The sequence below is a fragment of the Pseudomonas cerasi genome (genome assembly GCF_900074915.1).
GTDB lineage: Bacteria > Pseudomonadota > Gammaproteobacteria > Pseudomonadales > Pseudomonadaceae > Aquipseudomonas > Aquipseudomonas cerasi.
The window spans coordinates 2,322,014-2,437,356 of the sequence record NZ_LT222319.1; the positions used below are offsets into that span (position 1 = coordinate 2,322,014).

The following is a 115,343-nucleotide window of genomic DNA, read 5'->3' on the forward strand; positions in this document are numbered from 1 at the left end:
ATTGGTCGGCCGCTTGCTGCAAGGCTTCTCTGCCGGTGCCGAGTTGGGTGGCGTGTCAGTGTATCTGGCGGAGATGGCGACACCCGGCCGCAAGGGCTTCTATACCAGCTGGCAGTCAGGTAGCCAGCAGGTGGCAATCGTTGTTGCCGCTGCACTGGGTTACGGCTTGAACCAATGGATGGCACCTGCTGCTGTCGCTGACTGGGGCTGGAGAATTCCGTTCGCCATCGGCTGCCTGATCATCCCGTTCATTTTTCTGCTGCGCCGCAGCCTGCAGGAAACCGAAGAGTTCGCCACACGCGCTCACCGGCCGACCATGCGGCAGGTGTTCGCGACGCTGCTGCAAAACTGGCGCGTGGTGATTGCCGGAATGCTGATGGTGGCGATGACCACTACCACGTTTTACCTGATCACCATCTATGCACCGACATTCGGCAAAACCGTACTCAATCTGAGTACCTCCGATGCGCTGCTGGTGACGTTGCTGGTCGGTGTCTCCAATTTTATCTGGCTGCCGGTCGGCGGCATGTTGAGCGACCGTTTCGGGCGCAAGCCACTGTTGGTCGCGATGACGCTGCTGACCATCATCAGTGCTTACCCGGCGCTGTCTTTCCTCGCCCTGGCGCCCAGCTTCGCTCATATGCTGGAAGTGCTGTTGTGGTTCTCGTTCCTCTACGGGTTGTATAACGGCGCGATGATTCCAGCGTTGACGGAAATCATGCCGGTAGAGGTGCGTGTTGCCGGTTTTTCTCTGGCCTACAGCCTGGCGACGGCGGTTTTCGGTGGTTTCACTCCGGCGATCTCGACCTGGTTGATCCACCTCACCGGCGACAAGGCTGCACCTGCTTACTGGATGACGTTCGCTGCAGCCTGTGCGCTGGGTGCCACACTGGTGCTCTACCGGCACATCTCGACCCGCCCGCAACTGGCTGTTTAATCAAGGAAAATCACTATGAAATCGTTATACAAAACTCAATTGGCCGCGCTTTTTCTCGGCTGTATCGCGGTCAGTGCGGCGGCGCAGGCTGAACAGCTCAAGGTCATGACCTCCGGCGGCTTTACGGCTGCCTACAAACTGCTCGGACCGCAATACGCGGCGTCTTCCGGGGACTCGCTGGACACCATTCTCGGCCCATCGATGGGCAAGGCGCCCGAGGCCATCCCGAATCGTCTGGCCCGTGGCGAGCACGCCGATGTGGTGATCATGGTCGGCTATGCGCTGGATGATCTGATCAAGCAAGGCAAGGTAGACCCGGCATCGCGGGTCGAGCTGGCTGACTCGCGTATCGGAATGGTGGTGAAGGAGGGTGCGGCCAAGCCTGCGATTGGCACCGACAGTGAGCTCAAGGCGACCTTGCTCAAGGCCAAGTCGGTGGCTTACTCCGACAGCGCCAGTGGCGTGTACATCGAAAAAGAGCTTTTCAAAAAGCTCGGTATCGAGAAGGAACTCGCGCCGAAGGGCAAGATGATCGAGCGCATCCCGGTTGCTTCGGTGGTTGCCAAGGGCGACTACGAAGTGGGCTTTCAACAGGTTGCTGAGCTGCTGCCGATTCCCGGCGTGACGTTCGTGGCGAAGATCCCGGAAGACGTTCAGTCGGTTACCCGTTATGCCGCGGGCATCCCGGTCAATGCCGAGCACCCGAAGGAGGCGAAGGCCTTGCTGGATTACCTGGCCTCCCCGAAAGTCCAGGCCACGGTGCAGTCTACCGGGCTGGATTCAGTTCCCCGCTGAGCGTGACGGCATTTTCCTGACCAGCTGTTCCAGCTCGAGGGCTGCCGGTGTCAAGGTCCTGCCACGACGCTTGAGCAGCCCCACATTGCGCATCACCTCGGGCGCAACCAATGGCACGCTCACCAGAAACGGGTGAGCGGTCATCGGCATGGCAATCGACGGCACCGCAGCCGCGCCAAGCCCGGCCTCCACCAGGCCGATCATGGTCGTGACATGGCGGGTTTCGCAGATGCTTTCCTTATGCGGGCGCGACGGGGCCAGCGCCTGATCCAGCACCAGACGATTACCTGAAGTGATGTCCAGGGCGATGTAATCGTGACGGTACATCTCCTCCCAACTGACGCTTTCGCACATTGCCAGCGGGTGATCCCGTCTGCAGGCCATCACGTAGCGTTCCTGCAGCAGCAGTTCGAAATCCACTTCCGGCGCCAGATTGCCGCTGAAACTCACCCCGAAATCGGCTTCGCCCAGGGCAACCGCACTGTTGACCTCATTGGCGCTGGCGTCCATGACCCGAATTCTGATTTTCGGAAACAGCTGGTGGAAGGCGCTGATCACCTGAGGCATGAAGTAATAGGCGGCTGAAGGCACGCAGGCAATCGTCACGCTGCCCATACGCGTGGAGCCGACGCCGTCGATGGTCATCAATGCGCTGTCCAGATCGTCCAGAATGCGCTCGACCTGAGGCAGAAATGCGCGGCCAACCGTGGTCAGGCTGACCCTGCGGGTGGTCCGCTCGAACAGCTTCACATTCAGCGCAGATTCGAGCTTTTCTATCCGCCGACTGAGCGCAGGCTGGGTGATCTGTACGGTTTCAGCGGCCTTGCGGAAGCTGCCATTCTCGACCACGGCACGAAATGCCTGGAGGTCGTTGAGGTCGAAATTGATGGGCATTTGAAGGTCGATCTATTAATACGGGATGCGCATCAATATATCAGACGGCGCGCGCCGAGCCGCCAGGCCTGCCGTCAGGTCGTCAATGTCTTCGCAAGCGCAATCGCGTTGGGTATATCCAGCTGGCTGGAGGCAAATGATTTGATCAACAGCGATTTTGGCAGGGCCCAGTCCCACTTCTCCCGGATCAGATTCTTCACATCTTTCAGCAGGGGCTCCACATCGGTCGCATCCAGCTCTGCAATTCTGGCCAGTGCTGCCAGCACGCTTTCCTGAGAAGCGCTGATTTCCAGTACCAACCCCGACGCTGTGCACATGACCCCAGCCTGGTTGAGCAGCAGGCACAGCGCATCATTGGTGTAGTCGCCTGCCCAGGTCAGCAGGTAGCTGCTTGAGGTCGAACCCGTCAGGCGCTGGTCAGCCAGCCCCAGCCGGTGAAAGGTCTGGCGCGCTTCCGCCAGCAGGGCCTGTGCATTGGCATCGAGGAACGGGCAGGGGGTGACTTCCGTGAGTACCGCGCGCATTTCTTCACGCACCCGGTCATGGATTTTGGCGCCCAGCCCGTCGAATACCGGAGGTTCGCCGCCACGGGCGCGTTTGACCGCAATGACTTTCTTTTCCAGGTCTACATCCATGACCTGCCAGCGTTTACCTGCGAAGATGATGCGTTGCCCCAAGATCAGCGGGCGACTGACAGGAATGGAACCTAGCGGCCTGCCATCGCGAAGCAGCCTGAATTCCTCGTCGCTGCTGAACGCGCTGTAGAACTCATAATGGTTGACCAGCTTTTCACCGATCTCGCCAGGTAATAGCAGGCCAGAGCTGTCCTGGACGATCAGTTTATTTTCACCCAGCGCCTTGAGAAGGGCCATGAAGTCGGTTTTATCAACGGCTGCAAATGTTCCGCTCGCTATCAGCTCATTCCACAGCTGCGAGGCATGTGCACCACCTTGCTGTGCAATCGTCGACAGGCATTGCTGAACCAGCGTTGAGGCGTGTAGGCCGTTGGCTCTCGGAGGTTCGAACCACTTCTCGATCAATAATCGAATCATGGCGATCGTCTGCACCAGGTTTTGCCGGAGCTGATCCGAGAGGTCCGAATCAGGTGTCAGGGTGTCTTCCTGGCAATAGGCGCGAAGTGTGGCAGGCTCACCTGCGCGACGCCCGGAGCGACCCAGTCGCTGGCGCAGGCTGGCCACTGATGGCGGAGGGCCGATCTGCGCAACTGCTTTGATGTTGCCGATATCGATGCCAAGTTCGAGGGTCGTGGTGCAGACGGCCGAGGCGGGCGGACTCCCCGCTTTCAGTGCTCGCTCCGTATCTTCACGCAGGTCTCGGGACAAGCTTCCGTGGTGAGGCAGGAACTCATTCGGCAAACCGTCGTTTTCGCACAAGTGCCGCAGCCGGTCGGCGTACCATTCAACCTTGTCGCGGCTGTTGGGAAAGATCAGATTGTTACTGCCACGCAACACCTTGTACATATGCGCGGCTATGGCGTGCCTGGTCCCGGAGACATCTTCTTCCTGCTCTTCTTCCTGATCGTTGCCATCGTCTTTTGTCACGACCGTCTGCAGGTTTGCTGTCAGTTTCTTCATCGGCAACATGGTGTAACCGCGTACCTGAACCTGAAGGTCCTGGCCCGAGGCTCGAGAAATGATTTCGTCCATGCGTCGGCCTTGCCCCGGACGCAGGAACTCGCGGGCGAGTGCCATCTCGCCCAGGGTCGCAGACAGGCCTACGCGGGGCAGTTTTTTGCCGACAACCGTTTCTACGCGGTGCATCAGCGACTGCAATTGTTTGCCGCGCTCGCTGCCGATGAACGCGTGTAATTCGTCGATGACGATATAGCGAAGGGGCTGAAAGAGCCCCGCAAGCGCCGAGCCCCGGTTCACGAACAGGGCTTCCAGCGATTCTGGGGTTATGAGCAGGATCCCTCTGGGCGATTTCAGAAAGCGGTGCTTCCTGCTTGCCGAAACGTCCCCGTGCCAGCCGACCACCGGGATTTCCAGGCGCTCGCAAAGACGTGTCAGCCTGTCCCACTGATCATTGATCAAGGCCTTGAGCGGGCTGATATAGAGCACAGCGCCTGGTGCATCGGTGTTGTTGAGCAAATGGGTCAGAATGGGCAGAAACGCCGCCTCGGTTTTGCCCGCTGCAGTGGAGGCCGCAATGATGACGTCGCGATCCGCGTCGATCAGCGCAGGTATGGCCCATTCCTGAGCATCCCTTAACGATGTCCAGCCTTGCGACCACACCCATTGTTGTACATCGGGGTGAAGCCGTTCGAACGCGGATGAGTCAGAGCTTGAAGCTTGTGAGTTCATCATCGGCCTCTACAGTAAAATCGCTTTTGCCGCCGTCATCCCTGGCAATGTCAATGGCGCCCAAAAGGTTTCTCCAGTCGGCCTCAGGGTTTTGCTCAAGAACCGCCAGCAGGTTGATGAACGCAGTGATGGTGGTGCGTGGCGTTCGAAAGTAAGCCTCGCCCAGACGCTGACCGCAGTGCTCGATGAAGGCCGGGATGGCCTCTTCCGGAAGCAGGTAGTGTTGCGCATCGCCGTAGGCATAGACATTACGCAGGTTCAACAGGAGGACATAGAAGTCCTCCGGCGTCAGGCTGGTCAGCCGAATGACAGGGCCGGAAAGGTCGACGTAGCCGGCCTTGGCAAAGGTGTTTTCTGCCAGGCGCGACTGTAAAGCCGGGTAGCTGTAGAGGCCGCGGCGAGTGTCCATCAGGAATTCCGGCGTGCCGCCCAGAACGAAGCCCAGTCCGTCAGTCGACCCTTGCAGTGAGTCATTGAGGATGCGCAGGATTTGTTCGTAGTTCGCATTGCGAGCCTGCGTGTTGGCAAGCTTGTAGAGGTTGACCAGTTCGTCCAGGCACACCATAAGCCCGCCGAAGCCTGCCAGACGCACAAATCGGGAAAGCAGTTTGAGCTGATCGTACACGGACGCGTCGTCAACGATGCTTCTGACCCCCAAGGCCGCTCGTGCATCCGTCCTGGTGGTGAACTCCCCCCGAAGCCAGCGTATTGCATCGGCTTTGAGCTGTTCGTTGCCTTCGTTAAAGCCACGGCAGTAAGCGGCTATGACTTCGGCAAAGTCATAGCCGTTGACCATTTCGGTAAGCTCGGCGAGGTTCTGGCGTATGACGGTCTCGCTGTCTACGCCTTTGCTGCTCGCGTGTGTTCTGGCCTGGGAAATAAACTTTTCGACGATGCCCTGAAGCGCGCCGCCGTCCGGCTTGGTGCGTGTAGACATGTTCTTGGCAAGCTCGGCGTACAGGGAGCGCGCCTGACCGCCTGAGGCGTGCAGGCGTCGATCGGGGTTCAGATCAGCATGCATCGTCACCAGCTTGCGTTCCATCGCAATGCCTCTGACCAGATTGAGGAAAAAAGTCTTGCCCGCGCCATACTCGCCGACCACGATACGAAAGGCAGAACCGCCTTCGGCCAGCCGATCGACATCCTTGATAAGGGCTGCCAGCTCACCCGCCCGTCCGACCTGGATCAAGTGTTGCCCGACACGAGGAACGACACCTGCGCGCAGTGATTGAATGACCGCATCGCGATCCTTGGCTCGTATCTTGTTCATAGGGCAAGCTCGCTTAAAATATCCGGGTTGATTTCGATAGGGTCATCACCCTCGGAAACCGGCATGTCGAACAATTCGAATGCCATATCGTTGATTTGCTCCAGCGCACCGTCGAGCATCAATGCCATACCTGCCGTCGCGACTTCCAGCTCTCGTCGACTCCATTGGTTGCGTGATACCAGCAGACGCAGAAACGCAGAGTGCCCCGCATCGAGTCCATGGAGATGGGCGCCAGTGTCTGGGGTGTCTTGTGAAGCATCGTCTTCGGCTATCTGCGTGTCGTCCTGCTGCTCGTCTTCCTGGTCGTTGCGAAAAACATCAGCCAGCAGCGCCGACACCTCTGCCGTTTCGCGTCGCAACTGGGCAACCCTGCCCATGTCCAGCACGATTCCAGAGCCTGGCTTCTTGTCGGGGCCTGTTGCTGTAGTGGCTGACAGCGCTGTCGAGACTTGTCCTGTCTGTAAACCGGTCGCAGCACCATGGAGGTTGCTGTAAAGGGCGTGTTGATCGAGTTGAAGTGCCCTGTAGATCCGCTCAAGCAACCTGACTTTCTCAGGCGTAACCGCTCCGTCAGCGTGGGCAAGGTGAGTCAGGCAACCGACGATGGCCTGCTTTTCTTCCTGATTCAGCGAACCCAGCTTTTTCTTCAGGCTTGCCAGGTTGGGCGGCTGCTGCAGCTGCATCAACAGATACGCCTTGAGACGTGTTCGATGCGCGACACGCAGATGCCCCCATGAGTCGATATGCTGTTCAAGCAGTGCAACTGCATGCTGGCTCGGGCCGCCATCAACCGTTGTCACGCTGCTGGCAAGATCCAGAGTGACGACAGCCGCGTTATAGTCCACCGTCACCCGCGACATGCCTGGATCGGGCTCGGTCGCGAACAGAACGATGCTGTCCTCAGGTTTGGGCGCACGATTGCCCGCCAGTACATCCGGTTCCATTCCTAGGTGCATGTCTTCAAGCACTTTTATCAGCGCGATGATCTGGTTGCGTGCCTGGGCACCGTCAGACTTGAAACGCATGGCCAGTTGATCAAGCGTCATCAACTTCGTGGCAGGCCCGACCTCCGATTGAAGCTGTCGCAGTTCATGTCTGGCGTATTCGGGCCATAGCGACACCGGCAGCAATAGCAGTGCCTCCAATGACTCATGCTTATCGAGATCATCGGCATTGCGGCCTATGTACCGACTGAATGGAGCAAGCACTGAAGCACAGCCCTGCACGAGTACCTGGATTTTCTTGCGGGTGGCGGACGTAATGCTGACGTCTGGCAGATCGCCCACCGGTATTTCCGGTACATCGAGGTAAGCAGACGATGGACGATAGGCGACCCATAGTCGGGTCTTGTTCCTCAGCAGCTTCAAGCCATCGGGAAACTGCTCTTCATATTCGGCTCTGAACAGGCGCTGAAACAGATCTGCGCATCTGCCAACAGGTTTGCCACGCGAGATATTCGGATCCGTCAGCGCCCAGGATAAGGCCCAGGATGCGTTCAACGGGTATTTGTCGATGGCCATCTGGCCCAGCGCCACTCGCAGCACGATGGGCATTTCATAGCGGTCGGCCGACTCCATTGGTGGCTCGCGCAAATATATCTGCCCTGAAATGACAGGCATGTTCAGGTATTCGAGAAGCCGCGAAGCCTGGTTGTAAAACGAAAAATCCCGATGATAAACAGTCCGCAAACGCTCGATTTCCTCTTTTATCGCGGGAATCTCTTTTCGCGCATCGGGATCAGAAAGGCTGTCGATCAGTAAACGCCGTTCAAGGCCGTGGAAAAACATGAACAGGTAACCACTGCTTGCCTCAGGATCACACCGTCCCCCCGCCAGCCACTGCAGATAGCCCCTGCGCGCGGCAGGTTCAAGATCCTTGTAGGTCGACCAATAGTAGGCCGCACCCGCAACGGGAGGCGTGTCGGAACCGGCCACCGGCAAGGCTGCGTCTATGAAAGAAGGTTCGGATAGTCTGAATTCGGGGTTTTGCGTTCCTGTGTAGATCATGCCGCCGGGCAATATGATATCGGCCACGGTGAGCGGCTCCCCTGGACGCAGCCATCTGGCTTTCGCCGGGCGATCAGGTGCCTTGGGGATGCTGAACGAGTTGGCGCCGGGTGAGTCCTGCCGGATGGTAAAGAACTCGGATTCACGCTCTGGATGGCGCATCTGCGGGGCGAAGGGCGAGGGTGCCTGTTCCGACGGCGTGTCCGCCTGCGGTTGCGTACCACCAACCAGGTTGGGAGACGACCTGCTGAAGCGCGCATAGCGCCCTATGGCCAGGTCGGCGTGGTGCCCATCGCAAACCGTGGTATGAATAGGGTCGGTTGAAGGCTGAGTGCCGCCCGCGAGATTGTCTGACGCTCTACTGAAGCGGGCATATCGGCCGATCGCGAGGCGTTCGAGCTCTTCATCGATACGGTGTATTCCCAGGGTGGCTGGCGCTGAATCGTGACCATCAGCCTTGATAGCGTGCCGAATCTCATCCGCATGGGGTTGCGTGCCTCCAACAGGATGGACAAGCGTTCGGCTGGGGGCCATTGGGGTCTTCCATGGTTCATCGGCTGGCAAACTGGCAGTATCCACATTTTGTCAGCGTGGGCCAAGTATGGGCTGATGAGCTTGCGGAGGCATTGGCCAAACCCCAGAAACGACAAAGCCCTGAATAATCAGGGCTTTGCGCTGCCAAATATGGCGGAGGCATAGAGATTCGAACTCTAGGACCTGTTACAGTCGGCAGTTTTCAAGACTGCTGCCTTAAACCACTCGGCCATACCTCCACTTCGTTGCGGGCGCCATAATACCGGAATGAAACAAGCTGTCAAACTCTGTGACTAGCCAGTTGCAGCGCCTCTGTTATGATCTTTGCAACTCAACATTTCAACAGCAAGGAGTTTCGCCATGCGCGAACAGGATTACAGCCTTAAAACCGGCATGCAGGCCGACCAGCTCGAGGTTAGTCGTGTCCTGCGCAATACTTACGGTCTTCTCGCCCTGACACTGGCTTTCAGTGGTGTCATGGCATTCGTCGCTCAGCAGATGCGCGTCGGCTACCCGAACATTTTTGTGGTGCTGATCGGCTTCTACGGTCTGTTCTTCCTGACCAACAAGCTGCGTGATTCGGTCTGGGGCCTGGTGTCGACCTTCGCCCTGACAGGTTTCATGGGCTTCCTGCTGGGCCCGATCCTCAACCGTTATCTGGGCATGGCCGGTGGTGCTGAAGTGGTCAGCTCCGCCTTTGCGATGACGGCTCTGGTATTCGGCGGCCTGTCAGCCTACGTACTGATTACCCGCAAGGACATGAGTTTCCTGGGCGGTTTCATCACCGCAGGTTTCTTCGTTCTGCTGGGTGCGGTAGTGGCCGGCATGTTCTTCCAGATCAGCGGTCTGCAGCTGGCTATCAGCGCGGGCTTCGTACTGTTCTCGTCGGTGTGCATTCTGTTCCAGACCAGCGCGATCATTCAGGGTGGTGAGCGTAACTACATCATGGCGACGGTCAGCCTGTATGTATCGATCTACAACCTGTTCATCAGCCTGCTGCAGATCTTCGGCATCATGAGCCGCGACGACTGATCAACAAGGCCTGACTACTCAGGCCGCTCTGCTTGAAAAAAGCCCCGACTCGTCGGGGCTTTTTGCGTTTCTGAGGTAAGCAAAAGTGTCAGCCTTGGCCAATGATAATGTTGGCGAAAGTGCCGCTCCCTGCGATTGGCTGGCGAGGGTAACTACCCCATGGCATTCGTGCTCGGTCTGCACCGTAAAATCCTGACCTATCAGTCATATTTATCAACCTTGTTACAGTCTGCTCAGGCGTTTATCGGCTATCTCGTCATCACAAAAAATAATATCAGGCGATTCCCCAATGGCTGTAGGTGCTTGCCCATTTGGGGCCACTTGACATCATCGAACAGCGCTGGACACAAGATTTCAAGATGTGTCAGTTTTGTTACGCAACGCGATTTTACGCTTCGCAAAGCGAGTGACTGGACTCTCTCGCTACAGGGGAGAGTCCTGTCGTACCTAACCTGTCACACAGCAAACAAGGAAGTGTCATGACGAAAGTCAAAGAAAATGCTGCAATCCAACTTTCCGCTGCTACCAGCACCTCTTTCGACCAGATCAATGCGTTCGCGCACCAGTATGACCGTGGCGGCAACCTCACGATCAATGGCAAGCCCTCGTATTCGGTCGATCAGGCCGCTGATTATATTCTTCGCGACAACGCCGCCTGGACGGATCGCGATGGCAACGGCACCATCAACCTCACTTACACGTTCCTGACGGCCAAGCCTGCCGGGTTCGACAATTCGCTGGGGACTTTCAGTGCGTTCAACGCGCAGCAGAAAGCACAGGCGGTATTGTCGATGCAATCCTGGGCAGACGTCGCCAAGGTCAGCTTTACCCAGGCGGCTTCCGGCGGCGACGGGCATATGACCTTCGGTAACTACAGCAACGGCAGCGCGGGCGGGGCAGCCTTTGCCTACCTGCCCAGCGGCAACAGCCGCACTGACGGCCAGTCCTGGTACCTTGTCGATAACAGCTACAAGGTCAACACCACCCCGGACAATGGCAACTACGGCCGTCAGACCCTCACTCATGAAATCGGCCATACCCTGGGCCTGTCTCACCCGGGTGACTACAACGCGGGCGAGGGCAATCCGAGCTACAAGGACGCCACTTACGCAGAAGACACCCGTGGCTACAGCGTCATGAGTTACTGGAGTGAGTCCAACACTGACCAGAACTTCGTCAAGGGCGGCGCTCCGTCGTACTCTTCGGCACCGTTGCTGGATGACATCACTGCCGTTCAGCAGCTCTATGGCGCGAACATGAGCACCCGTGCCGGTGATACGGTCTATGGATTCAACTCCACTGCCGGGCGCGATTTCTACAGCGCCACGTCCGCCTCTTCCAAGGTGGTGTTCTCGGTGTGGGATGGCGGGGGCAAGGATACCCTCGACTTCTCCGGCTTCACCCAGAACCAGAAGATCAACCTCAATGCCGCGTCGTTTTCGGATGTCGGTGGCATGGTGGGCAACGTTTCGATCGCCAAGGGTGTGGTGGTTGAAAACGCGGTGGGCGGTTCGGGCAATGACCTGTTGATCGGCAATGCTGCCGCCAACGACCTCAAGGGTGGTGCCGGCAACGACATCATCTACGGTGGTGGCGGCGCCGACAGCCTGACCGGTGGTGCGGGTGCCGACATCTTCGTGTTTGGCGCCAGCTCCGACTCCAACCGTGCGGGCCAGGATACGATTCGTGATTTCGTCAGCGGTCAGGACAAGATCGACGTATCGGCCATCTCCACGCTGAGCGCGCTGCAGTTCGTCAACGCATTCAGCGGCCACGCTGGCGAGGCGCTCCTCAACTATAACCAGAGCAGCAATCTGGGCAGTCTGGCGATCGACTTCACCGGACAGGGCATCGGCGATTTCCTGGTCGGTACCGTAGGTCAGGCAGTCGCTGCTGACATCATCGTTTAACCGGTAAAAATCATGGGCGAGTCTATCGGCCCGCCCATGATCTGGAACGTTCGTCCTTATGAAGCTCAACCGTTTTTTTCAATTCGCTCCAGCCGCTCTTGCGCTGCTGGTGAGCCTTTCTGGAGCATGCATGGCCATGAGTCTGAAACTGCCAAGCCCCGCTGAACTCAGCGGCAGGTGGCACCTTTTTATTCATTCGCAAACCGATCGAGCCTGCGAATTGCAGCTGAATCCCGAGGCGCCCCAACTGGGCGGCGATACCGCCTGCGCCACCAAATGGCTGAACGAAGCACCAGTCGGTTGGTTCCCGACGCCTGACGGTCTCGCCTTGACCGACAAAGAGGGCAATCGACTGATTCATTTCAACCATATGGGAGAGCAGCGCTATGAGGCGAGCCTGCCGAGCGGTCAGGTTCTGAGTCTGGAGCGCGTAGCCGAATAAAGGGCGCCGTCCGTGCACCGAAAAAATGTCCGAAATGAATATCCCCAAGGATGTCGCCCGGCCGCCCACGCGGCTTTCAAGGAAGAACCATGAGTATGTCCTCCCAAGGCAACCCTGCGCCGTTGTACAAAGCACTGGCGGATTACAAGAGCGCCCTGATCGGGGTTGGTTGCTTCACTGCCCTGATTAACATATTGATGCTCGCCCCATCGATTTACATGCTGCAAGTCTATGACCGCGTACTGACGTCGCAGAACCAGACCACCCTGGCCATGCTGACGCTGATGGTAGTCGGGTTCTTTGCGTTTATCGGCTTGCTGGAGATGATCCGCAGCTTTGTGGTGATCCGCATCGGCAGCGAGCTGGAAAAGCGTTTCAATCTGCGCGTCTATCAGGCCGCGTTCGAGAGCAATCTGCACGCCGGGCAGCGTCAGGCCGGACAGGCGCTGGGTGACCTGACCTTCATCCGCCAGTTTCTCACCGGGCCGGCGTTGTTCGCGTTCTTCGACGCCCCTTGGTTCCCCATCTACCTGGCGGTGATCTTCCTTTTCGACCCCTGGCTTGGCGTGCTCGCCAGCGTGGGCACGGTGTTGCTGGTCGGACTGGCCTGCCTCAACGAATGGCTGACCCGCAAACCGCTGGCCGAAGCCAGCGGTTACTCGCAGCAGTCCGCACAATTGGCGACCCGACACCTGCAACAGGCCGAGGCGATCCAGGCGATGGGCATGCTCGAAGTGTTGCGGCGCCGTTGGTTCCATGTGCATGGGCGCTTTCTGGCCCTGCAAAACCGGGCCAGTGACACTGGCGCGGTGATCAGTTCGATCAGCAAGGCCCTGCGTCTGTGTCTGCAGTCGCTGGTGCTGGGCCTGGGCGCATTGCTGGTGATAAACGGAGACATGACCGCCGGCATGATGATCGCCGGTTCGATCCTAATGGGGCGGGTCCTCAGCCCCATCGATCAATTGATCGCCGTCTGGAAACAATGGAGTTCTGCACGCCTGGCTTACGGGCGCCTCGACCAGTTGCTCAAGACCTACGCCGAGCCCGCGCCGCGCATGCCACTGCCGGCACCGCGCGGTCAGATCAGCGCGGAACAGGTCAGTGCTGCGCCTCCAGGCAGAACGTCGCCAACCATTCAGCAAGTGAGCTTCCAGTTGCAGGCCGGTGAAGTGCTCGGCGTGCTGGGCGCATCCGGCTCCGGCAAATCGACCCTGGCACGCGTGTTGGTCGGTGTCTGGCCAGTGCTGGGCGGAACGGTACGTCTTGATGGTGCTGACATGCATCGCTGGGACCGAGAGGCGCTGGGCCCCTATATCGGTTATCTGCCGCAGGACATCGAGCTGTTCGGCGGCAGCGTGGCAGAAAACATCGCGCGTTTTCGCGAGGGTGATGCGAGCGCTGTGGTTGCTGCCGCGCAACTGGCGGGCGTACACGAATTGATTCTGCGCCTGCCGCAGGGCTATGACACGCGGCTGGGCGATGATGGCGCTGGCTTGTCCGGAGGTCAGAAACAGCGCGTCGCGCTGGCCCGCGCGTTGTATGGCGATCCACGACTGGTGGTGCTCGATGAGCCCAATTCCAATCTGGATGCCGCGGGTGAAGCGGCGCTGACTCAGGCGATTGCTGAACTCAAGACCCGCGGCTGTACCGTTGTGCTCGTCACCCACCGCACACAGTCTCTGAACCAGACCGATCGTCTGCTGGTGCTGAGCGAAGGTCGCATGCAGGCATTCGGCGCCACGGCTCAGGTGTTGCAGGCCTTGTCCGGGCAGACCTCACCCGCGCAAGCACCGCAAGCACACCCCCAATCGCAATCTCGCCCGGCACCTGCCGGGCTTTCCATGAGCCGTCAGTACGGCACGCAGAACAGGCAGTCCGACGTATGAACAGCCTTATCGACACTCATTACGCCGTGCCGGGCAAGGAGCGCGGCGTGCAGTTCTTCGTTCGCGCGGGCTGGATTCTCATGCTGGCAGGGGCGGGCAGCTTCTTTTTGTGGGCCAGTCTCGCTCCTCTGGATCAGGGTATTGCCGTGCAGGGGACGGTAGTTGTTTCTGGCAAGCGCAAGGCCGTGCAGTCGCTGGATGGCGGTGTGGTCAGCAAAATTCTGGTCAGTGAAGGCCAATTTGTGAAAGAGGGCGAGCCGCTGTTTCGCCTCGATCAGACTCAGGTCGAAGCCGACGTGCAATCGCTGCGAGCCCAGTATCGAATGGCCTGGGCCAGCCTGGCGCGCTGGCAAAGCGAGCGCGACAACCTTGACGAGGTGCGCTTTCCTGCAGAACTGATTGCCGCCGGGCAGGGGCAAGATCCCGATCCACGGCTGGCCCTTGTGCTTGAAGGGCAGCGGCAGTTGTTCAGCAGCCGACGCCAGGCCCTGGCGCGCGAGCAATCCGGCTTGCAGGCGAGTATAGAGGGGGCCGGACTGCAGCTCGCCGGCATGCGCCGTGCCCGCTCGGACCTGCTGGCTCAGGCTGACTCGCTACGCAAGCAACTGAGTAACCTGGAGCCGCTGGCGCAGAACGGGTTCATTCCCGGCAATCGCCTGCTGGAGTTCCAGCGTCAGCTTTCTCAGGTGCAACAGAGCCTGGCGCAAAACGCAGGCGAAACCGGACGTATAGAGCAAGGTATCGTCGAGTCGCGCTTGCGCCTTCAGCAGCAGCGCGAGGAGTACCAGAAAGAGGTGCGCAGCCAATGGGCCGATGCCCAGGTCAAGGCGCTTACCCTTGAGCAGCAACTGGCCTCGGCCGGTTTCAGTCTGCAACACAGCGCAATCCTTGCGCCGGCTGATGGCATCGCTGTCAATCTGGGCGTGCACACCGAAGGTGCTGTGGTGCGTGCCGGTGAAACCCTGCTGGAAATCGTCCCGCAGGGTACACGTCTGGAAGTCGAAGGGCGGCTGCCGGTGCAACTGATCGACAAGGTCGCCAGCCATCTGCCGGTCGACATCCTCTTTACTGCGTTCAATCAAAGCCGCACTCCACGGGTTTCCGGCGAAGTGAGCCTGATTTCCGCCGACCAGATGCAGGATGAAAAAACCGGCCAGCCGTATTACGTGCTGCGCACCTCGGTGGGCGACGCGGCGCTGGAAAAACTCAACGGGCTGGTGATCAAACCCGGTATGCCCGCTGAAATGTTCGTGCGCACGGGTGAACGCTCGCTGCTCAATTATCTGTTCAAACCTTTGCTGGACCGTGCCGGCTCCGCGTTGACGGAGGAATAGGATGTTTCGCCATCCCCTTAAAGCCGCTTTGCTGACGGCCATCCTGCTGGGCATTGCACCTTTGAGCCAGGCCATGGGCCCGTTTCAGGTCTATGAACTGGCGCTTCGCAATGACCCGACTTACCTGGGCGCGCTCAAGGAGCGCGATGCGGGCCTGGAAAACCGGGTGATCGGTCGTGCCGGCTTGTTGCCTCGCGTGTCATACAGCTACAACAAGGGGCGCAACGATTCCAAGGCGACCCTCAAAGGCAGCGCTCAAGACACCACTGACCATCGCCACTACAACAGTTTTGGTTCGAGCCTGACGGTTCAGCAGCCATTGATCGATTACGAGGCGTACGCCAATTACCGCAAGGGGCTGGCCCAGGCGCTGTTTGCCGACGAGACCTTTCGCAGCAAGAGCCAGGAATTACTGGTGCGGGTGTTGACCCTCTACACCCAGGCACTCTTCGCCCAGGACCAGATCAATATCGCGCGTGCCAAGCAGCAGGCGTTCGAACGCCAGTTCGTGCAGAACCGACAGATGTTCGAGCAGGGAGAGGGCACGCGCACCGATATTCTCGAAGCCGAATCGCGCAACGAACTGGCGATTGCCGAGCAGATCGAAGCCAGCGATGAGCAGGACGCGGCCTTGCGCGAGCTTGCCGCGTTGCTGGGCGAGCCGAGTATCGATGTTACGCAACTGGAGCCGTTGAGGGACAGCTTTCAGGCGTTGGTCCTGGCGCCGTCCAGCTTTACCGAGTGGCATGCGCTGGCGATGGCCAACAGCCCGATTCTGGCTTCGCAGCGTCAGTCCCTGGAAGTGGCGCGATACGAGGTGGAGCGCAATCGCGCGGGGCATCTGCCGACGGTGAATGCTTACGCAAGTATCCGTCAGAATGAATCGGACAGCGGCAACACCTACAATCAGCGTTACGACACCAACACGATAGGCATCGAGCTCAGTCTTCCGCTGTACGCCGGAGGTGGCACCAGTGCCTCGGTACGCCAGGCCAACAGCAAGCGCGAGCAGGCTGAATACGAGCTGGAGGGCAAGACCCGCGAAACCCTGATCGAGCTGCGTCGCCAGTTCAACGCCTGTGCGTCAGGGGTGGGCAAGTTACGCGCCTACCAGAAGGCGCTGATCTCGGCGCAGGCACTGGTCGAGTCGACCCGCCAGAGCATTCTGGGTGGCGAGCGCATCAGCCTGGATGCCCTCAACGCCGAGCAGCAGCTCTACAGTACCCGTCGCGATCTGGCAAAAGCCCGTTACGACTATTTGATGGCCTGGATCAAACTGCATTACTACGCGGGCACCTTGCGCGACACCGATCTGGCGCGCATCGACGAGGCGTTCGTGGTGGCGCGCTGATCAAGCCTGCCTGGCGAAGCGTTGTAATGAAAAGGCCGAGAGATCCATATCGCTCTCGCCATCAATACAGCGCTGCGCCAGCGCCAATCCGAGCCCGGCCGAATGCTTGAAGCCGTGGCCGGAACAGGCCGAGACCACCGTCACATTTTTCAGGTGCGGATGTTCATCGATGATGAAGTGGCAGTCCGGCGTGACCGTGTAAGCGCACACCGAAGACTTGACCACCTTTGGCGTCAGTCCCGCTATCCTGCCCTGCACCTGGGTGCGGAACATTTCCTGTTCTTCCCGCGCGGAAATGGTGCGGTCGAGCTGGTCCGCCGCTGACGTCTCGCTGTATTGCTCGGTGGCGACCTTCATGCTGTTTTCACCGGGCAGCGGCGGGAAGCCGTAATTGACATCGGCGTCGCCCGGCCCGTGACTCAGGATGAAGCTTGGCGACCGCGCAGCAAAGGCAGCCTCGTGCTGCAACTCGAACCAGAACAGCTTTTGCCGGCACACCCGCAGCAGGTCGCTGAACGGTGCGCCGAGCAGCCCGGATGACCACATGCCCGCGCTGACCACGACCTTGTCGGCGATGATCGAGCCCTTGTCGGTGGTGATTCGTACCTGATCGCCATGCGGCTGTAAGTGCGTGACCGTTTCATGGGTCAGCAAACGCGCGCCATGTTGCCTTGCCAGCTTGAGCTGTACGGCGATGCAGCGCTCGGGCCGAACGAATCCGCCTTCGGGTTCGAAATAGCCGATAGCGCTGTCCAGTACAGGAGCGAACTGAGGGAAGCGCTCGCGAATCGCTGCGGCCGCCAGTACCTCGTGCTTCACCCCATAAGTACGGGCCAGCGCGATGGTCTGATGGGTGAAGTCGTTGACGTCCTCGGGATCGTAGGCCGAGCTTGAGGTCATCACCAGCACACCGCACTGCTCGAACAGCGATTCGCCGCTCAATGCTTCAAGTTCGCGCCAGATGCGCTGCGAGCTGCGTACCAAGGGCAGGTATTGCGGACCTTCACCGGCCGACAGCCGCGTGATGCGTGTATCGCCGTGACTGGAGCCTTGTGTGTGCGGAGGGTCGTAGCGGTCGATGCCAATCACATCGACTCCGGCCTTTGCCAGCTGATAGGCAGTGGCTGCACCCATGGCACCCAGGCCGAGTACGGCCACTTTACAACGCTGTTGCATAGGGGAGCCTCGATAAATTGGTCTATCTCACTATGGACAGCCTGCCGAATCAACCGCCAAACGTGCATAAGGTTATGTCAGGCGACCTCGTGGGCCATTACAGATGCCATCACACCGGGATTGCAGGCACCCGTCAAAAATTTACGCTTGCACTGCTCAGGGTTTTTAAGGTCCGAAATCGATGAAAAGTTGTCCACGGAAATCGTGGGTATGTCTGTGGGTAACTTTTTGAAACCCTTGTTACACGTGGCTTACAGCTGTGTGGTTATTTTATGAACAGCCCATGTTTTGCACTTCTATGGTGCTGTCGTCCGGGTACAAAACCGGTCCGCTGTAAGCGAATTCGGGCACAAAAAAGAAATATTTTCCAAAAAAAAAGCGCGACCCTGATCAGGTCGCGCTGCTTTGCTGCGGGTTCAACCGGCGGCTATCAAGCGACAGGCTGATCGCTCCATTCGCCATTGACCAGACGACGCAGGCCCAGCGGGTTGGCGTTCTGCAACGCGGGTGGCAACTGGCTGTCCGCCAGGTTCTGATAGCAGACCGGGCGCAGGAAACGGTCGATGGCGAGGGTGCCCACCGAAGTACCGCGCGCGTCCGAAGTCGCCGGATACGGACCGCCGTGAACCATGGCTTCACAGACCTCGACACCGGTCGGGTAGCCGTTGAACAGAATGCGGCCGACTTTCTCTTCGAGAATCGGTTGCAGCCAGCTGTACTGGCTCAAGTCCGCAGGCTCGCCGATCACGGTCGCAGTCAGCTGACCACGCAAAGCTTGCAGCGCGTCTTTTAACTGCGCATCGTCAGCGACTTCGATCAGCAGCGTGGTCGGCCCGAAGACTTCCTCTTGCAATAACTGATCGCCGTCCAGCAGCAGGCTGACGTCAGCCTTGAACAACTGCGCCTGAGCCTGCTTGCCTTCCTGAGGCTTGCCGGCCAGATGTGTCACGCCAGGATGCGCCAGAAGATGTTCCACACCCTTGCTATAGCTGCGCAGGCCACCCGCGTTGAGCATGGTCTGCGGAGCCTGACTGCCCATCTGTTCGGTCAGTTGCTCGATGAATGTCGAGAACGCCGGAGAACGCAGGCCGATGACCACGCCGGGGTTGGTGCAGAACTGGCCGGCACCCATGACCACCGAGCCGGCAAGCTCCTTGGCCACGGTTTCACCACGTGCCTGCAAGGCGCCTGGCAGCAGCACGACCGGGTTGATACTGGACATTTCGGCAAACACCGGAATGGGTTGTGGACGCTCGGCAGCCATTTTGCACAGCGCGTTGCCACCGTTCAGCGAGCCGGTGAAACCGACCGCCTGGATGGCCGGGTGCTTGACCAGACCTTCGCCAACGCCGTTGCCGAAGATCATGTTGAACACGCCTTTCGGCATCTGCGTACGCTCGGCAGCGCGAATGATGGCGCTGGCCACCAGATCGGCAGTCGCCATGTGACCGCTGTGCGCCTTGAACACCACCGGGCAACCGGCGGCCAGTGCCGCTGCGGTATCACCGCCCGCAGTGGAAAACGCCAGCGGGAAGTTGCTCGCCCCGAACACGGCAACCGGGCCCACGCCGATGCGGTACTGGCGCAGGTCGACGCGTGGCAGCGGCTTGCGATCCGGCAGCGCCAGGTCGATACGGGCACCGACGAAATCACCGCGACGCAGAACCTTGGAAAACAGACGCATCTGGCCACTGGTGCGACCGCGCTCACCCTGAATGCGCGCCTGGGGCAGGGCGGTTTCCTGGCAGACGATGGCGACGAAGTCATCGCCCAGGCCGTCAAGCTCATCAGCAATGGCGTCGAGGAAGTCGGCGCGACGGGCCGGGCTCAGTTGACGATATTCTGGGAACGCAGCCTTGGCAGCCAGTGCCGCGGCGTCGATTTCGCCGTCGGTGGCCTGATGAAAGCTGTAAGGCAGCTCTTCACCGGTGGTGGCATCCAGGCTTTTTTGCAGGCTCTGGCCCAAAGCGCTGCGGCCGCCAGCGATGAAGTTCTGGCCGAGAATGTTAGGCATCGGTATCTCCTGTTGTTTTGAGGTTGGAGGTCGGCAGGGAAGGTATCCGGACCGGCGCTCCTTATGGGTTGCCGAGTTGCTTTACAGATTGTCAGTGATGGGGCGTCTAAAAGCAGGCCAGCCATCATTTTTTCAGTTATCAGTGGGCAGTCATCGTACAACCTGATTCGCTGCCTGTGCAACTGTCGACCTTATTTGCCAGGCCGAGTGCCTTTACCTTTTACAGTGCATGAGCGCAGTCAGGTCCTATCGTGGCGCGCGTTCATGACCTTTTAAGGTCTTGCAATGCATCCAGCACCTGACGCAGGGCCTTGCTGACCGGTTTGTCCTGGCGCAAGGCAATTCCCAATGTGCGACTCAGCGCTGTGGCCAGGGGCAGCATTTGCAAGCCGCGGCGATGGTGCAGCGCAGCAACGGCCATCCGCGGCACGATGCTGTAGCCCAGGCCTGCAGCGACCATTTCCTTGATCGCCTCGATGCTGCCCAGTTCCATGACCGGTTTTACCCGAATCCCGGCGTGCAGGAACCATTCATCGATCAGCAGGCGCGTGCTGCTGCCTGCTTCGAATACGACCAGTGGCTGTGCGCTGAGGCGCTCCGGGGTCATGTGTGCCGGCATCGGTCGCTGGCTGCTGGCGAAAATCGCCACGAACTCATCTTCGAGCAGCGGTGTGATGTGCAGGCTGCGTCCGGAGGCGGGCAGGGTGACCAGTGCCAGGTCCAGAAGGTTTTCTTCGACCGCCTTGAGGATGCCGTCGGTGTTGCTGGTGCTGACGCGCACATCCAGTTCGGGGAAGCGCCGACGCAGCGCCTGCAACATGGGCGGCAGCAGATGGATGCAGGCTGTTGCGCCGGTGCCGATGGCGACTTTCCCGGCAATGCCGCTGGCATGGCTGGACAGCGCCTGCAGGGCGTCTTCGACCACGGCATCGATGCGCGCGATATGCTCCAGCAGTACATTGCCTGCGGAGGTGGGTTTGAGGCGTTTGCCGACCCGTTCTATCAGTTGCAGCTTCAGTTGATCTTCCAGTTGTCGCACGTGCAGGCTGACCGCTGGCTGGGTCAGGTGCAAACGCTCTGCCGCCGCGGAAAAACTGCCATGGGCGATGACCAGCGAAAACGTGTGCAGGTGATTGAGGTTCAGCCGACGCATGACAAAGTATTTCTTATACTGTGGATGATAAATCATAGCTTTTTTAATGCTGTGACGGGCTGCATCATTACGGCCTTCACAGACATTCGTACAGAGCCTGGACATGACTTCAACCCTTGACCTGCGTGACGCCCGCGACGATGACATGCCCGCCGTGCAGGCGATTTACGCTGACCACGTGCTGCACGGGATTTCCAGCTTCGAGCTGGAGCCGCCCGATCTGGCCGAATTGCTGCAGCGTCGTCGCATGGTCCTCGCCAAAGGCTTGCCGTATCTGGTCGCCGAGCGCGCCGGAGAAATTGTCGGCTATGGCTATGTCACGCCGTATCGACCTCGCCCAGGCTACCGCTTTACCGTGGAGGATTCGGTGTACGTGCGCGACGGACTTGGCGGTCAGGGGATCGGCCAGGCGTTGTTGAGCGCCCTGGTGCAGCACTGTGAAGCGGGCGGCTGGCGGCAGATGATTGCGGTTATCGGCAATAGCCAGAATATCGCTTCGTTGCGCCTGCATGAGCGTCTTGGCTTTCGCCGGGTCGGCGTGTTCGAATCGGTCGGTTTCAAGCATGGCCGTTGGGTAGACACGGTACTGATGCAGCGCATGCTGGGCGAGGGCTGGGCCAGTGTTCCGGTGGAGCGCACCTGACCCTGCCATGGCTCTGCTGTACAAAATTAAATTGTCGAACAATCTGGCTCAATAGCGTTGCCAGCGCTTGCCTGAATCGTTAGGGTACGCGGCTGTTCAAGAAGGAGCCTGATATGACTCGGCATGACCCCACGGAAACGGGCACGGCAGTCACTCGACAGCGACGCGCGCCAAAGGGCGAGAAGCGCCGCGAAGAACTGCTCGATGCGGCCCTGCAAGTGTTTTCCCTTGAAGGCTACACCGGCGCTTCAGTGGCCAAGGTGGCAGCCATCGTCGGTATTTCCGTCGCCGGACTGCTGCACCATTTTCCGAGCAAGATCTCGCTGCTGATGGGCGTGTTGGAGCGACGCGATGAGGTCAACGGCCGAATTGCTGCTGAAGTCCGCACCGATAACACCCTGACCGGTCTGCTCGGCGGCTTGCGCGCGATCAACCGCTCCAACGCTACGGCGCCCGGCGTGGTACGTGCGTTTTCGATCCTCAATGCGGAAAGTCTGCTGGAAAACCAGCCTGCCTTTGAATGGTTTCAGACGCGCTACAAGCGCATTCACGCGCACTTGCTGGGACAGTTTTCGGCCTTGGTGGAACGCGGGGAGGTACGTGCGGATGTGGATCTGGATAAGATCATCCGCCAGATTCTGGCGATGATGGATGGTTTGCAGATTCAGTGGTTACGCTTTCCCGATCAGGTGGACCTGGTCGAGTGTTTCGATACCTACATTGCGCAGGTCGATGCAGCGGTAAGGGCTCGTCCCTGAGCCTTTATTTGTCCGTTTACCCTTCAGTCAGCTAATGCTTACTCGACGGTCTGCTTGAATACACCGCCGGTCTTGACCGGTGGTTTCTCGACCAGAACCGAGTTCAGAGCGGAGCGTGGCAGCGGGTTGCTGGTGGTGGTCGACAGTTCCTGACGGAACGAGTTGACCAGCTTGGCGTTCAGGCGGATGTCCTGCGACGACGAACCGAGCGAGATGTTGAAGGTGTCGGCATCGACCACCCACTGCTTGCTCTTCTCGTCAAAGTAGGCCAGCGAGCGGTCATTCAACTCGATGGTCACACGCTTGCTTTCACCCGGCTTGAGGAACACCTTCTTGTAGCCTTTGAGTTCCTTGATCGGACGCTCGACTTTCGGGTTCTGCTGGCCAACGTACAGCTGAGCGACTTCCGAACCACCGACCTTGCCAGTGTTGCTCAGGTCGAAGGACACCTTGATCGGCGTATTGCCGACCGCGACACCTGGCGTGACCTTGATGTTGCTGTAGCCGAACGTGGTGTACGACAGACCGTAGCCGAACGGGTAGAGCGGCTTGATGCCTTTCTTCTCGTATCCGCGATAACCCAGCAGCAGGTCATCCTTGTAATCCATTTCGGTCAGAGTGTTCTGATTGTCGAATTTCGGGAAGGAAGCGTAAGCCGGGTTGTCTTCGGTGTTGCGTTCGATACTGATCGGCAACTTGCCCGACGGGTTGACCTTGCCGAACAGGATCTCGGCCAGGGCCTGACCACCGTTCTGACCTGGGTAGAAAGCGTGCAGCGCTGCTGGAACCTGTTCGATCCAGTCGCTCATCTTCAGACCCGTACCGCCATACATGGTCACCACGGTATTGGGGTTGACCTTGGCGATGTTCTGGATCAGCTCGTTCTGGAACTCAGGCAGATCGAAGCTGTGGTCGAAACCTTCACCTTCGTATTCGTTGCTGTTACCCACGGCAACCACGACGGCGTCATAACCGGACAGGTCCTGAGGAGCGTTCAGCGAAGCGGAGCTCAACTGCACACCTACCAGGCCGCCCATGGTCGACAGGTAGCCGGCACGACGCGAGTACTCGAGCTTCACGTCGTAAGACTTGCCTGCTTCCAGATTGATCTTGGCGAACTCTGGAATGGTTGGCGGAATGCTGTTGCCCGGAAGCGGCTTGCCGTCACCGTTGTCGATGATTTTCTTGCCGTTGACCCACAGACGCACGGCGCCGTCGGCACGCACCTTGAACACCTGCTCGCCGCTCTGGGTCGGGGTGACCTTGCCGGTGTAGCGAATCGATGTCGACGATGTATCGCCGTTCAGTTCGCCAGCAGTCGAACCTTTGCTGGTGTACGGATCGGACGTCGACGTGTTGCTTTCGAACGGCAGGTTTTTGTCGTTGGCCCAGTCCAGGTCAACATGCTTCTCGGTGCGGGTGACCGCTGCATCACCAGACCAGTTGGTGTTGCTGAAGTACTCGACCTTCATGCCCTGAACTTCATTGCCCGTTGCGTCGGTGGTGGTCCAGGCACTGGTGCTTGGGTCCAGCGACAGGCCTTCGATGAAGTCGACCTTGGCGTTAGGCGCGATTTGTTGCAGGCCGCTCAATTCGCTGACGTAATGGCTGGCCATAACGTTGGCGCTGCCGAAACCGGTTGGTGGCGAGTACTTGGCCAGGGTGCCGACAACGGCGATTTTCTTGACTTTCTGCTTGTCCAGCGGCAGCAGATTGTCCTGGTTTTTCAGCAGGACGATACCTTCACGCGCAGCGTTCAGAGCAACCTTGTTGCTGGTCGAGCTGTTCATGTTGTGCGTGGTCAGCGGCGTCTTGCTGTCGAACTTGTACAGGTAGATCTGCTTGAGGATGCGGCGGACCTTGTCGTCGATGGTCGCAGCGCTCAGGTCGCCGGCGTCCAGATGCGGCTTCAGCACGGAGCTGGTCATCTGGTAGCCCATCATGTCCAGATCGGTACCGGCGCGGGCAGCGTTGAAACCGTGAACGACAGCGTTGTAGTCGCTCTGTACGAAGCCTTTGAAGCCCCATTCCTTCTTCAGGATCTGGGCGATCAGGTGGTCGCTTTCGCAGGCGAAATCACCGTTCACCTTCTGGAAGGCACACATCATCATCGCCACATTGCCGTTTTTCGACGACGATTCGAACGCAGGCAGCGACATTTCGCGCAGAACGCGCTCTGGCATTGTCTGGTTCAGATTGAAGCGGTTGCTTTCCTGATCGTTGGCCGCGTAGTGCTGCGTTGGCCCATACACCACGAGACTGGATACCGTTGATGACGCCTGGTGCCAGGCTGGCGCCGAGGAACGGGTCTTCACCGGAGAGGTATTCGAACGCACGGCCGCCGTACGGAATGCGATACAAATTGACGCCGGGACCAGTGATGAACTGGTAGCCGCCGACGGCAGTGTCATAACCCAGCGCGCGGCCGAGGTCGATGGCACGACGTGGGTTGAAGGTGGCGGCCAGGTTAGGACCGGACGGGTAAACAACACCCTGATCGTTGCCTTCGCTGGTGTAGCGCACGCCGACACCGCCGTCAGCGCCGTGGATCTGCGGAATGCCGTAGTTGGTCAGCGGCTTGACGTCCCAGCCGCCGGTGCCGCCGATGTAGGCCAGCTTTTCTTCGATGGTCATTTTGGCCAGGGTTTTCTGTGCGGCTTTTTCGGCGCGATCTTCACGCCCTTGTTGCACGGTAGGGTCAGCGGCGTGCACCTGGGATACTGCCAATGCCAGCAAGGCCAGCGCCGAGTGCGCGCCTATCATCTTTCGCTTGTTCATATTGCTCTCCAACTGCGTTTCAAATAACGGTCTGCCTGCGCACGTGCGCAGGATCACTGCGTTCTTATTTACCGCTTTCCGCCAACTTTTTCTTTCGGCAACAGTTTCCCGTCGTCGCGTTTATTCCCTGTTGTCAGGGCGCGAGTTAGGACTCCTTAGTTGCCGTATTAGTTTTGTTTGGCGTTTCTTTTTTTACTTGTGGTGCGCTACTAAAGTGACATCACGTAGTGGCGTTTTGAATCTACGAAACGGTACAATTAAGTCTAAAACAAGGCATAAATGTCAAATAAAAGCGTATTTTTCTTCGATTTCGTATTTTTTCTTTACAAATGAGGAACTCTTGTTAAACCTACTGGTCGATGGGTTTAAGATTTTTCAGGACGAAGAAAGACAGCTCGCAAGTTGCGACGTTTGCTGTGCGCTAGTTCTTGCCCGGTTTCTACAACTGCCCCGCTTTTTTTTGCGGGGCTCTTTTTGTTTTTTGAGGAGTTAATACGATGAAGTTTTCCATGATGAGTGCCGGTGTGGTGTTGGGTCTTGCCCTGAGTGGTGCGGTCTTTGCTGACGACGCGACAGACGCAGACGCGACTTCCGGTGCCAGCGACGAGACCGTGATGACCCAGACCCAGGACGCCAAGGCAGCGCAGAAGGCGCAAAACCAGAAGACCGAAACGACAAAAGGTGGTCGCCCGCAGAACGCAACCACTCAAAAGCAGTCAAACTGATCGTTTGAAGCCTTTGAGCGCAGCACTCTCCAGTCGGAGAGTGCTGTAATATGTCCCTCCGAAGTAGCAAAATGCCCTCATTCATGCAGTCAGCTCCCGTCGATGTTTCCAGTCTGCTCATTCCGGATGCCCAGCAGGTCTGTGCCTGGCTGATAGAAAATGCTGGTCTGAAAACGGCCGATCTGGAGCGCGCGCAACGTTTGCAGCAGGAGTCGGAAGGCACTGAGTTGCTCGGGCTGCTGACGCGTCTGGGCCTGGTTTCCGAATTCGAACTGGCCCGCGCGTGGGCGGCATTGCTGCAGGCGCCGTTGTTGCTCGCCGATGCCGTGCCGCCACTGTTGGATCCTCTGCCGCCGCTGACCGAACGCTTCATGCGCCACTATCAAGTCGTGCCAGTCGGCTGGAGCGATCAAGGCCTGCAAGTGCTCAGTGCCAACCCCGGCACGCTGTACCCGTTTCAGGCCATCGCCTATGCCTGCGAGGTGCCCATGCGACTTTCCATCGGCCCGCGCAACGAAGTCGAGACCCTTATCGAACGCTACTACGGCCAGGGCCGCTCGGCGATGGGCACCTTGATCGAAAACCTGGATGAAGAGGGCGGCTCGCTGGAAGACATTGAGCACCTCAAGGACCTGGCTTCCGAAGCGCCGGTCATTCGTCTGGTCAATCTGATCCTGCAACGCGCGGTCGAACAGCGTGCGTCCGACATCCATATCGAGCCCTTCGAGAGCCAGTTGAAGGTGCGCTATCGCATCGACGGTGTCTTGCACGAAGCCGAAGCACCGCCGTCCAGTTCTTCGGCCGCGGTGATTTCCCGGGTGAAGATCATGGCGCGGCTGGACATCGCCGAGCGTCGTCTGCCGCAGGATGGCCGGATCATGCTGCGCATCCAGGGCAAGGAGCTGGACCTGCGGGTATCGACAGTGCCCACCAGCTTTGGCGAATCGGTGGTCATGCGTCTGCTGGACCGGCAGACCATCAACTTCGATTTCCCGAGCCTGGGTTTCGATGGCGAACGGCTGGACGAATTTCTCGACGTGCTGGAGCGTCCGCACGGCATTCTGCTGGTCACCGGGCCGACCGGTTCTGGCAAGACCACCACGCTGTACACCGCGCTGTCACGGCTCAATACGGCCGAGCGCAAGATCATCACCGTTGAGGATCCGGTCGAGTATCAGCTCGAAGGTATCAATCAGATTCAGGTCAAGCCATCCATCGGGCTGGATTTCGCCGGAGCGCTGCGCTCCATTGTGCGTCAGGACCCGGATGTCATCATGATCGGTGAGATGCGCGACCTGGAAACCTGCCGTATTGCCATCCAGTCCTCATTGACCGGTCACCTAGTGCTCTCGACCCTGCACACCAACAGCGCGGCGGCGAGTATTACCCGCTTGCTGGACATGGGCGTCGAAAGCTACCTGATCGCGTCCACGGTCAACGGGATTCTGGCTCAGCGCCTGGTCCGTCGCCTCGATCCTGCAACCCGGGAAGCCTTTGATGCGCCACCGGAGTTGATCGCTGAACACGGGCTGGAGCGCTTCACTGACGAGCGTCCCATCCGTCTGTATCGCCCGCGTGCCGGTGCGCCCGGCGGTGGCTATCGCGGGCGCAGTGCAATCACTGAACTGCTGGTGATGAACGAAGAACTGCGCAGTCTTTTGATGCGCCATGCCGACGCTTCGACGCTGGAACAGGCTGCCCGACGTGGCGGCTTGCGCACATTGCATGAAGAAGGTCTGCGTCAGGCCGTGGCCGGGGTGACTTCGCTGGAAGAAGTGCTGCGCGTCACCCGTGGTGAAGGCACATGAGTCTGTTCAAGTACCGAGCGCTGGATGCTCAGGGCGCGCCGCAGAATGGCACTCTCGAAGCCCGCGATCAGGATGCCGCCATTGCCGCGTTGCAGAAGCGTGGCCTGATGGTCTTGCAGGTCGATGCCGCCGGTATGGGCGGTTTGCGCCGTGCGCTGGGCAGCGGCTTGCTCAATGGCGCGGCGCTGGTCAGCTTCACCCAGCAGCTCGCAACGCTGCTCGGCGCGGGGCAGCCGTTGGAACGATCGCTTGGAATTCTGCTCAAACAGCCTGGACAACCGCAGACCAAGGCGTTGATCGAGCGCATTCGCGAACAGGTCAAGGCTGGCAAGCCGCTGTCCGTGGCGCTCGAGGAAGAGGGTAGCCAGTTTTCGCCCCTCTATATAAGCATGGTTCGCGCCGGTGAAGCCGGTGGCGCACTGGAAAGCACGCTGCGCCAGTTGAGCGATTACCTGGAGCGTAGCCAGTTGCTGCGTGGCGAAGTGATTAACGCGCTGATCTATCCGGCCTTTCTGGTGGTAGGCGTATTGGGTTCTCTGGCCCTGTTGCTGGCCTATGTCGTGCCGCAATTCGTACCGATCTTCAAGGATCTGGGCGTGCCGATTCCATTGATCACCGAGGTCATTCTCAACCTCGGACAGTTTTTGAGCGACTACGGGCTGGCTGTGCTGGCGGGCCTGATCGCATTGATCTGGGGCATGGCCATTCGCATGCGCGACCCGCAGCGTCGCGAGCGCCGTGACCGCCGATTGCTGGGCATTCGGGTGATCGGTCCTTTATTGCAACGCATCGAGGCAGCACGCCTGACTCGAACCCTCGGTACGCTTTTGACCAATGGCGTGGCGTTGTTGCAGGCGCTGGTGATCGCTCGCCAGGTCTGCACCAATCGTGCCCTGCAAGCGCAGGTCGAGCAGGCGGCCGAATCGGTCAAGGGTGGCGGCACGCTGGCCAGCGCGTTTGGCGCGCAGCCGTTGTTGCCGGATCTGGCGCTGCAAATGATCGAGGTCGGCGAACAGGCAGGCGAACTGGACACCATGCTGATGAAGGTCGCCGATGTGTTCGACGTCGAGGCCAAGCGCGGTATCGACCGCATGCTGGCCGCGCTCGTCCCGGCGCTGACGGTGGTGATGGCGGGCATGGTCGCGGTGATCATGCTGGCCATCATGCTGCCGCTGATGAGTCTGACCAGCAATATCTGAATTCATGAAAGAGGAAACCATTCCGATGACTTTTAGCCGTACACGTTTCAAACCCGCACGTCGACAGGGCGGTTTCACGTTGCTGGAAATGCTCGCCGTTATCGTATTGCTGGGCATCGTTGCAACCATCGTCGTGCGTCAGGTGGGCGGCAACGTCGACAAGGGCAAATACGGCGCAGGCAAGGCTCAGTTGGCCAGCCTGGGCATGAAGATCGAAAGCTACGCGCTGGACGTTGGTTCGCCGCCCAAGACCTTGCAGCAATTGACTGAGAAACCGGGCAATGCGTCGAACTGGAACGGCCCTTATGCCAAGCCTTCGGACCTCAAGGACCCGTTCGGTCATGCATTCGGCTACCGCTTCCCGGGCCAGCACGGCAGCTTCGACCTGATCTTCTACGGCCAGGACGGTCAGCCGGGCGGCGAAGGCTACAGCGCCGACCTGGGCAACTGGGAGTAAAGCTCGGCATGAGAACGCCTGTCGCAAGCCGGGGTTTTACCCTCATGGAAATGCTGGTGGTGCTGGTGTTGATGAGCATCGCCGTCGGTCTGGTGGGTTTCGGTCTGCAACAGGGTTTGAGTACCGCCAGTGAACGGCGCGCGGTCGGTGACATGGTCGAAGCGCTGCGGGCAACCAGAGTGCGTGCAATTGTGACCGGTCAGCCGGCGCGCACCGAGTTCAACCTGCGCAAGGCGACTTTCAAGGCGCCGGGCAAGCGCGAGATGCACTGGCCGGAAAACCTGCGCGTGACCATGCAGACTGCGTCCGACCTTGGCTCCGCCGTGGAGTTCTATCCGGACGGCGGCTCCAGCGGTGGCAACGTGGTGGTCGCTGACGGCGACCGGCGCTGGCGTATTGATATTGGCTGGCTGACCGGCAGCGTCCAGGTCCGGACGCTTTAATGAAAACATCGCAGTCAGGGTTCACCCTGCTGGAAATGCTTGCTGCACTGACCGTCATGGCGGTGTGCAGCGGTGTTCTGCTGGTGGCGTTCGGGCAAAGCGCGCGCTCCTTGCAGCAGGTGTCGCGCAGTGACCGGCTGAGCCATGCGGCACGCACGATAATGGATCAGGAAAGCGCCGGTCCGCTGGAAAACGGTACGCGAAAGGGCGAACTCGCAGGCATCGACTGGACACTGGATATCCGTCAGTTGCCGGGTGCCAATGGTCAGGCGAGGATGTTTCGCCTCGACCTGATGCTCAGTGAACATCAGCGCAAGGCGCAGTTCAGCACGTTTAAATTACGCGGCGCTGTCAGCGGTGCGGGGTCATGATGCGTACCCAGCGTGGCTTCACGCTGCTGGAAGTGCTGCTGGTGATCAGCCTGCTCGGCGTGTTGTTGGTACTGGTTGCTGGGGCGTTGCTGGGCGCCAATCGTGCCGTGCTCAAGGCTGAGCGCTACACCGTTAACCTGGACGAGATCCGCGCCGCGCAAGCGTTTCTGCGCAGCTCGATCGCTCAGGCGCTGCCGTTGGACACGTCTGGTGAGGATGACGTCAACAGCGGTTTTTTTGAAGGCTCGGCGCAGCAGTTGCGGTTTGTCGCAACGCTGCCGGGCGAGCTAGGCGGCGGTATCCAGGTTCACAGCCTGGAGCTCAAGGGGCCGCAAGACCATCGGTCTTTGCAAGTGTCGTTCGCACAGGTTCTGTCCAGTGCGAATGGCATTGCCCTCAAACCCTGGGGCGAGCCTCAGGTATTGCTGCAAAACGTCGAGTCGTTGACGTTCAGTTATCGCGGGCTGACGCCCAAGGGCAAGCCGACCGGCTGGATGGCCGAATGGCCCTGGCCGAATCGATTGCCGGGCGCGGTGCGCATCGATATGCAGACCCATGGCGCGGTGAAATGGGTCTCTGAAGTGGTGGCCTTGCGTCTGGACCTGTCCGGCGGGGCGGGCGGCGAATGAATGTAACCGGCCAATCGCAGCGCGGTGTTGCGCTGCTGGTGGTGCTCTGGGTGCTGGCACTGCTGAGCCTGTTGCTCGGCGGGCTGGCCGGGTGGGTGCAATTGGAGAGCCGGCAGTCGCTCTGGTTACGGCAAAATACCCAGGCGCTGATGGCCGCCGAAGCTGGCATGAATATGGCTGTACAGGGCTTGCTCGATCCTGAACAGCGCAAACGCTGGATTGCCGACGGGCGTGTGGTCTCGTTACGGATGGATGACACGCAACTGTTGGTGAGCATCAGAAGCGAGCGGGGCAAGCTGGACCTCAACAGCGCACCGGTTGCTGATATATCGCGTCTGCTGCAGGCCTGTGGCGCGGCTAAGAATCAGGCCAGCGGTATCGCCCAGGTGCTGGAGTCGCAGCGCAATGGCGGTCAGTCACCGCTGCGGGTGGTAGAGGAAGTTCGCCAGCTGCCGGGCATGAGCCAGGCGCTCTATGCCCGGTTGCTACCGGAAATAACATTATGGAGCGGTCTGGATCGGCCCGACCCGGCATTCGCTTCGGCGTTGCTGCGTCGGGCCTTGAACCTGCCGAACCAGAGCGCGGTCGGGGCCGATCCCGGTGAGGTACTGGCCATCGACACGCGCGCAGAACGACCGGGCGGTGTGACCGCCCTGTTACAGACCACTGTTTTATTGAGCCCATCGGAGGGAGGCGCACAGCCCTGCAGGGTGTTGCGTTGGCAAGAATGAATTCATCAGTTTCTGCACGTCTGGCGCCTGTTTACGCGTTACGCGAACAGGTCGCCCGGCAGTGGCGTGGCAGTCCGGCGCAACACGCCTGGCAGTGGTGGGTGACGGAGCTTCGCGCCTGCCTGCCGCCGCGTGTGCGTCGATGGCTGGGCCGCGAGACCGTGGAGCAGACGCTTGTCTGGCCGTTGGTCGAGCCGCTGCCCGATGCATCGCCTCAGGTGCGGCGGGTGTTGCTGCTGCCGCCGTCGGCTGTGCTGTTGCAGACCTTGCAGCTTCCTGCGGCTGCGGCACGCAATCTGTCGACTGTGGTCGGCTACGAGCTTGACCGTTTCACGCCATTTGACGCTGGGCAGTTGTACTTCGTCGCCCGTCAGGACAGTCGCAGCGCCAGCTTTGTGCAGGTCACGCTGGTGGCAATACTGCGCGAGCGGCTGGACGCGATACTCCGTGAGTGCGCCGAGCGTGGGTTGCGTCCCGACGCTGTCGATGTGGGCACTGATGTGGGCGCTGACAACCTGACTACAGGGCAGCGCATGGGTGTCGATCTGCTGCCGATGCCGTTGCGCCCGCAACAGTCGCGCTCCGGCCATCGCTTGCAGCGCGGGCTGATCTGGCTATGTGCCGGCCTGCTGCTGAGCGCCATGTTGCTGTGGCTGAACGACCGCCAGAGCCTGCTCGATGACATGCAGGCCAGCGTCAAGGCGCAGAAGGCTCAGGTTGGCGAGGTCCAACAACTGCGCCAGCAATTGACCAACACTCTGGGCGCTGCCAACTACCTGTTGCGCCGCAAGGCTGCTCAACCGCCGCTTTCGGCGCTGCTCAGCGAGCTGACCGCCTGCCTGCCTTCGGACACCTGGATCGAGCACCTGGAAATCAGCGACAGTGCCGAGGTGGCCTTTTCAGGGCAGAGCGCCAAGGCCAGTGCGCTGATCGGCCGCGTCAAGGACTGCCGAAGTCTGGATAATGCGCAGTTTCAGGGGGTGATCCAGCCCGACACCAAAACCGGCAAGGATCAGTATTCCCTGCGCGCGCATTTGCACCAGAACCAGCAGCAGGAGAACGCCGATGCGCCGTCCACTGACAAGCCGTGAGCGGCGGGGCGCTGCCCTGATGATTCTGGCTCTGGTGTTGTGCCTGGCTTACTGGTTGCTGATAGACAGCTGGTTCGCCGGTCCACTGCGTGACATCAACGAACAGACCGACCAGCTGCGCGAACAGCAGCAGCGCTACGCTGGCCTTCTGCAGCAGGGTGGCTCGTTGCGTGAGCAACTGGAGCAGGCGCGTCGTGATCCTGCCAGCAGCACCAGCCTCCTGCCGGGCGAAGATCCCAGTGCCGTGGCCGCTGATCTGATGCAACGCATTGCCGACCTGATCAGCAGCCAGGCCAGCACCGGCGGTGGCTGCGAGTTGACCCAGCGCATGCCGATCACCCCGGAGCAGGACAGCGCCGAGCCGTATCGGCAGGTCAAGGTCAGCCTGACCCTGAACTGCGCCATCGAACCATTGACTGCGATCCTGCATGCGCTGGAGTATCAGCGCCCGTTTTTGTTTATTGATGAGATGAGTATGCGTCGCGACGCCAACGCTCCGGCCAGCGGTGCTGCCGGCAAACTGGTGGTGCACCTGCTGGTGCGTGGCTACCTGCAACCGGCCAGTGCCGGCGAGGGCGAGCAATGATCGGTTCACTGCGTCCGCTGGAGTGGGCACTGCTGGCTTTCGCCGCAGTCCTGGCAGCCTTGATCGCATTGGTTGTCAGCGGCGCCGCGCACTCACCGGACTGGCTGCCCGAGCAGGCACCGCGCGACCCGGTCGATCAGAGGGCGCAGGTCCACAGCGCGCCTTCGGCGACACTCTACAGCCTCGCCAATACCTGGAAAACCCCGCTGTTCAGTCCTGATCGCAGCCCTGACGTGGCCGTTCGCAAAGCCGATGCGCAGGCCACCAATCTGGCTGGCCTGACCCTGACCGGGGTAATCATGGACGGCTCGTTGCGCGTGGCATTGCTCAAGCAGGCCAGCGGTCCGGCATTGAAAGTCCGTCAGGGCGATCGCTTGCCCAACGGCTGGACGCTGGACCGTCTGGAGCCCACCCAGGCCACGTTCAAACGTGATGACCGCTCGCAAGTCCTGCGCCTGCCCGCGCTGCGTCTGCCGCCGCCGTCGAATACACCGCCGATTACCTTAACCAACGATTCCACCCTGTGATGGGTACCTTTTCTGGAGTTCCTGCCATCGCTACCTTGCGCACACCCTTGCTTTGCCTGGCCACCGCCGTCGCCCTTGGCGGCTGCGCGTCACAGTCAGACACACTCGATCCCGACAATGGCATGCTGCAGGAAGCGCTCCAGGGAACCGGTTCACAACGCCCGCCGGTAGACCCGCGCAGCGAAAGACCGCCCGTCGAGCCACCTTCCCAGCAGGCGACCAGCTCGCCGCAGCGGCAGATCATCAAAGGCAACCAGCGTTTCATCCGGCAGCCCGCCGCAGCTCCGGCAGCGCGTCAGGCCGAGACCGGTGACATCGTCTTCAACTTCACCAACCAGCCGATTCAGGCGGTGATCAACAGCATCATGGGCGATCTGCTGCACGAGAACTACAGCATTGCCCAAGGTGTTAAAGGCGATGTGAGCTTCTCGACGTCCAAGCCGGTCAACAAACAGCAGGCACTGTCGATTCTCGAGACACTGCTGTCCTGGACCGACAACGCGATGATCAAGCAGGGCAACCGCTATGTGATTCTGCCGTCCAATCAGGCGGTGGCGGGCAAGCTGGTCCCGGAAATGCGCGTCGCGCAACCTTCGGCAGGCATGTCGGCGCGGCTGTTTCCGCTGCGCTACATCTCGGCGACGGAAATGCAGAAGCTGCTCAAGCCGTTCGCCCGGGAAAACGCCTTCCTGCTGGTCGATCCGGCGCGCAACGTACTCAGCCTGGCGGGTACGCCGGAAGAGCTGGCCAACTATCAGGGCACCATCGACACCTTCGATGTGGACTGGCTCAAAGGCATGTCGGTCGGTGTCTTCGGCCTGCAACGCGCCTCGGTCGGCGAGCTTATGCCTGAGCTGCAGAAAATGTTCGGCCCGGAAAGCGGTATGCCGCTGGCGGGCATGGTGCGTTTCCTGCCGATCGAGCGGACCAACTCGGTGGTGGCGATTTCCTCGCAGCCTGAATACCTGCACGAGGTCGGCGAGTGGATTCACACCATCGATGAAGGTGGTGGCAACGAGCCGCAGATGTATGTGTATGACGTGCGCAACATGAAGGCCACTGATCTGGCCAAATACCTGCGGCAGATCTACGGTACGGGTGCCATCAAGGAAGACGCTGCGGCCAAGGTTGCACCGGGCCTGCGCACCACCACCTTGTCATCGCTCAACTCCAGTGGCGGCAGCGGTGTCGGCGGCATGAGCAGCTCCAACGGCCTGGGCAGCACTGGCAGCGGCCTGAGCAATGGCGGAGGTTTTGGCAACAGTCAGGGCATGAACAACAGCCAGACCAATAGCGACAGCGAATCGGAAGGCGACGATCAGAGCGGCGGCGATTCGGATTCGGCCAGTCAGGACGGCAGCGGGTCTGGCGGCAACAACAAGTCTCTGGACGCCAGCACGCGCATCACTGCGCAGAAGAGCAGCAACCAGTTGCTGGTGCGCACCCGTCCGGCGCAGTGGAAGGAGATCGAGTCGGCCATCAAACGCCTCGATAATCCGCCGCTGCAAGTGCAGATCGAAACGCGCATTCTGGAAGTTCAGCTCACGGGCGAGCTGGACATGGGTGTGCAGTGGTACCTGGGGCGTCTGGCGGGCAACTCGGGTACGACCGGCAACGTGACCAACACTTCAGGCAGTCAGGGGGCGATTGGTACTGGCGGGGCTGCGCTGGCCTCCACTGACGCGTTCTTCTATTCCTTCGTCAGCAACAATCTGCAAGTCGCCTTGCGGGCGCTGGAAACCAATGGCCGCACCCAGGTTCTGTCGGCACCTTCGCTGGTGGTGATGAACAACCAGCAGGCGCAGATTCAGGTCGGCGACAACATTCCGATCAGCCAGACCTCGATCAACACCAACACCTCCACCGACACCACATTGAGCAGCGTCGAATATGTGCAGACCGGTGTGATTCTCGATGTCGTGCCACGCATCAATCCGGGCGGCCTGGTGTACATGGACATTCAGCAGCAGGTCAGCAGTGCCGACACCAATGCCAACAACAACGATGCCAACGGCAATCCGCGTATTTCCACCCGTTCGGTGGCCACGCAAGTGGCCGCGCAGAGTGGTCAGACCGTGCTGCTGGGCGGTTTGATCAAACAGGATAACGCCGAGTCGGTCAGCGCCATACCTTATCTGGGACGCATCCCGGGTTTGAGATGGCTGTTCGGCAACACCAGCAAGTCCAAGGACCGTACCGAACTGATCGTGCTGATCACGCCGCGAGTCATCACCAGCAGCAGCCAGGCACGTCAGGTGACGGATGATTACCGTCAGCAGATGCAGTTGATCAAGCCGGAAGTTTCGCGGACCAGCATGCAGAACTGACGCTGTGCTGGCTTCCGCCACCACGCCCACTCACGACGCTGCCCGTTGGCAGCGTCAAACAGAGGTCATGAACATGCTGAAATTCTTCGCTGCCTTGCTGTTCGCCTTTACCGCAATGGCACAGGCGCAGGACACCTTGCACACCGATCTGCCACTGGATTACCTGGCGCAGACCAATGTCGACAAGCCCGACCAGCCGCTGGTGATTTTCATCCACGGTTACGGCAGCAATGCGGCCGACCTGTTCGGGCTCAAGGAAGAGCTTCCGGCCGACTACAACTACGTGTCGGTACAGGCGCCGATGGAGTTGCGCGCTGACAGCTACAAATGGTTCACCCAGAAGCCCGGCGTCGCGGATTACGACGGTGTGACTGAAGACCTGAAAAGCAGCGGTACCCGGTTGGCTGCGTTCATCGGCAAAGCCACTGAGAAGTTTCATACCCAGCCAGGCAAGGTCTTCCTGATCGGTTTCAGCCAGGGCGCCATGATGAGTTACGAAGTCGCGCTGCGACAGCCAAAACTGGTCGGCGGTTTTGCAGCATTGAGCGGGCGGCTGCTGCCGGTCGTGAAGTCCGAGGTCAAAGCCTCCGACGACCTCAAGGCTCTGAGCGTATTCATCGGCCACGGCACGCAGGATCGCCAGGTGGCCTATGCCAGCGCACCGCAAGCCGAAGCGACGTTGAAATCGCTCGGCCTGACGCCGCAGTTCCATGCCTATGACGGCATGGGGCACAGCATCAACGAGGCTGAAGTGATGGATCTGGCGGCTTGGTTGAAACAGTCAAACCGCCAGTGAATACGTGCGTCGTCCGAGGGGGGTGCGACGCGAGATCCTCGGTTACCTAGTTGACCTTGACCTCTTTGAACTTGAGCACGTTTTCCTTGCTCTCGCGGTCGCGAAAGGTCAGTTTCAAGGCCGGTGATTTCTTCAGTCGACCCTTGGTCGCCTCAAATATCAACGTGACTCTGGTTGGCACGTTACGGATCAGCTGGAAGCTGTCCCAGCGATCATACTTCGCATCGCCAACATGCATTTGTGTCAGGCCCAGCGCGCCACCGGTTTCTTCAAACAGGCTGACAGGGTTCAGAAAGCGAAAGTCGCGATCGGCGCTTTTATTGATCAGCTCAAGCGTGCAGGTAGGCGACTGACCATTCTGATCACAGTCGAGCAGCTCAATACTCAGATTGTCGACGGTCTCGGACCGCTTGCCGAACATGTTGGCGTTGTCATTCTCGGTAAACAGTTTCTGACTGCGGGCGAACTCCACCGAAGGTTTTGCGTATTCGCCGCCCAGCTTGAAGAACACCGCGCAGAGAAACAGTGACAGCGCCATCCACACGCCAAGCTTCAGTAACGAGGGGAGCTTTCTGGCGAGGATGGCGATACCCAGCCCGCTGAACAGCATGACTGTGCTGACGATGATGATCAGTGTCTTCCAGTTGATGAAGTCGACACTGAGGCCAAGAATGGTCGGGTCCGGAAACAGGTAGGTGAAGATGCTCCAGATGACCCCGATCATCCAGACTATGCCTGCCGATATTTTGACCAGAATCGCGGAAATCTTGCTTGTTCGTGGTGCTGCGTCCATTGCTGTTTTTGCCTTGTTCGGGTTGCGCGAATGCATGCCGATACGCTTGAGCAGCGGTATCGACGGGTGGGAGCCTTGGGATGAGGCGTGTGTTCAATCGCGCAGATCCAGAGGTGCCGGATACGCGAGCCTTTAGGTGCGAGAGAGATCCAGAAGGGCGATGGGCTATGCCATCGCCGCGGCATTATCCTGCAATTCAGTTACAAAGTGCAGGGTTTACACATTCTGCCTGGATCGATCCCTGAACAGCGCGAGCAATGCAATCAGCGGCAGCGCCGTGCCTGCGATCAGCACCCAGGTCCAGCCACCGTGATCAAACAGCGGGCTGGCGACTGCCGAGCCAATGGCGCCACCGATAAAAATACTGGTCATGTACAGCGCGTTGAGCCGGCTGCGGCTGGCGGCATCCAGCGCGTAGACCGTGCGCTGACCCAGGACCATGCTGGTCTGTACGCAGAAATCCAGCACTACGCCGGTTATGGCCAGGCCAATCACGCTGTAAGCAGGGTGGACCAGGCCTGGAAGAAAGCTGAGTGCGCCGAACAGCAGTGCGCCCAGTGAGGCGATGCGGGTGTAGCCGGCGTCTGCCAGACGGCCGCTGATCGGTGCCGCGATGGCACCGATCGCGCCGATCAGGGCAAAAATCGCGATCTGGCTTTGTGACAGCCCGTGATTGCGCGACAGCTCCAGCGGCACGGCGGTCCAGAACAGGCTGAAAGTCGCGAACATGCAGGCCTGATAAAAGGCACGCTGGCGCAGCACCGGCTGGGTACGAAGAAGAGTCCATAGCGAGAACAGCAATTGTCCGTAGGACGCACGATGATCCGGAAGGCGTTTTGGCATGGTGGTCGCCAGTACCACGCTGATGCCGATCATCACCACGGCCGCCGAGCCGAACACCGCCCGCCAGCCGAAATGGTCAGCCACCAAACTGGCAATCGGCCGCGCCAACAGAATCCCCAACAGCAGTCCGCCCATGATCCCGCCAACGACCCGCCCACGCGACTCCTCCGGAGCCAGATGCGCCGCCAGCGGAATGAGCATCTGCACCGACACCGAACTGAAGCCCACCAGCAGCGAAACCAGCAAAAACACATTCGGCTGCTCGGCGAAAGCGGCACCCAGCAGGCTGAGAATCGCGACGACAGTCGTTACCAGCATCAGCCTGCGGTTCTCCAGCAAATCACCCAGCGGCACCAGAAAAAACAGCCCCAGTGCGTAACCGATCTGCGTCAACGAAACGATCAGACTGGCCGCCGTGCTCGACAGCCCGATGTCCGGGGCAATCAGCTCGATGATCGGCTGGGCGTAGTAGATGTTGGCGACAATTGCGCCGCAGCAGAAGGCAAACAGCATGACCATGGCCGGTGTCATGGTCACAGCGTTATGCGCGGATTGGGACGAGTGGGGCATGAAAATCTCGCTTGAGCAGGGACTGTCAGACACTGGAAACGTGTCTGTCAGACGGTTTTTGATCGATGCAGCGCAGGCTAACGGTTTTGTCGGCGATTAAGTAGGTGCGGCGAGTTGATACAGGATATTTCCGGGAATGATGATCGGCGAAGCACTGCGATGTGTCGGTATAGTCACGCACGCTCGCGGACTATTGACCTTCGCTTGCCACGGATGAATACTCTTTTCAAAAATTCATATAGATGACTGGATGAATAAAATAATGAACAAGCTTTCCAGCGACGCACGTCTACCACTTTACCAACGCCTGCGCGACAGCCTGGCGGAGCAGATTGCCAATAATCGCTGGCGTCCGGGTGAGGCGATTCCTACCGAAGCGGCGTTGTCTGCAGAGTATGGCCTGTCCACCGGTACGGTACGCAAGGCCATTGATCTGCTGGTCAGCGACAACATTCTGGAGCGCCAGCAGGGGCGTGGCACGTTCATTCGTCGTGCGCAGTTTCAGTCTTCGCTGTTTCGTTTTTTCCGTTTTCAAACCGAAGCGGGTGAACGCCGGGTGCCGGAAAGCCGGATTTTGTCCGTCGAGCCTGTGGACGCGCCTTCGTCGGTCGCTCAGGCGCTGGGGATGGGCGCAGGTGCGCCGGTGATTCGTATGGTCCGCTTGCGGTTGCTGGATGGCCAGCCGGTGCTGGCCGAGGAGATCTGGCTGCCACGTGCGCGGTTTCAGGCATTGCTGGAGCTTGACCTCGATACGCAGGGGCCATTGCTTTATCCGATCTACGAAGACGTCTGCGGTCAGGTGGTCGCCTGTGCGCAAGAAAGCCTGACGGCCGAGACGGTCAACGACGTATACGGCCGGTTGCTGCAGATTCCGGTCGGCAGTGCGGTGGTGGTCATCGAACGCCTGGCGCGCAACTACGCCGGTGAGCCTCTGGAGTGGCGCCGCTCGCGAGGGCACGCCAGTCATTTCCGCTACAGCGTGGAAATTCGCTGACAGCGCTGCAGTCTGCCCGAGCCGTTCAACGTCTTTAAGGATAAAAGCCATGTTCAACTGGTATCGCGACGTCACCCCCAAAGAACGCAAGACTTTCTGGGCCTGTTTTGGCGGCTGGTCGCTGGACGCGCTGGAAGTGCAGATGTTCGGTCTGGCCATTCCGGCCCTGATTGCTGCGTTTGCCCTGACCAAGGGCGATGCAGGGCTGATCAGCGCGGTAACACTGGTGACGTCAGCGTTGGGAGGTTGGGTGGGCGGGACGCTGTCCGACCGCTATGGCCGGGTGCGCACGCTGCAGTGGATGATCCTGTGGTTTTCGTTCTTTACCTTTTTGTCTGCGTTCGTGACCGGTTTCAACCAGTTGCTGATCGTCAAGGCACTGCAGGGCTTTGGCATCAGTGGTGAGTGGGCGGCAGGCGCGGTGCTGATGGCCGAGACCATCCAGTCCCGCTACCGCGGCAAGGTCATGGCCACCGTGCAAAGTGCGTGGGCCGTAGGCTGGGGCCTGGCGGTGGTGCTGTTCACCCTGATTTATTCGTTTGTACCGGAGGATATTGCCTGGCGGGTGATGTTCTTCGTCGGCCTGCTGCCGGCCCTGATGATCATCTGGGTGCGACGCAACGTCGAAGAACCGGACAGCTTCCAGCGCATGCAGAAAAGCGCAGCGCCGAAGGGCAATTTCTTCAAGTCGATGGCCGGGATTTTTCGCCCCGAGCTGCTGCGCGTTACCTTGCTCGGCGGTTTGTTGGGGCTTGGTGCGCATGGCGGTTATCACGCGGTCATGACCTGGTTGCCGACCTTTCTCAAAACCGAGCGCAACCTCTCTGTGCTCAGTTCCGGCGGCTATCTGGCGGTCATTATCGTTGCGTTCTGGTGCGGTTGCGTGTGCAGCGGTCTGTTGATCGACCGGATTGGTCGACGCAAGAACATCATACTGTTCGCCTTGTGCTGCGTAGTCACCGTGCAGTGCTACCTGATGCTGCCGTTGAGCAACACGCAGATGCTGTTTCTCGGCTTTCCGCTGGGTTTCTTCGCCGCAGGCATTCCGGCCAGCCTCGGTTCGTTTTTCAACGAGCTGTACCCGGCAGAGGTGCGGGGTGCCGGGGTGGGCTTCTGCTACAACTTCGGGCGCGTGCTGTCGGCGGTGTTTCCGTTTCTGGTGGGGCATATGAGCCAGTCAATGTCGCTCGGCAGCGCCATCGGAATCGACGCTGGCATTGCTTACGGCGTGGCAATGATCGCCGCTTTCTGTCTGCCGGAAACTCGTGGGCGCAACCTTGAGGCCATGCCGCCGATTGCCGAGCCACTGGACAAAGACGCAGCGCAGCAGGCTTGAAAATCCTTTCATTCGCGGTGTTGCGGCGCCGCATTGACTTTTTGTAGACGATCCCATGACTGATTCCTGTACAACGCCCATACTGGGCATCGATGCCCACGCGCATGTCTTCAGCAAGGATTTGAGCCTGGCGTCAGGACGACGTTACAGCCCGGATTATGACGCAACGGTGCACGCCTATCTGGCCAACCTGAGCGAACACGGCCTGAGCCACGGCGTATTGGTCCAGCCCAGTATTCTGGGCACTGACAACCGGTTTCTGCTCGACGCCCTGGCGCAGGCTCCTGACCGGTTGCGCGGCGTGGCGGTGGTCGACACGGACATCAGTCGCGGTGCGTTACAGCGTATGGCCGGGCTGGGCATTGTCGGCATCCGCCTGAACCTGATCGGCAAGCCGCTGCCAGACTTCGCCGCGCCGGAATGGAAGACGCTGTTCAAGCACATCTGGACGCTCGGCTGGCATGTCGAACTGCACCGCGAGGTCGCTGACCTGCCGGCGCTGATCCGGCAGTTGCTGCCGTTTGGCTGCAAGCTGGTGATTGATCATTTCGGGCGGCCCGATGCGCGTCTTGGCGTTGACGATCCGGCGTTCCAGGCCTTGCTGGAATTGGGCCTGAGCGGGCAGCTGTGGATGAAGATTTCGGCAATCTATCGTCTGGGCGGCAGTGTCGAGCAGAACGCGACGTTTGCTCGCGCTGCATGGCCTTTGCTGCTGCAAAGCTTCGGACCGCGCCGGCTGGTATGGGGCAGCGACTGGCCGCACACCCAGCATGAGCACGCGGTCAGCTACACCGATGTGGTCGAGCAGTTCCGCGCGCTCGAATGCCCTGACCCGCTCAAGCGCATTATGTTGGTCGAGGCCCCGCAGGCACTGTTCGATTTCCTGCCTGTCGAAATCTGACCTGCTAAACGACAGGTGGCCTGATCCGATAGCTGACCATATACAGCGCCGGGAGGAAAAACAGGGTCAGCAGGGTGGCGATGGCGATGCCGCCTATCATGGCGATGGCCATCGGCCCCCAGAACACTTCGCGGGCAATCGGGATCATGCCCAGGCTCGCGGCCGCTGCGGTCAGCATAATCGGTCGGCAGCGATGTTCGGTGGCCTTGACCAACGATGTCCAGGCGCTTTCCCCTGCGGCGATGAATTCATCGATCTGCGTGACCAGAATCACCGAGTTGCGGATGATGATGCCGATCAGCGCCAGCACGCCCAGAATTGCCACGAACCCCAGCGGATAGCCGGAAATCAATAAGGCTGCGACCACGCCGATCAGGCCCAGCGGCACCACGCTGACCACCAGCAGCAGTTTTTTCACGCTGTGCAACTGGATCATCAAAAAGCTGACCACCAACAGCAGCATCAACGGTACGACCTTCAGGATCGGACCCTGTGAGCGCGCGCTGGCCTCGACTGCGCCGCCGGTGGCGACCGAGTAACGCAACGGCAGGCCGGCGCTGAAGGCATCGACGTCGGGCTTCAATTGCCTGACCAGCGCTGCCGGCTGCAGCTTGCCGAGCACGTTGGCCTTCAGGGTGATGGTCGGCAGCCTGTCACGGCGCCAGACCAGCGGCTGTTCCTGCTCATAACTGAGCGTGGCGAACGCCAGCAGCGGCACGCTCGCACCGCCAGGTGTCGGGATCTGCAGGTTGGCGAGGGTCTGCACCGAGCTGCGTTCGTCGCTGTCTGCACGTCCGACCAGGTCGATCAGATAGGTGCTGTCACGCACCTGAGTGATGGTGGTGCCACTGACCAGACTGTTGAGGATTTGCGCCACGTCTTCAGAAGACAGGCCGAACTGGCGTACCTTGTCCTGCGCGATGTCGATCTTCAGCACCTTGCCCGGCTCGTTCCAGTCATAGATGACCTGACCGATATGCGGGTTGGCATCGAGAATCGCCGCCAGCGCCATGGCCTGGCTGCGCACCTGTTCGATGTCCGGTCCGCTGACCCGGTATTGCACCGGCCAGCCCACCGGCGGCCCCATGTTCAGTGGCTGAACGTAGCCACCCACGCCGACGTAATCGTCACGAAAGCGCTGACGCAAGCGCTCGATCAGCCGGTCACGCGCTTCGCCACCCTGGCTGACGATCACCAGTTGCCCGTAGAACGGATTGCTCAATTGTTGATCCAGCGGCAGGTAAAAACGCACCGCGCCCTTGCCCACGTAAGAGCTCCAGCGCAGCACATCGGCATCCCCTTTGAGCGCCGCTTCAAAGCGGTCCATGGTCTGGCGGGTACCTTCGATGGAGCCGTTTTGCGGCATGTAGATATCCACGAGGATTTCCGGTCGGTCGGAGTCCGGGAAGAATTGGTTCTGCAGCAACCTGCCTGCAAACAACGACCCGATGAACATCAGCAACGTGATGCCGATCACCCACCCGCGGTGCTCGAGTGCCTTGACCAGCAGGCGGCTGAAACCACGCATCCAGCGCCCCGGCGCCGCATGTTGCGCCGAGGCTTTGAGGATGTGCACGCCAATCAGGGGCGCGAACAGTACCGCCACCAGCCAGGACAGCAGCAACGCCACGGCAATGACGGCAAACATGGTGAACACGTATTCGCCTGCCGAACTGGAGTTAAGGCCGATGGGCACGAAACCGGCGACCGTGACCAATGTGCCGGTCAGCATCGGGAACGCGGTCGAGGTGTAAGCGAAGGTAGCGGCCTGCGGTAATGAATCGCCGCTTTCAAGGCGGGTGACCATCATCTCGACGGTGATCATCGCGTCATCCACCAACAGCCCCAGAGCGATGATCAATGCGCCCAGCGAGATACGTTGCATGGTGATGCCGCTGTACTCCATGAACACGAAGACCAGCGCCAGCACCAGCGGGATCGAACAGGCCACGACCAGACCGGCACGAATGCCGAGGCTGATAAAGCTGACGACCAGCACAATCAGGATCGCTTCAAAGAGTGCATGGGTGAAGCCGCCGATGGCTTTTTCGACCACATCGGCCTGGCTGGAGACCAGGTGTACGTCGATGCCCAGCGGCAATTCAGTGGTCAGATCGTCGATGCGCTGCTGCAATTGGGTGCCGAATGCCTGGATGTTGCCACCTTGCTTCATGGCCACCGCAAGGCCAATGGCTGGTTGGCCATTGAAGCGGAACAGTGAGGAGGGCGGATCGGCATAACGGCGCTCGATAGTCGCCAGATCGCTGAGACGAAAGAACCGGTCGCCGAAGCGCAGATTGACGGCCTCGAGGTCTTGTTCATTGCTGAACTGCCCACTGGCCCGCACGGCAATGCGTTCCGGACCGGCCTCCATCACGCCAGCAGGCGTAACCGAGTTTTGCGCTTGCAGGCTTTGCAGCACCTGGCGTTGATCGATGCCCAGCGCCGCGAGCTTGCGGATCGAAAAATTCAGATAAATGACTTCGCGCTGGGCGCCGAGCAACTCGATCTTGCCCAGGTTGGGTACGCTGCGGATGTCGGCGCGCACTTGCTCGACGTAATGACGCAGTTGGCGGAAAGACAGGCCATCGGCGGTGAACGCGTAGATGCTGCCGAACACGTCGCCAAATTCGTCGTTGAACGCAGGGCCCTGAATGCCGCTGGGCAGCTCACTGCGCACATCGCTGATCTTCTTGCGCACCTGATACCACGCCGCAGGGATGTCGGCGCTTCGGGTTTCACTCTTGAGGAAGACGAAAAGCGTCGATTCGCCAGCCAGCGTGTAGCTTTTCACGTAATCCAGCGCGTCGATTTCTTCGAGCTTCTTTTCCAGCCGATCAGTCACCTGCTGCAGGGTATCGGGCAGCGTCGCGCCCGGCCAGCGCGCCTGTATGACCATAGTCTTGATGGCGAATGAAGGGTCTTCCTCGCGCCCCAGATTCAGGAATGACCAGCTGCCCATCAGCAATGAAACGAACATCATGTACCAGACCAGCGTGCGATGCCTGAGCCCCCAGGCCGACAGATTGAAGCGCTCCTTCACAAACTGACCTCTCGCTGCAGGCGGATCTTTTGTCCGGACTGCATGCCGTTGACGCCGGCAGTCACTACCTTTTCGCCCTCGTGCAGCTCGCCGCTGACCCTTACCGTCGAGCCCGATCTCGCCAATACCTGCACCGCTCGCGGGACCAGTGTCGATGTCGTTGGGTCGATCACCCACACCTGAGAGGAGCCGTTACGCTGCAGCACTGCGCTGCCGGGTAGCTCATGAAACGCCGGCGCGTCGCCACTGATCTCTATCGTGACGGTCGAGCCCAGGCGAAAGCTGTCCGGAGGGTTCTGCAAGGCCAGGCGGACGCGCTGAGTGCGGGTCTCGGCATTGATTTGCGGTGCAAGCTGGCGGACGTTCGCAGCCACTGAAAGCTGATCGTTCAGTTGCGAAACCACTCTGATGCGGTGGCGTTCATCCAGCGAACCGAGTGGCAAGTCGACGACCGCTTCACGGCTGTCGGGGCGCGCAAGGCTGACGACTGCCTGACCGGTCGCCATGACCTGGCCGACCTCCGCTTGCCATCCGGTAATCAGGCCATCGAACTCGGCTGACAAGCGGGTGTAGGACACATGATCACGGGCTTGCTGCACCGCCACGCGGGCCTGATTGCACAACGCTTCCTGAGTGCTCAGGTCGTTGTCCAACTGATCCATTCGCGCCCGCGAGCCGATACCGCGCTCATAGAGCTGCTGGTAGCGCGTCAACTCGTCGCGCGCCTGTTGCCAGGCGGACTGGGCCTTGCCGAGTTCCGCCTGGCGGGCGCGTAAACGGTGTTGCTGGTCGCCGGGTTCCAGTGTGGCGAGCAGATCGCCCTTGCGCACTTGATCGCCGATCTCCGCGTGCCGGGTTGCCAGTCGGCCAGCGACGCGAAACCCCAACGCCACTTCATACTGCGGCTGGATGACGCCAGCAAAGCGGCCATAAGAGGCGCTGCGCTGGTCGGCTATTTCGGTGAACAGTACCGGGCGTTCGACAACCTCGCGAAGCGGTTTTTCGCGGCAGCCCGGCAGTGCCACAATCAGAATGCAGATCAGCCAGCAGCGGGATCTCGTTCGTGGTTCTGCGCACGAGGTGCTCATTGCGCAGCTCCCGACGAGGCCAGCGAGACGGGGTTTTCGGCCGGTGCTCGCTCTGCGACCTCGACCCGTTGCCCCGGGTAGAGAAACTGCAGCCCTCGGGAAACTATTCGATCACCTTCGGACAACCCCTCTGAAACGATGACCTGACCCTGCTCGTAACGCAGCACTTTCACAGGCGTCAGCCTGACCCTGGCCTCAGCGTCCACCCGCCAGACTGCCGGTTGTCCTTGTGTGCGGCTCAAGACGGACCAAGGCAGGGCGAACGCTATTTGCGACTGCGTCTGCAAGCGAGCGCTAACCACGGAGCCCAGCGCAAGCGGTGCAGCAGCTCCCTGCAGTGCAACGCGCACCCGCAACGTGCCGTTCGCGGCGGAGACGATGGGGGTGATTTCCTTGATGATGCCGGTCAGCTGAATCTCTGGCTGGCCGAGGGGGCTGACAATCACTGCAGCACCGATCTGATCGGCGCGCAGCAGGGACTCGTACGCGGAAAATACCGCTTCGCACTCGCCATCGTGAGCGACGCTGAAAATCGCAGTGGCGGCCTGAACCACCTGACCTTCTTCGGCATAGCGCGCCGTCACGACGCCATCGGCTGCGGCGAACAGCTCGGTGTACCCGACCTGTTCACGCGCGTTCGCCTGCTGCGCCTGCAGTGCGGCGAGATCCGCCCGCGCACTGTCGAGGCCAGAGCGGGCCTTCTGGTATTCACTGAGGTTGGTATAGCCCTTGGGCAGCAGCACTTGTTGACGCTGGTAGTTTTGTTCGGCGAGGTACAGCCGCGACTGTCGCACGGCCACTTCGGCACTGGCTGACGCCAGCTCGGTCTTTTGCTCGCGCGCGTCGAGCCTGGCAAGAACCTGTCCGACCCGCACTCGATCCCCGACATCCGCATATCGCTTGATCAGCTTGCCGGAGACGCGAAACGATTGCTCAGTCACCTTGCGGGCCTGGATATCGCCCGTCAGCGTCACACTGCTGGCGACGTTCAGTAGGGCAACCGGTTGCGCGACGACTCGCACCAGCGCCTTTTCTGCGGGTTTTCCTGCAGAGCAAGCGCTGAGCGAGAGTAGCGAGATGAACCCCAGCACCACGCCGGGCTGAGTGTACAGAGAGTGCAACGGCCGGATATTTCCGGAAACACGGCAGCACGAACGCAGGAGCGTTGCAAAGGGAAAAGTCATCAACGAATAGCACTGCCCGATCAAAGAAGCCAACATCATCCATGAGTCACAGCGTCAGGCCGGAAAAGCGCAAGGGCTTCCCGGGCTCAGGCGAGCGAGCTTCAGGCCATCGCGGTGACGCTGGGCCAAACCTCCTGGGTAGCTTCAGTGCCCAGAAATGTCAGTGCGGTTCTTTGCGAGTGGTGCCACGCCGCCTTGCTTTCCAGGTCCAGAAAGTGCCCGGTGTCCGGAACGACATTGAAACTGCTTTTGGCGATGTAGTTGGAAAACATCCGCGCATCGTCAACGGTGGTGTATTCATCTTTTTCACCGTTGATGAACAGCACCGGAATGTTGATCGAGGAAAAACGCTCGACGTAGTTACTGGCGCTTAGTTGGCGAATCTGGCTGATGTGAAAGTCGATCTGGCGATATTCGTGCTCGGCAAGGCTGATCAGGTGCTTGTAGTTATAAAGTTTGAACAGGCGCGGCAGGTACTTGCCCACGGTGTCGTTGAGCAGTGAGCCGATCTTGCGCTTTTCGCGTGCGGCGAGGTAGATCTGGGCGTTGTCGATATAGTCGAGCATGGCCTCGTTGAGCACCGGCGAGAACGAACTGATGATGGCCTTTTCCACGGAAGGAGGGCATTCGGAGAGGGCCAGTAGGGCCGATACACCGCCCCAGGAGACTGACAGCAGGTGGTTTACCTGATAGAGATCAATCAGTTGCAGGAGAATGTTTACTTCATCTTCCTTGCTGACAATCATGTCGTCCGGGTTGTGCGCTCGGGATTGCCCCGAAAATGGCAGGTCGAACAGCACCAGATTGTAGTGCGGTTGCAAGTATTTGACCGTCTGCCCGAAAGAGCCAGTAGTCGACAGTGCGCCGTTGACCAGCAGAATGGTCTTGGCGTCGCTGCCTTTCCAGTAAGTCTCGGCGTACACCTTGTACTTACCGATGGTTAGAATCTTCGATTGTGCGCCCATAACAGCCTCCCAGCTAAAATTTGATCCAGCAATTAGTACAGTGTTCTCTGCTTCGGCAGCCATGCCAAAGCCTCGCCTGGTAAGTGGCGAAATCCGGTGAGTTATTATTAGGGGTGCAGCGAAAACGTTACCGCAGGAACTGTGCTTGCCCTGACATAGATAACGCAGTGCCAGCATTGCGACAAGTCACTGACGTCATAAAAATGTCTAGCTGTTCACATTGCACCTTGGCGTTTGGCCATCATCTTTTGACCAATAGACGGATTTAATCGGGGAAAAACGCCATATCGAACCTGAAAAGCGTATTTATTGGGGTGAACTTGCTGGTGCTGAAACGGTCAAGCTTGATACGGATTTGTAACATTCAGTTACATTTTTGTGCTTGGCATAATGCGCCAGATTAATATCGAAATCGCTGAAACCCTCGAGCCAGACGCTTTAATCTCGTCAAAAAGCAGGCACGATCGTGCAATCAAGGGTTTGGGAAGTGCCTGAATCTCAGGCCAGCGTATTCACTGTGCGGCATTCCAGCAGCAAGCTTGCGCCGCCGTATTCGCTGGTGCCTATTTGCAGGGTAAAACCATGCAGATTGACGATGGCGGCCACTACCGAGAGACCGAGGCCAAAACCGCTTTGCTCGGTGCCGGCTTCGCTGCGATAGAAGCGCTGGAAGACAGCGGCGCGCTCGGCGACAGGGATGCCAGGCCCGGAATCCTGTACTTCGATGCACGGCGTGGTGCCGCCTGGGGCAGGGTAGGCGCTGACTTTGACGATTCCGCCGCCAGGGGTGAACTTGATTGCGTTGCCCAGCAGGTTGGTCAGTGCTTCGAACAGCAGGGCGCGGTCGCCTACCAGCGTGGGTAACGTTTCATGCAGGTCGAGTATCAGGGTGATCTGGTCTTCTTCAGCCAGCGGCAGGTAGAAATCATGCAACTCCTGCAGCAGCGGGCGCAGTTCCAGTTCAACGAATGCCGAGCGCCGCTGGCGGTCTTCCAGCTCGGAAATGCGCAGCAGCCCGCGGAAGCGTGCCATCAGTGTGTCAGCTTCGCTGATGACCTGGGCAATCTGCGTGGCGTGGGTCGAATCGTGGGCTGACTGCTGTTGAATACGGTAAAGCTGCGCACGCAAGCGGGTCAGCGGTGTGCGCAGGTCATGGGCGATGTTGTCGCAGACGCCCTTGACCTCGTTCATGAGCTTTTCGATGCGGTCGAGCATGGCGTTGACGATTACCGCCAGCATGTCCAGTTCATCGCGCCTGTTGGAGACCGGCAGACGGCCGGCCATGTCACCGGCGATGATCGATTCGGCGCTGGCCTGGATCGCACGGATGCGTCGCAACGGTCGACGGCGCAGCAGATGCCAGCCGGCAACACCGGGAATGATGGTCAGCGAGATGCCCCACAGCAAGGCATGCAGGATCAGCGTGCTCACCGCAAACAGCGAACCGTTCTCGCGAACCAGCACCAGCCAGCGGCCGTCCGACGTGCGATTGACGATCGCATCGCAACTGCCTTGCGGCATGCCTGGATCATCCGATTCGATGCAATCGTTCAGTACATGAATCTGGCCGTCGATAGGCAGGTTTTTCGGGACGCTGGTGATAGGCCCGGCAACCGGGCGGAAGTTCTCGTCGAACAGACCGTAGGCATCCACCGAGCGGGTATCGAAGGTCATGCTGGTGGCCAGAGCGTCCACCAGGCCCTGGCCCTCGAAGCGTGAAAACAGTTGCTGGCGATGGGTAAGCGACTGGCGGGCGAGGGTGTCCAGATAGGACGTCACCTCCCAATACAGGACGCCAAGCAGAATCACACTCCAGGCTACGAACAGCGAGCTGTACAGCGCCAGTAATCGACTTGTGGATGATCGCCAGCCGTCAGACGGGTTCGGCAATGACATAGCCGGACCCTCGCACGGTCTGAATGAGCTGTGCGGTACCGGGTTGGTCGATCTTCTTGCGCAGACGGCCGATGTGTACGTCGATCAGGTTGGTGCCCGGATCGAAGTGGTAGCCCCAGACTTCCTGAAAAATCATCATTCGCGTGATGATCTGTCCGCTGTTGCGCATCAGGAACTCAAGTAGCTTGAATTCGGTGGGCAGCAGCGTCAGCGGTTCGCCGCCGCGACATGCTTCCCGGGTGATCAGGTTTAGTTCCAGGTCGGCAACCTGCAAGACCGTCTTGGCGGCACTGACCGGGTTGCTGCGTCGCAACAACACCTCGACGCGTGCGGCCATCTCATCCGACGCAAAGGGTTTTGGCAGATAGTCGTCCCCTCCGGCACGCAGGCCGCGGACGCGCTCGTCAACGTCAGAGAGTGCGCTGATCATAAGGATCGGCGTGGAAATGCCCTGGGCACGCAAGTGGGTGACGATGGTCAGACCATCCATCTCCGGCAACATGCGGTCCAGGGTAATAAGGTCATAATCGCCACTCACTGCACGCGCCAGACCATCACGGCCATTGTCGACCCAGTCCACTTCCAGCCCGTGGCTGCTGAGTTCGGTCACGATTTCCTTTGCAGTGATGGCATCGTCTTCGATTGCCAGAATTCGGGTCATGGTCCCTGCCTGAATAGGTGCGTTCAAAGAGTCATTCTGCCTTTAAAATCCGCCGCGTTTCCTGAAAGAAAGTTTAATGATAGGGATCATATTTCTCGCTTTGCCGTGGAATCCTCTTCCTTGAGCTTCTGCGCTTTCTCCAGACGACGTTTTTCTTCCTTGTTTTTGCGATCGCGCTCCATTTTCTCGGTGGTGTCTTTTTCACTGCGGATCTGCGCATGGCTGATCAACGCGAAAATAAAACTGCCACCGATAATGTTGCCCGCCAGCGTGGGGCCTGCGAACGCAAACCAGAAATCCTTCCAGCCCAGCTCACCCGCGAATACAAGATAGGATACTTCGGCCGAACCCACCACGATGTGCGTAAAGTCGCCGAGCGCCATCAGGTAAGTGATAAGCACAATGATCGCTATCTTGGCGTTTTCCATCGACGCGATCATCCAGACCATGGTCGCAATCATCCAGCCCGACACAATGCCCTTGGAAAACATCTGGCCCAGGTCGTTTTCCATGACCTTGTGGCCAATTTCCAGAAACGCCTTGTCCGTGCTGGTATCGAAAATCGGCAGGTTGAGCATGACGTAGGCCACCGTCAGCGTGCCGACCAGATTGCCGGTCAGAACCACACCCCACAGGCGCAGCAGCCGCCAGATGTTGGCCAGGTTCAGCTTGCTCATGACCGGCAGTACAGCCGTGATGGTGTTTTCCGTGAACAGTTGCTGGCGCGCCAGGATTACCGCCAGAAACCCTGCCGAATAGCCGAGGCTGCTGATCACATGACTACCGGGGATGCCTTCGAGGCGCGAGTTCAACAAACCCATCGCCATCAGCGACAGGCCCATGGTCAGCCCCGCAGCCAGTGCCGACCACCACAGCGCGGCTACGCTGCGCTCCAGTTCGTGGTCGCCCTGCATGCGAATGGTTTCGTGCAACACTGCCGCGCGGGGCGGCTGATTCTCATCGATCTCGCGCTCTTCCTCGGCGGAAAGGCCGGGGGTCTTGCCATCTACTTCGTGATCCATACAACGTCCTCAGCGCCAGTGATGAAATGGCCCGACCGGGGCAATGTCGGGCCGATGGTTCAGACAGGCGCCGCGCGCTGTCGTTCGCCAGCGGCGGGGCGTATCGAGAAATGTTTGAGCCAGTCGGCAGAATGTGTTGGTCTAGCCCAGCAGATCGGCGCTCTGCACGCGTTCGATACCCATGCCGAGCAGGGTCTTCCAGGCCTGCTCCAGCGAGCCGTTCATGTCGATGGCGCGACAGGCATCTTCGACCACAAAAGTATTGAAACCGGCACTGCGTGCATCCTGCGCCGACCAGGCGACACAGAAGTCCAGCGCCAGACCGACCACGAACAGCGTATCGATACCGCGCTCTGTCAGGTACCCGGCCAGCCCTGTACGGGTCGTGCGGTCTGCCTCCAGAAATGCCGAGTAACTGTCGATGTGCGCATTGCAGCCCTTACGCAGGACCAGTTGCGCGTGAGGCAGATCGAGGTCGGCATGCAACTGAGCACCGTGGCTGCCTTGTACGCAATGATCCGGCCACAGCGTCTGCGGACCGTAGGGCAGGGTAATGCTCTCGAACGGCAGGCGCTGCGCATGGCTGGAAGCAAAGGAAATGTGCCCGGCAGGGTGCCAGTCCTGCGTGATGACCACTTGGGAAAAGCGCGCACCCAGGCGATTGATCAGCGGCGGTAGCGAATCGCCGTCAGCCACAGCCAGTTGCCCGCCGGGCATGAAGTCGTATTGCATGTCGATCACCAGCAAGGCGCAACGAGGATCGGCAGGCTTGTGGGAAAGGGGCATCGTGGGTTCTCTGGTAAGGAGCAATGAGCGCAGTTTGCCTGTTTATCGCCACATTGGCTAAGCGTCATGTCTGGCCTGTGCAAGAGTATTTTTTGGGAATTTGTATCAGGCGTTAATACGAATCTGTACTATTCGCAAAAAAATCCTGCCGGGTCCCAAGAGGCCTGGTTTCTTGCCAAGGGCTGCACGTCGATGCGTCGTACTCTCGTTTCACTTTGCGTTATCCAGGCGATCTCTCAAGCGGCCTGGGCCGATCAGGTGGCTGGCGTCCAGCCTGCCATGGAGTTGCAGAATATCGATATCCAGGGCGCCGCCAATGCCGAAACGGCACAAGGACCGGTCGATGGTTATCGGGCCACACGGTCTGCCAGTGCAACGCGTACCGATACCTCGCTGCACGAAACCCCGCAATCGGTCAGCGTCGTGACCCGTGAAGCGGTCGAGGACATCGGTTCCACACGTTTGCAGGATGCTCTCGACTACGCGGGTGGCGTCGGGCGAGCCAACAACTTCGGCGGCCAGGGGCTGACCACCTTTACGGTGCGCGGCTTCACCACCGGCTAGTTCTATCGCAACGGCTTCCCGATCAATCGTGGTTATCCGAACATGCCGGACGCCAACACCATCGAGCGCCTTGAGGTGCTGCGCGGTCCGGCCACCACGCTCTATGGCCGTGGCGATCCGGGCGGCACCTTCAATGTGGTTTCCAAGCAGCCGTTGGCCGAGCCCTCCGTCACGCTGGGCAGTCAGCTCAATGATCAGGGCATGAAGCGCGGAACGCTGGATGCCTCGGGACCCATGGATGACGAAGGGCGTTTTACCTACCGCCTGAATGTCGTGGGCGAGGGCGGCGATACGTTCCGTGACCACGTCGAGACCGAGCGCTATGGCGTGGCGCCGGTATTGAGCTGGCAGGTCAACGACGTTACGCGGATCACCTTCGAAGGCGACTTCATGCGCAATAACGCGCCACTGGATCGTGGCCTGACTCGCTATGCCAACCAGACGGGCACGGCTTCCCGCGACACGTTCTTCGGCGAGAAGAGTGTGGGCAAGCTGCATAACGACAACAACATGGCACAACTGCGCTTCGAGCATGACCTCAACCCGGACTGGACGCTGGGCGGCGGTGTGCAGATCCTTGACGGCTCCCTGCAAGGCGATGCCATCGAGGCCAACGGGCTGGCGGCGGACGGCCGCACCCTCGGGCGCAACTTCAACTATCGCAAGCTGGAATGGACCGATCGCGATGTGCAACTGAACCTGACCGGGCATTTTTCTGCGGGCGGTTTCGAGCACACGCTGCTGACCGGTGTCGAGTACGAAGATTATGACTACAAGTCGATCATTCAACGCTCCAGCGGTGCAGTCAGTGCCTACCCGATCGACATCTTCAATCCGGTCTACGGCCAGGCTCGTCCGGCACTGACCCGAACGACAACCCACGACAAGGAAAACCTCAAGACCTGGGCTGCCTTCGTGCAGGACCAGGTGGCCCTGACCGAGCGCCTGAAGCTGCTGGGCGGTGTGCGTCTGGAGCGTTTCGAACATGATTATGATTCTTTTCTGCCCGGCACCAGCAGTTGGACTGCCAGCGATAACGCGGTCACACCGCGCCTCGGCCTGAGCTACGACCTGACCGACGACCTTGCCGTCTACGCCACGACTGCTCGCTCGTTCAAGCCCAACAGCGGTGCCAGCCGACTGGGTGGGGGGTTCAAGCCGGAGGAGGGCAAATCCTATGAGATCGGAACCAAGTGGGAGGGGCTGGACGGGCAGTTGAGTGTCGACACGGCCTTCTATCAGATCGAAAAGCGTAACGTGCTGACCACTGACCCGGTCGATTCAACGTTCAGTGTGGCGGCGGGCGAGGTGCGCAGTCGCGGCCTGGACCTTAACGTGGTCGGCAACCTGACGCCGGAGTGGCGGGTAATGGGCAGTTACGCCTACGTGGACGCCGAAGTCACCAAGGACAACACGCTACGGTCCGGTACACGGCTGATGAACATTCCCGAGCAAACCTTCAGCCTGCTCAACGTCTACGAGTTTCAGGACGGCGCCTTGCGTGGTCTGGGCCTGGGCGGCGGCGGTCGCTATGTCGACCAGCGCGCCGGACGTACAGCCAACACTTCTTTCTCGATGGACAGCTATACGGTGTTTGACCTGCTGGCCTATTACAAGGTCAACCCGCACGTGAAACTCAATCTGGACCTGAAGAATCTGTTTAACACCGACTATGGGGAAGGCTCGTTCGGCAACGTCTATGCCTATCCGGGGGCACCACGGACGGTGCAGGTGGGGATTGCCTATACGTTGTGATGCCATGTGCCGATATCGGGTTCTGATAGCGCAAGCCTGATCCTTTCAGGGGCAGGTTCAGCAGCGTGTGTCATCAGTACTGATCGGCCGTTGAAAAGCCGGCACGGTGGCGAAGTTTGCCCCCTTGGAACTGTTCCTTGCCGGGTAAAATGTCCGCTCCGGCTGCTTTGAGAGCGCTCATATTATCCCGCAGGGCATTAGTGGCGGCGTCCTTTTGCTGGAAGGTATTGGCTGCTGTCAGGTTGGCATTACCCACTTCGCCAATCTGGAATTTGTAGCCAGCCTCTTTCATTGCCTTGATCTGGTTGGCGAGTCGCGAAGAGGCTTCGCTTTCCCTGGCATACACATGAAAACTGCCAATCAGTGCAGGGTTGTCGTCGCCATTGGCAGCCTTTAATTGAACCGCAAACTTGACCAGGCCGCTTTGCGGACCCGCGGTCAGGCCACCCCCCCAATTGCTGTCCTCGACAACAATACTTCCTTTATAACCGGCATCGCGCGCAGATTTAATTAACGTGGTCTGCATGTCAGCCCATTCCTGACTTGCGCTTTTACCGCCCTGATGGAAGGTATCCAGCACAAAGCCTGTGCGACTGCCAAACCTTTTGACAATGGTACTGATGTCGGCCGAGGCCTGCTTCAACTTGTCTCCCGTCAGCACGTTTCCGCTACCCTGGTTTGCATCGTCGCGGAACGTGAACTGAACTTTTACACCCTGTTTGCCCCCTTCATTGAGCAACGCCCTGAGCTTGTCCAACTGCCTGCTATCCTGAATCTGGTCGTGCGTCATCTGAAAGCGCAAGGTTCCGCCTCCAATCGCTTTCAGGTCCTGAATCATCTTCGTGGCTGCGGCAGGTGTGGCGATATCATCAGGATTGACGTTGGCTCCCCCGCGCAAGACGGGCTCGGCAGTTTTGACCGGCTCTGAAGCGGAAATCTTGTCTTTGTCTTTGACTTTGTTATCTGGCTCGGCAGGGGCCGTATTGTCTTTGACAGTGGCGACGTCATTGAGCACGGCCTTGGTATCATCCTGACTGACACGCGTTTTTTGACTGGTAAGTAACGCCTTATCCGACGGGGAGGCTTCGCTCGCCAGTGCTTGAGCATTTCGCTTGAACAGTGCTCTGGTATAGACCGGAGAGGTTTCCGCTGCTTCAGCGGAGTGCCTGTCGGAGGGCGTGTAAGTATCGAGTTTCGCCTGCGCATTTGAAGTTGTGTCAGTCGCGCCAGCGCTCGCCGGCTGTAAGGTCCTGTCGGCCATGACAGGTTTCTCGTTAGCGGCCATGAGACTGTCATATAGCCTGGCTGAGCGGATATTCATCGGGTGTCTCAGTGATCGGTGCGAAAAGTGATTGCGCCTGGTGAAACAGGAGAATAAATCTCAAGGCAAGCGATAACGGATGGAATGACAGTATTCATATAAACACGTCGGAAACTTGATGGAGCGATTGAGCGACTGTTTCTATTTTTCTGTTGTTTATTGATACTCGGGCTCAGGGTGCAATTATATTCCGGGCATTGTCCATCGGAAGAGCAGGTTCGCCTAGATATAATTTTCAATGTTGGCAAAAACCGGAGGATTAATCCTGTGCTGACCTTTTTTGTCCGAAGCGCTAATCGTTACTGATATGCAAGTGGGGGCCTGCGGCGGGCCCCGTGACCACTCTTTACAGAGGCTGAAATCCGACGCCAGACGCAGCCTGGCATCCATAGGTTACAGCCTGATGTTGCAGGACTCGTCAGCCAAACACCCGAATCGGCGACCCCGCATGCCACGCCTGAATGTCTTCGATCATCTGCCCGTAGAAGGTCCGGTAGTTATTTTCGGTGACATAACCGATGTGCGGAGTTGCCAGTACGTTGTCCAGCGTGCGGAACGGGTGGTCGGCCGGCAGTGGTTCGATGTCGAAGACGTCCAGCGCTGCACCGGCGATTCTGCGCTGTTGCAGTGTGTCGATCAGCGCGGCCTGATCGATGATCGGGCCGCGTGACGAGTTGATCAGATAAGCCTCGGGCTTCATCCAGCTCAGCGCCTCTGCGTCAACCAGACCGCGGCTGCGATCGCTGAGCACTAGGTGCACCGACAGCACATCGGCCTGCTCGAACAGTTGCTGTTTGCTGACATGGGTGACGCCTGACTCGGCAGCCGCCTCTGGCGTCAGGTTCTGGCTCCAGGCAATGACCTTCATGCCGAATGCCTGTCCGTAGCGGGCGATCCACTTACCGATACTGCCCAGGCCGAGAATGCCCAGGGTTTTGCCATGCAGGTCGCTGCCCAGTCCGACCTGCCAATTGCCGGCACGCAACGAGTTGGCCTCGGCTACCAGGTTGCGGGTGATGCCCATGATCAGCGCCCAGGTCAGCTCCGGTGCCGCATGCTTATAGCTTTCGGTTCCGCACACGACAATGCCCCGACGCTTCGCCGCAGCGGTATCGATCGCCGCATTGCGCATTCCGCCGGTGACCAGCAGTTTCAGCGTCGGCAGTTGGCTGAGCAGCGTCGCATCGAACAGGGTTCGCTCGCGCATCACGCAAATGATGTCGAAGCCTTGCAGGCGCTGCGCCATGGTCGATGTATCGGCAGGGTAGTCATGCAGAAAGCTGATCGTGCCCACTGAGTCGAGTACGGACCAGTCCACGACATCGCTGGCGACGTTTTGCCAGTCATCGAGTACCGCTATTTTCAATAGGGTCATTGTCTGAAGGCCTCTTGATGGGATTGTTTTTCAAGGCAAACGCTAGTTGAACAGGCTGGCGGCGATGTTGATCGAAAAACCCAGAATCGCGGTGTTGAACACAAAACAGATCAACGACTGGCCGAGCACGACCTTGCGCATTTCGCGCGTCGCTACGCCAACGTCGGAGGTTTGCACCGCGACGCTGAGGGTGAACGAAAAGTACAGGAAGTCCCAGTAATCGGGGTTCTTTTCACCGCCCACAAATGCCAGTGCGGGTTCTTTGCCTTTCCAGGTGTAGAACATGCGTGCGTAATGCAGGCTGAAGATCACGCCGATCATCAGCCACGAGCCGATGACCGTCAGGCCGGTGAAGGCGTGGTGAAGCATCTTGGCGTCGTTGGAAAGGCCTTTGCTGTTGGCGATTTCAAAAATGATTGCGGCCAGGCTGGCCAGCGCCGCGACGCAGACTGTAACCAGAATGACGCCCGCGTTTTCGTCTTCCCTCATCGCAACTCGCCGAACATCGTCAGCGTCGCTGCGCAGCGTGCGGATGAAAATCATGATCAGATAAAGCCATACCCCCGTGTCCCAGTCAGTCAGCAGGCTCTGGGTCAGTGTCGAGTGAGGTATGAGCCAGGACCAGGCGATGCCTGCGGTCAGGCCGACCAGAGCGGCAAGGGTGAGGCGAGGGCGGGTGCGGGCGAGATGGCGCATGCGGTCTAATCGTTACTGGACATTACCAGACAGTAGCATGCCGCTTCGGCAAGCCAAATTCGATTAAAAAAACGGCGCGCAAGGGGGTTGCGCGCCGTGTGCCAGCCAGAGAGTGAACAGGCGGCGAGTCAACTGCGAGTGTCAGACCGATTCAACGCACCAGGCAAGGCTGCTTGTTATTGAATTTCCAGTCCGGGATCAGAAACTGCATGGCCACGGCGTCGTTACGCGCGCCCAGGCCCATGCCTTTATAGAGTTCGTGAGCCTTGGCCAACTGGTCCATGTCCAGCTCGACACCGAGCCCCGGTTTCTTAGGGACCTCGACCTTGCCACCGACGATTTGCAGTGGCGCCTTGGTCAGACGCTGGCCGTCCTGCCAGATCCAGTGCGTATCGATTGCGGTGATAGTGCCCGGTGCTGCAGCGGCGACGTGGGTGAACATCGCCAAGGAAATATCGAAATGGTTGTTGGAGTGCGATCCCCAGGTCAGGCCCCACTCGTTGCACATCTGCGCCACGCGTACCGAGCCCTGCATGGTCCAGAAGTGCGGGTCGGCCAGTGGGATATCCACTGACTGCAACTGAATGGCGTGGCCCATTTCCCGCCAGTCGGTAGCGATCATGTTGGTAGCTGTCTTGAGGCCGGTAACACGGCGGAACTCGGCCATCACTTCACGCCCGGAATAACCGTTTTCCGCGCCACACGGGTCTTCGGCGTAGGCCAGCACATGATGCTGATCGCGGCACAGGCGGATCGCTTCCTTGAGCGACCAGGCACCGTTCGGGTCCAGCGTAATGCGCGCCTCGGGGAAGCGTTCGGCGAGTGCGGTCACCGCTTCGATTTCCTGGTCGCCGCTCAGTACGCCGCCCTTGAGCTTGAAGTCCTGAAAGCCGTAACGCTGATGCGCGGCCTCGGCCAGGCGTACTACGGCCTCCGGTGTCAGTGCTTCTTCATGGCGGATGCGGAACCAGTCATTATCGGCCTCGGGTTCGCTGCGGTAGGCCAGATCGGTTTTGCGCTGGTCGCCGACATAAAACAGGTAACCGAGCATTTCGACCTGATCGCGTTGCTGACCTTCGCCCAGCAATGCGGCAACCGGTACTTCCAGATGCTGGCCGAGCAGGTCGAGGAGCGCCGCTTCCAGTGCGGTGACCGCATGAATGGCAATGCGCAGGTCGAATGTCTGCAAGCCGCGGCCACCGGCGTCCCGATCGGCAAACGCCTTGCGTGCCTCGTTGAGGATCTTCTGGTAGGTGCCGATGCTGCTGCCGACGACCAGCGATCGCGCGTCTTCCAGCGTCTGGCGAATCAGCTCGCCGCCAGGTACTTCGCCCACGCCGACATGCCCGGCATTGTCCTTGAGAATGACCACGTTGCGAGTGAAGTAGGGGCCATGTGCGCCACTCAGATTGAGCAGCATGTCGTCATGGCCCGCCACGGGCACGACCTGCATCTCGGTAATGACGGGGGTCTTGCTGGTGATATTGGATTGCTGAATATTCATGACGGGTCCTTTAAACGTAAGGCCTTGAAAATATGACCGATGAAAAAGTGGCTGCGCATGTGTGTCAGTGGGTCGCCGGCGTCTGAATGGCGGCGACCGGTGTCGCGCCAGGTTTGGGGGTGTTGCGCGCGGCGAAAACAATGATCGCGGCAATGATCGACGTGGCTGTCAGGCCATACAGCCCGCCCTGGATCGAGCCGGTGTGTTCTTCCAGCAGGCCGAAGGTAGTCGGTGCTACGAAGCCGCCGAGGTTGCCCACCGAATTGATCAGCGCGATGACCGCTGCGGCGATCCGTGCGTCCAGATAGGCCTGCGGGATCGGCCAGAACAGCGAAGAAGCCGACTTGAAACCCAGCGCTGCAAAGCAGATGGCAACGAAAGCGAAGATCGGGCTTCCGGTGGTCGACATGAACATCCCGGCAGCGGCAATCAGCAGGGCAATGGCTACCCAGGCCTGCTGGCGTTTCCATTTGGTGGACAGCGTGGCGAACACGTACATGCCGATGATCGACAGCAGCCACGGAATGGAGTTGAACATGCCGACTTCGAAGTCAGTCAGGCTGCCCATTTTGCGGATGATGCTCGGCAGCCAGAACGTCGCTGCGTAAATCGTCAGCTGGATGAAGAAGTAGATCAGGCAGAACAGAATGATCTGACCGTCCTTGAGCAGCTTGCCGATGGAAGCCTTGACCGGCGTCGCGGCTTCGCGAGCAGCCTGTTCGGCATCGATGGCGTTGACCAGCGCATCCTGTTCTTCGCGGGTCAGCCACTTGGCATCGTGCGGTTTGGAGTCCAGCCAGAACCAGACGAAGAAGCACAGACCGACCGAGAACATGCCTTCGATGAAATACATCCACTGCCAGCCTTTAAGGCCGAAACCGGTGATTTGCAGCAGCAGGCCGGACAACGGGCCCGAGATCAGCGAGGCAATGGCCGAGCCGCTGAGGAAGATGGCAATCGCCTTGCCACGCTCGACGCCAGGCAGCCAGCGGGTGAAGTAGTAGATCACGCCTGGAAAGAAGCCGGCCTCGGCCACACCGAGCAGAAAGCGCAGGATGTAGAAGTGGGTTTCGTTCTGGATGAAGGCCATGCAGGCGGCGACGATGCCCCAGGTGAGCATGATTCGCGTCAGCCAGATACGCGCACCGACTTTCTGCAGCAGGATGTTGGAAGGGACTTCGAAGAGGGCATAGCCGATGAAGAACAGTCCGGCACCCAGGCCGTAGGCTGCTGCGCCGATGCCCAGGTCATGCTCCATGTGCGAACGCACGAACCCGATGTTGACCCGGTCGATGTAGTTGACGATGAACATGATGACGAAAAGCGGCAGGACGTGACGTTTGACCTTCGATACGGCTGAATTCAGAGCCGAACCTGTGCCGTCGGCCATCCTGGAATTGGATGTGCTCACAGTTGAATCTCCCACTCGTTGTTTTTATGCGGGTATGTGCGAAGTGTGTCCTTCGCATTGTCGGTCATCATACAAGTAAATGGTGGTTGTGCAATCCCCTTGCGGTGACGATCCGCAAGATTATTAAACTCTGATCGGCTGCCGATGTGCAGGTGTGTGGGGGCTGTATGATGGTGTTAATTTAAAGTTTATGACCAGTAAATACTGGGGTTTTAGATCGTGCGTATCCGTTGATGCCTGGTCGGGACCTTGAACGTAGTGGCTGATGGTAGGCGGTGTGGATGGACACAGGAACTTTGACAGTCGGGAATGACTTATAATACAAGTAAGACAACTGTGCAGGGCGTTTAAATCCGGCTTTCAAACGCAACCAGCCCGGCATTTGCGCTGCCACGGCCGTGATACGGCAGCTTAACCAGACAAGTCAGGATTCACTCACCATGCAAGAGCCCGCCGGTACTGCGCCCAAACGCCGTCAGCACAGCCTGGCCACTGATCTGGTCACCGAACTGAGCCAGCGCATCCTGCTCGGCAAGATCGCACCGGGTCAGAAGCTGCCGTCCGAGAACCAGATCGTCCGTGAGCACGGCGTCAGCCGCACGGTGGTGCGTGAAGCGATTTCCAAATTGCAGGCGTCCGGGTTGGTGGTGACCCATCACGGCATCGGCACGTTCGTGCTCGAACGCAGTGACCAGACGGGACTGCGCCTCAAAGTCGAAACGGTATCCAGAGTGCGCGATATCATCGAACTGCGTATCGGCCTGGAAACCCAGGCCGTGGCGCTGGCGGCTGTGCGCCGCACCGATGAGCAACTGGCGGCCATGCGTCAGGCGCTGGACGACTATCAGGACCTGCTGGCCAACGACGACAGCTGCGTCGAGGCTGACAAACACTTTCACATGCTGATCGCCGAAGCCACTGGCAATCCGTATTTTCTGGAGATCATGCAACACCTGGGTAGCGCGATCATTCCGCGCAGCCGCATCGCATCGAGCGAGCGCGCAGGCAACAACCTCGCGCATCAGGGCTATCTGGCCAACCTCGAACACGAAGCACTGCTCAGCGCCATTCGCCGCAAGGACCCGGATGCAGCACGTGCGGCGATGTGGACACACCTGAGCAACAGCCGTGAGCGGCTGGTTCCGCTGGAGTAGATGCGAACAAGTTCGCTCCCACAGAAGCCCCCCATGCTCGAGCGTACGGCAAAAATGCAGGAGCGAACGTGTTCGCGAAAAGGCCCGTACAGTCGCAGAAGATTCGGCGTTCAAAACACCGCCTTCGCGAACAAGCGAAGCGTCGCCCGGTTCGTCGCTCCTACAGAAGCCTGGCGCCCCCGGTATCGACGATACAAGGGAGGCGGTTGCGTACTACGGTGTTGCGTTCAGCACGCCGAGCATCACTTGGGTCTGCCACTCGAAATACGGGTTGAACGTCAGGCGCGCATGGATCTTGCCCGGTTCGGTGTAACCCCAGTCCGAATACCATACCGGCTCGCCTGCCATGCACTTCGCGGTGTCCGGCGTGCTCTGGCCGTTCCAGCAGATACGCTGGCTGCCGGATACGCCGTAAAGCGGATTGTCCGCTGAAAAAAGCAGGCCCATGTGTGAAAAGCGGCTGATGCGGTATTCCGGCAGGTAGTCCTTGCGCACCTCGACGCGCGGCGTATTGGCCGCGCGGGCGGGCAGGTCGCCGTACCAGATCAGGCGACTGGCGGGATTGCTGAAGCGCTGGCTGAAATTATCCAGCACGTAATCAGTGTCGAGTACTGAGTCGTGCTCGGCGATGGCGATGAATACCGGCTTGTCATAGCGACGCTGATGCAGGCGGTCCTGGGCCAGCGCGCTGCTGCGATAGAACTGGGCAAAACCATTGGTAGGCACGTTCATGTAGCGAACCGGCGTCTGCATCGGGCGCAGGCCTTGGTTCGGCGCGGCGAGCCAGGGGCGTGCCCAGCCGATCCACGGCGTCAGCCAGGCATAGCCGCTGTTGGAGCGAAATGCCGGCGAGAACAAGAGCAGCCCGGCGATTTCGTCATGCCCATAGGCGTAATCGAGGACCAGATTGGCACCGGTCGAAAAGCCTCCCAGATAGACCTTCGGCACTTCACGAGCGAGCAGTTGCGCCTGTTCGCGCACCACGCGCTGCCACTGTTCGAGGCGCACGTCGAGCATGTCTTCGGGCTTGGTGCCGTGCCCCGGCAACAAAACGGTTCGGACCAGATAACCCTGAGCGGCAAGCATCTGTGCAACGTCATGAAACGACCACGCCGAATCCCCCAGGCCATGCACCAGCAGCACGCCGCCCTTGGGTGTCCCGCTCGGGGTCCACTGGCGTGGCTCGTTCCAGTCCAGCTCGGCCTGGTGGTCGGCGGTCTGAAAGTTGCGCTGGTTGCGAATCAGCTCGAGGGTCTGCTGACGGTAGTCTTCAAAGCGTTGTTTCGGCTCATCGCTTTCCGCCATTGACGTGCAGGCTTGCAGGGTCAACAGCGACAGCAGGCTGGCGAGTCGGAATTTGATCAAAAGGGGGCCTGTGCGCACATATATGAGGGTTCAAAAGGTCGACGCGGGCACTCTGCCATGTACGTCGCGCCCGTGACTACTTTCAGGCACACTCGGGCGTTCTATAACTTCAACAAAATGTATCCATATGCCCAAGCATTGCAAGCCTCGCCACGCGCCTGGAGTCGTTCATGTTCGCCCTTGATCGAGCGCTGGCCCAGGACATCGTCGACCGGGCCATGGCCATCCTGCCGTACAACGTCAATGTCATGGACTACCTGGGCATCATCATCGGCAGCGGTGATGCCGAGCGATTGTGTACCCGTCATGAAGGTGCGCAGCGAGTGCTGGCCAACCGGCAGGTGGTGGAAATCGATTCTCTGGCAGCGTCACAGCTAGGGGGTGTCAAGCCGGGTGTCAACCTGCCGCTGATGCTCGATCATCAACTGGTAGGCGTGCTCGGCATCACCGGCGAGCAGGTTGCCAACGGCGACCTGACCCATACCATCGAGGTCGATGGCGAAGACGAAGTCACCCGGCTGTTGCGTGCCCTGGCGACGATGCAGATCAATCTGCGTGAAGCGATGCGCCACATCGGCAGTTCGGCCACGCAACTGGCATCGGCCGCCACCGAGCTCAACTCGGTCACCGAAGACAGCTACCGCGGGCTGAACCAACAGAATGCGGAGATCGATCAGGCCGCCACGGCGATCAACGAAATGACCTCGGCAGTAGAAGAAGTTGCGCGTAATGCCGTGTCCACATCGGACGCCTCAAACCAGTCCAGCACCTCGGCGCTGGCGGGCCAGACGCGGGTGATCGAGACGGTGCAGTCGATCCAGACGCTGACCGACAACGTGCAGGCCACCTCGACGCTGGTGCAAAACCTTGCCAATCAGTCGCAGGATATTGGCAAAGTGCTGGACGTGATCCGCTCGATTGCCGAGCAGACCAACCTGTTGGCACTCAACGCCGCCATCGAGGCGGCACGGGCAGGCGAGTCGGGCCGCGGTTTCGCGGTGGTGGCGGACGAAGTCCGGGCATTGGCGCATCGCACCCAGCAGTCGACCCTGGAAATCGATTCGATGGTCAGCGCCATGCGCAGCGGTTCGGCGCAGGCACTCGACTCGATGAACACCAGCCGTGACCGGGCCGACTCGACGTTGGCACTGGCCAAGGGCGCGGGTGAGTCCTTGAGCGAAATCACCTCGTCGATCAACCAGATCTCCGAGCGCAATCTGGTGATTGCCAGCGCGGCTGAAGAGCAGGCGCAAGTGTCGCGTGAAGTTGATCGAAACATCGTCAACATTCGCGATCTGTCCATGCAGTCGACTCAGGGCGCCAACCAGATCAGTGCGTCGAGCCATGAATTGTCGCGTCTGGCCGCTGACCTGAATCAGGTGGTCTCACGCTTCAAGGTGTAAAACCCTACATTGATACAGGTTGTGTCCGCTTGCCGACGATCGACCGGACGCGCATTATGCCCTCGGTCGAAATGACCTCCGGTACAGTCTGGGCACAACCTTATCGAAGGGGGCGGCATCGCTTCATGAATAACAATAATCAAACCTTCAGCAGTTGGCTGCGCTCGCCAGCCCATCACCAGTGGCTGGCCCTGGAAGGCAATCGTCTGTTGACCTTCGCCAAGGCCTCCAGACTGGACAACGGCTTTGGCAGTCTTGATGACTACGGTCGGCTGATGGTCGGTGCCACCGCAGGAACCATGAACACTGCGCGCATGACCCACTGTTTTGCCATGGCCCATGCGCAGGGCATTCCCGGTTGTGCTGCGCTGGTCGATCACGGTATCGCCGCGTTGCAAGGCCCGTTGCACGATGCCGAACATGGCGGCTGGTTCAGCGCCGCGCTCGAAGACGGCGGCAAGACCGACAAACAGGCTTATCTGCATGCGTTCGTTGCCCTGGCGGCCAGTTCCGCCGTGGTGGCGGGGCGGCCTGGGGCGCAGGCATTGCTGTCCGACGTCATCCAGATCATCCAGACGCATTTCTGGAGCGAGCAGGAAGGCGCCATGCGTGAGTCGTTCGCGCGGGACTGGAGCAATGAAGAGACCTACCGCGGTGCCAACAGCAACATGCACAGCACCGAAGCTTTTCTCGCGCTCGCTGATGTGACCGGCGACGCGCAGTGGCTCGACCGGGCGCTGAGCATCGTCGAGCGGGTTATCCACGAGCATGCCGGTGCCAACAATTTTCAGGTCGTCGAGCATTTCACCCAGGACTGGCAGCCGCTGGCCGATTACAACCGGGAAAACCCGGCCGACGGTTTCCGGCCCTTCGGCACCACGCCGGGGCATGCTTTCGAGTGGGCCCGGCTGGTGTTGCATCTGGAGGCTGCACGCCGTCAGGCCGGACGCGCCAACCCCGAATGGTTGCTGGACGACGCCCGCCAACTGTTTGCCAATGCCTGCCGGTACGGTTGGGATGTCGACGGTGCCCCGGGCATCGTTTACACCCTCGACTGGCAGAACCAGCCGGTAGTCCGTCATCGTCTGCACTGGACTCACTGCGAAGCGGCCGCTGCTGCTGCCGCATTGCTGCAACGTACCGGCGAGCAGCAGTATGAAGACTGGTATCGCTGTTTCTGGGAGTTCAACGAGACACTGTTCATCGATCACGAGCATGGCAGTTGGCGCCATGAGCTGAACGAGCGCAACGAGCCCAGCGCAGACATATGGCCCGGCAAGCCGGACCTTTATCACGCCTATCAGGCCACGTTATTGCCGGTGTTGCCGCTGGCACCTAGCCTGGCCAGCGCCCTGGCGGGGCTGGAATGAACGGCTAGCGTCTGTTGAGCTTGAGATCGGAAGTCAAAGCGCAGGGATGCGTTTGTCGGTCAGGCGGATGATCTGCCTGGCCAGGAAGCTTCCGGTCAGGATCACGCCGAACAGGCGCAAGGTCTGCATCGCCAGCACGAAGCCGACGTCGGCATGCGTATCGATGGCAATAATGGCCATGGTGTCCAGGCCGCCCGGGCTGGTCGCCAGGTATACCGAGAGATAATCCTTGCCCATCATCACCGCAATCAGCCAGGCCGACACAGCACAGAGCACGATCAACAGCAGTGAGGCCAGAATCATCATCGGCAGTCGTCTCCAGACGTATTGCACCGTTGGCCGGTCGAAACGCAGGCCGACGTAGCAGCCGATGGCACCGTAAGCGATGGGCAGCAACCAGGCTGGAACGCTGATCTGCATCACGCCACTCAGTTGCAGCGCGCCGCCGAGCATCAGCGGCACGAGCAGGGCACCTGCCGGGAGACGCGAGCCGAGTGCCACGCCTGCGGCAATCACTGCAAGGCTCAGCGCCAGATCGACAAGGTCAAGGCTGGGCAAGACCGCCGCACCGCTGTGCAGGGCCGCAGCGGAATCCGGGGTGCCGATGAAATGGCTGACCAGCGCGCCGATGGTGACCACGCAGACCACGCGCACATATTGCATGGTGGCGACAATGCGTGAGTCGGCACCGTAATCTTCGGACATCGCGACCATCGCCGAGGCCGCGCCCGGTGACGTGCCCCAGGCTGCCGTGTTGCTCGGAATGCCGGCAAAGCGCACCAGCACCAGTCCAACTGCCGCGCTCAGCACCACCGTGAGGATGGTCGCCAGGAGCATGACATGCCATGAATGAAGGGCGGTGAGCAGCACACTGACCGACATGGCATGCGCGATCAGCACGCCGACCGTGCCCTGACCGAGTTGAAAGGCCCGCTTGGGCATGCGGATGCTGGCACCTGATACGCCAAAGCCTATGGCGACCAGCATCGGCCCGAGGAACATCGCAGCAGGCATATCGAACAGTTTGAGCAGTTGCCCGGCAATGCCGGCCATCAGGATCAGACCCGCCCATTGAGTCAGCGGGGAAAGGGAGGAAAGCGAAAAGCGTGAAGCGTTTGACAAGGACGTTCTCCTTGATTGGGGTGAATCACATGCGCACAGTATCGACTTCCCAACCCATCAAGTCTATTTTCTAATAATCATGAATTGATAACTTTGGTTGATAGATATGGACCTGCGCGATCTCACCTATTTCGAAACCATTGCCGAGCTGGGGCATCTCGGACGTGCTGCGGAGAAGCTAAATCGCAGCCAGCCAGCGCTGACCAAGAGCATTCAGCGCCTCGAGGAGTCATTCGGAACGCGACTGTTTCAACGTGACGGCCGAAGGATCAAGCTGACGCCCGTGGGCGAGTTGCTGCAGGCACGCGGCAAGGAGTTGCAGCAAAGCATTGCCCAGACCCAGCGCGAGGTGCGGGATTTCGCCAGTGGCATGGTGGGCAACATTCGGGTCGGCTGCGCCGCGACGATGGCGGAATATTTGATGCCGAAACTGACGTCCGCCTTGTTGCAGCGCACCCCGGACGTCACCTTGAAACTGGTGATAGGTCAGGATGACCTGCTGCGCGAATCATTGCGCTCCGGTCAACTGGACATGATCATTTGCGCGCTGGCGCCCGACAGTGAAGACGTCACCAGCTTTGCCATACTCAGGGACGAAGCCGTGGTGGTCGCCAGCAAGAATCATCCGATCTTCAAGCCGTCGTTGAAAATGAGTGACCTGTGCGCGTATCGCTGGGTACTGCCGCCTGTGAGTGTTTCATCGCGCAAATGGCTGGACGCAACCTTCGCTGCTCATGGCCTGCCGCTGCCGACGGTGCAGATCGAAGCGAACTCGATCTCGCTGTTGCCGGGGCTGATTGCCCGCAGCAACCTGTTGAGCTTCATTGCCCGCGAGTCGCTGGAGTTCGGCAAGACCATGCAGCACCTGCGTGAAGTGCCGCTGGAGCAAACCACCCTCAAACGCACCATTGGTGTGACGTTGCGCAAGGGCGGTTACCTGTCACCCGCAGCAGAAGGCATGTTGCAGATGCTGCGCGATAACGGCGGGGACTTTCTGGGGTGGGGCTGACCGCCCCGGTCAGCCGCTTGTGGGCAGGGCCTGAAAGCCACTCAGGTACTTTGCCAGCGCCTCTGCACCCAGCTCCACGGTTGAGCTGGTGCCCGCCCAGCTGCAGGCGAGCATCAGGTTGCGCGGCAGGTCGAAGTCTTCAACCGTAAACCCATTGGCGTCGAGACCGTTTTCATCGTGGGGAACCAGTTCGCACAGCGACGCCACCGGTTCAAAGTACGCCCACACTGGCTTGTTCAGTGCGACCGCCATACCGACTTCGAAGGCCGTGCCCGAATCCGGCTCCAGGCCACGGAACACGTTGAGGTTGACCAGCATCGCTGAGCAGCGGTGGATCATCGCGACATTCATCGAGTAAATCTGCTGTGCGGTTTCATGCGCTGTTCGTCCGTGCGTGACCTCATTGTCAAACGGGTACAGACCCTCAAGTCCGTGTGCGGCGCACAAAGCCTTCAGATAGCGTCCATGTTCCACGGCATCGGTCCTGAACACGTCGAAGCCTGCGAGATAAACCAGTGGCGCGTGCATATTCGTCTCTCGGCTGCAGATGTTGTCGCGCCGATTCTAAGGCCGACCGTCTGCCCGCGATACATGCCATTGATCGGTCGAACACGATCAGCAGGCGTTTGCACTGGAATCTGTACGGATAACCAGTATCCTTGTTCAGTCTGCTCATTTGTCATGTGAACGCTGGCCTTGAATACTTCGCCCCTCGACAATCCGTTTTATTACCTGGAAAACTTCCGTCAGGTCCTTGACTGGATTGCCCGGCGCTACGATGACCTGCTCGACGCAACCGAGCGCCGCTTCATCAGCGAGTTTGCCGAGCTGCCGGTGCCCGCCCAGGGGTTGCTGGTGCGCATGGTGATGCGCAAGGGTGTGTTGTTTCGGGCCAGCAAACTCGGTTATGTCGAGATTGGCGACCCTCACGACGCCGTATTGCCGCTGCTGGCGCGGGAGTGGGTCGACACCGCTCCGCCACTGGGCCTGAGCGAGTTGTTCCAGCTGCTGCGTCGGGATGAGTTGAGCCACTGCTTCAAGGACCACGCGGTCAAGGGCCCTGAGCGCAAGCAGGATTGGTTCGAGCGCCTGCAGCCCATGTACCCGTCGCCGCAGTCCCTCGAACAATGGCATCCGACGTTGCCCGACGCCGTGTTCGGCCTGAAGATCATGCCGCTGTGTGATCGCCTGCGCTTGCTGTACTTCGGCAATCTGTACCAGGAATGGTCTGAATTCGTGCTGGCTGACCTGGGTATCTACCGCTACGAAAAAGTCGAGTTTTCGCTGGAGTCGCGTGGCATCAACGAGCGTGCGGATATCGATGTGTGTCTGCAATTGCATGCCTGTCGTGAAGCGCTGGAAACCTGCCTGGAACTGCATGCGCTGGCCGAGCGGGTCATTGCCATCGAATGCGGCAACCCATGGTTGCTCATGCGTCGTGGCAAACTGCTGTTTCGTATCGGGCAACAGGCCGAGCGCATGCAGGACTGGCCTCTGGCGATGGCGGTGTATCGTCAGTCGAGTTACCCCGGCGCGCGTTCAAGGCAGATCCGCGTGCTGGAGCGCAACGCTGAGTACGCAGCGGCGCTGGCGCTGGCGGAGCAGGCCCGTCTCGCTCCGGAAAGTGATGCCGAGGTCCAGCACCTGTCACGCGTCTTGCCACGCCTGCAACGCAAGCTCGGCCTGACTGCCGCGCGCAAGCGCACGGTGCGGGCCATTGCGCGGCTGGACGTGCAGGTCACGCCAGTGTCGGGCATGAGTGTCGAGCGTTTGATACGCCTGCACCTTGAAGAAGAGCAGGGCGGGGAGGTGCATTACGTCGAGAATGCGCTGATCAATTCACTGTTCGGGCTGCTGTGCTGGCGAGCCATTTTCGCCCCGTTGCCGGGTGCATTCTTTCATCCGTTTCACAGTGCGCCGAGTGACCTGTACAGCCCTGACTTTTATCAGCGCAGAGCATCGTTGTTCGATGCCTGTCTGACGCAACTGGAGTCTGATGAATACCTGACGACCATTCGTGAGCATTTTGAGAGCAAATACGGTCTGCAATCACCCTTTGTATTCTGGGGAGCGCTGACGCCGGAGCTTCTGGAACAGGCGCTTCATTGCCTGCCGGCAGAGCACTTGCTTCGCTGGTTTCGTCGGCTGTTGCAGGACATAAAAGCCAACCGGACCGGGATGCCCGACCTGATCCAGTTTTTTCCGGAGCAGCGTCGTTATCGAATGATCGAGGTCAAGGGGCCGGGTGACCGCCTCCAGGACAACCAACTGCGCTGGCTGGACTTCTGTGCCGAGCATGGCATGCCGGTGGAGGTGTGTTACGTGCAATGGGCGACTGACGACAGTGCCTGCGTCAGTAGCGACCTGTCAGGTCATCAAGGGGCCTTGTGCCCGTCCTGAGTGTCCTGATGATCCGCATCATGGGGCTGTTTCGAATCATGAGGCTTGTCGTCCGCGCTGCCGTTATTTCCCGGCAAGGGGTCCATGCCTTTGGTGCCGGGGCTTGTGCCTGGCGCGCCGGGGCTGGTGCCGTCGACGTTTTTTTCCATTCCGGTGCCCGGGACTTTCGGACCGTCGCTGACCGGGTTGGTCGGTTCGGTCGAACCTGCAAGCGCACTGGTCGCCGACAGGGCCAAAAATGTCGCCAGGCTTATCGCCCCCAATCTATTCCTGATCATGGTGCAAACTCCGTGAGTACTTTGATCGAAACAGTACGTTGAATGAAACTGTACCGCGAGAAGGGTAGACCCGCGGGCAGGGCATGGTCCTACCCGCGTAAGACGCCTGATTACTGAGTCTTGGTCTTTTCAGTGGTGGTGCTCTTGTCGTGCGTACCGTGTGTCGTCTTGTTGTCGTGCTTCATCGAACGCTCGGCTGCCGCTTCCTTGCTTTCAGCTTGCGCGCCTGGAGTCTCGGACGAGGTGCGGTCCATCGGCTGGGTATTGGTGCCCGGCAGTTTGGTCGCATTCTTGTTGATCGGGGTTTCAGGGGTGGTGGTCGACTCGGCAAAGGCGGCACCCGAAGCTACAGCCATCAGGCCAGCAAGAGTCAGGGCAGTCAGTTTGGTCTTGATCATGATGATTACTCCGTTGTTTTAAAGTACTCACGTTGGTCATTGGCCAGTGGCCATAGGTGCCGTCGAACCCGACGAACGGTAGATATGTTCGATGCATCAAGGCTTACGCCGTTGCTATCCGCCGTGAGAGTCATCGCGCGCCTTTTTCGGTCATTCACGCCCCCCTTAACGCCTTCGACAGCGAAGTTTTAAGTTGATTTAGCTATAACGTGACCACTCGGTCATTTACAAAGCTTCTTAAAATCACACTTTCTTACATTTTTATAACGAAGCGGGCATTCCGCTACCTGATGAGTGGTGGCAGAAGGCTATTCGGGTTTGCCGGTCGAAAATGTCCCGTAAACATTGGGTTTGGAAGGGGTTTTCGTAGCTGGCGACGTAGGAAATCACTTACAAAAAAGTTCCCCTAACGACACGATTCGTTGGATTGTCATTAAACAGCAACATTTGAGGTTTTAAATCCGCCTCGGGCCTCCTTAAGTGGACCACCACACAATCTCCTGGACTGAGGTATTACCGTGATTCTGCTGACTAAAAAACGCTTGTCGCTTCTGATCGCATCGCTGTGCCTTAGCGGTGTGGCTCACGCGACTGATGTAACAGGCGCTGGTTCGAGTTTCGTCTACCCGGTTATTTCGGCGTGGTCCCAGGACTACAGCAAGAGCAAGGATAACCGTATCAACTATCAGTCCATCGGTTCGGGTGGTGGTATTGCCCAGATCAAGGCTGCGACCGTTGACTTCGGTGCATCCGACGCCCCGATGTCTGCAGAAGATCTGCAGGCCGGCGGCCTGGGTCAGTTCCCAAGCGTGATCGGCGGTATCGTGCCGATCGTCAACGTCGAAGGCGTCGAAGGCGTCGAAAGCGGCGAGCTGAAGCTGGACGGTCCAACCATCGCCAAGATCTTCATGGGCGACATCAAGAAGTGGAACGACCCGGCAATCACTGCGCTGAACTCGGGCGTCAAACTGCCTGATACCGCAATCACCGTCGTTCACCGTTCGGACGGTTCGGGCACCACGTACAACTTCACCAACTACCTGAGCAAAGTCAGCCCGGAGTGGAACGAGAAGCTGAAGTTCGGTTCGACCGTGCAGTGGCCAGCAGGCGTGGGCGGCAAGGGTAACGAAGGTGTTTCGGCCTACGTGAAGCAGATCAAGGGTTCGATCGGCTACGTCGAGTACTCCTACGCAACCACCAACAAGCTGTCCTACACCCAGTTGAAAAACGCTGCCGGCAAATTCATCAAGCCTGACGCCAAGGCATTTGCTGCCGCCGCCGACACTGCCGACTGGGCAAGCGCCAAAGACTTCAACCTGATCATGACCAACGCGCCGGGTGAGGCTGCATGGCCGATCACCGCGACCACGTGGATCATCATGTACAAGAAAGCCAAGAACGAAGAGAAAAGCACGGCTGCTTTCGACTTCTTCAAGTGGTCCCTGGAAAACGGCCAGAAGCAGGCCGAGAAACTGGAATATGTAGCGTTGCCGAAATCGCTGGTTGATCGCGTGGAAAGCTACTGGAAAACGGAATTCACCAAGTAAGTGATTCAACCCGTACCACCCCTGTCATCAGCCGCGATATCGGCTCGGTGACAGGGGCTTTTCCTTGCGAGTGGCCTCAACATGACTGAAAACACCCAATACCTGTCCGCTAACGTCTCCGCTGGTGAGTCCGAGGGCGAGAAGCGCGCCAAACGGGATCATCGTCATGACCTGTGGTTCAAGCGTTCATTGCAGGCTGCAGCGATGCTGGTGCTTGCTTTGCTGGGTTGTATTGCCTTGTCGACCCTGTGGGGCGGCAGTCTGGCATTCCAGACTTTCGGGTTTGGCTTTCTGACCAGTACCGAGTGGGACGTGAACGCCGGCAAGTTTGGCGCTCTGGTTCCGATCTACGGCACCCTGGTGACCTCTTTTCTGGCTTTGCTGATCGCCGTACCGGTGAGTTTCGGCATTGCAATCTTTCTTACCGAAGTGGCGCCGCCCTGGTTGCGCATGCCGATCGCCTCGGCCATCGAGCTGCTGGCCGGTATCCCTTCGATCATCTACGGCATGTGGGGGCTGTTCGTCTTCGGCCCGTTCATGGCTGAACACCTGTCGCCGTGGATCACCGAAAACCTTGGCGCACTGCCGCTGATCGGTCCGATGTTCCAAGGGCCGCCGTTGGGTATCGGCATGCTGACCGCCGGTATCGTACTGGCGATCATGATCACGCCGTTCATTACCTCGGTGATGCAGGAAGTCTTCCGCACCGTGCCCGTGGCCCTCAAAGAGTCGGCCTATGCACTGGGCGGTACAACCTGGGAAGTGGTCTGGGATATCGTGCTGCCGTACACCCGTTCGGCCGTGGTCGGCGGTGTGTTTCTGGGGCTGGGGCGCGCGCTCGGCGAAACCATGGCGGTAACCTTCGTACTGGGCAACGCGCATCAGTTCTCGGCTTCGCTGATGATGCCGAGCAGTTCGATCGCTTCGGTGATCGCCAACGAGTTCAACGAGGCTTACACCGACTTGCACCGTTCGGCACTGATCGCCCTTGGCTTCCTGTTGTTCGTCGTCACCTTCATCGTGCTGGCCCTTGCACGCCTGATGCTGTCGCGCCTTTCGCGTAAGGAGGGGTTATGAGTAAGGATGTGACCGGCAGCGAGCACCTGTATCGGGTTCGCAGCATCAAGAACAAGATTGCGATGGTGCTCAGCTGTGGTGCCACTGCCTTCGGCCTGCTGTGGCTGGTGTGGATTCTGCTGACCACTATCATCAAGGGCATCGACGCGCTCAACCTGCAACTGTTCACTGGCATGACTCCGCCGCCTGGTACCGAGGGTGGACTGGCCAACGCGTTCTACGGCAGCGTGCTGATGTCCGGCATCGGCCTGCTGATCGGTACGCCGATCGGCCTGATGGCCGGCATTTGGCTGGCCGAGTTTGCCCGCTACACCAAACTGGGCAACGCCGTGCGCTTCATTAACGACATCCTGCTGTCGGCACCTTCGATTGTGCTCGGTCTGTTCGTCTACACCGTCGTGGTACTGCCACTCAACGCGGTGACAGGCCATCAGGTGGGCTTTTCGGCGATTGCCGGTGCGCTGGCGCTGGCATTGCTGGTGATCCCTGTGGTGGTGCGTACCACTGACGAAATGATGCAACTGCAACCCTCGACCATGCGTGAAGCTGCGCTTGCGCTGGGTGTGCCGCAATGGAAGCTGACCCTGCAAATCGTCCTTCGCGCGGCCAAGGCTGGTGTGGTAACCGGCGTATTGCTCGCATTGGCACGCATCACCGGCGAAACCGCGCCGCTGCTGTTCACCGCTTTCGGCAACCAGTTCTGGAGCAGCGATCTGCTCAAACCCATCGCCAGTGTTCCGGTGGTGGTTTTCCAGTACGCCATGAGCCCGTTCGATGACTGGCACTCCCTGGCATGGGCCGGGGCGCTGGTCATGACGTTGTTCGTACTGATACTGAGTCTGCTGTCTCGCTTAATTCTTCTGCGCAATAGGGCGTCCTGATGAACAACCTTTCCCTGGCCAACGAAAAAACCAAGATCCAAGTGCGCGGTCTGGAGTTTTTCTACAACAACCAGAAGTCGTTGAAGTCCATCGACATGACCATCCCCGAGAAGCGCATCACGGCGATCATCGGCCCGTCGGGTTGCGGTAAATCGACCCTGCTGCGCGTCTTCAACCGCATCTACGCGATGTACCCGAAGCAGGAAGCGCGTGGTGAAGTGCTGCTCAATGGCGAGAACATCCTGGCCCCAGGCTATTCGATGAACCGCCTGCGCAGTCATGTGGGCATGGTGTTCCAGAAGCCTGTGCCGTTCCCGATGTCGATCTACGACAACATTTCCTACGCCATCAAGCACCACGAAAAACTGTCGCGTCGGGAAATGGAAGATCGCGTCGAGCAGGCCCTGCGTGGCGCGGCCTTGTGGGACGAGGTCAAGGACAAGCTCAAGCAGAGCGCGACCGGTCTGTCCGGTGGTCAGCAGCAGCGTCTGTGCATCGCCCGCACCATCGCGCTGCGTCCTCAGGTATTGCTGCTTGACGAGCCGACCTCCGCGCTCGATCCGATCTCGACTGGTCGTATCGAACAGCTGATCACCGAGCTTAAAGAGCAGTTCACCGTGATCATCGTGACTCACAACATGCAGCAGGCGGCGCGTTGCTCCGACTACACCGCCTTCATGTTCATGGGTGAACTGATCGAGCACGGCGACACCGACACCATCTTCACCAAGCCCTCCAAGACCCAGACCGAAGATTACATCACCGGTCGTTTCGGCTGATCATCCGGCCAGGGCGGGCGCTTCCTGGCGCTCGCCCATGAACTCCTCGATCCTGCTGCGCAGCCAACGCTCGGCAGGGTCGCTGTCCATCACACTCAGCCACGTCATCGACAGGTCCAGCCCCGGCGTGGGGAAGGGCAGTGGCTCGTCATACAGCAAACCCAATGCGCTCATGGCCTTTGCCGCATAGTCGGACAGCCCCGAAATCATGTCGGTGCCGGCCATCAATGCGGGCAGGGTGGCGAACTGCGGCACCGACAACACCACCTGACGCTTGCGCCCCAGCGCGGTCAGCCACTCATCGGCGAAACTGCTGACACTCGCGACGTGCGACACCACAACATGTGGGCGCGAGCAGTATTCGTCCAGGCTCATGGGGCTGGCAGGCTTGTCGGCGCGCACCAGCCTCGGCTGCACGTTACGCAGCGTCTTGCGCTTGGCATTGGCGGGCAGTTCACGGGTCAGGCAGACGCCAACGGTGATATCGCCGGACATCAGCACCTCGGAGATATTCAGGTAGTCGACGTGCTTGACCACGATCACCACGCCGGGCGCTTCCTGGCGGATGGCCTTGAGCATCGCCGGCAGCAGGCCGAATTCGACGTCATCGGTCAGGCCGATGCGAAAGGTCATCTTGCTGACCGACGGGTCGAAGTCGGTGGTCAGGCTGAGCGCTGTGGACATGGCGTCCAGCGCAGGCGTCAGGTGCTTGAGAATCTCGTGAGCGCGCGAGGTGGGTTCCATGCGATGGCCGACGCGGATGAACAGTGGGTCATTGAGCAGACTGCGCAGGCGATTCAAGGCAGCGCTTATCGTAGGTTGGCCGAGAAACAGTTTTTCGGCTGCGCGGGTGACGTTACGCTCCTGCATCAATGTTTCAAATACCACCATCAGGTTGATGTCGGCCTTGCGCAGTTCATTTCGATTCATTGCTGTTCCTTGGCATCAGACCTGGACGGCCAAGTCTAGGCAGTCCACGCAGAACGCGTCCAGCATTTTGCCTCTGCATGATGAAACGTCTGCTTACGGTTCTTCGGGCAGGAAAAGGGCGAATCTGTAAGGGGAAACAGGGTCTACTGGCAGGCATGCGGTTTAACGTAAAAACCGCCTTGGATTCCCGATCCCTAGCTACAGGAGGTGCCCCTTATGCGGGCTGCAAAGATTGCCGGTATGTTGATGTCGCTGACGCTGTCAGGCGCAGCACTGGCTGAAACGCCCGGTTATGGCCAGCAACTGGAAGGTTTTACTTACCCTCACGCGCTGCATAAATTCAGTTTCCAGTCCCAGGGCCAGACGCTGGAAATGGGTTACATGGACGTCGCGCCGAGCGGCAAGGCCAATGGCCGCACGGCGGTGCTGCTGCATGGCAAGAATTTTTGCGCTGCGACCTGGGAAGACACCATCAAGGGGCTGAGCGCTGCGGGCTATCGCGTTGTCGCACCGGATCAGATCGGTTTCTGCACCTCGACCAAGCCGGAGCACTACCAGTACAGCTTCCAGCAGTTGTCGATGAATACCCATGCGCTGCTGGAAAAACTGGGTATCGACAAGGTGTCGGTAGTCGGTCACTCCACGGGCGGCATGCTGGCCACGCGTTATGCGTTGATGTACCCGAAGCAGACCGAGAAGCTGGTGATGGTCAACCCTATCGGTCTGGAAGACTGGAAAGCACTCGGCGTGCCGTATCGCAGCGTCGATCAATGGTATGAACGAGAGCTGAAGACCACTGCCGAAGGTATTCGCGCTTACGAGCAGAAGACCTACTACGATGGCCGCTGGAAGCCGGAATATGACAAGTGGGTCGACATGCTGGCCGGTCTGAACAAAGGGCCGGGGCACAAGATCGTGGCCTGGAACTCGGCATTGATCTACGACATGATTTTCACCCAGCCGGTGTTCTACGAGTTTCCCAGGTTGCAGGTGCCGACGGTGCTGATGATTGGCGATGCCGATACCACTGCCATCGGCAGCGACATCGCGCCGCCTGAGGTCAAGGCAAAGATCGGCAATTACAAGGTACTGGGCAAGCAGGTGACGCAGATGATTCCAGGCGCCAGGCTGGTGGAGTTCAAGGGCAAGGGCCATGTCCCGCAGATGGAGGATCCGCAGGGCTTCAACAAGGCACTGGTCTCCGAGCTTCAATAAGCTGCACGTCATGCCATGCAGCAACCTGGTCCGACAGCCACCAGGTTGCCTGCGACCGGCACTGCCGATTACACGGCAATTTCTACCAGATCACCCTTGAGCCTCACCGGCCAGACGTCGAGCCGCTGTTCCGGGTATTCGATGCAACTGCCGTCGTGCAGGCGAAAGTGCTGCTTGTACAGCGGCGAGGCGATGACCAGCTCGCCCGCGATCTGCCCGATCAGACCACGCCCGATCACGTTGGCCCCGGATTTGGGATCGCGGTTGTCGATGGCAAAGAGCTGCTCGCCCTGTGCGGTTTCGGGCACGTAGAACAGCGCGACCTGCGCGCCGTCCAGCCACGCCACGACGCCTGAATTGGCAACCAGATCCGCGCGTCCGCACAGGGGCTGCCAGTGTAACTGCGCTGCCGCGGACGCATTGTTGCCGGCGATTATTGTCTGAGACGCGTTCATCACACCACCTCCTTGAACAACGGGATAAGGGCCAGCTCTTCGGGTTTTGCCGGCCGGCGCTGGGCGCGTTCCTTGACGAACTGCACGTCGGGGTCAGCACGCCCGTCATTGACGAAGGTGCGGAAGCGCTTGAGCTTTTCCGGGTCCTTGAGGGCGTTGGCCCATTCGCATTCGTAGCGGTCGACCACCAGTTGCATCTGCGACTCCAGCTCTGCGGCCAGGCCCAGGCTGTCGTCGATGATGACCGCCTTGAGATAGTCGAGGCCGCCTTCCAGCGATTCACGCCAGACCGAGGTACGCTGCAGCTTGTCGGCAGTGCGGATGTAGAGCATCAGGAAACGGTCGATGTAACGAATCAGGGTTTCATCATCCAGATCGGTGGCGAACAGCTCGGCGTGACGCGGACGCATGCCGCCGTTGCCGCACAGGTAAAGGTTCCAGCCGTTTTCGGTGGCAATCACGCCGACGTCCTTGCTCTGCGCTTCGGCGCATTCGCGGGTGCAGCCGGATACCGCAAACTTGAGTTTGTGCGGCGAGCGCAGGCCCTTGTAACGGTCCTCGATGCGCAGCGCCATGGCGACACTGTCCTGCACGCCGTAGCGGCACCAGGTGCTGCCGACGCAGGATTTAACCGTACGGGTCGACTTGCCGTAGGCATGGCCGGTCTCGAAGCCTGCCTCGATCAGCTCGCTCCAGATATCCGGCAACTCGTGCAGTTGCGCGCCGAACAGGTCGATGCGCTGGCCGCCGGTGATCTTGGTGTACAAGTCGTATTTTTTCGCCACCGCGCCAATCGCTATCAGGCCGTCAGGGGTAATCTCGCCACCCGGAATACGTGGCACCACCGAGTAGGTGCCGTTTTTCTGCATGTTGGCCATGAACGTATCGTTGGTGTCCTGCAAAGGCACCAGCGAAGGCTCGGTGATGGGGCGGTTCCAGCACGACGCCAGGATTGAGCCGACTGCGGGCTTGCAGATGTCGCAGCCATGCGCGCCTTTGCCATGGCGAGTCAGCAGCTCGTCAAAGGTTTCGATGCCTTCGACGCGGACCATCGAGTACAACTCCTGGCGGGTATGAGCGAAGTGTTCACACAGGCTTTTATCGACCGCCACGCCGCGCGCCACCAGTTCATGCTCGAAAACCTGTTTGAGCAGTGCGGTGCAACCGCCGCAGCCGGTGGCGGCCTTGGTGCAGGACTTGATTGCGGCCAGATCGGTGCACCCATTGTCGATGGCCGAGCACACGGCGCCTTTGCTGACGTTATGGCAGGAGCAGATGGTCGCTGTGGCGGGCAGGGCATCGGCGCCCAGCGTCGGCGCGCCTTCGCCACGCGGCAGAATCAGGCTCGATGGATCGGCGGGCAGCGGGATGCCGTTCTGCGCATATTGCAACAGCGTGTCGTAATAGCTGTTATCGCCGACCAGCACAGCGCCGAGTACCTGCTTGCCATCGGCCGACACCACCAGGCGACGGTAGCTGGCGGTGGCTTCATCAATGAAGCGATAACTGACGGCCCCGGCCAGCGCACCATGCGCATCACCGATGGAGCCGACATCCACACCCAGCAACTTGAGCTTGGTGGACATGTCGGCGCCGAAGAACGCGTCGGTATCCTGTTCGCACAACTGTGCTGCCACGCCGCGGGCCATTTGATAGCCGGGCGCGACCAGGCCGAACACGCTGCCGTTCCAGGCTGCGCATTCGCCGATGGCATAGATATCAGCGTCGCTGGTGCGGCAGTGCTCGTCGATTGCGATGCCACCGCGTGGGCCGAGCGCCAGCTCACACTGACGGGCCAGGGCGTCTTGCGGGCGAATACCTGCGGAGAACACGATCAGGTCGGTCTCGAGAAACTCGTCGTTGGCGAAGTTCATCCGATAGCGATACTGCTTGCCGTCGCTGATCGACTGCGTGGCGCGGGACAAATGCACGCCGACGCCCAGCGCTTCGATACGCGCCTTCAATGCAGCGCCACCGAGGTCGTCCAGTTGCACCGGCATGAGACGCGGCGCGAACTCGACGACATGGGCTTCCAGCCCCAGGGATTTAAGCGCATTGGCCGCTTCGAGTCCGAGCAGACCGCCGCCGACCACTACGCCTCGTCGGGCCTTCGACGCGGCATAGCGAATGCTGTCCAGATCCTCGAGTGTGCGATAGACCAGCCGGGAATTGCCCCGCGCGCCTTCGATAGGCGGTACGAACGGGTAGGAGCCCGTGGCCAGGATCAGTTTGTCGTAACCGAAGCAGCCTTCGGCGGTGATGATTTCGTGACGATCACGATCGATTTCCAGCACCGGTACGCCGAGGTGCAACGTCAGGCCGGGTTGTTCGTAGACAGACATCTCGCTCATGGCCAGCGATTCGGCGTCGCGGCCTGTGAAGTATTCGGACAGGTGCACGCGGTCATAGGCGCGCTGTGTTTCCTCGCCAAAGACGTGGATGCGATAGCGTTCGAGTGCGCCGCCTGCGATCAACTGCTCGACGCAATGATGCCCGACCATGCCATTACCGACGACGATCAGGGTTTTTACATCGTTGAGGGGGAAGACTGTGGTGTTCATAGCGAGTCCCGGCCGAGGCCAATCAGGTTTTTCAAAGCAAAAAAAAAGCGCCCGGAACCGTTCGGTTCCAGGCACCTTTGCCTGTTGTCTTATTGGGTATTCGGGGGTGCCATCGAGCCACGTTGCCGGAAGCACCCGAGTAGCCCTCTGGTCTCTGCGAGACTGGCGATCCACGTCGATCAACCGGGGCGGCCCGACCACATTCATGGTGGGGTTGTTGAGGATTATGCAGAGGTTGTGCCAGCTTGCGTCGGCAGCGCTCCAAGCCCGAATTGGCAATGCACGCAAGGCTGCGCAGCGTTTACGACGGCGTCCGGCGCATGATTTTTCCTGCCTTGCATTGGTGCGCATCGAAGGGTTTGCGCTGTAAAGCTGTGCGCCGTACGCGGAGCGTGGGCACGATAACGGCGTGCCTGCGGTCTGTCATTGATTCTGCCCGCAGGGCGTAGGAGCGACCGGGGCGGCGATCCTCATTGTTCGCGAAGACGGCGGGTAAGACGACGCATTTCCTTAAGTTGTACCGGCCTCTTCGCGAACAAGTTCGCTCCTACACAGAATGCGGTGGTCTGAACGCCGAGTTCCGGGTCGATGCGAAATATCGACACTTGTCGTTCCTCACGCTCCGCGTGGGTGTAGTTAAACCGTGCGTTCAAAAGCCCAAGTCTGGCGTAACATTTGTATCACCCTGCAATTCCCCCAATAAGTCCGTGCTCATGAACATCACTATTACTGAGGTACACCCCTCCGAGATCCCGCACACCGTCGATTTCGTCATGCGTGCGCGTGCCGGAATCTTTCCCTTGCTCGACACTGTCACCGTTCCGCCCGATCTGGCCGGTTTCGAGCAGGTGTATCTGGACGGGGAGGACGGCAAGTTTCTGATCGCCCGCAGTGAAGGGCAGATCATCGCGGCTGTGGGCTACCTGCCGTTTGATCATCGTTTCCCGCAGCTCGATTATCGCGGGCGCAGAACCGTTGAGATCGTGCGCCTGTTCGTCACGCCGGAGTTTCGCGGCGACGGGCTGGCCAGCCGTTTATGTCAGGCGCTCTGGGCCCATGCCGAGGCAGGTGGCATAGAGGTTTTGTACCTGCATACCCATCCGTTTCTGCCCGGCGCGATCCGTTTCTGGGAGAAACAGGGCTTTGCCGTGACCGATGTGGAGAGCGATCCGGTGTGGAATACGACCCATATGGAGCGTGTTCTTTAAGAGGGCTTTGTCAGAAGACGGGAGGGGGCTGGCAGGGCGCCAACCCCTTGCATCGATCAGTGCGGAGAACGCTGACGCGCAGTCTTGAGCAGGTCTTCCGGTGTGATATGGCCGACCACCGATTTGGCCGCCGCGCTGCCGGGGAGCGGCAAGTCGAGAATGTGACCTTTCATCTTGCCGATCACGTGCATTTCGCAAGGCTTGCAATCGAACTTGAGGGTCAACACTTCATCACCGTGCACCAGTTGCATCGGCGCGACCTTGGTGCGCACGCCCGTCACACCTTTGGCCTGTTTCGGGCACAGGTTGAACGAGAAGCGCAGGCAATGCTTGGTGATCATCACGGGCACTTCGCCGGTCTCTTCGTGGGCCTCGTAGGCCGCGTCGATCAGCTGTACGCCGTGGCGATGATAGAAGTCGCGAGCCTTCTGGTTGTAGACGTTGGCCAGAAAAGACAGATGCGACTCCGGGTACACCGGTGGCGGGGTCGTCTCCGCCTTGCGGCCACCGCGCGGATGAGCCTTGATTCGCGCTTCGGTCAGTGCCTCGATGGCGTCGCGGCGCAGGGTCTTGAGCTGCGAGTTGGGTACGAAGAACGCCTGTGGCGCGTCAAGCCTGACGTCCTGGGCATGATAGATCGTGGTGCCCAGTTGAGTGAGCAGGTCACGCAACTGATCCAGCGCCTGTTCGGGCTTGTTGGCCGCGCCAAACGGTCCATCGAGACCGACCGTGACGCTCACGCCTTCTTCGCTGGTGGCTTCCAGGCTCAAGTGATCTTCGCGCAGCGTAACCTGCCACTGAACGCCGATACGACGTTCGGCCGAGGTCTTGAGCAGCGCCTGTTGCCAGTTGTGGTCCAGGTTGCGGTTCAGCGGATGATTGGGGCGTACGCGCGACAGCGCTGCGGGCATCTCGTTGGGCTCTACGCGATAGCGCCAGCGCTTCTGGCCGTCCTCTTCGAACTCGCCCTTGAGCTCGGCGATGTTGGCACGGAAGCCCACCACTTCACGCTTGATCTGCACATTGAGGCCGTCGCCGTTGGACAGCGGCTCGTGGGTCACGGCGATCAGGTCGCGCTTGCCGAGCTTTTCAACGGTGCCCACCGCCAGACCGGTGAAGGTCGGCGTGTCGAACGCGCCGATGTCGATCTTGCGGTCGCTGACGAAATAATCGGTGCTGCCGCGATGAAAGGTCTTTTCCGGGTCCGGCACGAAAAAGTGCGCGGTACGGCCGCTGGAAGCGGGTGCGAGGTCCGTGCGGTCTTCGAGAATCTCGTCCAGACGCTGGCGATAATAGGCCGTGATGTTTTTCACGTAGCCCGCATCCTTGTAGCGCCCTTCGATCTTGAACGAGCGCACGCCGGCGTCCACCAAAGCACGCAGGTTGGCGCTCTGATTGTTGTCTTTCATCGACAACAGATGCTTTTCGAAGGCCACAACGCGACCCTGATCATCCTTGAGGGTGGACGGCAGGCGGCAGGCCTGCGAGCAGTCGCCACGGTTGGCGCTGCGGCCGTTTTGCGCGTGGGAAATATTGCACTGCCCGGAGAACGCCACGCACAGGGCGCCGTGGATGAAGAATTCGATGGCCGCATCGGTTTCATCGGCGATTGCGCGGATTTCCTGCAGATTCAGTTCCCGGGCCAGCACCAGCTGCGAAAAACCGGCCTGATCGAGAAACTTCGCCCGGCTCAGGGTGCGAATATCGGTTTGCGTGCTGGCGTGCAGCTCGATGGGCGGAATGTCCATCTCCATCACCCCGAGGTCCTGCACGATCAACGCGTCCACGCCGGCGTCGTAGAGCTGGTGAATCAGCTTGCGCGCGGGCTCCAGCTCGTCGTCATGGAGGATGGTGTTGATGGTGGTAAAGATCCGCGCGTGGTAGCGGTGCGCGAATTTGACCAGCTCGGCAATGTCGCTGACCTCGTTGCAGGCGTTGTGCCGCGCACCAAAGCTCGGCCCGCCGATATACACCGCATCGGCACCATGCAGGATGGCTTCACGGGCGATGGTCACATCCCGTGCAGGGCTGAGCAATTCCAGGTGGTGCTTGGGTAACGACATGGCAACGGGATCCGGCTGCGGGCAAAGCGCGCATTGTAGTGCCACAGACCGCGCGGTGCACCTGTTGCAGATGGCAGCAGGTGCCGGACTGACCATCGGCGTGGTTCAGCGCGAGCGCAGGCGCAGAATCTTCGCCCCGTCACTGGGGTCGGTCAGCCAGTGCGCCACGACGCCGAAGGTGCTCAGCAAGCGTTCCGGAGTCAGTACCTCGAGCGGCGCACCCAGCGCGACCAGCCGACCCTTTTCCATGACCGCCACACGGTCGCAGTCCAGCGCCTGATTCAGATCGTGCAGGGCAATCACGGTGGTCACCGGCAAGGCCCTGACCAGGCCGAGGATGGTCAGTTGATGCTGGATGTCCAGATGATTGGTCGGTTCGTCCAGCAGAAGGATCTGCGGCCGTTGCGCCAGCGCCCTGGCGATGTGAACGCGTTGCCGCTCGCCACCGGACAAGGTGTGCCAGGCGCGTTTTTGCAGGTGCAGCATGTCCACATCCTGTAGCGCCTGGCGAACGATTGCATCGTCCTCGGCGCTCCACGGCTCGAGTGCCGACAGCCAGGGCGTGCGGCCCAGTTCGACGGCGTCCAGCACGGTCACGGCGTCGCTGGTTTCAGCCTGCTGCTCGACCACCGCCAGAAGGCGCGCCACGTCCCTGCGGCTCAAGGCCTCAAGTGCTCGCCCGCCCAGGCTGACCGAGCCGCTGACCGGCTTCTGAATACCGGCCAGTAGCTTGAGCAGGGTGGATTTGCCCGAGCCGTTGGGACCGACCACGGCCAGGGTTTCACCTGCGGCAATGCTCAGGTCGACATCGCGCAGCAGCGCTGCGCCACGTACCGAATAACCCAGACCGGAACAACCGAGTACCGGTGCACTGAGCGGATGAGGTAAGGCATTCATCGCGTGCTGTTGCCCCGGATAAGAATCAAAGCGAAGACCGGTGCGCCGATCAGTGCGGTAATCACCCCGATCGGCAGCGCCTGCCCCTTGATCAGGGTGCGCGAAAGGATATCGGCAGCGATCAGAAACAGTGCGCCGCTCAAGGCGCTCAACGGCACCAGCCGGGCGTGCCGGACACCGACCAGCATCCGCACCGCGTGCGGGATCACCAGCCCGACGAAGCCGATGGAGCCGACAATCGAGACCATCACCGCGGTGACCAGCGCAGCGCTGGCGATCAGGATGATCTGCACGCGCCGTACCGCGATCCCCAGCGATGCCGCCGAGTCGCTGCCGAAGGTGAACGCGTCCAGCGCTCGCCGGTGCCAGAGGCACACCAGCAGGCCTGCCAGCACCGTCGGCACAGCCAGCCAGACCGAGTGCCAGCGCACGCCGCTGAGGTTACCCAGCAGCCAGAACATGATACCGCGTGCCTGCTCGGAGCTTGCCGATTTGGTGATCAGAAACGAGGTCAGGGCATTGAACAGTTGCGACCCGGCGATCCCGGCCAGAATGATCTGCCCGGCTGCCGTCGTGCCGCGTGAGGAATGCGCCAGCAGGGCGACCAGCGAAAACGCCGCCACGGCCCCGACAAAGGCGCCTGCCGACATCGAGATCGCACCTGCACCAAAGCCCAGAATGGCGACCAGTACCGCGCCGGTCGAAGCCCCTGCGGAAATCCCCAGCAGATACGGGTCTGCCAGCGGGTTGCGCAATAACGATTGCAACACCACACCACAGATCGCTAGCCCGGCCCCGCAGGCCGCCGCGACAATGGCGCGGGTCAGCCGGTAGTTCCAGACGATGCCTTCGTCTATAGGGTCGAGTACATAGCCAGCGCCCCAGAGTTTGTTGGCCAGCACCTGGAAAACCACGTTCAGGCTGATCGAGGTTTCGCCGATCGCGGCCCCGATCATGATCGCCAGCACCAGCACTGCCGAGACCCAGAGCACATGAACCAACGCTATCGGCAATCTCATTTGGCAGCGTTGAAACGGTTGGCGGCGTCAGCCAGTTCCTCGAACCCGGTGAACAGGCGCAGGCCCGCCTGCATGCCCTCGGCGTCGATGATCACGATCCGGTCATGCTTGACCGCGTCCATGTTGCGGGTCACCGGGTCGGTCTTGAGGAATTCGATTTTTTTCAAGTAATCGTCAGCCGGGAAGCGGCGGCGATCCATGCGCGCGATGACCAGAATGCTCGGGTTGGCTTTGGCGATGGTTTCCCAGCCCACAGTCGGCCATTCCTCGTCGGACTGAACGATATTGCGCATGCCCAGGCTGTTGAGCATGAAGTCCGGAATGCCTTTGCGGCCGGCCACGAAAGGGTCGCTGGCGAGGTCGGAGCTGGAGAACCAGAACAGCGCCGAGACGTCATTGGCCTTGTTCTGCCGGACGTTGGCAATCGCTGCGCTCAGGCGGGCCTTGAGGTCGGCAACCAGCGCGTCGCCGCGATCCCGCACATCGAAAATCTGCGCCAGTTGCTCGATGCTCTTGTAGATGGTGTCGATGCGGAACGGCTCCAGGCGTGTGCCATCGGCACCGACCAGATTGTCCTTGCCTTCGCAGTCGGACGGCAGGATGTAAGTGGGTATCTTCAGGTCATGGAACTGCTCGCGGGTGCCGACCACGCCCTGTTTGCCGACCATCCACTCCAGTTGCACGGCCACCAGTTCCGGTCGCTTGCCAATCACTGCCTCGAAACTGGGCTCGTTGTCGGCCAGGCGCTCGACCTTGTCGTTCTGCGCCTTGAAACGTGGCAATACATTGTTGAACCACAGGGAAGTGCCGACCAGTCTGTCGCCCAGGCCCAGTTCGTAAAGCATTTCGGTGCCGGCCTGGCCAATGGTGACAGCCTTGGTCGGCGCATGCTGGAAGGTCAGGGTTGCGCCACAGTTTTCAAGGGTCAGCGGGTACTGAGTGGGGGCGGCGAGGGCCAGGGTGGACAGCGTCAGGCTGGCAGCGAATGCGGCGAGGCGGGGCAGCGACATGAAATGCGGTCTCCGTTGGAGCAGGTGCCAGGGCGCAATGCACATCAGGAAACACATCCCCGGATGATCACCGGGCACGACAGGAAATGCCGACGCGTGCGGATGTCCTTCCCGGACACCCCGCCGGTTAGTGGATTGAAGCGGGTCGGCAGGTCTCCTGACTGACACGTCATCGCCAGGCTCCGGCCTTCCCGGATCACGATCCAGTGGCAGTCATGGAGCAGGCTCGGTGCCTACAGTTGCGGGGGCAGTTTCGTTTTTCGCCTGGTGAGAAAGGCGTGCGAATTCCCTGTTAGTTCCTCTCGGAAACCGACGCGCGGCATGGTAAACGATAAGCGTTTTAGTGGCTAATCCTTTGCGCACAGCTGCTGCAGCAGACGGTCTGTGAGTCCAAAACCGTCCCGATGGGCACGGAACTTTCGGGAAAAACGCTTAAATTATCTTCATGTTCACGTCCGTAAAACCGCAAAGGCCCATTCCAGAGCGTTCGCGTGAAAAACATGGCGCTGGGCCACAACACGTTTTTCACATCTTCTTCACCGCATCGGGACGATGCTGAACCTATCTTGCCTGCATGGGAGCGGCACAGACCTCGGGCACTCCCTGGGTCAACGCCACACATAGGTTCATGGCAGGAGTGGTCCCTTGACCGACACGATAATCAACAAGAATGTACTTCCCCGTTCGGGCATCAGTCAGCGCTACAAATTGCATCGGCACATCGTATCGATGTCCGTTGCCGTCGTGCTGACGGCTATCTGTGCATGGTTCTACTCGGCGTTCTCGGGTGTGCATGTGGTGGACCTGGGGGTCGGCAGCAACCTGAGCGTTTCCGGCCTTCGCGAGCACTGGCGGCAAGGCAATGTAGTGGTGATGATTCGCCACGCCGAACGTTGTGACCGCTCGAGCAACCCGTGCATGAGCGACGCCGACGGCATTACCTCCAACGGCCGCGACGCCGCTCTGGCGGTGGGCGCCGGGTTGCAGAAAATGGGCATGGACCACGCGCGCATGATCGCCAGCCCAAGACCCGCACGCAACAGACTGCGCAACTGTTGGCCGGGCACGCGGTGGCTGGCCAGGACTGGATCAATGACTGTGACAGCGGCTTCATGAAAGCGGTGCAGGCCCACAAGGTCAGCGGCGAGAACATGGTGCTGGTGACCCACAGTGGCTGCATCGATCAGTTCGAGCGCAAGGTCGGCGTACCTGGCGGCGAGCGCTCCAGTGAGTACGCCCAGGCGTTTTTCGTACAAATAGACGGCAGCCATCCGCCGAAAATCCTCGGCTCCCTGAATGCCGGGCAATGGGCAAACCTCAACAGCGAGCAATTCAATTGACGACATCTTCCAGCGCCAGGCTGCGGTTCTACGGCATCAACCTGGGTGTACCGGTGTTTTTCGCGTTACTGGTCTTCGTCACCTTCGACCTGACCACGATCGACCGGCAACTGAGTGACCTGTTTTTCGATTCGACGGCCGGGGTGTTTCCCATCGGCCAGAGCCATCTGTTCGAGAACATCACACACAGATGGGCGCGGATCCTTCCGAACTGGACCGGAGAGCTGGCGATCATTGGTGCGATGCTGTCCTTTGTCTGGCCGTTGCTGGAAAAATATAATGATTCGCGCCTCGCGAGGCGGCTGACGGGCTCTCGGTTGGGCACCTTCCTGCGCTTTGCACGCAGGCACCGGCTGGACTTCTTTTTCGTCATCGTTGCCTTTGCGCTGAGCACCGCCATGATCCATTACCTGAAAAGCCATACCAGCGTTTACTGTCCTGTCGAGACTACCTTGTACGGTGGCAGTCAGGCGCACATCGAGTGGTTCAGGAACTTCAACCTGCTGCACGAGGCCGGCGCCGGGCGATGCTGGCCGGGCGGTCACGCGTCAAGCGCGTTCAGTCTGCTGGCCCTGTACTTCGTGGCTCGTCGCTATTGCTGGCGGCATTCGAATACCCTGCTGGCGACCATTCTGCTGCTCGGGATGATTTACGGCACCACGCGGGTGCTGCAAGGCTGGCACTTCATGTCGCACACCTTCTGGGCAGGTATTGTGGTGTGGCTAAGCACGTTGCTGGTTGCCTTGTGCTTCTATGGCCGATCGAGGTTGCAACAGCCGATTCGCCAGGCGTTGGGCGTCAACAAACCTGATGCATTCGTCACTCGACCTGCAGACGCACTGGCGACAGGTTCCCGGTCGGCCGGGTAGAACAACAAGGCGCGGCAATGAACATTCTGGTTATTGAAGACCATCGTGATATCCACGATAACCTGCTGGAATTCTTCGAGCTCAGGGGGCACGCGGTAGAAGGGGCGCTGGACGGCCTGAGCGGGCTGCATCTGGCCGCGTCGAAACGCTTCGATGCGATCATTCTCGACATCATGCTGCCCGGCATCGACGGCAACCAGATCTGCCACAGCCTGCGCCAGTATTCGAAGTCGGAAGTCGCGATTGTGATGCTCAGCGCGCGCGATGAACTGGATGATCGGCTCACCGGTTTCAAGGTGGGGGCCGACGACTACATCACCAAGCCGTTTGCAATGTCCGAAGTGCTCGCCAGGGTAGAAGCGATCGTCAGCCGACGGCAGCGCCAGGACAACCGGATGATGGTGGTTGCCGACCTGCAGTTCGATCTCGACACCCTGGAGGTCACCCGCAAAGGCGTGCCTTTGAAGCTCAACCCGACCAACATGAAGCTATTGGAACTGCTGATGCGCAAAAGCCCGCATATCGTCAAGCGGGCCGAGCTGGAAGAGGCGCTTTGGGGCCGTGATGCCCCGAACAGCAGCAGTTTGCGCAGCAACATCCACGTGCTTAGGCGGGTACTGGATGGCGGGCACGACACGCCGTTGCTGCACACGGCCCATGGCCTGGGTTACAAGCTGTGTGCGCAGCGCTGAGGCGGACTCATTCGAAGTTGAACAGGCGCTGGATCAGGGTCGGTGTGCTGCCGGTCCAGCGTTTGAATGAACGGCGGAAATTGGCCGGGTCGTTGAAGTTCAGGTAGTCCGCCACAGCTTCGTTGCTCATCCCCTTGATCTGGTACAGGTACAACGCGACGTGTTTGCGCGCCAGGTCGTGCTGCGCCTGAAAGTGCGTGCCGTGCTTGTGCAACTTGCGCTTCAGCGTGGCGGGGCTCATGGCGAAAGCGTGAGCGACCTGTTCCAGGCTGGTGGCCTGTCGCACATGTTCACGCAGGTGCTGGTGCAAGCGGTCCAGCAGGCTGAACGACATGCCCAGCGCGGCGAGTTGCCCGTCGGCTTCCTGCTGCGCGACCTGCACGGCAATGGGCGATGCGCCAGGCCAGGCATGGGTAAGGTAATACCTGGGCAGGCGCATCATGTTCAGCGGGCGGCCAAATGCCGTGTTTTCGCCCAGATGAACCCAGTACTGCTCGATGTAGCGTGGCTCTTCGTGACAGAAACTGCATTCCCACGGCAAACGCTCGCCGCTCAGCGACTGACTCATCGCCACCAGTGCGGTCATGCCGGCTTCGAGCAGGAAGCGTTGCTGTTCACCTGCACCACAACTGTCCAGCCAGTAGAGATAGGCGAACTGTTCGTCCAGCTCCAGACGCGGTATCAGCAGCGGGCTGAGCAGCGCCTGTTGGCGGATCAGTATCTCCAGCGCCTGATGCAGGTTTTGCGCATGACGCAGCGCGTGACTGGCCGCGCCGTAGTGGCCGGGAAACAGCCGCTGGCCGAACAGGAAGCTGGTGTCGTCGGCTTCCATCTGACGTTGCGCGTTACCGATCAGGACGAAAAACTGTTGCGGGCTCAGGCGCGTCTTGCCCGCAACGATGTCCTCGTAAAACAGCCCGGTACCTTTGAGCAGGCGATGGCTGTCAATGCCGCGCGACAAGGCCAGATCAATCAGCGTTGCCGGCTGGTAGTGGCCGGGGATGAAGCGGCTGTCGATTTCATACCAGTCACTTTTAAGCGTCATGGCAGGCGCTCAGGCAGTGCAGGTCAGAGGGCGTCGGGCGCGGGCCAGCGACAGATTGAGGCGGCGCAGCAGGTTGTCCGGCGTTTCATTGAGTGCCATGACGACCGCCACGCTGGCCGACAGGTGAATGCGTTCGCCCTGTTGGCGGGTCTTGTGCGCCAGACTGGCGACCGCCTGCTGCAACTCCAGCGCCAGCAGCTTTGCCTGGCTTTCTCCGGTGTTGGGCAACAACACCACGAAACGGTCGCCAGCCAGACGGCAGAGCAGGTCCTGACGGCGCAGATTGAGCACCAGCAAGTGGCTGAGCGCCGACAGCACCTCATCGCCTTCGGCATGCCCGAAGGCATTGTTGATCGCGCTGAAACCATCCACGTCCAGCGCCAGCAGCGACAGCGGCTGCTGTTGGCAGACACTCTGTTCCAGGCTGACCACCAGTTGGCGCTTCAGGTAGTCGGCGCTGCCCAGCGGGGTGAGTTTGTCGTACAACCGGTGCTCCCGGAAGCCGCGCTCGCGTTTTTCCATTTGTGCGCTGATTGCCAGTTGTTCGCGATGCCAGTGGTAGATGCCCAGGGTCAACAGAATCAGGCCGACCGGCATCGGGCCGGATTCCAGCCAGTGATCCCATTCGATCGCAGCGGGCAGGCGGATGAATTCGTCGAGCGCGTCGATCCACCACGAGAAGAACACGCAACTCAGGCCGATCGACAGGTAATTGGTCACCCGGCCGGCCGGTCTACTCTTGAACACCAGAAACAGCCAGACCAGCGACAGCAGGGCGGAGCCACCTTCACCGACGATGTCCAGCCACTGCCATTCGCTGACATGTTTGAGCGTGCCGAATGCCAGAAACGCCAGCAGGCCGAGATTGGAGGCGACCATCAGCACGGCGAGTTTCCAGCGATGAGGTTGGATGATCCTGAACATGAACAGACGGCTCCCGAAGTGCTGATTATCGGCCAGCAGAACAGATGCACATGACACTTCGGTGACGGGTAACGCGAACCGCGAAAGGTCGAATCAGCTCACGTGTGTTACAGGTTTTTGCTTCGCATCTGACGTATAAGCCACCTCTGATCAGCGCCAGGACTCAGCCGTCACTTACGTCGCACTCTGCGTCTTCAGTGTCATTGCTGCGTTGGCAGCGGTTGCGGGTAACGCATGAGGTTGTGTCGTATCAGAGTTACCTGCCTGTCGGCGTTTGATTCTGGCCAGCGGTCGTGGGAGCGAGCTTGCTCGTGATCTGTCGGGAACCGACAGTAGGGTCGGTATATACAGTGCGCCAGACACACCGAGCATCAGTACGGCCTACAGCTCCAGCCCCGCCTGAAAGTCAAATCAGCTCATTTACCTGCTCGATTCCCCTCAAACCCGCTGTTTTCAGCCCCTGGGCCCGTTACCTGTCACAGAACCGTCACTGCACGACTCTAGCTTGCGCCTCCAGTTGCCGGGCCATTTGCCTGGTCTGTCGGGTTTATGGGGGAGGACTTACATGCACAGGCGTCGCAGCAGGGCCCAACTGGTCGGTTTCACACTCAGCGCGCTGGCGTTTGCCATCGGCAGCGAACGTTTGCAGGCCGCCGAAGCCGATACCACCGAGCACGTGCAAGTGGTCGGCCAGGCCGCGAGCATCGACAACGCGCTCAAGGAGCAACGCAGCTCCGACAGCATCAAGAGCGTGGTGCATGCCGACGGTGTTGCGCAGTTACCGGACCAGAACGTCGCCGAAGCGGTGCAGCGCCTGCCGGGCGTCAGCGTCGAGCGCGATCAGGGCGAGGGGCGCTTTGTCACCGTTCGTGGCCTGGCCCCCGACCTGAACAGCGTGACCATCAACGGCACCATGGTGCCTGCCCCGGAAAGTGATCGACGCGCCGTGGCGCTGGATGTCCTGCCCGCCGAACTGGTGCAGTCCCTGTCAGTGATCAAGACCCTGACCCCGGACATGGACGCCAATTCGCTGGGTGGCACCATCGATGTCGAGAGCCTCTCGGCCTTCGACCACAAGGGCCTGTTCTACACCGGCAGCAGCGAGGCCAGCTACGACAAGAACACCCGTCAGACCAGTCCCAAGTTTTCCGGCGCGGCGAGCAATCGTTTCAGCCTCGGCGACGGCATCGACAACTTCGGCGTGGCGGCAGCGCTGAGCTGGCAGAAGCGTGACTTCGGCTCCGACAACGTCGAAACCGGCGGTGACTGGGATGGCGCGCGGCTGCAATCATTCGAACAGCGCGACTACGACATCAGTCGCGAGCGCGCCGGTGGCGGCCTGAACTTCGATTACCGGCCCGATGACGTCAGCAAGTATTACCTGCGCACCCTGTACAGCCGCTTCAAGGACGACGAAGTCCGCACCACCAACGGTTTCGAGTTTGCCGATGCGCAAAGCGCAGGGCAGACAGGCGATGCCGAAGGCACGCGCAAGCTCAAGGCGCGTACTGAAACCCAGGAAATCCAGTCCTACGTATTCGGTGGCGAGCGCATGGTCGGCCTGTGGACCCTCAGCGGCCAGGCCGGTTACAGCGAATCCAGCGAGGACAGCCCTGGCCATATCGCAGGCGCCACGTTCGTCGGCAACGATGACTTTGCCGACACCGGTTTCTACGACCGCGACAAGCCGCGGCCGATTGTCGGCTCCTCGTTCTACGACAACTCGAACTTCACCCTGGACAAGGTCGACTGGGAAAAGCAGTACACCAAGGACTCCGAGAAAAACCTGCGTCTGGACCTGGCCCGTGATTACGATTTCAAGGGCTATGCCTCGCAGTTCAAGTTTGGTGGCAAGGTCAGCCGTCGCGACAAGAGCAATGACCTGGAAGTCTGGAAATACGAGGATTTCGATGACCTGGGCTTCAGCGACCAGCAACTCAACCTGACGCAGTTCCAGAAAGGCAACATCGACTACCGGCTGGGCAACTTCGGCAGCGGCATCAGCCCCGGTGCGATCAAGGGGCTGATCGGTGGCCTCAACGCTGCTGACGCCTACGACGAGGCCGAAAGCCGCGCCAATGACTTCAAGATCAACGAAGACATCAACGCCGGTTATTTCATGAATACCCTGGATGTCGACAAGTGGCGCTTCATCGCCGGCCTGCGCTACGAAGGCACGGAAATGGACGCCAAGGGCACTGGTGTGCGTGATGGCGCGTTCGAGTCCAGTACCACCAGCCGTCGCTATCATCACTGGCTGCCGGGCCTGCATGCCCGTTATCAGATCGACAAGAGTACCCAACTGCGTGCTGCATGGACCAAAACCGTGGTACGTCCCACGTTCGGACAACTGGCACCGGGTTTTGTGATCGATGATGACGAAGCGTCTTTCGGTAACCCGAATCTCAAGCCGCTGGAGTCAAGCAACCTGGACCTGGGCATCGAACACTTCATGGGCCGCGCAGGCACGGTGTCGGCGTTCGTGTTCTACAAGGACATCCAGAATTTCGTCTACAACACCGACCTGGCCGGCACCGGGCAGTGGGCGAACTTCTCCGAGGCCAACACCTTTGCCAATGGCGACAAGGCCAAGCTGTATGGCCTGGAGCTGGCCTACTCGCAGAAGCTCGACTGGTTGCCTGCGCCATGGAACGGTCTGCTGCTGGGCGCCAATGCCACGTTGAGCCGCTCGGATGCCAGCATCAACGGTTTCGACCAGAGCACCGGCAGCAATCGCAAACGCGATATCGACCTGCCCAGCCAGTCGAAAACCGTCGGTAACGTCATGCTCGGCTGGGAGAACGACAAGCTCAGTCTGCGTCTGTCCGCCAACTACAAGTCGGCCTACCTCTACGAGCTGGCGGCGATCGGCGACAAGGACCATGACCAGTATGTGGACGCGCAGACCTTCGTTGATTTCAGCGCGCGCTATTCACTGACGAAGAACCTCAAGGTCAGCTTCGAGGCACAGAACCTTACCGATCAGCCGTACTTCGTCTACAGCGGCCATCGCGCCTACAACGGCCAGTACGAAGAGTACGGTCCGACTTACAAGGTCGGCCTGACCTTCACCCATTTCTGATCGATCTGAAGCGCTCATTCAAAGGATTCAACCGTTCATGATGATTTCGCTATTACCCAAGCCAGTGTGCCTGGCGCTCTTGCTTTGCCTGACGGCCGGGGCTGCGCAGGCCTCGTCGCCGATGGATCTGAACCTGACGCGCTGGGCTGAAAACGCCTCGTTCAAGGCTCAGTCTGTCGCCTTCTTGCCGGACAGTGACGGCAGTCGGCGTCTGGCCGCGAGCATCAAGGCCGGCCTGTTGCTGCTGGATGAGCAGGGCCGCGAACTGGCAAGCATGCCCGGTTCATTTCAAGGGCTCGACAGCCGCTCAACGGGCGAGAGCGTCTTGCTCGCGACGCTGGACAACGCACGTCAACAGGCACTGCTGACCCAGCTGGACCCGGCGAAGATGCACTGGTCGAAGCCGGTCTACCTGCCGGCACGCGACTATTCAGTGGCCGGCCTGTGTCTGTATCGCGATGACGCCAGCAACCTGTTTGTATTTTTGGTGGGCGAAGAGGGCAAGGGCGAGCAATGGCTGATTGGTGCGAACAACCGGCTCAATGGCGAGCCGCGCCTGGTGCGCAATCTGCCGCTGCCTCCCAACGCCGAGTTTTGTCAGGTCGACGATGCCGCGCACAGGTTGTTCGTCAATGAAGCGAACATCGGCTGGTGGGCTTACCCGGCGCATCCCGAGGCCGATGTCGCCCGGCAGCCGGTGGCGCTGCGCGAGCCGTTTGGCGAGCTGAAACAGGCCGCCGGGGCAATGGCTGTTGTGCCTGGCGGTCTGCTGGCGCTGGACCCGAAGGGCAAGTCGTTGCATCTCTATCAGCAGCAGGATGATCAACAGCAGGCAGCCTGGGTGCCGGTGGCCGATCTGTCATTGATGAACCTGAAGAAGCCCGAAGGTCTCTCGGTGCATGAGAACAAGGGCGGTTTGCAGGTGCTGGTCAACGACAAGGACGGTGAGCGTCTGTATCAGGGGGCGCTGAACTGGACGCCCAAACCGGTCGCGGTTGCTGCGCCGCTGCCAAGTGTCATGCCGGCCATCCAGAGCCAGTCGGTCGGGCGTCAGGGGGACGCCGCCGACGACCCGGCGATCTGGGTCAACCCGAAAAATCCGGCACTCAGCCGGGTGCTGGGTACCAACAAGAAGCAGGGTCTGCTGGCTTACGACCTGAGCGGCAAGCAGTTACAGGAGCTGCCGGTCGGGCGTTTGAACAATGTCGATGTGCGCCCCGGTTTCATGCTGGGCAACAAGAACGTCGACCTGGCCGTGGCGAGTAATCGCGATCGCAACAGCCTGAGCCTGTTCAGCATCGACCGCGCCAGCGGCACGCTTCACGAGGCGGGGGAAATCGCCACGCCATTGGCGGAAATCTACGGCGTCTGCCTGTTCAAGCCTGCCAGTGGCGAGCTGTATGCCTTCGCCAACGGCAAGGACGGCAGCTTTCTCCAATACCGGCTCAGCGCCCCGGACGGCAAGGCCAAAGGCGAGCTGGTGCGCCGCTTCAAGGTCGACACCCAACCGGAAGGCTGCGTGGCCGATGACCAGCGTCAGCGCCTGTTTCTCGGTGAAGAAGACGTAGGTGTCTGGGAAGTCGATGCGCGGGCGGATCAGCCTGCAACGCTGTCCAGCGTGATCAAGGTGGGTGAAGTGGTGCACGCCGATGTCGAGGGGCTGGCGCTGTACCAGAGCGATGGCCATGACTATCTGCTGATTTCCAGTCAGGGCAACGACAGCTATGTGGTGGTGGATGCCGAGCCGCCTTATGCACTGCGCGGCGCCTTTCGGGTCGGCCTGAACGCGAAGGCGGGGATCGACGGCACCTCGGAAACCGACGGCATCGAAGTGACCGCCATGAACCTCGGCGGCCCCTGGAGCAAAGGCATGCTGGTGGTTCAGGACGGGCGCAAGCGTATGCCCGAGCAGGCGCAGAACTTCAAGTTCGTGCCGTGGGCGGAGGTCATGAAGACCTTGAAGCTGCCGTAAGTCGTTTGTCATCAAGCGGTGCTAATCATTCGTTCCATTACAGAGGACTACCCCGATGCACGCCACTCTCGAACACATGACCATCTGGGGCCTGATCAGCGATGCCAGCCTGCTGGTCAAGGCTGTGATGCTGATTTTGCTGCTCGCCTCGCTGGTCAGCTGGTACCTGATCATTCAGCGCAGTCTTGTCCTGCGTCATTACGAGCGCTCACTGGATGCCTTCCAGCAACGCTTTCGCAGTGCCGCTGACCTGGCGCCGCTGCAGGCGCAGGCATCCTCTGCGCAGCGCGATGCGGCTGGGATCGAGGACGTATTTCAGACGGGTTACGCCGAATACATGCAGCTCAAGCAGCGGGCGGGTATCGAGCCTGATGTGGTGCTCTCCGGCGTCGAGCGCTCGCTGCAGGTCGCCATCAGCGAGCAAGAGCTGCAATTGGAAAAAGGCCTGCAGTTTCTCGCCACGGTAGGCTCGGTCAGCCCGTATATCGGCCTGTTCGGCACCGTCTGGGGGATCATGAATTCGTTCATCGGCCTGTCGCAGGTGCAGCAGGCCACGTTGTCGACGGTCGCGCCGGGTATTGCCGAAGCGCTTATCGCCACGGCCATCGGCCTGTTCGCCGCCATTCCTGCCGTTATCGCCTACAACCGTTTTGCTGCGCGTGGCCAGACCCTCACGGCCCGTTACTACAGCTTCGGCAATGAACTGCAGGTGCGCCTGAACCGCACCCTGCAAGGCCTGACCCGCAACATGGCCGCTGCTGCCTGAGGACTTGTCATGCTGGTCAAACCGCAACGCAAACATGGCCCGAAGGCCGAAATGAATGTCGTGCCTTACATCGACGTGATGCTGGTGCTGCTGGTGATTTTCATGGTGACGGCGCCGATGCTCACCCAAGGCGTGAAAATCGAGTTGCCGAAAGTTGCCAGCGAAGCGCTCGTCACCGACACCCGGCAGCGTATCGTGACGTTGTCCGTCAAGGCGCAGGGCGGCTACTACTGGAACCTGGGCGATACCGTCGACACTCAGGCGCAGACCGATCAGGCCGCGAGCCTGGAAGACATGCAGGCGCGCATTGCCCAGCTGGTGGCCGAGCGCAACGACACGCAAGTGTTCATCCGCGCGGATGACAAAGCCGATTACGGTCGTGTGGTCGCTGCCATGGCGGCCCTGCAACGCAGTGGCGTGACGCAACTGGGGCTGGTGACCGAGGCGCCGCAATGAACACCCTGACCCTCGACTATCAGCCGCCGCGCCGCGAATGGGGGAACCGGCCCTGGCTGCGCCGCAATGGCCTCGCGGCGGCGGTCGCGCTGGCGTTGCACGGCGCTTTGCTGAGCGGTCTGATGTTCGGCTGGAACGCCTGGGAAAAACCGCCCGAACCGGTCAGAACCCTGACACCCAATTACTGATTCTGCCGCCAACGCCAATGCCAACGCCCGCGCCTGAGCCGGTTCCAGTGGCGGCGGCACCGGTAAGCGAGCCCGTGCAGGTGCCGCCACCCCCTGCACCGGCATCGTTGCCGGTCAGCAAACCGCTCGAAGCTGCGAAACCGCAGGCAGAGCCGCAACGTCAACCCGACCAGGCTGCAGTGGCCCGCAAGCGCGTCGAAGAGCAAAAGCGCGAGCGCGAGCAACTGCAGAATGCCCAACGCCTGCGCGAGGCCGAGCAGCGCAGGCAGCAGGAACAGCAATTGGCCGAACAGCAACGTCAGCAGATCGAGCAGCAGCGTCAGGCTGAGCAGGCACGCCAGTCCGCCGAGCGTGCCCGCCAGGCGCAGCAGTCAGCACAGCAGCAGGCTGCCGCTGCCGACAGCAGCCAGTACCAGCCGCTGAGCAAGGAGGCCCCGGACTATCCCGAACGGGCGCTGGACAAAGGCATCGAGGGTGATTGCACGGTGGTCTACGACGTGTCACCGCAAGGCACCGTGGTCAACCCGCAAGTGCAGGGTGCCTGCCATCCATTGTTCATCCGTCCGTCACTGGCCGCAGCGCAAACCTTTCGTTATCAGCCACGGGTTGTCGAGGGCAGGGCGGTGACCGTGCCCGGGGTGAAGAATACCTTCCACTATCGGATCAAGTAGGGCTACCGTGTCTGGCAGGCTCCCTTCTGAACCGTGCTCCTGTTTGGCCGCAAATGGCGCACGGATCAACGAGCAAGATTTTTTTCTGCTCTGCTTGACTTCCTTTTCCGAATCAGTAACATAGCGCTCATTCCGCGATAGCTCAGTTGGTAGAGCAAGTGACTGTTAATCACTGGGTCCCTGGTTCGAGTCCAGGTCGTGGAGCCAGACGATATTTCAAAGGCGATGTGTAATGCCTTTGAACAAGAAAAAACCCGCCTGATGGCGGGTTTTTTCGTTTTGGCGCTAATGCAGCGCGGCTTCAGCATTCCTGGCGCCTCAATACGGCGAAATAGTCCCCAACAAACCCACCGCGATTGCCAACAATAAAAAACCTATCAAAGAAAGTCCGAGCTTGCCCATGAGCGTCTCCTGCTGATCGATCTGTCTGTAACGAGTCGCAGGCGCCACTCTTGACGGTTGGCCTGCGCGTTTCAATGCGCTGCCATTATCGTGCTCGGACAGATTCTGGTACAGATTCAGAAACAGCTTAAAAATACGGATCAGTTGTCTTTGTGCAAGGCATGAAAACGCTCAGAACGACGCGATGATACGGCCCAGCATTGCCATGGCCTGCTCGCTGCGTTCGTCCCAGGGAGTGCCGTAGTTGAGGCGCGCGCAATTCTTGAAGCGCCTTGACGCGGAAAAGATCGGGCCGGGTGCGAGGCTGATGCCCTGCGCGAGCGCGAGTTGAAAGAGCTGCAGCGAATCAACCCGCTCGGGGAATTCGAACCACAGAAAGTAGCCGCCGACGGGGCGGGTGACGCGTGTCGCCGCCGGGAAATAGCGGGCGGCAGCGGCGAGCATCGCGCCTTGTTGCAGTTCGAGGGTGTCGCGCAGCTTACGCAGATGGCGGTCATAGCCGCCGTGCTTGAGGTAGTCGGCGAGCGCGGCCTGAGCGGGGACCGAAGGGGAGAGGGTGGTCATGAGCTTGAGGCGGTCAATCTGCTCGGTGTAACGCCCGCCTGCCACCCAGCCGACCCGATAGCCGGGCGCGAGGGTCTTGGAAAACGAGCTGCAGTGCATCACCAGTCCGCTGCGGTCCAGGCTTTTCACCGGGTGAGGCGCCTTGGCGCCGTAATACAGTTCGGCGTACACATCGTCCTCGATCAACGGGATTTGATGCTGTTCCAGCAGGTCGTAGAGCCTGATCCTGTTTTCCTGAGTCATGCTCGCGCCCAATGGGTTCTGAAAGCTGCTCATGAACCAGCAAGCCTTGATCGGCAGGCGTGTCAGGCTGTCCTGCAGCGAATCGAGGTCCACCCCGTCACGCGGATGCACGGGGATTTCGACGGCTTTCAGCTTCAGACGCTCCAGCACTTGAAGGCAGGCATAGAACGCCGGAGCTTCGATGGCGACCAGGTCGCCGGGCTCGGTGACGCACTGCAGGCACAGGTTCAGGGCTTCCATGGCGCCATTGGTGATGACCAGTTCGTCAGCGGGCAAGCGCACGCCACTGATCATGTAGCGCAGGGCGATCTGTCGGCGCAGCTCGGGGTTTCCGGTGGTCATGTCGCTGACGATGCCCGCAGGCGTCAGCGCACGCACAGCTGAAGCCATCGACTTTGCCAGGCTCGCCAACGGATACAGGTGCGGGCTGGGAAACGCCGAGCCAAATGGCACGGTGTCCGGGTCCTTGAGCGAGCCGAGCACTGAAAAGATCAGGTCGCTGACACCCAGTTCGGTGCCTTCGCTGGCGTGTCTGATCAGTTCAGGTTCGATCAGTGCATTGGCGGCATGCTCGCGCACGTAATACCCGGAGCGTGCGCGGGCCTGAATCAGTCCCTTGTCTTCCAGCAGGTAATAGGCCTTGAAGACCGTCGCCGGGCTGACGGACCAGGTGCGACTCGCGACGCGTACGGACGGGACTTTTTCCCCGGCGGGCAGGACGCCGCTGCGAATCATTTCCGAGATGTCGGCGGCGAATTTTTCGTAACGTTTCATAAGCGGCATCGAATGAACAAGGCTGCATCATGAGCGAAACCGGCCATAACGAACAGAGACAAAACAACTGTAAAAAACAATATCAGATGGCTTTTTCACGTGTTTCAGGGTGTTGCGCCATCCGTCACTCAGGTCGTTCGGGGAGATGACTTGCGCTTGAATCACTCAAACGGATAGGTCTATGATGCCAGCGCCTTACGACCCATCGAAGGAAATAGACGTGTCCCGTTCCAACTGGCTGCCTACGCCGCCTTAGCGCTACGCCCCCCTCGCAACACCTGACTGCCTTCTTGCTGCAGTCGCCCGTTGCTGCGCCCGTTTTTTGGTCGCCGCCACTCCCACTCTGACTACTTAATCGAAAACCGATGCTCCTGCTCGTCCGGCAATCGCTGCCGTGCGTCTTGCTGCGTCTGTCACAGGTATTTCCATGCTCGAAAAAATCAAAGCTACGTGTTTTTCCAACGTTCGTGCCGATGTATTGGCCGGGCTGGTTGTTGCATTGGCCCTGATTCCAGAGGCCATCGCGTTCTCCATCATCACCGGGGTAGACCCGAAAGTCGGGCTTTACGCGTCGTTCTGTATCTGCGTGGTCATCGCGTTCGTGGGCGGGCGCCCGGCGATGATTTCTGCGGCTACAGGTGCGATGGCCTTGCTGATGGTGAATCTGGTCAAAGAGCACGGGCTTCAGTATTTGCTGGCCGCCACCTTGCTCTGCGGCGTACTGCAGATCATCGCCGGCTATCTGCGCCTGGGTGAGTTGATGCGCTTCGTTTCACGCTCGGTGGTTACCGGGTTCGTGAATGCACTGGCGATTCTGATTTTCATGGCCCAGTTGCCGGAATTGACCCATGTGACCTGGCCGGTTTACGCCATGACCGCAGCGGGCCTGGCAATCATCTACCTGTTCCCGCGCGTGCCGGTGCTGGGCAAGTTGCTGCCTTCGCCGCTGGTGTGCATTCTGGTGCTCACCGCAATTTCCATTTACATGGGGCTTGATGTACGAACCGTGGGTGACATGGGCGCAATGCCCGACAGTCTGCCGACCTTCATGTGGCCGGACGTCGCGCTCAATCTCGACACACTGCTGATCATTCTGCCGTATTCCGCCGCGCTGGCCGTGGTGGGCCTGCTGGAGTCGATGATGACCGCGACCATCGTCGATGACCTGACTAATACCACCAGTGACCGAAACCGTGAGTGCAAAGGGCAGGGCATTGCCAATATCGCCACGGGTCTGATCGGCGGCATGGCTGGCTGCGCCATGATCGGCCAGTCGATGATCAACGTGAAGTCTGGCGGCAGAACACGTCTTTCAACCCTCAGCGCAGGTTTACTGCTGTTGATCATGATGCTGTTTCTGGGCGAATGGCTGGCGCGTATTCCGATGGCGGCGCTGGTGGCGGTGATGATCATGGTGTCGATCAGTACCTTCAGTTGGGGCTCGATCCGCAACCTCAAGGAATACCCGCTCTCGACCAACATCGTGATGGTGGTCACCGTGGTGGTGGTCGTGGCGACCCATAACCTTGCCTATGGTGTGCTGGTCGGTTCTCTGCTTGCCTCGATGTTCTTTGCCAGCAAGATCGCTCACTTCCTCGATGTCACGTCGCATCGTGATCCCTTCCACAGCCATCGCACCTACTACGTGACCGGCCAGGTATTCTTCGCCTCCGCTGACCGTTTCATGGCCTCATTCGACCTGCGCGAAAGCCTCGAGACACTGGTCATCGATCTGCGCGAGGCGCATTTTTGGGACATCACCGCTGTGGCCGCATTGGACAAGGTGGTTTTGAAACTGAGAAAGGCGGGCATCAGCGTCGACGTTATCGGCATGAACCGGGCCACCGCTACGCTGGTGGACCGCTTTTGTGTGCATGACAAGCCGGACGGTATCGATTCGTTGATGGGGCACTGATCTGCGGGGCCGGACAGGCAGGCTCAGCCCGGAATCTCCAGGCGGATGACGGATCCTCCGCCTGGCCTGTTGCGGACCTCGATAGTGCCGTCGTGCTCGAGACAAATCGCTCTGGCGATGGACAGGCCAAGGCCGCTGCCTCCCGAATAGCGCGCTCGCGAACGTTCGGCACGCCAGAAGCGGTCGAACACCTGTTCGAGGTTCTCCGAGTCAAAGCCGGGGCCGCGGTCCGAGACGGTCAGTTCCATGCGCCCTGCGCTGGCTTTGCCGACAATCAGCAGCTCACCACCCATCGCCGAATAGCGCAGCGCGTTATCGACGAGAATATTCACGACCTGACCGATCCGGTCACGGTCGGCGTTGACGGTCAATTTCCGCGGGATATCGATCGTCACGGCGACACCTGCCTCATTGAGCGGCGTGGCAAACCAGCCCAGACGTTCGACCACCAGTTTCTCAAGGGAAAACTCCGTCTTGTCCAGGGTCAACTGACCCGCGCTGGCGAGCGAGAGCAGGTGCAGATCACTCACCAGTTTGTTCAACTGGCCGAGCTGGCGGTGGACCATTTCCAGTTGTGCCAGGTCACGCGGGAACACTTCGTCGATCATGCCTTGTATGCGTCCCATGGCGGCATTCAGTGGCGTGCGCAGCTCATGGGCAATCATGGCACTGGACTCGCTGACTTCCAGTTCGTAACGGCCGAGCTGAGTGGTCATGGTATTGAAGTCGCTGACCAGCGCCTGCAATTCGTCCGGGTCGTTGGCGCTCATCGGCAGGCGCGTCTTGAAGTCACCCTGGGCGACCTGACGTGCGCCTCTGGCAATCGAGGAGAACTGGCTGGAAAGCGGACGGGAAAACAGAAAGCCGAAGAATATGATGATCGGGATCGCGATCGACACCAGCGCTGCCAGCACCCACCATTCCTTGTTGGCAATGCCCGGCAGCAGGTTTTCGATCGGGTAATACTCGAAGAACAGTTCGCGCAGCTTGACCATGTCCAGGGTGGGCTCGGCCTGCAGCCGCAGGAACTCCATGCGCACGTCGGCCGGCATTGCCTGCAGGGTGAGCCAGTCAGAGACTGTGACGTGTAGCCACATGCAGAACGCGATGACGATGACCGCACCGACGGCGAGCATGCTCATGCGCATGCCGACCCAGTGCCACAACGGTTTTTGTCTGTGCCTGAAAAAATCTCGCATGAAGATCACCTGAACCGATAGCCGACCGAACGGACGGTGACCAGCACATTTTCCACGCCATGGATCTCCAGTTTGCGCCGAAGGTTATGCACATGCGCATCGACAACCCTGGCCAGCGCCTCGCTGTCGGGAAGGCAGATTTCCAGCAGTTCTTCGCGAGTGAAGGCCTTGGACGGCGTTTTCAGCAGCGTTGAAAGGATCTTGAACTCGGTAGGTGTCAGGTCGAGTACGGTCTCTGCGCCATCCTGACCTTCAATGATCGCGGTGACCGCATCCAGCTCCACCAGCAGGTTCTGGTAGCGCAAATGACGCTCGTTGTTGCCGTTCTGCTGGGAGCGCCGCAGAACCGCATGCACGCGGGCCACCACTTCTCGCGGGTTGTAAGGCTTGACCACGTAATCGTCGGCCCCATAGCGCAAGGCGCCGAGTTTTTCCGGTTCGTCGCCCATGGCGGTGACCATGATCACCGGCGTGTCGCTGCAGCGCCGGACGGCCGACAGCACGTCGGTACCACTGACAAGCGGCAGCATGACGTCCAGCAGAATCAGGTCGGGTTTCCACTGACGGTGCATATCGATACCGCGCTGACCGTTTTCGGCCAGCCCGACGTTGAAACCGTCACGACGCAGGTAAGCCTCGAGAATGCTGGCACTGTCGGCGTCGTCTTCAACGATAAGAATGCGTTTTCCTGACACGAGCGCGCCTCTTGATCAAATCTTGATAATTCACGAACGGTTTGTTGAAAGTCGACGTTCAGGATGCTGTCCAGAGCCCACTGTCGCGGACAGATCCTATGCCGATGAGTACACCGCTGTCCAAGCGTATCCGCAACCGCCGCTGGCGTTGCCTGGCCATGCTGGCGAGCCTGACTCTTTCGGGCTGCTCGTTGATACCGGCCTATCAGCGTCCGGCGTTGCCGGTCCCGGTCGATCAGGCGTCCGCTGTGGTCCCGGCCTCGAACACCTCCAGCGCCGTCGTGCTCAGTGCCGACGAAGAAGCGCTGGCTGGCGAGTTGTCGCCAAAAGGCGAACTGCGCCGGTTGCTGCAATCGGCCCTCGCGTTCAATCGCGATTTTCGTGTGGCGGTGCTGCGTGTGGAGGAGGCCAGGGCAATGCGCGGCATTACCCGCGCCGATCGCTTTCCGACCCTCGCTGCAGGTGTCGAGCGCGATCGTCAGCACTTCGATAATGCGGCCGCCGACGAGCGTTATGGCCAGGACATTTCCATCGCGTCGGTGGGCGTCTCTGACTTTGAACTGGATTTCTTCGGGCGCGTGCGCAGCCTGTCAGAGGCGGCGCGGCACGATTATCTGGTCACCACCTACGGCCAGCAGGCGGCACGCAGTGCGTTGATTGCGGAAGTCGCCCGCGCCTGGCTGGCCGAGCGTCTGGCCGCTGCCGTGCAACAGGATGCGCAGGCGGTTCACGAGGCCCGGCTGATGCTGGTCAAGGCGGCCGAAGAGCAGCAGCGTCAAGGTGCGCTTTCGCTGGATGATCTGATGGCACAGCGCCTCGACACCCTGAGCGCGCAACAGCAGGTACAGGATGCGGCAAGCGATCACGCCAACGCGTCGCAGGCCTTGTTGTTACTCACCGGCTATTCGACGGTATTGCCCGTCAGCACGCCAGACACCCCTGCGCTCACCACCGCGCTGGTCGAGACGCCGTCCTGGCTGTCGAATCTGCCGTCTCAGCGTCTGCTGGAACGCTTTGACATCCGTCAGCGCGAAGAAGCCCTCAAGGCCAGCAATGCCAACATTGGTGCTGCCCGTGCGGCGTTCTTTCCGTCCATAAAACTCAGTACCGGCGTGGGCTTGCAGAGCGACAGCCTGCGCAGCTTGTTCAGCAACGGCAGCGGGGCCTGGCTGTTTACGCCGCAGTTGAATCTGCCGCTGTTCGACGGCGGGCGTAATCAGGCCAACCTGGACCTTGCCAAGGTGCGTCAGCAGATCGCGGTGGCCGAGTATGAAAAGGCTGTGCAGAACGCCTTCCGTGAAATGTCCGCTGTGCTGACCCGCCGTCAGCAGGCCCTGAACCATGTCCGCAACGAGGTCGAGCGGGTTGCGCTGGTCCAGGAAAAAGTGCGGCGCCTGTCCTTTGAACTCAATGCGGGCGCCGTCGAGCGCACTGCATTGCTGGTTTCCACTCTCCGTATTGCTGAAGCCGACGCAGCCGCTCGCCAGTCCCTCGATGCGCTGCAGCAAAACCGCATCGATCTGTTTCGAGTGCTGCACGGAGCAGAACCGACAACCCCACCCCAATCCTGAATGAAACCGGAGTATCCCCATGAGCCCTGCAATCTCTCGTACTCACCTGCGGTCTGCGCTGCTTAAACCTGTGCTGACCGTGTTGATCACCTCTGCGGCCATGACCCTGGCAGGTCAGGCCTGCGCCCAGGACAGCACTGCTGAAAGTCAGTCGATACTGGGTGACCGGTTCAACGTCAATTTCGGGCTCGGCATGGCCGTGCTGCCGCGCTACATGGGGGCCGATGAATACCGCAGTCAGGTGGTGCCCATGCTGACGGTCCAGCGCGGCATCTTTTTCGCCGATACCACGCGCGGCCTGGGGCTGCAATGGCAGTCGGATTCCGGGTTCGGTGCCAGCGCTGCACTCAATTACGATTTCGGTCGTACCGAGAAAAACAGTACGAATCGGCCTGGTTCCAACGAGCTGAGAGGGATGGGCACCGTCAAGGGCGCGACCGTTGGCGACTTCATGGTTTCCCAGCAACTCATGCCGTGGCTGTCCGTCAGTGCCGAGGCCGAACTGCGGGTGGCTGGTGAAAAACGTGGCAATCGTTACCGGTTGGGTTTCGAGGGCATCGCCTACCACAGTCAGACCGATACGGTGACCCTCGACATCGATGCGCACGCTGGTGACGGCCGTTACAACCAGACCTATTTCGGCGTGAGCCCGATCCAGAGTCAGCGCACCGGCTTCTCCAGTTTCAGCGCAGACAGCGGCATTTACGCCTACTCGGCGTCGCTCGCCTGGCAGCATACCTTCGACGCCCACTGGTCAACCGTCGCAAGCGTCGGGGTAACGCATTACACCGACCAGACCCGCGGCAGTCCGCTGGTCGAGACCGATGCCGAAGGCAGTGGCCTGATTGCCTTGAATTACGCTTTCTGAAGGGTTGAAGCCTGCCATGCGATTGAATCCTGATGCGTTTCCGGCCCTACGGCGGTGTGTGTCACGCGCTTTCGGCGTCGTGCTGATCACTCTGATGATCAGTGGCTGCGGTGATAAACAGACGGCCAGCGTTCCGCCTGTCCGGGCTGTCAAGGTTGAGACGGTGCGGGCAGGAGAGGGCGCTGCGTTGCGCTTCATTGGCACCGTTCGGCAGCAGGATCGCGCCAGTCTGGCGTTTGAATCGGCAGGCACCCTGACAGAGCTGCGGGCCGACATTGGTGATAGCGTCAAGCCGGGCCAGGTGCTCGCCCGCCTTGATCCGCAGCCTGCGCAATTGCGTCTGCAGGAGGCGCAGGCCGCTTTGCGGCTAGCTCGGACTCAGGCGCTGGAGCGCCAGCGTAACTACCAGCGTCAGCAAAACCTGCTCGCAGCGGGCAGTGTCGCTCAGAGCGTGGTCGAGTCGGCCCAGTCGTCCAGTGAACAAGCCAGCGCCGAGCTGATGCGCACGCAGGCCGAGCTGGATCTGGCCCGTCGCGAACTGGATCGCACCCGCTTGATCGCACCTTTTGCCGGGCGTGTGGTGGCGCGCCATGCACAACCGCAGAGCGTGTTGTCCGCCGGACAGGTGGTGCTGGATATAGAGTCCGCCGCAGAGCAACAAGTGGTGGCGGCTGTTCCGTTGGCACTTGCCGAGTCGCTTGAGCCGGGCGACCTCGCCAGCGCCTCCAGCAGCGCAGACGGTACGGTAGGGTTTGATCTCGCCCTGGAAGGCATTTCGCCCCGCGCCGATGACGGGCTGGTCAGAACGGCTGTGTTCCGAGTGCTGCGGCCTGCCGGCAGGCTGCCCAGTGGCGTCACGCTGCTTGTGCAAATGCACCCCGCTGCCGACGCACAGTCGCTGTCGGTTCCAGTGCAAGCGTTAAGGATGGGTGCCAACAGCCACCTTGCTGAAGTCTTCGTTTACCAGGCGGGAGGAACAGTCGCCGTACGCTCCGTGACGCTGGGTATGGTCAGAGAAGGTCGGGCACTGGTCGTCAGCGGGCTGGTCGCAGGTGAGCAGGTGGTCACTGCCGGCACCGCCTTTCTGCAGGACGGTCAGCCCGTCACGCTGTTTCATTCAGACACTCGCCTGACCGGTGACGCGCAATGAACCTTACCTCCCGCGCCATGGGCGCAAGCCGCCTGACCCTGTTCGCTGCCTTGCTGATTTTGCTGGCCGGTGTTGTCACGTTTTTGAGCTTTCCTTCTCAGGAAGAACCTTCGGTGACCGTTCGCGACGCATTGGTCAGCGTGTCTCTGGAAGGGCTGTCCGCAGAGCGCACCGAGGAACTGCTCGCCAGGCCGCTCGAAGAGCGTATCCGTGAACTGGCCGAGATCAAGAACGTGCTCACCACGGTCCAGCCTGGCCGAGTGATCGTGCAGGTTACGGCGTATGACAACGTCAAGGATCTCGGGCTGCTGTGGCAACGGCTCCGGGCGAAGGTGAGTGAAACGAGCGGTGGTTTTCCGCCCGGCACCCAAGGGCCTTTTGTCGATGATGATTTCGGTCGCGTCGCCGTGGCTTCGATCGCGCTGACCGCGCCGGGCTTCACCATGGGCGAGATGCGTGGCCCGATCAAGCGCTTGCGTAATCAGCTTTATGAGCTCAAGGGCGTCGATCAGGTCCAGCTGTATGGGCTGCAGGATGAACGCATTTACCTCGACTTCAATCACCAGACGCTGGCCGCCGCCGGGCTTTCCCCGCAACAGCTGCTTCAGCAACTGCAGGCCCGCAACCTGATCGCGACGGGAGGCAACCCGGTCATCGGGCAGCAGAGCACCACGCTTTCGATCAGTGACGAGGTGCTTTCGCCGGAGCAGCTTCGGCAGTTCCCGGTGCAGTTGCCCAGTGGTCAGAAGGTCGCGTTGCAGAACCTGAGCAGGGTATCGGTGAGCCCTGTCGACCCGCCGGAAACCGAAGCGATCTATCAGGGACAGGATGCTGTGGTACTGGCCGTTTCGATGCAGCCAGGCCTCAATGTGCAAAGCTTCGGTGATGCCTTGCGCAAGCGACTCGCTGAGCTGGAGCAGCAACTTCCGACGGGTTTTACCTTGCACGTGGTGACCTTCCAGTCCAGCGTGGTCGAGCACGAGATGAGCAAGATGTATCACGTCATGGCCGAGACGGTGGTGATCGTAATGTGCGTGGTCATGCTATTTCTGGGCTGGCGCACCGGGCTGGTGGTCGGGGTGATTGTGCCCTTGACCATCCTCAGTACGCTGCTGGTCATGCGCGTACTGGGGATCGAACTGCAGACGGTGTCGATTGCCGCGATCATCCTGGCGCTGGGCTTGCTGGTGGACAACGGCATTGTCATCGCCGAAGACATTGAGCGACGCCTGCATGCGGGGGAGGATCGACAGCGCGCCTGTGAGGAGGCCGGGCGCACCTTGATGATCCCTCTGCTGACTTCTTCACTGGTCATCGTCCTGGCGTTTTCGCCTTTCTTTCTGGGGCAGACCAGTACCAACGAATACCTGCGTTCGCTGGCGGTTGTGCTCGCCACGACGCTGATCAGCTCCTGGCTGCTCAGCATCACGGTGACGCCTCTGTTGTGCTTTTACTTCGCCAGGGTGCCGGCCGGCAAAGCGTCGGCGGATGATGCCGATGAGTATGCATCGCTGTTCTACCGTGGCTATCGCAAGGTCATCGAGCGTTTGCTGAATCACTCGCTGCTCTTCATCGCCTGCATGATGGGTTTGCTGGCGTTGGCGGTCGTGGTGCTGACCCGGGTGCCGTACGATTTTCTGCCGAAGTCGGATCGCATGCAGTTCCAGATTCCGCTGGTGCTCGAGCCCGGCAGCAGCTCGCGAGACACGTCGCGAGCGGTGCGTGATATCAGCCAGTGGCTGAGCAGCGATCAGGATGTGGAACACAGCATTGGTTATGTCGCCAGTGGCGGGCCGCGGATCGTGCTTGGCCTCAATCCCCCGTTGCCCGCGCCGAATATCGCGTATTTCACTGTCAGCGTGCGCGAAGGTGCCGACCTCGATGCGGTGATCGAGCGCACACGGCAGTTTATCCTCGCGCAGCACCCCGAAATCGAAGCGCAGCCCAAACGATTCTCGATGGGCACCACCGAGGCGGGGATTGCGGTCTACCGGGTCATCGGTCCTGATGAGGAAGTGTTGCGCGGTATTGCCCGACAGATCGAGCAGGCGTTGTCGGCGTTGCCCGGAACCCTGGATGTCCACGATGACTGGCGGACCCGATTGCTGCGTTACGAAGTTGTTGTCGATTCGTACAAGGCCCTGCAGGCCGGTGTTGCCACTCAGGACATCGCCCAGGCCCTGCAACTGAGAAACAGCGGGCTGTCCGTGTCGTCGCTGCAGGATGGCGATACTGCTGTCGCCATTGTGGCGCGCGAGCAGAGCACCCTGAGCAAACCGGGCAATGATCTGGACCGCACATTGATTTATCCGGCTTCCGGGAGCGCGCCGTTGATGTTGTCGGCCATTGCCACTGTCGAGCCCAGGGCCGAGGCATCGACTATTCAGCGGCGTAATCTGCAACGCGCAATCACGGTGGTGGGGCACAATCCGTCAATGACGGCGACCTCGATCGTCGAACAGTTGGCACCGCAGATAGCTGCAATCAGCCTGCCGGCGGGTTACCACATCGAACCGGGTGGCGAAATTGAAGACTCGGCCGAAGCCAATCAGGCGCTGTTGCAGTACATGCCGCATGCACTGGTCGCGATGCTGTTGTTGTTCGTCTGGCAGTTCAATTCGTTCCGCAAGCTGCTGATCGTCATCTCCAGCGTGCCCTTCGTGCTGATCGGCGTGGCGCTGGCGTTGGTGCTCACCGGCTATCCGTTCGGCTTCATGGCCACCTTCGGGCTGCTGTCGCTGGCCGGCATCATCGTCAACAATGCCGTGCTGCTGCTCGAACGTATCGAGGCTGAACGCGAGCAAGGCCTGGCGGTGTGTGATGCAGTGGTTAATGCAGCGATCAAGCGCTTGCGGCCGATCGTGATGACCAAACTGACCTGCATCATCGGGCTGGTGCCGCTGATGCTGTTTGCCGGCCCGCTCTGGGAGGGCATGGCGATCACCATCATGGGTGGCCTTGCGTTGGGTACGCTGGTGACACTGGGCCTGATTCCGATCCTCTACGCGCTGCTGTTCGACCGCTTCGAGCGCTGGCGCAGGGCGAGGTGAGCCATGACGGCCGGTACGTGTGTAGGGTATGGTCCTGAAAAAACCTCGATGATCGAACACAAGGATGAAACACATGCGCTCATTTACCCGCTCGCCACTGGCCGCCCATCTTGCCCTGGCGCTTGCGCTGGCAGCCCTGGCACCGGCGGCCATTGCCGAACCGCACAAGGCTATCCAGGCGGATGCCGAGCAATACAAGGACGACGCCTTGAAGCTGCTGGAGCGTCTGGTGAACATCGACTCGGGTTCCGGGTATGTACCGGGCCTGACCAAGGTCAGCGACATCGCGATCGAAGAACTGAAAAAGCTCGGTGCCACCATCGAGCTCGTTCCAAATACGCCAGAGGCCAGCAACCACGTCATCGCCACCCTGAAAGGCACCGGCAAGGCGAAGATTCTGCTGATGGCGCACATGGACACCGTGTTCAAGGAAGGCTCCGCGGCCGAGCGTCCGTTTCACATCAAGGACGGGCGTGCCTATGGCCCAGGGGTGATGGATGACAAAGGCGGCATCGTTGCAGCTATCTATGCACTGAAGGTGCTGCACAACTTGAAATTCACCGACTACGCGCAAATCACGGTGTTGCTCGACGCCAGCGAGGAGACCGGCTCAGGCGTTGCTACCGAGCTGATCAAGAAAACCGCGAAGGAGCATGACGTGACGCTCAACCTGGAGCCGGGGCGTCCGGCCGACGGTCTGGTGGTGTGGCGCAAAGGCTCGGCAACCGCGCTGGTCGAAGTCAAGGGCAAGGCCTCGCATGCAGGCGTTGCGCCTGAGCTGGGACGTAACGCCGCGACCGAAGTTGCCCATCAGATCCTGCAACTCGGCAAGCTGGGTGACGAGGAGAAGAAAACCACCATCAACTTCACCGTGCTCAAGGCGGGGGATCGCACCAACGTGATTCCCGATCAGGCCAGCGCCAAGGCCGATGTGCGCGCTGCCGTACCGGAAGAGTTCGACCGCGTCGAGCAGGACCTGGCCAGGGTGTCGGCCAACAAGCTGGTGCCCGATACCGAGGTCAAGACCAGTCTGGTCCGTGGCCTGCCACCGATGCCGCAGACCGCGCAGTCCGATGCATTGGTCGCGATGGCGCAAGGCATCTACGGCGAACTGGGTCGCACCCTGACCATCGAGGGCAGCGGCGGGGCGGCGGATTCAAGTCTGTCTGCCAGCGTGGGTACACCAACGCTGGATGGCTTCGGGATTGTCGGCGGCAATATCCATACGCCCGAAGAGTATGCCGAAGTGGGCAGCGTGGCGCCGCGGATCTACTTGCTGTCGCGAATGATCATGAAGTTGTCCGGGCAACAGTGATTCGATAGGCCTCCCGTGCGTGGCGCGGGAGGCTTTAGAGTCGATGACTCGCTTTTAAACAAATGCAGGGCTGCACACCTCGCGATACTGCATACAGCGGGAGACGGCGCTGATTCTGGCATAGCGGTTCATTGTCGAGTGTTGGCCGACAACTAGTTGTTATTGCTCATCCCCGTTTTGCTCATGCGCCACACCACAGGGTTTGATCGAAACCTGCTGCCTCTGTTTTACACCCTGGCCATGCAAAAAAGGACCGTCGGCGCCGATCCAGAGCCCTGGAAGGTCCGCATGCCTGCGCCTGTTTCCTTAGACCATAGTCATTTTACTAGTGTATCTGCGGCCTTGACACGATCCGGTTTTCGCGTGCTAGCCGATCAGCATTTCTGCATATATTTAATTATGACCTTAATACTATGTCGAAAAGATACGCTGTCCCCTATCAATATTAAGCACATGACCCTTGAGCGCTGGCTAAAGGTCAGTGTTGTAAAAATAAGCTTTAAAAAAAGTTCAACAAATCGGATACAAGGTCGATACAAATATTTGACGCCGCTATGATGGCGTTCTAGTATTGCCCACCTTTTTGATAGCAATATGCTACCGCAAGGACGCGCCGTGTATCCTCATGCCCTAAAACTGGCTTTGCTGCTACTGCTCGCCATCGCGCCAGCTACCTCGCTTGCAGCCACTGCTCCTGCCAGTTTGCCAGGTGATCAAGACCTTATTCGTGACCGTCAGGATCGCCTGCTCGAAGAGCAGCGCCGCCGTCTTGAAGAGCTCAAGGACCTGCCCGGCAAACAAGCCACGCCCGCTGCCCCAGCTTCCCCGGCCGATACACGTTGTTTCACCATCAATCGTATTGAGCTCAAGGGCGCCGACTCGCTGTCGGCCGCCGAGCGCGATGCGTTGACCAAGCCCTATATTGGCAAGTGCCTTGGTGTCGCGCAGCTCAATGAGCTTCTGAAAGTCATCACCGATCACTACCTCGAAAAAGGCTTGGTGACGACTCGCGCCTACCTGCCGCAACAGGACCTGTCGACAGGCGACCTGCAAGTGCTGGTCATCGAAGGCAAGCTGGAGCATCTGCGTGGCGATGCCGCCAGCAGCCTGTCGGCGCGTGAGCTGGCCATGACGTTTCCCGGCAGGGAAGGCCAGATGGTCAACCTGCGCGAAATCGAGCAGATGGTCGATCAGCTCAATCGCCTGCCATCCAATCAGGCGCAGATGGAACTGACCCCCGGCCAAGTCGTCGGCGGCAGTGACGTAGTGGTCAAGAACACTCCGCAAAAACCATGGCGGGCCAACCTGTCGCGTACCAACGAAGGTCAGCGCAGCACCGGCGAGCAGCAATGGAACGCTGGCCTTGAGTGGGATAATCCGTCGGGGCTGGCCGACCAGTTCAGCCTGCGCGGCGGCCACGATGCGATCAGCGATCGGCAGAAAGCCTCCCGCAACGCCTCGCTTGCCTACAGCCTGCCGTGGGGCTGGTGGACGTTCAGCTACCTGTACAACACCAGTGAATATCGTTCGGTGGCGCAGGCCTCGAACGTCAACTTCAAGCAGGACGGCGATAGCCAGAACCACCAGTTCAAGGCCGAGCGGGTCGTGTATCGCGACGCGCTGAGCAAGACCTCGCTCAATGCCGGTCTGTCCTACCTGCGCACCAACAATTATGTCGAAGACAGCAAGCTGGCGGTCAGCAGCAATCGCATCACCGAGGCGCAGTTCGGTATCAACCATGGGCGGCGGGTTGGCTCGGCGTTCGTCAACATCGATCTGGGCATGCAGCAAGGCATCGGTGCACTGGACGCGCAGG

General features: G+C 60.0%; 88 protein-coding genes, 2 tRNA genes, 5 pseudogenes and 1 riboswitch (2 of these 96 running past the window's edge). Of the genes and pseudogenes, 54 read left to right on the plus strand and 41 right to left on the minus strand.

The features are described from left to right. Together tcuC and PCPL58_RS13140 are read left to right on the plus strand one after the other, a co-directional pair. Positions 1 to 937: the 3' portion of an MFS transporter gene (tcuC, locus tag PCPL58_RS13135; RefSeq protein ID WP_003435999.1), read on the plus strand. Its footprint begins 365 nt before the window's first position; only the last 937 of its 1,302 coding nucleotides appear in the window; its start codon lies off the left edge, out of view; it ends in the stop codon at positions 935 to 937. A 15-nt stretch (positions 938 to 952) separates the two neighbouring features. Beyond that, positions 953 to 1,732, plus strand: coding sequence for a substrate-binding domain-containing protein (locus PCPL58_RS13140; protein WP_003371792.1), 780 nt, complete (start codon positions 953 to 955; stop codon positions 1,730 to 1,732). Here the strand turns inward: PCPL58_RS13140 and PCPL58_RS13145 are convergent. The 5 genes from PCPL58_RS13145 to PCPL58_RS13170 all read right to left on the minus strand — a co-directional run bounded on the left by PCPL58_RS13145 (position 1,718) and on the right by PCPL58_RS13170 (position 8,999). Continuing rightward, positions 1,718 to 2,626 carry a LysR family transcriptional regulator gene (locus PCPL58_RS13145; RefSeq protein WP_065349577.1) on the minus strand — a complete coding sequence of 303 codons (909 nt, stop codon included), beginning with the start codon at positions 2,624 to 2,626 and terminating at the stop codon, positions 1,718 to 1,720. The genes PCPL58_RS13140 and PCPL58_RS13145 overlap by 15 nt on opposite strands. A gap of 74 nt (positions 2,627 to 2,700) precedes the next feature. Then, a complete protein-coding gene (locus PCPL58_RS13150; RefSeq protein ID WP_065349578.1) occupies positions 2,701 to 4,881 on the minus strand; it encodes a DEAD/DEAH box helicase in 2,181 nt (726 codons plus the stop codon). 43 nt (positions 4,882 to 4,924) lie between these two features. Beyond that, positions 4,925 to 6,220, minus strand: a complete 1,296-nt coding sequence (locus tag PCPL58_RS13155; RefSeq protein ID WP_065349579.1) for an ATP-binding protein — start codon at positions 6,218 to 6,220, stop codon at positions 4,925 to 4,927. Next, positions 6,217 to 8,760 carry a tellurite resistance TerB family protein gene (locus tag PCPL58_RS13160; protein ID WP_083188379.1) on the minus strand — a complete coding sequence of 848 codons (2,544 nt, stop codon included), beginning with the start codon at positions 8,758 to 8,760 and terminating at the stop codon, positions 6,217 to 6,219. The genes PCPL58_RS13155 and PCPL58_RS13160 overlap by 4 nt, the downstream gene beginning before the upstream one ends. 151 nt (positions 8,761 to 8,911) lie before the next feature. Next, positions 8,912 to 8,999 (minus strand) — tRNA-Ser (locus tag PCPL58_RS13170). Positions 9,000 to 9,120: 121 nt separating this feature from the next. Here PCPL58_RS13170 and PCPL58_RS13175 point away from each other — a divergent pair. The 6 genes from PCPL58_RS13175 (at position 9,121) to PCPL58_RS13200 (ending at position 16,715) form a co-directional block, all read left to right on the plus strand. After that, complete coding sequence (locus tag PCPL58_RS13175; RefSeq protein ID WP_003317937.1) at positions 9,121 to 9,792, plus strand: Bax inhibitor-1/YccA family protein; 672 nt, start codon at positions 9,121 to 9,123, stop codon at positions 9,790 to 9,792. A gap of 479 nt (positions 9,793 to 10,271) precedes the next feature. Beyond that, complete coding sequence (locus PCPL58_RS13180; RefSeq protein WP_065349581.1) at positions 10,272 to 11,702, plus strand: serralysin family metalloprotease; 1,431 nt, start codon at positions 10,272 to 10,274, stop codon at positions 11,700 to 11,702. A 58-nt stretch (positions 11,703 to 11,760) separates the two neighbouring features. Beyond that, the gene (locus tag PCPL58_RS13185) at positions 11,761 to 12,144 is read left to right on the plus strand and encodes a protease inhibitor Inh/omp19 family protein (RefSeq protein ID WP_104685603.1); all 384 of its coding nucleotides are present in this window, start codon (positions 11,761 to 11,763) and stop codon (positions 12,142 to 12,144) included. Between the two features lie 89 nt (positions 12,145 to 12,233). Next, positions 12,234 to 14,030: a type I secretion system permease/ATPase gene (locus tag PCPL58_RS13190; protein WP_065349582.1), complete on the plus strand. Its 1,797-nt coding sequence runs from the start codon at positions 12,234 to 12,236 to the stop codon at positions 14,028 to 14,030. After that, positions 14,027 to 15,364 carry an HlyD family type I secretion periplasmic adaptor subunit gene (locus tag PCPL58_RS13195; RefSeq protein WP_065349583.1) on the plus strand — a complete coding sequence of 446 codons (1,338 nt, stop codon included), beginning with the start codon at positions 14,027 to 14,029 and terminating at the stop codon, positions 15,362 to 15,364. The genes PCPL58_RS13190 and PCPL58_RS13195 overlap by 4 nt, the downstream gene beginning before the upstream one ends. Before the next feature lies 1 nt (position 15,365). Then, entirely contained in the window at positions 15,366 to 16,715 is a 1,350-nt protein-coding gene (locus PCPL58_RS13200) for a TolC family outer membrane protein (protein WP_044308810.1), read from the plus strand. Here PCPL58_RS13200 and solA read toward each other — a convergent pair whose 3' ends face one another. The 3 genes from solA to PCPL58_RS13215 form a co-directional block, all read right to left on the minus strand. After that, positions 16,716 to 17,891, minus strand: coding sequence for an N-methyl-L-tryptophan oxidase (gene solA, locus PCPL58_RS13205; protein WP_065349584.1), 1,176 nt, complete (start codon positions 17,889 to 17,891; stop codon positions 16,716 to 16,718). Positions 17,892 to 18,321: 430 nt separating this feature from the next. Then, positions 18,322 to 19,905: an aldehyde dehydrogenase (NADP(+)) gene (locus tag PCPL58_RS13210; RefSeq protein ID WP_003371818.1), complete on the minus strand. Its 1,584-nt coding sequence runs from the start codon at positions 19,903 to 19,905 to the stop codon at positions 18,322 to 18,324. A 262-nt stretch (positions 19,906 to 20,167) separates the two neighbouring features. Next, entirely contained in the window at positions 20,168 to 21,058 is an 891-nt protein-coding gene (locus PCPL58_RS13215) for a LysR family transcriptional regulator (protein ID WP_065351046.1), read from the minus strand. Positions 21,059 to 21,161: 103 nt separating this feature from the next. Between PCPL58_RS13215 and PCPL58_RS13220 the strand changes: the two genes are divergently transcribed. Then, positions 21,162 to 21,701: a GNAT family N-acetyltransferase gene (locus PCPL58_RS13220; RefSeq protein ID WP_003371825.1), complete on the plus strand. Its 540-nt coding sequence runs from the start codon at positions 21,162 to 21,164 to the stop codon at positions 21,699 to 21,701. 113 nt (positions 21,702 to 21,814) lie between these two features. After that, the gene (locus tag PCPL58_RS13225) at positions 21,815 to 22,459 is read left to right on the plus strand and encodes a TetR/AcrR family transcriptional regulator (protein WP_065349585.1); all 645 of its coding nucleotides are present in this window, start codon (positions 21,815 to 21,817) and stop codon (positions 22,457 to 22,459) included. 38 nt (positions 22,460 to 22,497) lie between these two features. On the opposite strand, the pseudogene PCPL58_RS13230 reads toward PCPL58_RS13225, so the two are convergent. Next, positions 22,498 to 25,237 (minus strand): annotated as a pseudogene (locus PCPL58_RS13230) (beta-glucosidase). 497 nt (positions 25,238 to 25,734) lie between these two features. On the opposite strand from PCPL58_RS13230, the gene PCPL58_RS13235 reads away from it, so the two are divergent. The 13 genes from PCPL58_RS13235 to PCPL58_RS13295 all read left to right on the plus strand — a co-directional run bounded on the left by PCPL58_RS13235 (position 25,735) and on the right by PCPL58_RS13295 (position 36,927). Next, entirely contained in the window at positions 25,735 to 25,962 is a 228-nt protein-coding gene (locus PCPL58_RS13235; RefSeq protein ID WP_003435985.1) for a hypothetical protein, read from the plus strand. Positions 25,963 to 26,045: 83 nt separating this feature from the next. Then, a complete protein-coding gene (gspE, locus tag PCPL58_RS13240) occupies positions 26,046 to 27,770 on the plus strand; it encodes a type II secretion system ATPase GspE (RefSeq protein WP_065349586.1) in 1,725 nt (574 codons plus the stop codon). Further along, positions 27,767 to 28,969 carry a type II secretion system inner membrane protein GspF gene (gspF, locus tag PCPL58_RS13245; protein ID WP_003371834.1) on the plus strand — a complete coding sequence of 401 codons (1,203 nt, stop codon included), beginning with the start codon at positions 27,767 to 27,769 and terminating at the stop codon, positions 28,967 to 28,969. Before gspE ends, gspF begins: the two co-directional genes overlap by 4 nt. A gap of 25 nt (positions 28,970 to 28,994) precedes the next feature. Next, positions 28,995 to 29,426: a type II secretion system major pseudopilin GspG gene (gspG, locus tag PCPL58_RS13250; RefSeq protein ID WP_003317918.1), complete on the plus strand. Its 432-nt coding sequence runs from the start codon at positions 28,995 to 28,997 to the stop codon at positions 29,424 to 29,426. 8 nt (positions 29,427 to 29,434) lie between these two features. Continuing rightward, positions 29,435 to 29,869: a prepilin-type N-terminal cleavage/methylation domain-containing protein gene (locus tag PCPL58_RS13255; protein WP_072366198.1), complete on the plus strand. Its 435-nt coding sequence runs from the start codon at positions 29,435 to 29,437 to the stop codon at positions 29,867 to 29,869. After that, the gene (locus tag PCPL58_RS13260) at positions 29,869 to 30,240 is read left to right on the plus strand and encodes a type II secretion system protein (protein ID WP_003343408.1); all 372 of its coding nucleotides are present in this window, start codon (positions 29,869 to 29,871) and stop codon (positions 30,238 to 30,240) included. The genes PCPL58_RS13255 and PCPL58_RS13260 overlap by 1 nt, the downstream gene beginning before the upstream one ends. Continuing rightward, positions 30,237 to 30,869, plus strand: a complete 633-nt coding sequence (locus tag PCPL58_RS13265; RefSeq protein ID WP_003371841.1) for a prepilin-type N-terminal cleavage/methylation domain-containing protein — start codon at positions 30,237 to 30,239, stop codon at positions 30,867 to 30,869. Before PCPL58_RS13260 ends, PCPL58_RS13265 begins: the two co-directional genes overlap by 4 nt. Next, entirely contained in the window at positions 30,866 to 31,600 is a 735-nt protein-coding gene (locus tag PCPL58_RS13270) for a general secretion pathway protein GspK (protein ID WP_065349587.1), read from the plus strand. Before PCPL58_RS13265 ends, PCPL58_RS13270 begins: the two co-directional genes overlap by 4 nt. Continuing rightward, positions 31,597 to 32,691 (plus strand): type II secretion system protein GspL, encoded by a 1,095-nt coding sequence (locus PCPL58_RS13275; RefSeq protein WP_017278748.1) that lies wholly within the window; start codon positions 31,597 to 31,599, stop codon positions 32,689 to 32,691. The genes PCPL58_RS13270 and PCPL58_RS13275 overlap by 4 nt, the downstream gene beginning before the upstream one ends. Next, a complete protein-coding gene (gspM, locus tag PCPL58_RS13280; RefSeq protein ID WP_003435978.1) occupies positions 32,666 to 33,277 on the plus strand; it encodes a type II secretion system protein GspM in 612 nt (203 codons plus the stop codon). The genes PCPL58_RS13275 and gspM overlap by 26 nt, the downstream gene beginning before the upstream one ends. Beyond that, the gene (locus PCPL58_RS13285) at positions 33,274 to 33,804 is read left to right on the plus strand and encodes a type II secretion system protein N (RefSeq protein ID WP_065349588.1); all 531 of its coding nucleotides are present in this window, start codon (positions 33,274 to 33,276) and stop codon (positions 33,802 to 33,804) included. The genes gspM and PCPL58_RS13285 overlap by 4 nt, the downstream gene beginning before the upstream one ends. Next, entirely contained in the window at positions 33,804 to 36,131 is a 2,328-nt protein-coding gene (gene gspD / locus PCPL58_RS13290; RefSeq protein ID WP_065349589.1) for a type II secretion system secretin GspD, read from the plus strand. Before PCPL58_RS13285 ends, gspD begins: the two co-directional genes overlap by 1 nt. Positions 36,132 to 36,204: 73 nt before the next feature. Further along, positions 36,205 to 36,927, plus strand: coding sequence for an alpha/beta hydrolase (locus tag PCPL58_RS13295; RefSeq protein WP_065351047.1), 723 nt, complete (start codon positions 36,205 to 36,207; stop codon positions 36,925 to 36,927). A 46-nt stretch (positions 36,928 to 36,973) separates the two neighbouring features. Here PCPL58_RS13295 and PCPL58_RS13300 read toward each other — a convergent pair whose 3' ends face one another. Together PCPL58_RS13300 and PCPL58_RS13305 are read right to left on the minus strand one after the other, a co-directional pair. After that, a complete protein-coding gene (locus PCPL58_RS13300; protein ID WP_003435958.1) occupies positions 36,974 to 37,720 on the minus strand; it encodes a hypothetical protein in 747 nt (248 codons plus the stop codon). 216 nt (positions 37,721 to 37,936) lie between these two features. Next, on the minus strand, positions 37,937 to 39,133 hold the full coding sequence (locus PCPL58_RS13305) for an MFS transporter (RefSeq protein WP_065349590.1): 1,197 nt from the start codon (positions 39,131 to 39,133) through the stop codon (positions 37,937 to 37,939). A 262-nt stretch (positions 39,134 to 39,395) separates the two neighbouring features. Here PCPL58_RS13305 and PCPL58_RS13310 point away from each other — a divergent pair, with 262 nt between their 5' ends. The 3 genes from PCPL58_RS13310 to PCPL58_RS13320 are packed head-to-tail and all read left to right on the plus strand — an operon-like array spanning position 39,396 to position 42,364. Then, positions 39,396 to 40,127 carry a GntR family transcriptional regulator gene (locus PCPL58_RS13310; RefSeq protein ID WP_065349591.1) on the plus strand — a complete coding sequence of 244 codons (732 nt, stop codon included), beginning with the start codon at positions 39,396 to 39,398 and terminating at the stop codon, positions 40,125 to 40,127. A gap of 49 nt (positions 40,128 to 40,176) precedes the next feature. Beyond that, complete coding sequence (locus PCPL58_RS13315; protein ID WP_065349592.1) at positions 40,177 to 41,463, plus strand: MFS transporter; 1,287 nt, start codon at positions 40,177 to 40,179, stop codon at positions 41,461 to 41,463. A 55-nt stretch (positions 41,464 to 41,518) separates the two neighbouring features. After that, the gene (locus PCPL58_RS13320) at positions 41,519 to 42,364 is read left to right on the plus strand and encodes an amidohydrolase family protein (protein WP_065349593.1); all 846 of its coding nucleotides are present in this window, start codon (positions 41,519 to 41,521) and stop codon (positions 42,362 to 42,364) included. 4 nt (positions 42,365 to 42,368) lie between these two features. On the opposite strand, the gene PCPL58_RS13325 is transcribed toward PCPL58_RS13320, so the two are convergent. The 8 genes from PCPL58_RS13325 to pncA all read right to left on the minus strand — a co-directional run bounded on the left by PCPL58_RS13325 (position 42,369) and on the right by pncA (position 53,009). Further along, on the minus strand, positions 42,369 to 45,407 hold the full coding sequence (locus PCPL58_RS13325; RefSeq protein ID WP_065349594.1) for an efflux RND transporter permease subunit: 3,039 nt from the start codon (positions 45,405 to 45,407) through the stop codon (positions 42,369 to 42,371). Continuing rightward, positions 45,404 to 46,495: an efflux RND transporter periplasmic adaptor subunit gene (locus PCPL58_RS13330; protein ID WP_065349595.1), complete on the minus strand. Its 1,092-nt coding sequence runs from the start codon at positions 46,493 to 46,495 to the stop codon at positions 45,404 to 45,406. Before PCPL58_RS13330 ends, PCPL58_RS13325 begins: the two co-directional genes overlap by 4 nt. Continuing rightward, positions 46,492 to 47,679, minus strand: a complete 1,188-nt coding sequence (locus tag PCPL58_RS13335) for an efflux RND transporter periplasmic adaptor subunit (protein ID WP_083188544.1) — start codon at positions 47,677 to 47,679, stop codon at positions 46,492 to 46,494. The genes PCPL58_RS13330 and PCPL58_RS13335 overlap by 4 nt, the downstream gene beginning before the upstream one ends. Positions 47,680 to 47,780: 101 nt before the next feature. Further along, positions 47,781 to 48,707: an alpha/beta fold hydrolase gene (locus PCPL58_RS13340; RefSeq protein WP_052810440.1), complete on the minus strand. Its 927-nt coding sequence runs from the start codon at positions 48,705 to 48,707 to the stop codon at positions 47,781 to 47,783. A gap of 435 nt (positions 48,708 to 49,142) precedes the next feature. After that, positions 49,143 to 50,540 (minus strand): sensor histidine kinase, encoded by a 1,398-nt coding sequence (locus tag PCPL58_RS13345; protein WP_042931051.1) that lies wholly within the window; start codon positions 50,538 to 50,540, stop codon positions 49,143 to 49,145. After that, on the minus strand, positions 50,518 to 51,201 hold the full coding sequence (locus PCPL58_RS13350; RefSeq protein WP_003371891.1) for a response regulator transcription factor: 684 nt from the start codon (positions 51,199 to 51,201) through the stop codon (positions 50,518 to 50,520). Before PCPL58_RS13350 ends, PCPL58_RS13345 begins: the two co-directional genes overlap by 23 nt. Before the next feature lie 86 nt (positions 51,202 to 51,287). After that, positions 51,288 to 52,223, minus strand: a complete 936-nt coding sequence (locus PCPL58_RS13355; RefSeq protein WP_044308795.1) for a formate/nitrite transporter family protein — start codon at positions 52,221 to 52,223, stop codon at positions 51,288 to 51,290. A 141-nt stretch (positions 52,224 to 52,364) separates the two neighbouring features. Beyond that, positions 52,365 to 53,009: a bifunctional nicotinamidase/pyrazinamidase gene (gene pncA, locus PCPL58_RS13360; protein WP_065349597.1), complete on the minus strand. Its 645-nt coding sequence runs from the start codon at positions 53,007 to 53,009 to the stop codon at positions 52,365 to 52,367. Between the two features lie 192 nt (positions 53,010 to 53,201). On the opposite strand from pncA, the pseudogene PCPL58_RS13365 reads away from it, so the two are divergent. Next, a pseudogene (locus tag PCPL58_RS13365) lies at positions 53,202 to 55,328 on the plus strand (TonB-dependent siderophore receptor). Positions 55,329 to 55,401: 73 nt separating this feature from the next. Here the strand turns inward: PCPL58_RS13365 and PCPL58_RS13370 are convergent. From PCPL58_RS13370 to PCPL58_RS13390, 5 genes are all read right to left on the minus strand, one after another. Next, a complete protein-coding gene (locus PCPL58_RS13370; protein WP_065349598.1) occupies positions 55,402 to 56,649 on the minus strand; it encodes a cellulase family glycosylhydrolase in 1,248 nt (415 codons plus the stop codon). A 418-nt stretch (positions 56,650 to 57,067) separates the two neighbouring features. Beyond that, positions 57,068 to 58,024, minus strand: a complete 957-nt coding sequence (locus PCPL58_RS13375; protein WP_065349599.1) for a D-2-hydroxyacid dehydrogenase family protein — start codon at positions 58,022 to 58,024, stop codon at positions 57,068 to 57,070. A 42-nt stretch (positions 58,025 to 58,066) separates the two neighbouring features. After that, a complete protein-coding gene (locus PCPL58_RS13380; RefSeq protein ID WP_065349600.1) occupies positions 58,067 to 58,720 on the minus strand; it encodes a DUF1345 domain-containing protein in 654 nt (217 codons plus the stop codon). 151 nt (positions 58,721 to 58,871) lie between these two features. Further along, positions 58,872 to 60,224 carry a glucarate dehydratase gene (gudD, locus tag PCPL58_RS13385; protein ID WP_065349601.1) on the minus strand — a complete coding sequence of 451 codons (1,353 nt, stop codon included), beginning with the start codon at positions 60,222 to 60,224 and terminating at the stop codon, positions 58,872 to 58,874. 64 nt (positions 60,225 to 60,288) lie between these two features. After that, on the minus strand, positions 60,289 to 61,614 hold the full coding sequence (locus tag PCPL58_RS13390; protein WP_065349602.1) for an MFS transporter: 1,326 nt from the start codon (positions 61,612 to 61,614) through the stop codon (positions 60,289 to 60,291). Between the two features lie 461 nt (positions 61,615 to 62,075). Here PCPL58_RS13390 and PCPL58_RS13395 point away from each other — a divergent pair, with 461 nt between their 5' ends. Next, a complete protein-coding gene (locus tag PCPL58_RS13395; RefSeq protein WP_065349603.1) occupies positions 62,076 to 62,789 on the plus strand; it encodes a FadR/GntR family transcriptional regulator in 714 nt (237 codons plus the stop codon). Between the two features lie 213 nt (positions 62,790 to 63,002). Here PCPL58_RS13395 and PCPL58_RS13400 read toward each other — a convergent pair whose 3' ends face one another. Beyond that, positions 63,003 to 64,094 carry an alpha/beta hydrolase gene (locus PCPL58_RS13400; RefSeq protein WP_065351048.1) on the minus strand — a complete coding sequence of 364 codons (1,092 nt, stop codon included), beginning with the start codon at positions 64,092 to 64,094 and terminating at the stop codon, positions 63,003 to 63,005. 230 nt (positions 64,095 to 64,324) lie between these two features. Between PCPL58_RS13400 and PCPL58_RS13405 the strand changes: the two genes are divergently transcribed. Beyond that, positions 64,325 to 65,557 carry a methyl-accepting chemotaxis protein gene (locus tag PCPL58_RS13405; RefSeq protein WP_083188385.1) on the plus strand — a complete coding sequence of 411 codons (1,233 nt, stop codon included), beginning with the start codon at positions 64,325 to 64,327 and terminating at the stop codon, positions 65,555 to 65,557. Between the two features lie 125 nt (positions 65,558 to 65,682). Further along, entirely contained in the window at positions 65,683 to 66,927 is a 1,245-nt protein-coding gene (locus PCPL58_RS13410) for a D-mannose isomerase (RefSeq protein ID WP_003371923.1), read from the plus strand. Positions 66,928 to 66,960: 33 nt separating this feature from the next. On the opposite strand, the gene PCPL58_RS13415 is transcribed toward PCPL58_RS13410, so the two are convergent. Continuing rightward, positions 66,961 to 68,049 carry an AbrB family transcriptional regulator gene (locus PCPL58_RS13415; protein WP_065349604.1) on the minus strand — a complete coding sequence of 363 codons (1,089 nt, stop codon included), beginning with the start codon at positions 68,047 to 68,049 and terminating at the stop codon, positions 66,961 to 66,963. Between the two features lie 106 nt (positions 68,050 to 68,155). Here PCPL58_RS13415 and PCPL58_RS13420 point away from each other — a divergent pair, with 106 nt between their 5' ends. Next, positions 68,156 to 69,058, plus strand: a complete 903-nt coding sequence (locus PCPL58_RS13420; RefSeq protein ID WP_044308784.1) for a LysR family transcriptional regulator — start codon at positions 68,156 to 68,158, stop codon at positions 69,056 to 69,058. A 9-nt stretch (positions 69,059 to 69,067) separates the two neighbouring features. Here PCPL58_RS13420 and PCPL58_RS13425 read toward each other — a convergent pair whose 3' ends face one another. After that, entirely contained in the window at positions 69,068 to 69,586 is a 519-nt protein-coding gene (locus tag PCPL58_RS13425) for a nucleoside 2-deoxyribosyltransferase (protein ID WP_065349605.1), read from the minus strand. Between the two features lie 168 nt (positions 69,587 to 69,754). On the opposite strand from PCPL58_RS13425, the gene PCPL58_RS13430 reads away from it, so the two are divergent. Next, the gene (locus tag PCPL58_RS13430) at positions 69,755 to 71,458 is read left to right on the plus strand and encodes a VRR-NUC domain-containing protein (RefSeq protein WP_065349606.1); all 1,704 of its coding nucleotides are present in this window, start codon (positions 69,755 to 69,757) and stop codon (positions 71,456 to 71,458) included. On the opposite strand, the gene PCPL58_RS13435 is transcribed toward PCPL58_RS13430, so the two are convergent. Next, positions 71,434 to 71,736: a hypothetical protein gene (locus tag PCPL58_RS13435; RefSeq protein ID WP_065349607.1), complete on the minus strand. Its 303-nt coding sequence runs from the start codon at positions 71,734 to 71,736 to the stop codon at positions 71,434 to 71,436. The two genes, PCPL58_RS13430 and PCPL58_RS13435, sit on opposite strands and share 25 nt — an antisense overlap. A gap of 110 nt (positions 71,737 to 71,846) precedes the next feature. Then, on the minus strand, positions 71,847 to 72,134 hold the full coding sequence (locus PCPL58_RS13440; protein WP_003371935.1) for a hypothetical protein: 288 nt from the start codon (positions 72,132 to 72,134) through the stop codon (positions 71,847 to 71,849). Between the two features lie 518 nt (positions 72,135 to 72,652). On the opposite strand from PCPL58_RS13440, the gene pstS reads away from it, so the two are divergent. From pstS to pstB, 4 genes are all read left to right on the plus strand, one after another. After that, positions 72,653 to 73,681 (plus strand): phosphate ABC transporter substrate-binding protein PstS, encoded by a 1,029-nt coding sequence (pstS, locus tag PCPL58_RS13445; protein ID WP_065349608.1) that lies wholly within the window; start codon positions 72,653 to 72,655, stop codon positions 73,679 to 73,681. Positions 73,682 to 73,762: 81 nt separating this feature from the next. Further along, positions 73,763 to 74,758 carry a phosphate ABC transporter permease subunit PstC gene (gene pstC / locus PCPL58_RS13450; RefSeq protein WP_003371940.1) on the plus strand — a complete coding sequence of 332 codons (996 nt, stop codon included), beginning with the start codon at positions 73,763 to 73,765 and terminating at the stop codon, positions 74,756 to 74,758. Continuing rightward, complete coding sequence (pstA, locus tag PCPL58_RS13455; RefSeq protein WP_003435912.1) at positions 74,755 to 75,639, plus strand: phosphate ABC transporter permease PstA; 885 nt, start codon at positions 74,755 to 74,757, stop codon at positions 75,637 to 75,639. The genes pstC and pstA overlap by 4 nt, the downstream gene beginning before the upstream one ends. Continuing rightward, positions 75,639 to 76,418, plus strand: coding sequence for a phosphate ABC transporter ATP-binding protein PstB (gene pstB, locus PCPL58_RS13460; protein ID WP_002553918.1), 780 nt, complete (start codon positions 75,639 to 75,641; stop codon positions 76,416 to 76,418). Before pstA ends, pstB begins: the two co-directional genes overlap by 1 nt. Here pstB and PCPL58_RS13465 read toward each other — a convergent pair whose 3' ends face one another. Beyond that, on the minus strand, positions 76,419 to 77,348 hold the full coding sequence (locus PCPL58_RS13465) for a LysR family transcriptional regulator (protein WP_065349609.1): 930 nt from the start codon (positions 77,346 to 77,348) through the stop codon (positions 76,419 to 76,421). Positions 77,349 to 77,564: 216 nt separating this feature from the next. On the opposite strand from PCPL58_RS13465, the gene PCPL58_RS13470 reads away from it, so the two are divergent. Continuing rightward, positions 77,565 to 78,563 (plus strand): alpha/beta fold hydrolase, encoded by a 999-nt coding sequence (locus PCPL58_RS13470; RefSeq protein WP_065349610.1) that lies wholly within the window; start codon positions 77,565 to 77,567, stop codon positions 78,561 to 78,563. 68 nt (positions 78,564 to 78,631) lie between these two features. Here the strand turns inward: PCPL58_RS13470 and nirD are convergent, their stop codons facing one another. Then, the gene (gene nirD / locus PCPL58_RS13475) at positions 78,632 to 79,018 is read right to left on the minus strand and encodes a nitrite reductase small subunit NirD (RefSeq protein WP_065349611.1); all 387 of its coding nucleotides are present in this window, start codon (positions 79,016 to 79,018) and stop codon (positions 78,632 to 78,634) included. Next, positions 79,018 to 81,579 (minus strand): nitrite reductase large subunit NirB, encoded by a 2,562-nt coding sequence (gene nirB, locus PCPL58_RS13480; protein WP_003435906.1) that lies wholly within the window; start codon positions 81,577 to 81,579, stop codon positions 79,018 to 79,020. The genes nirD and nirB overlap by 1 nt, the downstream gene beginning before the upstream one ends. A 713-nt stretch (positions 81,580 to 82,292) precedes the next feature. Between nirB and PCPL58_RS13485 the strand changes: the two genes are divergently transcribed. Then, complete coding sequence (locus PCPL58_RS13485; protein ID WP_005780121.1) at positions 82,293 to 82,787, plus strand: GNAT family N-acetyltransferase; 495 nt, start codon at positions 82,293 to 82,295, stop codon at positions 82,785 to 82,787. A 56-nt stretch (positions 82,788 to 82,843) separates the two neighbouring features. Here the strand turns inward: PCPL58_RS13485 and PCPL58_RS13490 are convergent, their stop codons facing one another. From PCPL58_RS13490 to PCPL58_RS13505, 4 genes are all read right to left on the minus strand, one after another. Beyond that, positions 82,844 to 84,850: a peptidase U32 family protein gene (locus PCPL58_RS13490; protein ID WP_065349612.1), complete on the minus strand. Its 2,007-nt coding sequence runs from the start codon at positions 84,848 to 84,850 to the stop codon at positions 82,844 to 82,846. Positions 84,851 to 84,955: 105 nt separating this feature from the next. Next, positions 84,956 to 85,747, minus strand: a complete 792-nt coding sequence (locus PCPL58_RS13495) for an ABC transporter ATP-binding protein (protein ID WP_065349613.1) — start codon at positions 85,745 to 85,747, stop codon at positions 84,956 to 84,958. Continuing rightward, positions 85,744 to 86,766, minus strand: a complete 1,023-nt coding sequence (locus PCPL58_RS13500; protein WP_032609862.1) for a FecCD family ABC transporter permease — start codon at positions 86,764 to 86,766, stop codon at positions 85,744 to 85,746. The genes PCPL58_RS13495 and PCPL58_RS13500 overlap by 4 nt, the downstream gene beginning before the upstream one ends. Then, the gene (locus PCPL58_RS13505) at positions 86,763 to 87,776 is read right to left on the minus strand and encodes an ABC transporter substrate-binding protein (RefSeq protein ID WP_054081059.1); all 1,014 of its coding nucleotides are present in this window, start codon (positions 87,774 to 87,776) and stop codon (positions 86,763 to 86,765) included. The genes PCPL58_RS13500 and PCPL58_RS13505 overlap by 4 nt, the downstream gene beginning before the upstream one ends. 130 nt (positions 87,777 to 87,906) lie before the next feature. Further along, positions 87,907 to 88,105: riboswitch (cobalamin riboswitch) on the minus strand. Positions 88,106 to 88,421: 316 nt separating this feature from the next. On the opposite strand from PCPL58_RS13505, the pseudogene pmrG reads away from it, so the two are divergent. The 3 genes and pseudogenes from pmrG to PCPL58_RS13520 all read left to right on the plus strand — a co-directional run bounded on the left by pmrG (position 88,422) and on the right by PCPL58_RS13520 (position 90,677). Then, positions 88,422 to 89,116, plus strand: a pseudogene (gene pmrG / locus PCPL58_RS13510) (lipopolysaccharide core heptose(II)-phosphate phosphatase PmrG). Then, positions 89,083 to 89,985 carry a phosphatase PAP2 family protein gene (locus tag PCPL58_RS13515; RefSeq protein ID WP_065349614.1) on the plus strand — a complete coding sequence of 301 codons (903 nt, stop codon included), beginning with the start codon at positions 89,083 to 89,085 and terminating at the stop codon, positions 89,983 to 89,985. Before pmrG ends, PCPL58_RS13515 begins: the two are co-directional and overlap by 34 nt. A 17-nt stretch (positions 89,986 to 90,002) precedes the next feature. Continuing rightward, positions 90,003 to 90,677 carry a response regulator transcription factor gene (locus PCPL58_RS13520; protein ID WP_003435895.1) on the plus strand — a complete coding sequence of 225 codons (675 nt, stop codon included), beginning with the start codon at positions 90,003 to 90,005 and terminating at the stop codon, positions 90,675 to 90,677. A gap of 7 nt (positions 90,678 to 90,684) precedes the next feature. Here the strand turns inward: PCPL58_RS13520 and PCPL58_RS13525 are convergent, their stop codons facing one another. Together PCPL58_RS13525 and PCPL58_RS13530 are read right to left on the minus strand one after the other, a co-directional pair. Beyond that, on the minus strand, positions 90,685 to 91,722 hold the full coding sequence (locus PCPL58_RS13525; protein ID WP_003435894.1) for an AraC family transcriptional regulator: 1,038 nt from the start codon (positions 91,720 to 91,722) through the stop codon (positions 90,685 to 90,687). A 9-nt stretch (positions 91,723 to 91,731) separates the two neighbouring features. Further along, positions 91,732 to 92,646, minus strand: a complete 915-nt coding sequence (locus tag PCPL58_RS13530) for a GGDEF domain-containing protein (RefSeq protein WP_003411459.1) — start codon at positions 92,644 to 92,646, stop codon at positions 91,732 to 91,734. 565 nt (positions 92,647 to 93,211) lie between these two features. On the opposite strand from PCPL58_RS13530, the gene PCPL58_RS13535 reads away from it, so the two are divergent. From PCPL58_RS13535 to PCPL58_RS13560, 6 genes and pseudogenes are all read left to right on the plus strand, one after another. Beyond that, the gene (locus PCPL58_RS13535) at positions 93,212 to 95,728 is read left to right on the plus strand and encodes a TonB-dependent receptor (protein ID WP_065349615.1); all 2,517 of its coding nucleotides are present in this window, start codon (positions 93,212 to 93,214) and stop codon (positions 95,726 to 95,728) included. Positions 95,729 to 95,765: 37 nt separating this feature from the next. Further along, entirely contained in the window at positions 95,766 to 97,700 is a 1,935-nt protein-coding gene (locus PCPL58_RS13540; RefSeq protein WP_065349616.1) for a phytase, read from the plus strand. 55 nt (positions 97,701 to 97,755) lie between these two features. Beyond that, on the plus strand, positions 97,756 to 98,466 hold the full coding sequence (gene tolQ / locus PCPL58_RS13545) for a protein TolQ (RefSeq protein WP_065349617.1): 711 nt from the start codon (positions 97,756 to 97,758) through the stop codon (positions 98,464 to 98,466). Between the two features lie 9 nt (positions 98,467 to 98,475). Next, positions 98,476 to 98,922 carry a protein TolR gene (tolR, locus tag PCPL58_RS13550; RefSeq protein ID WP_003371985.1) on the plus strand — a complete coding sequence of 149 codons (447 nt, stop codon included), beginning with the start codon at positions 98,476 to 98,478 and terminating at the stop codon, positions 98,920 to 98,922. Beyond that, positions 98,919 to 99,781 (plus strand): annotated as a pseudogene (locus PCPL58_RS13555) (energy transducer TonB). Before tolR ends, PCPL58_RS13555 begins: the two are co-directional and overlap by 4 nt. A gap of 131 nt (positions 99,782 to 99,912) precedes the next feature. Beyond that, positions 99,913 to 99,988, plus strand: a tRNA-Asn gene (locus tag PCPL58_RS13560). Between the two features lie 366 nt (positions 99,989 to 100,354). On the opposite strand, the gene mapR is transcribed toward PCPL58_RS13560, so the two are convergent. Beyond that, on the minus strand, positions 100,355 to 101,764 hold the full coding sequence (gene mapR, locus PCPL58_RS13565) for a GntR family transcriptional regulator MpaR (protein WP_065349618.1): 1,410 nt from the start codon (positions 101,762 to 101,764) through the stop codon (positions 100,355 to 100,357). A gap of 427 nt (positions 101,765 to 102,191) precedes the next feature. Between mapR and PCPL58_RS13570 the strand changes: the two genes are divergently transcribed. Continuing rightward, complete coding sequence (locus PCPL58_RS13570) at positions 102,192 to 103,679, plus strand: SulP family inorganic anion transporter (protein ID WP_065349619.1); 1,488 nt, start codon at positions 102,192 to 102,194, stop codon at positions 103,677 to 103,679. 23 nt (positions 103,680 to 103,702) lie between these two features. On the opposite strand, the gene PCPL58_RS13575 is transcribed toward PCPL58_RS13570, so the two are convergent. Beyond that, positions 103,703 to 104,878, minus strand: a complete 1,176-nt coding sequence (locus tag PCPL58_RS13575) for a sensor histidine kinase (protein WP_065349620.1) — start codon at positions 104,876 to 104,878, stop codon at positions 103,703 to 103,705. Between the two features lie 5 nt (positions 104,879 to 104,883). Further along, complete coding sequence (locus PCPL58_RS13580) at positions 104,884 to 105,573, minus strand: response regulator (protein WP_003435879.1); 690 nt, start codon at positions 105,571 to 105,573, stop codon at positions 104,884 to 104,886. A 98-nt stretch (positions 105,574 to 105,671) separates the two neighbouring features. On the opposite strand from PCPL58_RS13580, the gene PCPL58_RS13585 reads away from it, so the two are divergent. The 6 genes and pseudogenes from PCPL58_RS13585 to PCPL58_RS13610 form a co-directional block, all read left to right on the plus strand. Beyond that, positions 105,672 to 107,144, plus strand: a complete 1,473-nt coding sequence (locus PCPL58_RS13585) for an efflux transporter outer membrane subunit (RefSeq protein WP_065349621.1) — start codon at positions 105,672 to 105,674, stop codon at positions 107,142 to 107,144. A 19-nt stretch (positions 107,145 to 107,163) separates the two neighbouring features. Beyond that, the gene (locus tag PCPL58_RS13590) at positions 107,164 to 108,012 is read left to right on the plus strand and encodes a MipA/OmpV family protein (RefSeq protein ID WP_065349622.1); all 849 of its coding nucleotides are present in this window, start codon (positions 107,164 to 107,166) and stop codon (positions 108,010 to 108,012) included. Positions 108,013 to 108,028: 16 nt separating this feature from the next. After that, positions 108,029 to 109,162, plus strand: coding sequence for an efflux RND transporter periplasmic adaptor subunit (locus PCPL58_RS13595; RefSeq protein WP_065349623.1), 1,134 nt, complete (start codon positions 108,029 to 108,031; stop codon positions 109,160 to 109,162). Then, positions 109,159 to 112,212, plus strand: coding sequence for an efflux RND transporter permease subunit (locus tag PCPL58_RS13600; protein ID WP_065349624.1), 3,054 nt, complete (start codon positions 109,159 to 109,161; stop codon positions 112,210 to 112,212). Before PCPL58_RS13595 ends, PCPL58_RS13600 begins: the two co-directional genes overlap by 4 nt. 73 nt (positions 112,213 to 112,285) lie before the next feature. Next, positions 112,286 to 113,527, plus strand: coding sequence for a M20/M25/M40 family metallo-hydrolase (locus PCPL58_RS13605; protein ID WP_065349625.1), 1,242 nt, complete (start codon positions 112,286 to 112,288; stop codon positions 113,525 to 113,527). A 615-nt stretch (positions 113,528 to 114,142) separates the two neighbouring features. Continuing rightward, a pseudogene (locus PCPL58_RS13610) lies at positions 114,143 to 115,343 on the plus strand (ShlB/FhaC/HecB family hemolysin secretion/activation protein); it runs 511 nt beyond the window's last position.

What these genes read in the sequence shown, in the direction of transcription:
- PCPL58_RS13145 (WP_065349577.1), bottom strand. Translation starts at nt 2,626, where the DNA reads ATGCCCATCAATTTCGACCTCAACGACCTCCAGGCATTTCGTGCCGTG.
- PCPL58_RS13225 (WP_065349585.1), top strand. Translation starts at nt 21,815, where the DNA reads ATGACTCGGCATGACCCCACGGAAACGGGCACGGCAGTCACTCGACAG.
- nirD (WP_065349611.1), bottom strand. Translation starts at nt 79,018, where the DNA reads ATGAACGCGTCTCAGACAATAATCGCCGGCAACAATGCGTCCGCGGCA.
- PCPL58_RS13330 (WP_065349595.1), bottom strand. Translation starts at nt 46,495, where the DNA reads ATGAGCACCTCGTGCGCAGAACCACGAACGAGATCCCGCTGCTGGCTG.
- solA (WP_065349584.1), bottom strand. Translation starts at nt 17,891, where the DNA reads ATGCAACAGCGTTGTAAAGTGGCCGTACTCGGCCTGGGTGCCATGGGT.
- mapR (WP_065349618.1), bottom strand. Translation starts at nt 101,764, where the DNA reads ATGAAACGTTACGAAAAATTCGCCGCCGACATCTCGGAAATGATTCGC.
- PCPL58_RS13270 (WP_065349587.1), top strand. Translation starts at nt 30,866, where the DNA reads ATGAATGTAACCGGCCAATCGCAGCGCGGTGTTGCGCTGCTGGTGGTG.
- PCPL58_RS13490 (WP_065349612.1), bottom strand. Translation starts at nt 84,850, where the DNA reads ATGTCGTTACCCAAGCACCACCTGGAATTGCTCAGCCCTGCACGGGAT.
- PCPL58_RS13370 (WP_065349598.1), bottom strand. Translation starts at nt 56,649, where the DNA reads ATGAATATCCGCTCAGCCAGGCTATATGACAGTCTCATGGCCGCTAAC.
- PCPL58_RS13495 (WP_065349613.1), bottom strand. Translation starts at nt 85,747, where the DNA reads ATGAATGCCTTACCTCATCCGCTCAGTGCACCGGTACTCGGTTGTTCC.
- PCPL58_RS13295 (WP_065351047.1), top strand. Translation starts at nt 36,205, where the DNA reads ATGCTGAAATTCTTCGCTGCCTTGCTGTTCGCCTTTACCGCAATGGCA.
- PCPL58_RS13160 (WP_083188379.1), bottom strand. Translation starts at nt 8,760, where the DNA reads ATGGCCCCCAGCCGAACGCTTGTCCATCCTGTTGGAGGCACGCAACCC.
- gudD (WP_065349601.1), bottom strand. Translation starts at nt 60,224, where the DNA reads ATGAATATTCAGCAATCCAATATCACCAGCAAGACCCCCGTCATTACC.
- PCPL58_RS13315 (WP_065349592.1), top strand. Translation starts at nt 40,177, where the DNA reads ATGTTCAACTGGTATCGCGACGTCACCCCCAAAGAACGCAAGACTTTC.
- PCPL58_RS13440 (WP_003371935.1), bottom strand. Translation starts at nt 72,134, where the DNA reads ATGATCAAGACCAAACTGACTGCCCTGACTCTTGCTGGCCTGATGGCT.
- PCPL58_RS13300 (WP_003435958.1), bottom strand. Translation starts at nt 37,720, where the DNA reads ATGGACGCAGCACCACGAACAAGCAAGATTTCCGCGATTCTGGTCAAA.
- PCPL58_RS13520 (WP_003435895.1), top strand. Translation starts at nt 90,003, where the DNA reads ATGAACATTCTGGTTATTGAAGACCATCGTGATATCCACGATAACCTG.
- PCPL58_RS13420 (WP_044308784.1), top strand. Translation starts at nt 68,156, where the DNA reads ATGGACCTGCGCGATCTCACCTATTTCGAAACCATTGCCGAGCTGGGG.
- PCPL58_RS13235 (WP_003435985.1), top strand. Translation starts at nt 25,735, where the DNA reads ATGAAGTTTTCCATGATGAGTGCCGGTGTGGTGTTGGGTCTTGCCCTG.
- PCPL58_RS13335 (WP_083188544.1), bottom strand. Translation starts at nt 47,679, where the DNA reads ATGACTTTTCCCTTTGCAACGCTCCTGCGTTCGTGCTGCCGTGTTTCC.
- gspF (WP_003371834.1), top strand. Translation starts at nt 27,767, where the DNA reads ATGAGTCTGTTCAAGTACCGAGCGCTGGATGCTCAGGGCGCGCCGCAG.
- PCPL58_RS13465 (WP_065349609.1), bottom strand. Translation starts at nt 77,348, where the DNA reads ATGAATCGAAATGAACTGCGCAAGGCCGACATCAACCTGATGGTGGTA.
- gspG (WP_003317918.1), top strand. Translation starts at nt 28,995, where the DNA reads ATGACTTTTAGCCGTACACGTTTCAAACCCGCACGTCGACAGGGCGGT.
- PCPL58_RS13390 (WP_065349602.1), bottom strand. Translation starts at nt 61,614, where the DNA reads ATGGCCGACGGCACAGGTTCGGCTCTGAATTCAGCCGTATCGAAGGTC.
- gspD (WP_065349589.1), top strand. Translation starts at nt 33,804, where the DNA reads ATGGGTACCTTTTCTGGAGTTCCTGCCATCGCTACCTTGCGCACACCC.
- PCPL58_RS13405 (WP_083188385.1), top strand. Translation starts at nt 64,325, where the DNA reads ATGTTCGCCCTTGATCGAGCGCTGGCCCAGGACATCGTCGACCGGGCC.
- PCPL58_RS13530 (WP_003411459.1), bottom strand. Translation starts at nt 92,646, where the DNA reads ATGTTCAGGATCATCCAACCTCATCGCTGGAAACTCGCCGTGCTGATG.
- tolQ (WP_065349617.1), top strand. Translation starts at nt 97,756, where the DNA reads ATGCACGCCACTCTCGAACACATGACCATCTGGGGCCTGATCAGCGAT.
- PCPL58_RS13570 (WP_065349619.1), top strand. Translation starts at nt 102,192, where the DNA reads ATGCTCGAAAAAATCAAAGCTACGTGTTTTTCCAACGTTCGTGCCGAT.
- PCPL58_RS13515 (WP_065349614.1), top strand. Translation starts at nt 89,083, where the DNA reads ATGGGCAAACCTCAACAGCGAGCAATTCAATTGACGACATCTTCCAGC.
- PCPL58_RS13535 (WP_065349615.1), top strand. Translation starts at nt 93,212, where the DNA reads ATGCACAGGCGTCGCAGCAGGGCCCAACTGGTCGGTTTCACACTCAGC.
- PCPL58_RS13305 (WP_065349590.1), bottom strand. Translation starts at nt 39,133, where the DNA reads ATGCCCCACTCGTCCCAATCCGCGCATAACGCTGTGACCATGACACCG.
- PCPL58_RS13500 (WP_032609862.1), bottom strand. Translation starts at nt 86,766, where the DNA reads ATGAGATTGCCGATAGCGTTGGTTCATGTGCTCTGGGTCTCGGCAGTG.
- PCPL58_RS13185 (WP_104685603.1), top strand. Translation starts at nt 11,761, where the DNA reads ATGAAGCTCAACCGTTTTTTTCAATTCGCTCCAGCCGCTCTTGCGCTG.
- PCPL58_RS13435 (WP_065349607.1), bottom strand. Translation starts at nt 71,736, where the DNA reads ATGATCAGGAATAGATTGGGGGCGATAAGCCTGGCGACATTTTTGGCC.
- PCPL58_RS13525 (WP_003435894.1), bottom strand. Translation starts at nt 91,722, where the DNA reads ATGACGCTTAAAAGTGACTGGTATGAAATCGACAGCCGCTTCATCCCC.
- PCPL58_RS13175 (WP_003317937.1), top strand. Translation starts at nt 9,121, where the DNA reads ATGCGCGAACAGGATTACAGCCTTAAAACCGGCATGCAGGCCGACCAG.
- PCPL58_RS13595 (WP_065349623.1), top strand. Translation starts at nt 108,029, where the DNA reads ATGCGATTGAATCCTGATGCGTTTCCGGCCCTACGGCGGTGTGTGTCA.
- PCPL58_RS13410 (WP_003371923.1), top strand. Translation starts at nt 65,683, where the DNA reads ATGAATAACAATAATCAAACCTTCAGCAGTTGGCTGCGCTCGCCAGCC.
- gspM (WP_003435978.1), top strand. Translation starts at nt 32,666, where the DNA reads ATGCGCCGTCCACTGACAAGCCGTGAGCGGCGGGGCGCTGCCCTGATG.
- PCPL58_RS13350 (WP_003371891.1), bottom strand. Translation starts at nt 51,201, where the DNA reads ATGACCCGAATTCTGGCAATCGAAGACGATGCCATCACTGCAAAGGAA.
- PCPL58_RS13190 (WP_065349582.1), top strand. Translation starts at nt 12,234, where the DNA reads ATGAGTATGTCCTCCCAAGGCAACCCTGCGCCGTTGTACAAAGCACTG.
- pstB (WP_002553918.1), top strand. Translation starts at nt 75,639, where the DNA reads ATGAACAACCTTTCCCTGGCCAACGAAAAAACCAAGATCCAAGTGCGC.
- pstC (WP_003371940.1), top strand. Translation starts at nt 73,763, where the DNA reads ATGACTGAAAACACCCAATACCTGTCCGCTAACGTCTCCGCTGGTGAG.
- PCPL58_RS13260 (WP_003343408.1), top strand. Translation starts at nt 29,869, where the DNA reads ATGAAAACATCGCAGTCAGGGTTCACCCTGCTGGAAATGCTTGCTGCA.
- PCPL58_RS13155 (WP_065349579.1), bottom strand. Translation starts at nt 6,220, where the DNA reads ATGAACAAGATACGAGCCAAGGATCGCGATGCGGTCATTCAATCACTG.
- PCPL58_RS13265 (WP_003371841.1), top strand. Translation starts at nt 30,237, where the DNA reads ATGATGCGTACCCAGCGTGGCTTCACGCTGCTGGAAGTGCTGCTGGTG.
- PCPL58_RS13470 (WP_065349610.1), top strand. Translation starts at nt 77,565, where the DNA reads ATGCGGGCTGCAAAGATTGCCGGTATGTTGATGTCGCTGACGCTGTCA.
- PCPL58_RS13140 (WP_003371792.1), top strand. Translation starts at nt 953, where the DNA reads ATGAAATCGTTATACAAAACTCAATTGGCCGCGCTTTTTCTCGGCTGT.
- PCPL58_RS13585 (WP_065349621.1), top strand. Translation starts at nt 105,672, where the DNA reads ATGCCGATGAGTACACCGCTGTCCAAGCGTATCCGCAACCGCCGCTGG.
- PCPL58_RS13425 (WP_065349605.1), bottom strand. Translation starts at nt 69,586, where the DNA reads ATGCACGCGCCACTGGTTTATCTCGCAGGCTTCGACGTGTTCAGGACC.
- PCPL58_RS13340 (WP_052810440.1), bottom strand. Translation starts at nt 48,707, where the DNA reads ATGGCTGCCGAAGCAGAGAACACTGTACTAATTGCTGGATCAAATTTT.
- PCPL58_RS13400 (WP_065351048.1), bottom strand. Translation starts at nt 64,094, where the DNA reads ATGGCGGAAAGCGATGAGCCGAAACAACGCTTTGAAGACTACCGTCAG.
- PCPL58_RS13380 (WP_065349600.1), bottom strand. Translation starts at nt 58,720, where the DNA reads ATGCGCCATCTCGCCCGCACCCGCCCTCGCCTCACCCTTGCCGCTCTG.
- pstA (WP_003435912.1), top strand. Translation starts at nt 74,755, where the DNA reads ATGAGTAAGGATGTGACCGGCAGCGAGCACCTGTATCGGGTTCGCAGC.
- PCPL58_RS13255 (WP_072366198.1), top strand. Translation starts at nt 29,435, where the DNA reads ATGAGAACGCCTGTCGCAAGCCGGGGTTTTACCCTCATGGAAATGCTG.
- gspE (WP_065349586.1), top strand. Translation starts at nt 26,046, where the DNA reads ATGCAGTCAGCTCCCGTCGATGTTTCCAGTCTGCTCATTCCGGATGCC.
- PCPL58_RS13275 (WP_017278748.1), top strand. Translation starts at nt 31,597, where the DNA reads ATGAATTCATCAGTTTCTGCACGTCTGGCGCCTGTTTACGCGTTACGC.
- PCPL58_RS13215 (WP_065351046.1), bottom strand. Translation starts at nt 21,058, where the DNA reads ATGCGTCGGCTGAACCTCAATCACCTGCACACGTTTTCGCTGGTCATC.
- PCPL58_RS13220 (WP_003371825.1), top strand. Translation starts at nt 21,162, where the DNA reads ATGACTTCAACCCTTGACCTGCGTGACGCCCGCGACGATGACATGCCC.
- PCPL58_RS13345 (WP_042931051.1), bottom strand. Translation starts at nt 50,540, where the DNA reads ATGTCATTGCCGAACCCGTCTGACGGCTGGCGATCATCCACAAGTCGA.
- pncA (WP_065349597.1), bottom strand. Translation starts at nt 53,009, where the DNA reads ATGCCCCTTTCCCACAAGCCTGCCGATCCTCGTTGCGCCTTGCTGGTG.
- PCPL58_RS13375 (WP_065349599.1), bottom strand. Translation starts at nt 58,024, where the DNA reads ATGACCCTATTGAAAATAGCGGTACTCGATGACTGGCAAAACGTCGCC.
- PCPL58_RS13320 (WP_065349593.1), top strand. Translation starts at nt 41,519, where the DNA reads ATGACTGATTCCTGTACAACGCCCATACTGGGCATCGATGCCCACGCG.
- PCPL58_RS13200 (WP_044308810.1), top strand. Translation starts at nt 15,366, where the DNA reads ATGTTTCGCCATCCCCTTAAAGCCGCTTTGCTGACGGCCATCCTGCTG.
- PCPL58_RS13395 (WP_065349603.1), top strand. Translation starts at nt 62,076, where the DNA reads ATGCAAGAGCCCGCCGGTACTGCGCCCAAACGCCGTCAGCACAGCCTG.
- PCPL58_RS13605 (WP_065349625.1), top strand. Translation starts at nt 112,286, where the DNA reads ATGCGCTCATTTACCCGCTCGCCACTGGCCGCCCATCTTGCCCTGGCG.
- nirB (WP_003435906.1), bottom strand. Translation starts at nt 81,579, where the DNA reads ATGAACACCACAGTCTTCCCCCTCAACGATGTAAAAACCCTGATCGTC.
- PCPL58_RS13310 (WP_065349591.1), top strand. Translation starts at nt 39,396, where the DNA reads ATGAACAAGCTTTCCAGCGACGCACGTCTACCACTTTACCAACGCCTG.
- PCPL58_RS13575 (WP_065349620.1), bottom strand. Translation starts at nt 104,878, where the DNA reads ATGCGAGATTTTTTCAGGCACAGACAAAAACCGTTGTGGCACTGGGTC.
- PCPL58_RS13485 (WP_005780121.1), top strand. Translation starts at nt 82,293, where the DNA reads ATGAACATCACTATTACTGAGGTACACCCCTCCGAGATCCCGCACACC.
- PCPL58_RS13590 (WP_065349622.1), top strand. Translation starts at nt 107,164, where the DNA reads ATGAGCCCTGCAATCTCTCGTACTCACCTGCGGTCTGCGCTGCTTAAA.
- PCPL58_RS13540 (WP_065349616.1), top strand. Translation starts at nt 95,766, where the DNA reads ATGATGATTTCGCTATTACCCAAGCCAGTGTGCCTGGCGCTCTTGCTT.
- PCPL58_RS13355 (WP_044308795.1), bottom strand. Translation starts at nt 52,223, where the DNA reads ATGGATCACGAAGTAGATGGCAAGACCCCCGGCCTTTCCGCCGAGGAA.
- PCPL58_RS13180 (WP_065349581.1), top strand. Translation starts at nt 10,272, where the DNA reads ATGACGAAAGTCAAAGAAAATGCTGCAATCCAACTTTCCGCTGCTACC.
- PCPL58_RS13210 (WP_003371818.1), bottom strand. Translation starts at nt 19,905, where the DNA reads ATGCCTAACATTCTCGGCCAGAACTTCATCGCTGGCGGCCGCAGCGCT.
- PCPL58_RS13285 (WP_065349588.1), top strand. Translation starts at nt 33,274, where the DNA reads ATGATCGGTTCACTGCGTCCGCTGGAGTGGGCACTGCTGGCTTTCGCC.
- PCPL58_RS13505 (WP_054081059.1), bottom strand. Translation starts at nt 87,776, where the DNA reads ATGTCGCTGCCCCGCCTCGCCGCATTCGCTGCCAGCCTGACGCTGTCC.
- PCPL58_RS13195 (WP_065349583.1), top strand. Translation starts at nt 14,027, where the DNA reads ATGAACAGCCTTATCGACACTCATTACGCCGTGCCGGGCAAGGAGCGC.
- PCPL58_RS13600 (WP_065349624.1), top strand. Translation starts at nt 109,159, where the DNA reads ATGAACCTTACCTCCCGCGCCATGGGCGCAAGCCGCCTGACCCTGTTC.
- tolR (WP_003371985.1), top strand. Translation starts at nt 98,476, where the DNA reads ATGCTGGTCAAACCGCAACGCAAACATGGCCCGAAGGCCGAAATGAAT.